Origin of the sequence: Klebsiella spallanzanii (genome assembly GCF_902158555.1) — a bacterium.
Classification (GTDB): Bacteria; Pseudomonadota; Gammaproteobacteria; order Enterobacterales; family Enterobacteriaceae; genus Klebsiella; species Klebsiella spallanzanii.
Map to the genome: position 1 here is coordinate 225,474 of NZ_CABGGS010000012.1, position 114,104 is coordinate 339,577.

Annotated in this window: 110 protein-coding genes and 1 tRNA gene (2 of these 111 cut by a window edge); 51 read left to right on the plus strand and 60 right to left on the minus strand. The window is 52.8% G+C overall.

The window, feature by feature from the left end; translation table 11 throughout:
* Both FN082_RS12245 and emrD read left to right on the plus strand, forming a co-directional pair.
* Nucleotides 1–184, plus strand: the final stretch of a protein-coding gene (locus FN082_RS12245; protein ID WP_142464204.1) for a DMT family transporter. It extends 650 nt beyond the left edge of the window; only the last 184 of its 834 coding nucleotides appear in the window; the start codon falls outside the window, past its left edge; its stop codon occupies nt 182–184.
* Between the two features lie 177 nt (nt 185–361).
* Entirely contained in the window at nt 362–1,546 is a 1,185-nt protein-coding gene (emrD, locus tag FN082_RS12250; RefSeq protein ID WP_142464203.1) for a multidrug efflux MFS transporter EmrD, read from the plus strand.
* A gap of 63 nt (nt 1,547–1,609) precedes the next feature.
* Here the strand turns inward: emrD and FN082_RS12255 are convergent, their stop codons facing one another.
* From FN082_RS12255 to FN082_RS12270, 4 genes are all read right to left on the minus strand, one after another.
* Nucleotides 1,610–2,995: a carbohydrate porin gene (locus FN082_RS12255; protein ID WP_139538435.1), complete on the minus strand. Its 1,386-nt coding sequence runs from the start codon at nt 2,993–2,995 to the stop codon at nt 1,610–1,612.
* A 96-nt stretch (nt 2,996–3,091) separates the two neighbouring features.
* Nucleotides 3,092–3,394, minus strand: a complete 303-nt coding sequence (locus tag FN082_RS12260; protein WP_139538434.1) for a PTS lactose/cellobiose transporter subunit IIA — start codon at nt 3,392–3,394, stop codon at nt 3,092–3,094.
* A 102-nt stretch (nt 3,395–3,496) separates the two neighbouring features.
* The gene (locus FN082_RS12265) at nt 3,497–4,819 is read right to left on the minus strand and encodes a PTS sugar transporter subunit IIC (RefSeq protein ID WP_139538433.1); all 1,323 of its coding nucleotides are present in this window, start codon (nt 4,817–4,819) and stop codon (nt 3,497–3,499) included.
* Between the two features lie 11 nt (nt 4,820–4,830).
* Nucleotides 4,831–5,142: a PTS sugar transporter subunit IIB gene (locus FN082_RS12270; protein ID WP_139538432.1), complete on the minus strand. Its 312-nt coding sequence runs from the start codon at nt 5,140–5,142 to the stop codon at nt 4,831–4,833.
* 294 nt (nt 5,143–5,436) lie between these two features.
* On the opposite strand from FN082_RS12270, the gene FN082_RS12275 reads away from it, so the two are divergent.
* A complete protein-coding gene (locus FN082_RS12275; protein WP_139538431.1) occupies nt 5,437–6,378 on the plus strand; it encodes a LacI family DNA-binding transcriptional regulator in 942 nt (313 codons plus the stop codon).
* Between the two features lie 26 nt (nt 6,379–6,404).
* Here the strand turns inward: FN082_RS12275 and FN082_RS12280 are convergent, their stop codons facing one another.
* The gene (locus tag FN082_RS12280; RefSeq protein WP_142464200.1) at nt 6,405–6,698 is read right to left on the minus strand and encodes a YicS family protein; all 294 of its coding nucleotides are present in this window, start codon (nt 6,696–6,698) and stop codon (nt 6,405–6,407) included.
* Between the two features lie 213 nt (nt 6,699–6,911).
* On the opposite strand from FN082_RS12280, the gene FN082_RS12285 reads away from it, so the two are divergent.
* Nucleotides 6,912–7,874 carry an Rpn family recombination-promoting nuclease/putative transposase gene (locus FN082_RS12285; protein ID WP_142981812.1) on the plus strand — a complete coding sequence of 321 codons (963 nt, stop codon included), beginning with the start codon at nt 6,912–6,914 and terminating at the stop codon, nt 7,872–7,874.
* A 3-nt stretch (nt 7,875–7,877) separates the two neighbouring features.
* Here FN082_RS12285 and FN082_RS12290 read toward each other — a convergent pair whose 3' ends face one another.
* From FN082_RS12290 to FN082_RS12330, 9 genes are all read right to left on the minus strand, one after another.
* Entirely contained in the window at nt 7,878–8,780 is a 903-nt protein-coding gene (locus FN082_RS12290; RefSeq protein WP_180349548.1) for a carboxylate/amino acid/amine transporter, read from the minus strand.
* A 160-nt stretch (nt 8,781–8,940) separates the two neighbouring features.
* On the minus strand, nt 8,941–9,249 hold the full coding sequence (locus FN082_RS12295) for a CcdB family protein (protein WP_139538430.1): 309 nt from the start codon (nt 9,247–9,249) through the stop codon (nt 8,941–8,943).
* A gap of 2 nt (nt 9,250–9,251) precedes the next feature.
* Nucleotides 9,252–9,488 carry a type II toxin-antitoxin system CcdA family antitoxin gene (locus FN082_RS12300; RefSeq protein ID WP_139538429.1) on the minus strand — a complete coding sequence of 79 codons (237 nt, stop codon included), beginning with the start codon at nt 9,486–9,488 and terminating at the stop codon, nt 9,252–9,254.
* A gap of 104 nt (nt 9,489–9,592) precedes the next feature.
* Nucleotides 9,593–11,026: a PTS N-acetylmuramic acid transporter subunit IIBC gene (gene murP / locus FN082_RS12305; RefSeq protein WP_139538428.1), complete on the minus strand. Its 1,434-nt coding sequence runs from the start codon at nt 11,024–11,026 to the stop codon at nt 9,593–9,595.
* Nucleotides 11,027–11,051: 25 nt separating this feature from the next.
* Nucleotides 11,052–11,954: an N-acetylmuramic acid 6-phosphate etherase gene (gene murQ, locus FN082_RS12310; RefSeq protein WP_139538427.1), complete on the minus strand. Its 903-nt coding sequence runs from the start codon at nt 11,952–11,954 to the stop codon at nt 11,052–11,054.
* 161 nt (nt 11,955–12,115) lie between these two features.
* Nucleotides 12,116–13,282 (minus strand): multidrug effflux MFS transporter, encoded by a 1,167-nt coding sequence (locus FN082_RS12315; protein ID WP_139538426.1) that lies wholly within the window; start codon nt 13,280–13,282, stop codon nt 12,116–12,118.
* A 50-nt stretch (nt 13,283–13,332) separates the two neighbouring features.
* Nucleotides 13,333–14,697, minus strand: coding sequence for an efflux transporter outer membrane subunit (locus FN082_RS12320; protein ID WP_139538425.1), 1,365 nt, complete (start codon nt 14,695–14,697; stop codon nt 13,333–13,335).
* Between the two features lie 3 nt (nt 14,698–14,700).
* Nucleotides 14,701–17,808: a multidrug efflux RND transporter permease subunit EefB gene (gene eefB, locus FN082_RS12325; protein ID WP_142464195.1), complete on the minus strand. Its 3,108-nt coding sequence runs from the start codon at nt 17,806–17,808 to the stop codon at nt 14,701–14,703.
* Entirely contained in the window at nt 17,808–18,932 is a 1,125-nt protein-coding gene (locus tag FN082_RS12330; RefSeq protein WP_142464194.1) for an efflux RND transporter periplasmic adaptor subunit, read from the minus strand. The genes eefB and FN082_RS12330 overlap by 1 nt, the downstream gene beginning before the upstream one ends.
* A gap of 453 nt (nt 18,933–19,385) precedes the next feature.
* Between FN082_RS12330 and FN082_RS12335 the strand changes: the two genes are divergently transcribed.
* The 3 genes from FN082_RS12335 (at nt 19,386) to FN082_RS12345 (ending at nt 21,733) form a co-directional block, all read left to right on the plus strand.
* Nucleotides 19,386–19,802, plus strand: a complete 417-nt coding sequence (locus FN082_RS12335) for a GNAT family N-acetyltransferase (protein WP_139538422.1) — start codon at nt 19,386–19,388, stop codon at nt 19,800–19,802.
* A gap of 236 nt (nt 19,803–20,038) precedes the next feature.
* Nucleotides 20,039–20,848: a lipoprotein NlpA gene (nlpA, locus tag FN082_RS12340; RefSeq protein ID WP_112216101.1), complete on the plus strand. Its 810-nt coding sequence runs from the start codon at nt 20,039–20,041 to the stop codon at nt 20,846–20,848.
* Nucleotides 20,849–20,872: 24 nt separating this feature from the next.
* The gene (locus tag FN082_RS12345; protein WP_139538419.1) at nt 20,873–21,733 is read left to right on the plus strand and encodes a DMT family transporter; all 861 of its coding nucleotides are present in this window, start codon (nt 20,873–20,875) and stop codon (nt 21,731–21,733) included.
* Here the strand turns inward: FN082_RS12345 and FN082_RS12350 are convergent.
* Nucleotides 21,725–22,279, minus strand: coding sequence for an NUDIX domain-containing protein (locus FN082_RS12350; protein WP_139538418.1), 555 nt, complete (start codon nt 22,277–22,279; stop codon nt 21,725–21,727). The two genes, FN082_RS12345 and FN082_RS12350, sit on opposite strands and share 9 nt — an antisense overlap.
* Before the next feature lie 169 nt (nt 22,280–22,448).
* Here FN082_RS12350 and FN082_RS12355 point away from each other — a divergent pair, with 169 nt between their 5' ends.
* The gene (locus tag FN082_RS12355) at nt 22,449–23,228 is read left to right on the plus strand and encodes an MBL fold metallo-hydrolase (protein WP_142981635.1); all 780 of its coding nucleotides are present in this window, start codon (nt 22,449–22,451) and stop codon (nt 23,226–23,228) included.
* A 14-nt stretch (nt 23,229–23,242) separates the two neighbouring features.
* Nucleotides 23,243–24,196, plus strand: coding sequence for a GlxA family transcriptional regulator (locus FN082_RS12360; protein ID WP_142981636.1), 954 nt, complete (start codon nt 23,243–23,245; stop codon nt 24,194–24,196).
* On the opposite strand, the gene FN082_RS12365 is transcribed toward FN082_RS12360, so the two are convergent.
* The gene (locus FN082_RS12365) at nt 24,193–25,242 is read right to left on the minus strand and encodes an NAD(P)-dependent alcohol dehydrogenase (protein WP_142981637.1); all 1,050 of its coding nucleotides are present in this window, start codon (nt 25,240–25,242) and stop codon (nt 24,193–24,195) included. The genes FN082_RS12360 and FN082_RS12365 overlap by 4 nt on opposite strands.
* 646 nt (nt 25,243–25,888) lie before the next feature.
* On the opposite strand from FN082_RS12365, the gene FN082_RS12370 reads away from it, so the two are divergent.
* From FN082_RS12370 to FN082_RS12385, 4 genes are all read left to right on the plus strand, one after another.
* A complete protein-coding gene (locus FN082_RS12370) occupies nt 25,889–26,794 on the plus strand; it encodes a glycosyltransferase family 2 protein (protein WP_142981638.1) in 906 nt (301 codons plus the stop codon).
* Nucleotides 26,782–28,023, plus strand: coding sequence for an O-antigen ligase family protein (locus FN082_RS12375; RefSeq protein WP_142981639.1), 1,242 nt, complete (start codon nt 26,782–26,784; stop codon nt 28,021–28,023). The genes FN082_RS12370 and FN082_RS12375 overlap by 13 nt, the downstream gene beginning before the upstream one ends.
* Nucleotides 28,024–28,310: 287 nt before the next feature.
* Nucleotides 28,311–28,766, plus strand: coding sequence for a helix-turn-helix domain-containing protein (locus tag FN082_RS12380; protein ID WP_142464184.1), 456 nt, complete (start codon nt 28,311–28,313; stop codon nt 28,764–28,766).
* On the plus strand, nt 28,766–29,341 hold the full coding sequence (locus FN082_RS12385; protein ID WP_142981640.1) for a PIN domain-containing protein: 576 nt from the start codon (nt 28,766–28,768) through the stop codon (nt 29,339–29,341). Before FN082_RS12380 ends, FN082_RS12385 begins: the two co-directional genes overlap by 1 nt.
* 385 nt (nt 29,342–29,726) lie before the next feature.
* Here the strand turns inward: FN082_RS12385 and FN082_RS12390 are convergent, their stop codons facing one another.
* Entirely contained in the window at nt 29,727–30,014 is a 288-nt protein-coding gene (locus tag FN082_RS12390) for a SymE family type I addiction module toxin (protein ID WP_142981641.1), read from the minus strand.
* 125 nt (nt 30,015–30,139) lie between these two features.
* Between FN082_RS12390 and FN082_RS12395 the strand changes: the two genes are divergently transcribed.
* Nucleotides 30,140–30,331, plus strand: coding sequence for a toxin-antitoxin system HicB family antitoxin (locus FN082_RS12395; RefSeq protein WP_142464181.1), 192 nt, complete (start codon nt 30,140–30,142; stop codon nt 30,329–30,331).
* A 38-nt stretch (nt 30,332–30,369) separates the two neighbouring features.
* Here the strand turns inward: FN082_RS12395 and FN082_RS12400 are convergent.
* Nucleotides 30,370–30,464, minus strand: a tRNA-Sec gene (locus tag FN082_RS12400).
* 294 nt (nt 30,465–30,758) lie between these two features.
* On the opposite strand from FN082_RS12400, the gene FN082_RS12405 reads away from it, so the two are divergent.
* The 3 genes from FN082_RS12405 to FN082_RS12415 all read left to right on the plus strand — a co-directional run bounded on the left by FN082_RS12405 (nt 30,759) and on the right by FN082_RS12415 (nt 35,478).
* The gene (locus FN082_RS12405; RefSeq protein ID WP_139538407.1) at nt 30,759–32,153 is read left to right on the plus strand and encodes a glycoside-pentoside-hexuronide family transporter; all 1,395 of its coding nucleotides are present in this window, start codon (nt 30,759–30,761) and stop codon (nt 32,151–32,153) included.
* A 13-nt stretch (nt 32,154–32,166) separates the two neighbouring features.
* Nucleotides 32,167–34,485, plus strand: coding sequence for an alpha-xylosidase (gene yicI, locus FN082_RS12410; RefSeq protein ID WP_142981642.1), 2,319 nt, complete (start codon nt 32,167–32,169; stop codon nt 34,483–34,485).
* 261 nt (nt 34,486–34,746) lie between these two features.
* Complete coding sequence (locus FN082_RS12415) at nt 34,747–35,478, plus strand: MurR/RpiR family transcriptional regulator (protein WP_142981643.1); 732 nt, start codon at nt 34,747–34,749, stop codon at nt 35,476–35,478.
* A gap of 74 nt (nt 35,479–35,552) precedes the next feature.
* Here the strand turns inward: FN082_RS12415 and FN082_RS12420 are convergent, their stop codons facing one another.
* The 4 genes from FN082_RS12420 to xanP form a co-directional block, all read right to left on the minus strand.
* The gene (locus tag FN082_RS12420) at nt 35,553–36,932 is read right to left on the minus strand and encodes a family 4 glycosyl hydrolase (RefSeq protein ID WP_142981644.1); all 1,380 of its coding nucleotides are present in this window, start codon (nt 36,930–36,932) and stop codon (nt 35,553–35,555) included.
* Between the two features lie 12 nt (nt 36,933–36,944).
* Nucleotides 36,945–38,504 (minus strand): PTS transporter subunit EIIC, encoded by a 1,560-nt coding sequence (locus FN082_RS12425; RefSeq protein WP_142981645.1) that lies wholly within the window; start codon nt 38,502–38,504, stop codon nt 36,945–36,947.
* 288 nt (nt 38,505–38,792) lie between these two features.
* Nucleotides 38,793–40,508 carry an AsmA family protein gene (locus tag FN082_RS12430; RefSeq protein ID WP_142981646.1) on the minus strand — a complete coding sequence of 572 codons (1,716 nt, stop codon included), beginning with the start codon at nt 40,506–40,508 and terminating at the stop codon, nt 38,793–38,795.
* A 144-nt stretch (nt 40,509–40,652) separates the two neighbouring features.
* The gene (gene xanP / locus FN082_RS12435) at nt 40,653–42,044 is read right to left on the minus strand and encodes a xanthine/proton symporter XanP (RefSeq protein ID WP_139538401.1); all 1,392 of its coding nucleotides are present in this window, start codon (nt 42,042–42,044) and stop codon (nt 40,653–40,655) included.
* A gap of 287 nt (nt 42,045–42,331) precedes the next feature.
* Between xanP and gltS the strand changes: the two genes are divergently transcribed.
* Entirely contained in the window at nt 42,332–43,534 is a 1,203-nt protein-coding gene (gene gltS / locus FN082_RS12440) for a sodium/glutamate symporter (protein WP_142464165.1), read from the plus strand.
* A 113-nt stretch (nt 43,535–43,647) separates the two neighbouring features.
* On the opposite strand, the gene glpK is transcribed toward gltS, so the two are convergent.
* Together glpK and FN082_RS12450 are read right to left on the minus strand one after the other, a co-directional pair.
* On the minus strand, nt 43,648–45,159 hold the full coding sequence (gene glpK / locus FN082_RS12445; RefSeq protein ID WP_139538399.1) for a glycerol kinase GlpK: 1,512 nt from the start codon (nt 45,157–45,159) through the stop codon (nt 43,648–43,650).
* 21 nt (nt 45,160–45,180) lie between these two features.
* Nucleotides 45,181–46,032, minus strand: coding sequence for an MIP/aquaporin family protein (locus FN082_RS12450; RefSeq protein WP_139538398.1), 852 nt, complete (start codon nt 46,030–46,032; stop codon nt 45,181–45,183).
* A 443-nt stretch (nt 46,033–46,475) separates the two neighbouring features.
* Between FN082_RS12450 and zapB the strand changes: the two genes are divergently transcribed.
* The 8 genes from zapB (at nt 46,476) to FN082_RS12490 (ending at nt 54,605) form a co-directional block, all read left to right on the plus strand.
* A complete protein-coding gene (zapB, locus tag FN082_RS12455; RefSeq protein WP_110276935.1) occupies nt 46,476–46,721 on the plus strand; it encodes a septal ring assembly protein ZapB in 246 nt (81 codons plus the stop codon).
* 150 nt (nt 46,722–46,871) lie between these two features.
* On the plus strand, nt 46,872–47,861 hold the full coding sequence (locus FN082_RS12460) for a sulfate ABC transporter substrate-binding protein (protein WP_142981647.1): 990 nt from the start codon (nt 46,872–46,874) through the stop codon (nt 47,859–47,861).
* 175 nt (nt 47,862–48,036) lie between these two features.
* A complete protein-coding gene (locus tag FN082_RS12465) occupies nt 48,037–48,798 on the plus strand; it encodes a CDP-diacylglycerol diphosphatase (protein WP_139538396.1) in 762 nt (253 codons plus the stop codon).
* 265 nt (nt 48,799–49,063) lie between these two features.
* The gene (locus FN082_RS12470; RefSeq protein ID WP_139538395.1) at nt 49,064–50,398 is read left to right on the plus strand and encodes an MFS transporter; all 1,335 of its coding nucleotides are present in this window, start codon (nt 49,064–49,066) and stop codon (nt 50,396–50,398) included.
* Between the two features lie 10 nt (nt 50,399–50,408).
* Nucleotides 50,409–51,368, plus strand: a complete 960-nt coding sequence (locus tag FN082_RS12475; protein ID WP_142464163.1) for an aminoimidazole riboside kinase — start codon at nt 50,409–50,411, stop codon at nt 51,366–51,368.
* Nucleotides 51,369–51,377: 9 nt separating this feature from the next.
* Nucleotides 51,378–52,418 carry an ADP-ribosylglycohydrolase family protein gene (locus FN082_RS12480; RefSeq protein ID WP_142981648.1) on the plus strand — a complete coding sequence of 347 codons (1,041 nt, stop codon included), beginning with the start codon at nt 51,378–51,380 and terminating at the stop codon, nt 52,416–52,418.
* A gap of 62 nt (nt 52,419–52,480) precedes the next feature.
* Nucleotides 52,481–53,203 (plus strand): GntR family transcriptional regulator, encoded by a 723-nt coding sequence (locus tag FN082_RS12485; RefSeq protein WP_080190231.1) that lies wholly within the window; start codon nt 52,481–52,483, stop codon nt 53,201–53,203.
* A gap of 97 nt (nt 53,204–53,300) precedes the next feature.
* Nucleotides 53,301–54,605 carry an SLC13 family permease gene (locus FN082_RS12490; protein WP_139538393.1) on the plus strand — a complete coding sequence of 435 codons (1,305 nt, stop codon included), beginning with the start codon at nt 53,301–53,303 and terminating at the stop codon, nt 54,603–54,605.
* 109 nt (nt 54,606–54,714) lie between these two features.
* Here FN082_RS12490 and tpiA read toward each other — a convergent pair whose 3' ends face one another.
* Nucleotides 54,715–55,482 carry a triose-phosphate isomerase gene (gene tpiA / locus FN082_RS12495; RefSeq protein ID WP_139538392.1) on the minus strand — a complete coding sequence of 256 codons (768 nt, stop codon included), beginning with the start codon at nt 55,480–55,482 and terminating at the stop codon, nt 54,715–54,717.
* A 108-nt stretch (nt 55,483–55,590) separates the two neighbouring features.
* The gene (locus FN082_RS12500; RefSeq protein ID WP_142464161.1) at nt 55,591–56,190 is read right to left on the minus strand and encodes a DUF1454 family protein; all 600 of its coding nucleotides are present in this window, start codon (nt 56,188–56,190) and stop codon (nt 55,591–55,593) included.
* A gap of 112 nt (nt 56,191–56,302) precedes the next feature.
* On the opposite strand from FN082_RS12500, the gene FN082_RS12505 reads away from it, so the two are divergent.
* On the plus strand, nt 56,303–56,731 hold the full coding sequence (locus tag FN082_RS12505; protein WP_139538390.1) for a DUF805 domain-containing protein: 429 nt from the start codon (nt 56,303–56,305) through the stop codon (nt 56,729–56,731).
* Here FN082_RS12505 and fpr read toward each other — a convergent pair whose 3' ends face one another.
* The 7 genes from fpr to gmk all read right to left on the minus strand — a co-directional run bounded on the left by fpr (nt 56,732) and on the right by gmk (nt 64,508).
* A complete protein-coding gene (fpr, locus tag FN082_RS12510) occupies nt 56,732–57,478 on the minus strand; it encodes a ferredoxin--NADP(+) reductase (protein WP_142464160.1) in 747 nt (248 codons plus the stop codon).
* Nucleotides 57,479–57,573: 95 nt separating this feature from the next.
* Entirely contained in the window at nt 57,574–58,584 is a 1,011-nt protein-coding gene (gene glpX / locus FN082_RS12515) for a class II fructose-bisphosphatase (protein WP_139538388.1), read from the minus strand.
* Nucleotides 58,585–58,637: 53 nt separating this feature from the next.
* Entirely contained in the window at nt 58,638–60,719 is a 2,082-nt protein-coding gene (gene recG, locus FN082_RS12520) for an ATP-dependent DNA helicase RecG (protein ID WP_139538387.1), read from the minus strand.
* Nucleotides 60,720–60,721: 2 nt separating this feature from the next.
* Nucleotides 60,722–61,411: a tRNA (guanosine(18)-2'-O)-methyltransferase TrmH gene (gene trmH / locus FN082_RS12525; RefSeq protein WP_142981649.1), complete on the minus strand. Its 690-nt coding sequence runs from the start codon at nt 61,409–61,411 to the stop codon at nt 60,722–60,724.
* A gap of 4 nt (nt 61,412–61,415) precedes the next feature.
* Complete coding sequence (gene spoT / locus FN082_RS12530; RefSeq protein ID WP_142981651.1) at nt 61,416–63,536, minus strand: bifunctional GTP diphosphokinase/guanosine-3',5'-bis pyrophosphate 3'-pyrophosphohydrolase; 2,121 nt, start codon at nt 63,534–63,536, stop codon at nt 61,416–61,418.
* 18 nt (nt 63,537–63,554) lie between these two features.
* A complete protein-coding gene (gene rpoZ, locus FN082_RS12535; protein WP_004106927.1) occupies nt 63,555–63,830 on the minus strand; it encodes a DNA-directed RNA polymerase subunit omega in 276 nt (91 codons plus the stop codon).
* A 54-nt stretch (nt 63,831–63,884) separates the two neighbouring features.
* Complete coding sequence (gene gmk, locus FN082_RS12540) at nt 63,885–64,508, minus strand: guanylate kinase (protein ID WP_112216035.1); 624 nt, start codon at nt 64,506–64,508, stop codon at nt 63,885–63,887.
* Nucleotides 64,509–64,765: 257 nt separating this feature from the next.
* Here gmk and ligB point away from each other — a divergent pair, with 257 nt between their 5' ends.
* A complete protein-coding gene (ligB, locus tag FN082_RS12550; RefSeq protein WP_142981652.1) occupies nt 64,766–66,442 on the plus strand; it encodes an NAD-dependent DNA ligase LigB in 1,677 nt (558 codons plus the stop codon).
* A gap of 5 nt (nt 66,443–66,447) precedes the next feature.
* On the opposite strand, the gene FN082_RS12555 is transcribed toward ligB, so the two are convergent.
* The gene (locus tag FN082_RS12555) at nt 66,448–67,065 is read right to left on the minus strand and encodes a trimeric intracellular cation channel family protein (protein ID WP_139538383.1); all 618 of its coding nucleotides are present in this window, start codon (nt 67,063–67,065) and stop codon (nt 66,448–66,450) included.
* A 274-nt stretch (nt 67,066–67,339) separates the two neighbouring features.
* Here FN082_RS12555 and FN082_RS12560 point away from each other — a divergent pair, with 274 nt between their 5' ends.
* A complete protein-coding gene (locus tag FN082_RS12560; RefSeq protein WP_142981653.1) occupies nt 67,340–68,599 on the plus strand; it encodes a chloride channel protein in 1,260 nt (419 codons plus the stop codon).
* A 409-nt stretch (nt 68,600–69,008) separates the two neighbouring features.
* Here the strand turns inward: FN082_RS12560 and FN082_RS12565 are convergent, their stop codons facing one another.
* Entirely contained in the window at nt 69,009–69,194 is a 186-nt protein-coding gene (locus FN082_RS12565) for a type II toxin-antitoxin system prevent-host-death family antitoxin (RefSeq protein WP_142981654.1), read from the minus strand.
* Nucleotides 69,195–69,397: 203 nt separating this feature from the next.
* Between FN082_RS12565 and FN082_RS30190 the strand changes: the two genes are divergently transcribed.
* Nucleotides 69,398–70,009, plus strand: a complete 612-nt coding sequence (locus tag FN082_RS30190) for a hypothetical protein (RefSeq protein ID WP_227136241.1) — start codon at nt 69,398–69,400, stop codon at nt 70,007–70,009.
* Nucleotides 70,010–70,015: 6 nt separating this feature from the next.
* Entirely contained in the window at nt 70,016–71,143 is a 1,128-nt protein-coding gene (locus FN082_RS12575) for a helix-turn-helix domain-containing protein (RefSeq protein ID WP_142981655.1), read from the plus strand.
* Between the two features lie 54 nt (nt 71,144–71,197).
* On the opposite strand, the gene FN082_RS12580 is transcribed toward FN082_RS12575, so the two are convergent.
* Together FN082_RS12580 and FN082_RS12585 are read right to left on the minus strand one after the other, a co-directional pair.
* Nucleotides 71,198–72,997 (minus strand): hypothetical protein, encoded by a 1,800-nt coding sequence (locus FN082_RS12580; protein ID WP_235892125.1) that lies wholly within the window; start codon nt 72,995–72,997, stop codon nt 71,198–71,200.
* Between the two features lie 127 nt (nt 72,998–73,124).
* A complete protein-coding gene (locus tag FN082_RS12585; RefSeq protein ID WP_142981656.1) occupies nt 73,125–74,624 on the minus strand; it encodes a hypothetical protein in 1,500 nt (499 codons plus the stop codon).
* Between the two features lie 567 nt (nt 74,625–75,191).
* On the opposite strand from FN082_RS12585, the gene FN082_RS12590 reads away from it, so the two are divergent.
* Complete coding sequence (locus FN082_RS12590; protein WP_142981657.1) at nt 75,192–77,027, plus strand: DUF262 domain-containing protein; 1,836 nt, start codon at nt 75,192–75,194, stop codon at nt 77,025–77,027.
* Nucleotides 77,028–77,164: 137 nt separating this feature from the next.
* On the opposite strand, the gene FN082_RS12595 is transcribed toward FN082_RS12590, so the two are convergent.
* Both FN082_RS12595 and FN082_RS12600 read right to left on the minus strand, forming a co-directional pair.
* Nucleotides 77,165–78,265, minus strand: coding sequence for a hypothetical protein (locus FN082_RS12595; protein WP_142981658.1), 1,101 nt, complete (start codon nt 78,263–78,265; stop codon nt 77,165–77,167).
* A gap of 149 nt (nt 78,266–78,414) precedes the next feature.
* Nucleotides 78,415–78,609: a helix-turn-helix transcriptional regulator gene (locus FN082_RS12600; RefSeq protein WP_142981659.1), complete on the minus strand. Its 195-nt coding sequence runs from the start codon at nt 78,607–78,609 to the stop codon at nt 78,415–78,417.
* 189 nt (nt 78,610–78,798) lie between these two features.
* Here FN082_RS12600 and FN082_RS12605 point away from each other — a divergent pair, with 189 nt between their 5' ends.
* Nucleotides 78,799–79,368, plus strand: coding sequence for a hypothetical protein (locus tag FN082_RS12605; protein WP_142981660.1), 570 nt, complete (start codon nt 78,799–78,801; stop codon nt 79,366–79,368).
* Here the strand turns inward: FN082_RS12605 and FN082_RS12610 are convergent.
* The 5 genes from FN082_RS12610 to FN082_RS12630 all read right to left on the minus strand — a co-directional run bounded on the left by FN082_RS12610 (nt 79,365) and on the right by FN082_RS12630 (nt 82,603).
* A complete protein-coding gene (locus FN082_RS12610) occupies nt 79,365–80,285 on the minus strand; it encodes a tyrosine-type recombinase/integrase (protein WP_142981661.1) in 921 nt (306 codons plus the stop codon). The two genes, FN082_RS12605 and FN082_RS12610, sit on opposite strands and share 4 nt — an antisense overlap.
* A gap of 42 nt (nt 80,286–80,327) precedes the next feature.
* Nucleotides 80,328–80,771: a RadC family protein gene (gene radC, locus FN082_RS12615; protein WP_142981662.1), complete on the minus strand. Its 444-nt coding sequence runs from the start codon at nt 80,769–80,771 to the stop codon at nt 80,328–80,330.
* Nucleotides 80,758–81,309 carry a hypothetical protein gene (locus FN082_RS12620; protein WP_142981663.1) on the minus strand — a complete coding sequence of 184 codons (552 nt, stop codon included), beginning with the start codon at nt 81,307–81,309 and terminating at the stop codon, nt 80,758–80,760. The genes radC (FN082_RS12615) and FN082_RS12620 overlap by 14 nt, the downstream gene beginning before the upstream one ends.
* A gap of 89 nt (nt 81,310–81,398) precedes the next feature.
* Nucleotides 81,399–81,821 (minus strand): DUF2787 family protein, encoded by a 423-nt coding sequence (locus FN082_RS12625; RefSeq protein ID WP_142981664.1) that lies wholly within the window; start codon nt 81,819–81,821, stop codon nt 81,399–81,401.
* Between the two features lie 380 nt (nt 81,822–82,201).
* Nucleotides 82,202–82,603, minus strand: coding sequence for a hypothetical protein (locus FN082_RS12630; RefSeq protein WP_142981666.1), 402 nt, complete (start codon nt 82,601–82,603; stop codon nt 82,202–82,204).
* Nucleotides 82,604–82,724: 121 nt separating this feature from the next.
* On the opposite strand from FN082_RS12630, the gene FN082_RS12635 reads away from it, so the two are divergent.
* The 5 genes from FN082_RS12635 to FN082_RS12655 all read left to right on the plus strand — a co-directional run bounded on the left by FN082_RS12635 (nt 82,725) and on the right by FN082_RS12655 (nt 85,371).
* Nucleotides 82,725–82,997, plus strand: coding sequence for a helix-turn-helix domain-containing protein (locus FN082_RS12635; protein ID WP_035889872.1), 273 nt, complete (start codon nt 82,725–82,727; stop codon nt 82,995–82,997).
* Nucleotides 82,994–83,515, plus strand: coding sequence for a hypothetical protein (locus FN082_RS12640; RefSeq protein ID WP_142981667.1), 522 nt, complete (start codon nt 82,994–82,996; stop codon nt 83,513–83,515). Before FN082_RS12635 ends, FN082_RS12640 begins: the two co-directional genes overlap by 4 nt.
* Nucleotides 83,516–83,528: 13 nt before the next feature.
* Nucleotides 83,529–83,897, plus strand: coding sequence for a hypothetical protein (locus FN082_RS12645; protein WP_142981669.1), 369 nt, complete (start codon nt 83,529–83,531; stop codon nt 83,895–83,897).
* 66 nt (nt 83,898–83,963) lie between these two features.
* A complete protein-coding gene (locus FN082_RS12650; RefSeq protein WP_235892126.1) occupies nt 83,964–84,434 on the plus strand; it encodes a hypothetical protein in 471 nt (156 codons plus the stop codon).
* 181 nt (nt 84,435–84,615) lie between these two features.
* A complete protein-coding gene (locus tag FN082_RS12655) occupies nt 84,616–85,371 on the plus strand; it encodes a hypothetical protein (RefSeq protein WP_142981671.1) in 756 nt (251 codons plus the stop codon).
* 200 nt (nt 85,372–85,571) lie between these two features.
* Here FN082_RS12655 and FN082_RS12660 read toward each other — a convergent pair whose 3' ends face one another.
* From FN082_RS12660 to FN082_RS12675, 4 genes are all read right to left on the minus strand, one after another.
* A complete protein-coding gene (locus FN082_RS12660; protein WP_142981672.1) occupies nt 85,572–86,513 on the minus strand; it encodes a DUF1848 domain-containing protein in 942 nt (313 codons plus the stop codon).
* Nucleotides 86,514–86,515: 2 nt separating this feature from the next.
* Nucleotides 86,516–87,370 (minus strand): hypothetical protein, encoded by an 855-nt coding sequence (locus tag FN082_RS12665; protein WP_142981674.1) that lies wholly within the window; start codon nt 87,368–87,370, stop codon nt 86,516–86,518.
* A gap of 326 nt (nt 87,371–87,696) precedes the next feature.
* On the minus strand, nt 87,697–88,965 hold the full coding sequence (locus tag FN082_RS12670; protein WP_142981676.1) for a tyrosine-type recombinase/integrase: 1,269 nt from the start codon (nt 88,963–88,965) through the stop codon (nt 87,697–87,699).
* A gap of 198 nt (nt 88,966–89,163) precedes the next feature.
* Entirely contained in the window at nt 89,164–90,027 is an 864-nt protein-coding gene (locus FN082_RS12675) for a YicC/YloC family endoribonuclease (protein ID WP_139538381.1), read from the minus strand.
* A gap of 123 nt (nt 90,028–90,150) precedes the next feature.
* Between FN082_RS12675 and rph the strand changes: the two genes are divergently transcribed.
* On the plus strand, nt 90,151–90,867 hold the full coding sequence (rph, locus tag FN082_RS12680) for a ribonuclease PH (RefSeq protein WP_139538380.1): 717 nt from the start codon (nt 90,151–90,153) through the stop codon (nt 90,865–90,867).
* Nucleotides 90,868–91,078: 211 nt separating this feature from the next.
* Complete coding sequence (gene pyrE / locus FN082_RS12685; RefSeq protein WP_139538379.1) at nt 91,079–91,720, plus strand: orotate phosphoribosyltransferase; 642 nt, start codon at nt 91,079–91,081, stop codon at nt 91,718–91,720.
* Nucleotides 91,721–91,756: 36 nt separating this feature from the next.
* On the opposite strand, the gene FN082_RS12690 is transcribed toward pyrE, so the two are convergent.
* The 4 genes from FN082_RS12690 to coaBC all read right to left on the minus strand — a co-directional run bounded on the left by FN082_RS12690 (nt 91,757) and on the right by coaBC (nt 95,297).
* Nucleotides 91,757–92,773 (minus strand): SMP-30/gluconolactonase/LRE family protein, encoded by a 1,017-nt coding sequence (locus FN082_RS12690; RefSeq protein ID WP_142981677.1) that lies wholly within the window; start codon nt 92,771–92,773, stop codon nt 91,757–91,759.
* Nucleotides 92,774–92,927: 154 nt separating this feature from the next.
* Nucleotides 92,928–93,524: a nucleoid occlusion factor SlmA gene (gene slmA, locus FN082_RS12695; RefSeq protein ID WP_142981679.1), complete on the minus strand. Its 597-nt coding sequence runs from the start codon at nt 93,522–93,524 to the stop codon at nt 92,928–92,930.
* 125 nt (nt 93,525–93,649) lie between these two features.
* A complete protein-coding gene (gene dut / locus FN082_RS12700) occupies nt 93,650–94,108 on the minus strand; it encodes a dUTP diphosphatase (RefSeq protein WP_180349547.1) in 459 nt (152 codons plus the stop codon).
* Nucleotides 94,086–95,297: a bifunctional phosphopantothenoylcysteine decarboxylase/phosphopantothenate--cysteine ligase CoaBC gene (coaBC, locus tag FN082_RS12705; RefSeq protein ID WP_142981815.1), complete on the minus strand. Its 1,212-nt coding sequence runs from the start codon at nt 95,295–95,297 to the stop codon at nt 94,086–94,088. The genes dut and coaBC overlap by 23 nt, the downstream gene beginning before the upstream one ends.
* 174 nt (nt 95,298–95,471) lie before the next feature.
* Between coaBC and radC (FN082_RS12710) the strand changes: the two genes are divergently transcribed.
* The 8 genes from radC (FN082_RS12710) to mutM all read left to right on the plus strand — a co-directional run bounded on the left by radC (FN082_RS12710) (nt 95,472) and on the right by mutM (nt 103,086).
* The gene (gene radC / locus FN082_RS12710) at nt 95,472–96,137 is read left to right on the plus strand and encodes a RadC family protein (protein WP_139538376.1); all 666 of its coding nucleotides are present in this window, start codon (nt 95,472–95,474) and stop codon (nt 96,135–96,137) included.
* A gap of 342 nt (nt 96,138–96,479) precedes the next feature.
* A complete protein-coding gene (gene rpmB, locus FN082_RS12720; RefSeq protein WP_002436699.1) occupies nt 96,480–96,716 on the plus strand; it encodes a 50S ribosomal protein L28 in 237 nt (78 codons plus the stop codon).
* A 20-nt stretch (nt 96,717–96,736) separates the two neighbouring features.
* Nucleotides 96,737–96,904 carry a 50S ribosomal protein L33 gene (gene rpmG, locus FN082_RS12725; protein WP_003024094.1) on the plus strand — a complete coding sequence of 56 codons (168 nt, stop codon included), beginning with the start codon at nt 96,737–96,739 and terminating at the stop codon, nt 96,902–96,904.
* 201 nt (nt 96,905–97,105) lie between these two features.
* On the plus strand, nt 97,106–97,783 hold the full coding sequence (locus FN082_RS12730; protein WP_139538375.1) for a vWA domain-containing protein: 678 nt from the start codon (nt 97,106–97,108) through the stop codon (nt 97,781–97,783).
* Between the two features lie 4 nt (nt 97,784–97,787).
* Nucleotides 97,788–98,513, plus strand: a complete 726-nt coding sequence (locus tag FN082_RS12735) for a PP2C family serine/threonine-protein phosphatase (protein WP_142465520.1) — start codon at nt 97,788–97,790, stop codon at nt 98,511–98,513.
* Nucleotides 98,503–99,876 (plus strand): DNA-binding protein, encoded by a 1,374-nt coding sequence (locus tag FN082_RS12740; RefSeq protein WP_142981681.1) that lies wholly within the window; start codon nt 98,503–98,505, stop codon nt 99,874–99,876. The genes FN082_RS12735 and FN082_RS12740 overlap by 11 nt, the downstream gene beginning before the upstream one ends.
* On the plus strand, nt 99,877–102,213 hold the full coding sequence (locus tag FN082_RS12745; RefSeq protein ID WP_142981683.1) for an energy transducer TonB: 2,337 nt from the start codon (nt 99,877–99,879) through the stop codon (nt 102,211–102,213). It abuts the gene before it with no gap.
* 63 nt (nt 102,214–102,276) lie between these two features.
* Complete coding sequence (gene mutM / locus FN082_RS12750) at nt 102,277–103,086, plus strand: bifunctional DNA-formamidopyrimidine glycosylase/DNA-(apurinic or apyrimidinic site) lyase (RefSeq protein WP_142981685.1); 810 nt, start codon at nt 102,277–102,279, stop codon at nt 103,084–103,086.
* Between the two features lie 67 nt (nt 103,087–103,153).
* Here the strand turns inward: mutM and coaD are convergent, their stop codons facing one another.
* The 7 genes from coaD to rfaQ all read right to left on the minus strand — a co-directional run bounded on the left by coaD (nt 103,154) and on the right by rfaQ (nt 110,087).
* Complete coding sequence (coaD, locus tag FN082_RS12755; RefSeq protein WP_004106901.1) at nt 103,154–103,630, minus strand: pantetheine-phosphate adenylyltransferase; 477 nt, start codon at nt 103,628–103,630, stop codon at nt 103,154–103,156.
* 2 nt (nt 103,631–103,632) lie between these two features.
* Nucleotides 103,633–104,403: a glycosyltransferase family 2 protein gene (locus FN082_RS12760; protein ID WP_139538369.1), complete on the minus strand. Its 771-nt coding sequence runs from the start codon at nt 104,401–104,403 to the stop codon at nt 103,633–103,635.
* Nucleotides 104,403–105,677 (minus strand): lipid IV(A) 3-deoxy-D-manno-octulosonic acid transferase, encoded by a 1,275-nt coding sequence (waaA, locus tag FN082_RS12765; RefSeq protein ID WP_142981687.1) that lies wholly within the window; start codon nt 105,675–105,677, stop codon nt 104,403–104,405. Before waaA ends, FN082_RS12760 begins: the two co-directional genes overlap by 1 nt.
* 92 nt (nt 105,678–105,769) lie before the next feature.
* Nucleotides 105,770–106,759: a glycosyltransferase gene (locus FN082_RS12770; RefSeq protein ID WP_142463772.1), complete on the minus strand. Its 990-nt coding sequence runs from the start codon at nt 106,757–106,759 to the stop codon at nt 105,770–105,772.
* A 30-nt stretch (nt 106,760–106,789) separates the two neighbouring features.
* Entirely contained in the window at nt 106,790–107,884 is a 1,095-nt protein-coding gene (locus FN082_RS12775; RefSeq protein ID WP_139538366.1) for a glycosyltransferase, read from the minus strand.
* A 2-nt stretch (nt 107,885–107,886) separates the two neighbouring features.
* Entirely contained in the window at nt 107,887–109,014 is a 1,128-nt protein-coding gene (locus FN082_RS12780) for a glycosyltransferase family 4 protein (protein ID WP_139538365.1), read from the minus strand.
* Nucleotides 109,011–110,087, minus strand: a complete 1,077-nt coding sequence (gene rfaQ / locus FN082_RS12785; RefSeq protein WP_142981689.1) for a putative lipopolysaccharide heptosyltransferase III — start codon at nt 110,085–110,087, stop codon at nt 109,011–109,013. The genes FN082_RS12780 and rfaQ overlap by 4 nt, the downstream gene beginning before the upstream one ends.
* A gap of 111 nt (nt 110,088–110,198) precedes the next feature.
* Between rfaQ and FN082_RS12790 the strand changes: the two genes are divergently transcribed.
* From FN082_RS12790 to FN082_RS12800, 3 genes are all read left to right on the plus strand, one after another.
* A complete protein-coding gene (locus FN082_RS12790; protein ID WP_139538363.1) occupies nt 110,199–111,155 on the plus strand; it encodes a polysaccharide deacetylase family protein in 957 nt (318 codons plus the stop codon).
* Nucleotides 111,156–111,326: 171 nt separating this feature from the next.
* Complete coding sequence (locus tag FN082_RS12795; protein ID WP_142463769.1) at nt 111,327–112,397, plus strand: glycosyltransferase; 1,071 nt, start codon at nt 111,327–111,329, stop codon at nt 112,395–112,397.
* A 3-nt stretch (nt 112,398–112,400) separates the two neighbouring features.
* A complete protein-coding gene (locus FN082_RS12800) occupies nt 112,401–113,666 on the plus strand; it encodes an O-antigen ligase family protein (RefSeq protein ID WP_142981691.1) in 1,266 nt (421 codons plus the stop codon).
* A gap of 28 nt (nt 113,667–113,694) precedes the next feature.
* Here FN082_RS12800 and FN082_RS12805 read toward each other — a convergent pair whose 3' ends face one another.
* Nucleotides 113,695–114,104 carry the 3' portion of a glycosyltransferase family 9 protein gene (locus FN082_RS12805; RefSeq protein WP_142981693.1) on the minus strand. It continues 667 nt past the right edge of the window, so only the last 410 of its 1,077 coding nucleotides appear in the window; the start codon falls outside the window, past its right edge; its stop codon occupies nt 113,695–113,697.

Below are 114,104 nucleotides of genomic sequence, written 5' to 3' on the forward strand. Positions count from 1 at the left end.
TTATGGTCTGGCGCTGTGGGCAATGACTCAGGCACCGCTGGCGGTGGTCGCCGCTCTGCGCGAAACCTCTATTCTTTTCGGCGCGGTTATCGCTTTTATCTTACTGAAAGAGAAGGTGGTTCCACTGCGTATTGTTGCTGCCTGCGGTATTGCCGCCGGGGCGATTCTGCTGCGGCTGTCTTAACCCAGATATGGCAACATTAGTTGCCGATTTTCGTTTACAAAACCTACCTGAAATCCTCCCTGTAATCCCCCTCATAGGGTTGTTCTGTCATTTTAATATGGTAGATTCCTCCATCGTTTGGCGGGTGTGTTAGTCACATATTCTTTATCTTCTATATTTGACAAAGTATTCATCGACATGAAACGGCATAAGAACTTCAATTTGTTGTTGATGCTGGTACTGCTGGTGGCCGTTGGCCAGATGGCGCAGACCATATATATCCCAGCGATTGCTGATATGGCGGTATCGCTCAACGTCCGTGAGGGTGCGGTGCAGAGCGTCATGGCTGCTTATCTGCTGACCTACGGCGTATCGCAGCTCTTCTACGGCCCGCTATCGGATCGCGTTGGTCGTCGCCCGGTGATCCTCGTGGGAATGTCTATTTTTATGCTGGCGACGCTGGTTGCCATCACTACCCATAGCCTGCCGGTGCTGATCGCCGCCAGCGCAATGCAGGGGATGGGCACTGGGGTCGGCGGCGTGATGGCGCGAACCCTGCCGCGCGATCTGTATGAAGGCGCGCAGCTCAGGCACGCGAATAGTCTGCTGAATATGGGGATTCTGGTTAGCCCGCTGCTGGCACCGCTGATTGGCGGTATTCTTGATACCTTATGGAACTGGCGGGCCTGCTACGTCTTCCTGTTGGTACTTTGCGCTGGCGTGACCTTCAGCATGGCGCGCTGGATGCCGGAAACCCGACCAACCGGCGCACCGCGTACCCGGCTTATCACCAACTACAAAACTCTGTTCGGTACCGGCGCGTTTAACTGCTATTTGCTGATGCTGATCGGCGGCCTGGCGGGGATCGCCGTTTTTGAAGCCTGTTCTGGCGTACTGATGGGCGCGGTGCTGGGTTTGAGCAGCATGTCGGTCAGTATCCTGTTTATTCTGCCGATCCCGGCGGCGTTTTTTGGCGCCTGGTTTGCCGGACGCCCGAATAAACGTTTCCCAACGCTGATGTGGCAATCGGTGATTTGCTGTCTGCTGGCGGGGGTGATGATGTGGATCCCTGGCCTGCTGGGCATGATGACCGTCTGGACCCTGCTGGTCCCCGCTGCGCTGTTCTTTTTTGGCGCAGGGATGCTGTTCCCGCTGGCGACCAGCGGCGCGATGGAGCCGTTCCCGTTCCTGGCGGGAACCGCCGGGGCATTGGTGGGCGGGCTACAAAATATCGGTTCCGGCGTGCTGGCATGGCTGTCGGCAATGATGCCGCAGACCGGTCAGGGTAGCCTGGGCCTGCTAATGATGCTGATGGGATTACTGATTCTGCTGTGCTGGTTGCCGCTGGCGTCACGTTTTCATCATCACCAGCAGCCGGTTTAAGGCTGCTGTATGAAGCGTCCCGGGTGCGATATTTACACCGCGACCCGGGATGGTTTCACTCTCTTAGAACCACGCCTCAAACATGCCGCCGAGGTTAAGTGAATCCAACTGATCGTCTTTGGTACCGTTAACTTTCGCGGTACGCTTGTTATCTACCTGGCCTCCGGTCACGTAGAAGCGCAGCATTGGGCGGAACTCAGGGCCCATGCCGATGGCGATGTTCTGCGACAGCGTCAGCTTCCAGCCGTGGTTGTCCCCGCCCTGATCGTAATCGACGCGCTGGTAGCCCGCTTCCAGCCAGGTGGAGTGGACGTCGTTCCAGAAGTACATCGGGCGAACAATCGCACCGTAGTTTTTACGGTTGTCGGTATTGTCTTTGCTATTGTCATAGTCGTGGAAAGCGAGCAGATATTCTACCTGCGCCTGCTGGGTAAACTTGTAGTTGCCTTCGAAGCTGGCGTAGATAGCGGTCAGCCCATCGGTTTTGTTGTAAACGCTGTTATCCGAGTTATCGGAGTAGCGCAGGATAACCTTGTTCACGCCGCTGTCGTCGCTATTGGTATGGCTTAACAGCAGGCCGCCCTGCCACGCATCAAGCTGCTCGTCGTTATCCACCGCTTTGGAATCAAAACCGTAGTTGGCATAAACCTCAACATCGATCGGGCCGGCTTTGATGTTATGGGTTTTGGTGGTCAGCGCATAGTGACCGTTATCGCCAGTGTCGGAGTTACCGGTACAGGTGATGCGTGATGGGTTGGACTCATCGGCCATCACTTCCGGGCTACAGGATTTCACCTGCGATACCGCCGCTACGTCGAACTGTACGCCGCCGATATCGAAGTTTTTCACCCCGGCGCCCTGGCCGTCGTGGTTCATCCAGAAGTAGTCGTTGATACCCTGTTGCGGACGCTGATGGAAGTCGCGGCCTGCCCAGATATAGGCATTGGGGTTGGATTCCAGCACGTTGGTCACGCCAACGTAGGCTTTTTTCAGGTTAACTTCATCACTCCAGTGATCGAACATGACGTTGATATCCCAGATAGCGCCCTTGCTGCTCTTAAAGGCCTTGGTTAACTGGAACTCGCCGCCGTTGCCTTCGTTGCCAAGACGACCAATCGCTGAGGCGCCGTTATAGGAGCCGTCCACGCCGACGTATTTCTGATCGCCGGTCTGGAAGTGTGCACCGTAGCGCGCGTAGCCGCTGAACTTCAGGCCGAACGGCACCGCCATGTCCGGCGATTGCGCGGCGGTTTGTGGGTTGGTCTCCAGATCCACCTTTTTCGCCGCGGCGGCGTCCATTTTAGCCTGGCGATCTGCCAGGGCCTTATCGACGGCCTTCGCCACAATGGCGTCGATTTGTTCCTGAGTAAAATCTTGAGCGAATACGGAAATTGGGCACAGCGCGGCGACGACCGCCATGGCTAATGGCAGCATTTTTACAGTTTTCATAATTATCTCGCTTTTAATAATTCATATATTCAGATAATAGCTATCCCGCCAGGATAAGCTGGTTTTACTTAATATAGGGTACGGCTGAGTTATATATTAACGTTGATACAGATGAATTAACTCTTCTGAAAATTCACGAGCCAGCAGAGAATTCATCAGATGATCCTGGGCATGCACCATAATCAGCGTCATCGGCTGGCGCGCTTCGCCCGCATCCTGCTCGATAAGCTGGGTCTGCATCTGATGCGCCCGGCGAGCGTAACCATCAGCCTCATTAAGTAGCAACCGCGCTTCATCTATATTACCGTTACGGGCACAATGGAGCGCTTCAAAACATAATGAGCGTGACTGTCCCGCGTTAACGATAATTTCCATTACCGCTTCTTCTAATTCAATCATGATAGATCCTGAGGTCATTAACTTTATTATTTAAATAACGCAGTGAAAATCCCTTTTCCGCATTATTTAGGCTGTCATCTTAAAAATATATTCGTTTATTTATTAGCTGACGGTTTCTGCAACCGGAACAGCAGACTTTGCTTTTTCGACTTCAGTTTTCATTAAGGAGCGTTCATAAGCGCGCAGGAACGGAAGATAAATAACCGCTGACATCACCATACAAATTACGCACATGACCACCGGGCTTAGCGTCCAGTTAGCGGCCCATGATGCGCCGATTGGGGCTGGAGTAGTCCACGGCGTTAGCGAAACCACCTGACTGAGCCAGCCGAGACGCGTTGCACCGTAAGCCAGCACGGCGTTGATCATCGGCACAAAGACAAACGGGATAAACATCATCGGGTTCATAATAATCGGTGCGCCGAACAGAATAGGCTCGTTGATATTAAAGAAGCTGGGTACGACGCCCATTTTACCGATGGTGCGCAGGTGGGCTACACGGCTACGCAGCAGCAGGAACGCCAGCGGGAGCGTAGAACCGACGCCGCCGATTAGCAGGTAGTGGTCCCAGAAACCTTGCAGATAGACGTGAGGCAGAGCCGCACCAGCCGCCAGCGCCGCCTGGTTTGCCGACAGGTTGGCCATCCAGAACGGGTTCATAATGCCGGTGACAATCAGCGAACCGTGGATCCCGGCGAACCAGAAAATCTGGCACATCAGGACGGAAAGCAGAATCGCCGGCAGGGAGTCAGAGGCGGAAACCAGCGGCTCCAGCAGGTGCATAATTGCCTGCGGCAGGATCATACCGGTCTGCGCTTCGATAAACAGGTTCAGCGGATGCAGGGTTGCGATCACCACCAGCACCGGGATAAGGATTTCAAACGAGCGTGCAACGCCGGTTGGCACCTCTTTCGGCAGGCGAATCGTAATGTTGTTCTGCTTCAGCCAGGCGTAAACGCGGGTGGAGTAGATAGCGGTGATCAAGGCGGTAAAAATGCCCTGGCCGGAGAGGTACTGGGTGGAGATTTTGCCATCAGCATACGGCGCGGCAACCAGTAAAAACGCCATAAACGCCAGCAGGCCGGACATCACCGGGTCGAGCTGGAACTGGCGTCCCAGGCTGGCGCCGATCCCCACCGAGATAAAGAACGTCATCACCCCCATGCTGAGGTTAAACGGCAGCATCAGCTGCTCGCGATATTGCTGAGAGAAATCCAGCCAGCCGCGGGCGAAACCGTTAGTGGTATCCGGTGAAAAAGGAGGAAAGATAAATACCAGCATGAATGAGCCGATGATCATAAACGGCAATGCGGCAGTGAAGCCATCGCGAATAGCGATAACGTATTTCTGCTGCCCAAGGCGTCCTGCCAGCGGGGTAATTGATTGCTCGATCACGGCAATCATGGACTGATACAGAGAACTCATTTGCACACCTCTTAATGCGCTTCTATCAGCGACAGGGCATAATCCAGGACGTTATCTCCCCGCTGCATTCCGTAATCCATGGTGTTAATTGGCTGGACTGGAATATTCAGGGGCGCGGCTTTCTCAGATAAGTTTTTCAGCATGTATTTCACCTGGGGGCCAAGAAGCACCACCTGGTACTGCGGAAACTGCATGTCAAATTCGGAAACGCCATAGGCGTCAATCTGCACCGGCAGGTTACGTTCCTTCGCGGCATCGACCATCTTTCTGACCAACAGGCTGGTGGACATTCCGGCAGAGCAGCACAGCATAATCTTGTACATCGACGACCATCCTCAAAATGTAAAAAGTTATTGCGTGGATGATTTGATATCAGGCGGAAACCGGTTTCCATTTATAAAAAACAGAACTGTGATAGCCGTCAAGATCTCTCTTTTATAGGGCCGGTTTATTAGATTTCGCTCACATATTTTTGTGGTTTTTGCTACGATTTTCCATGAAACGGAAAATCGGTTTCCAAATAAAAAGGGAAACGGATATACTGCCGCTGGTTATTATTGAAGCGATTCAGGTCTAAGGATTTACAGGGATCGGACCGGCCCTGTCAGGGGAAAATAATGTCTACAATCAACGATGTATCACGGTTAGCTGGGGTGTCAAAGGCCACAGTCTCTCGGGTGTTGAGCGGTTCGCGCGGCGTCAAGGAAGCCAGCCGTCAGGCGGTGTTACAGGCGGCGGAGGAGCTCAACTATCGTCCGAATATGATTGCGCAGTCATTACTGAGCCAAACCACCGGCTGCATCGGTGTCATTTGCGCCCAGGACAACATCAATCAAACCACCAGCTACCTCTACGCTCTGGAAAAACAGCTCAGCCAGCATCAGAAGCATCTGTTGCTGCGTTTTGCCAATACTCGCGCCAGGGTGATGCATTCGCTGGAAGAGCTAACCTGCGGGTTATGCGACGATGTATTAATTATCGGCGCGCGGTTTCCGCTTAATATCGACCGGCCCGACGTGGTGCTGATCGATTGTCTGGAAAGCGAAGGGGCTAACACTATTCATTTTGACCACGCTTTTGCGGCGGAAACTGCCTGTAACTATCTGATAAGTCAGGGTCGGCGTCAGATTGCGCTGATCCACCCGCAGGTTAGCGGCTTTGCCGATCAGGTATTGCTCGGATACAAACATGCCCTGGAAAAGGCTTTCCTGCCGTTTAATCGCAACCTGGTTTTCCTCGACAGCCATTCGCCGTCGGTAGCGGTGCAGGAGCTGGTAAACAACGCGACAACCCTGAATTTCAATGCTCTGCTGGTTGCGAATGAGCAGCAGGCGCAGCTGGTGGTCCCGCAGCTTCAGGCCTTCAATCGCGCGGTGCCGGAAAAAGTGATGGTGTTCAGCCTTGCGGGCTCGTTACAGCTGCCCGGTATTCCGACGATTCCGGCGATTGAATATTCAATGGACGCTATGGCCAGCCGGATAGTCAACTGGCTGACCGAAAAGACGCAAATGCTTGGCAGCAGCCCGCTACGCGGGGATTTGATCATTCCGAACCGCTGATTGCGGACAAGCTCCGGCGATCGCCGCTACGACGTTGGGCACTGAATGCTGCTAATCGCTTTCTGATAGGCGGCGCTGTTGTTTTTGTCCAGCGCCCGCGTCGCGCTTTGTACTGCGGTCTTATTCTCTGCTGATTCCAGCACGCGGTTGGCAAACTGCGTATCGTCCATACCGCTGCTGGCAGGACAATTTTTTCTCACATCCTTCACTATCTGCTGCTTTTGCTGTTCAAACTTCAGTCCGGATAGCGGTGCGGCTGTTGCCACACCAGGTAGCATCAGGCAGGCTGCCAGCGAAAGCGCAATACTCATTCTTTTCATCACGGATATCCTTATTTTTATTAAAGCGTTCCTCTAACTATAGACGTATTCCTGAGTGAGCCATTTTGCGTGCGGCTTTCCGCAAAAATGAAGTCGTTTCAACGAGCGAAATTTATCTTCCGTAGCGGCAAGCAAAGCGGATAAATCCCGGGTGCCCGCCGTCATTCGTGCGGGTACATTCTCGCCATTACGCTTCCAGGATGGCGAATCATGATGAAAAAAGAGACAACCTCAACACCGCATGATGCGGTTTTTAAACAGTTTTTATCTCACCCCGATTGCGCCAGGGACTTTATCGCGATACACCTGCCCGCTTCGCTGCGTCAGTTGTGCGATCTGCAAACGCTCAGGCTGGAGTCCGGTAGCTTTATTGAAGCCGATTTACGTGCCAGCTATTCCGACGTGCTGTGGTCCTTGAACACCAGCGATGGCGATGGCTATATCTACGTAGTGATTGAACATCAGAGCACACCGGATGCCCATATGGCGTTCAGGCTGATGCGCTATGCGTTAGCCGCCATGCAGCGCCATCTGGACGCTGGGCACAAAACGCTGCCGCTGGTGGTGCCGATGCTGTTCTATCACGGCGCTAAAAGCCCTTACCCCTTCTCGCTGTGCTGGCTGGATGAGTTTGCCGATGCAATTACCGCGCGTCAGCTCTATGCCGCCGCTTTCCCGCTGGTGGATATCACCGTGGTGCCGGATGACGAAATCATGCAGCACCGTCGCATAGCGCTGCTGGAACTGATCCAAAAGCATATCCGCCAGCGTGATTTACTTGGCCTGGTGGAAAAGTTAGCCGAGCTGTTGGTTAAAGGTTGCGCTAATGACAGCCAGATGAAAGCGCTGTTTAATTACATGCTGCAGTGTGGAGATGAGCCTCGTTTTACTGAATTTCTTCACGAGGCTGCACGACGCGTTCCTCAACATAAGGAGACACTGATGACCATTGCGGAAAGACTACGGCAGGAAGGGAGACAAGAGGGCAAGTTGGAGGGCAAGTTGGAGGGCAAGTTAGAAGGTAAACAAGAGGGTAAACAAGAAGAAGCGTTGCGTATTGCTCGTTCATGTCTGGCGCAGGGGTTTGAGCGCGAGCTGGTAAGGGCTGTTTGTCAGCTATCAGATGACGATATGAAGATGCTGCAAACTCAGGTCGCAGCATCTTCATCCAGATAATCGTCAGGCTGTTTTAACTCTACGCCGCGAATCCATGGCGATCAGCACCACCGACGAGAGAATCAACAGCGTGCCCAGCCAGTCCGGGAGGGTAAAGGTGATGCCGAGCAGCAGCAGAGAGAGCAGGGCGCTGCTCAGCGGCTCCGCGCAGCTGAGAATTCCCGCCTTTGCGCCGCCAATCTTCTGCGCGCCGTTCAGGTAGAGGCTGAAGGTCAGCGACGTACCGATAACCACCAGATAGAAAAATGCCAGCAGCAGGCTGCCGTTAACCACAAAATGGTTGCCCTGTCCGGCGTAGAACGGCAGCAACATGGCGCCGCCGAGCAGCATGCTCCAGCCGACGATCGGCAGCGTGCCGTAGCGGGCAATCAGCGTTGAAGGATAAGTGGTATAGAAGGCGGCAGCAAACGCCGAGGCGATACCCCAAAATAACGCGGCGGGGGAAATCGACAGCGTCGTCGGATTGCCATGGGTGACCAGCAGGAAAGTGCCCGCCAGCGAAGTGCCGATAGCCGCCAGCACCAGCGGACTGGGGCGCGTTTTTCGGGCGATAGCAAACCAGGCGACGATAATCGTCGGCGACAGGAACTGCAGTACCGTCGCGGTGGCAGCGTTGGATTTCTCGATAGTCATCAGGAAGGTGTACTGCACGGTGAGCGCGCCGAACAGCGAGAAGATCAGCAGGCTAATCGCATCTTTGCGGTTTTGCAGAACGCGAAATATTTTGTCGCCATGAACGAACGAGAGCATCAGAAGAATCAGACCCGCGAACAACAGGCGCGTCATGGTCAGAAACGGCGATGACATCTGACTTTGCTGCATAATATATTGCGCACAGACGCCGGAACTGCCCCACAGCACGGCGGCTATTAGTACGTTCAGCATCCCTTTTTTGCTGGAGCCCATCTTTCCCTCAAGTGAAATATCGCAAAAGCGGCATCATAACATGAGCGCGTCCGGGCGGCGGGGCAGGAAATGGTAGTTGGAGTATTTGGTATGCTGGTTCGCTGCCATCGCGGCGAAAGAACCCAAAGTTTGGCTATGCGCCGCGTAATCTTGAAGCGAGTTAGATCCCGTCGAAAAGAAAATCCATTGATGCTTTAACGACTTCACGCTGGTGATTCAGATTACAGACTTCTTCACCCAGAACACGATGCGGGATACTGGCGAGTTCGTGGGTCATCACGACGTACTCTTCCCCTTCTACGGTGACAACTGGTGTTAAACGATCGGCACGTGGACCTTTATAATTTATCAGTGGAAACAGTGGGATCACGACCCGAGTATTACGCTTACCGATAATGTCACTTTGTACATCAAGGAGGTAAGGATATGCAGCAATTCGACCTGTATTTTTATAAACGTAATACTGCATATTCAGAACGTCCTGTATTCGTCAGAAAGAAGTCCGTTTTCCTCTGTTAAATCATTTAGATAGTCGATTGCCTGGGCATTTTCTTTTTGCCAACGGGCTAATTCGAGGCTGTGAATTTCGCTTTTTAGGGCGTTAGTCAACGTTAGAGAAAGATTAATGCCGACCTCACGGGCCTGTTTGACCAGGACAGGGTCCAGCGTCACGCTGACGTTCTGTTTATTGCGTTTTGCGGTTGGCATGGGAATCTCCTGTGTAGTCTACACGTGTAGATTACACGTAAATAAATTAACCCGCCATTCGGCGGGTTAAAAAATGTTCAAGCTTTATGTATAAGACGTGCGTCTTAGCTCAAATCAACGTTTTTACTGCCAAACAGCCAGGTGAGGGCAAATCCGCAAAGATAAGAGACCGCCAGCCCGGCGGCATATACCGCCATTCCGGCGTAGATACCGCTGCCGGAGGTCATTAGCGGCAGCGCCACCAGCCCGGAGGGGCCAAACACCGTATTCAGGCCGACCGGAAGCCCCATCCAGGCGATCAGCCCGAGGAAGAAACCGCCGCAGGCACCGCCGAGGCAGGCGGTAATAAACGGCTTCATGCGCGGCAGCGTCACGCCATAAATCAGCGGTTCGCCGATACCGAGGAAGCCGGGAATAATCGCCCCTTTAATCTGAGTACGCAGCAGAGAGCCGTGCTTCGCCCGCCAGAACAGCGCCAGCGCTGCGCCCACCTGCCCGGCTCCGGCCATCGCCAGAATCGGGAACAGCGAGTTAAACCCTTGCGCATCCACCAGCGCGAAGTAGACCGGCACAAAGCCCTGATGTACGCCGAACATCACCGCCAGCAGGAACAGACCGGCCAGCACCGCAGAGCCGAACGGGTTGCCGTTGAGATGCAGGAATAGCCACGACATTCCGGTAAACAGCCAGCCGCCTATAGGCATAATCACGATAAAGGTGACTGCACCCATAATCAGCAGCGTTACGGCTGAGGTGAGGATCATATCGAGGTTTGCGGGCATCACCCGGCGCACTTGTTTTTCCACCCATGCGCCAATAATTGAGGCGATCAGCACGCCGATAATATTGCCGCGCGGGTCGATACCGTGGCCGAAGAAAGTTGAGATCCCGGAGTAGAAACCGCTGGTCGCCTCCGGGTTGTAGCCGAGAACAAACAGCGCAGCGATGATGGCTCCGTTGACTCCGGAACCGCCGAACGCTTTCTGCGCGTTATAGCCAATCAGGATGCTCAGAAAAGTAAACATTCCCTTGCTGAACACCTTCATATAGCCGATCAGCGCCACCACCGTGGCGTTCGGATGGGCGTTTTCCAGCACAAATATCTGCTCCGCCAGGGTCGCAAACCCCAGCAGCAGGCCGACGGCGATAAAACCGGGGATCAGCGGGGTGAAAATGGTGGCGAATTTGGCGAGGAATTTTTGAATGCTGCTGGTTTGCTTGCTCTTTAGCGCCTGTTTTTTCTCGGCGGCGACATCGGCCAGCGATGGCGCATCCGCCGGGGCGTCTTCCAGTAACGCGTTCATCATTTCCGCTGCGGTTTGCGCCTTGCCGGGGCCAAGCACCACCTGGAACTGCTCATCGCTGACAATAACCCCCATCACGCCTTCAATCTGGCGGATGGCGGCGCTATCGGCCTGTGATTCATCGTGCAAGGTCAGGCGCAGCCGGGTCATACAGTTGCCCGCCTGCGCGACGTTTCCAGCCCCGCCAACATGGTGAAGGATCCGCGCTATCATCTCTTTATTTATTTTTGCCATTGCAGATTACCTTGTTAGTCAGCGGTCAGGAGTGGCTCAACGCCTTGCGGATATAGCCATTATTTTTTGCCAGCAGCGCCTGGGCTTCTGTGGCGCTTAAATCAGCCAGCACCATCACAATCGCCGTTTTGCAGTGGCGACCGCAGGCATCCAGCGCGTTTTGCGCCGTCGCGCGGTCACATTCGGTGGCCTCCATGACGATAGAAACCTGGCGCTCAATAAGCTTGGCGTTGGTCGCTTCAACGTCCACCATCAGGTTGCTGTAGACCTTGCCGATGCGGATCATTGCCCCGGTGGAAATCATGTTCAGTACCAGCTTCTGCGCGGTACCGGCCTTCAGACGGCTTGAACCGGTGACAACTTCTGGGCCGACCACCGGCGTAATGGCAACATCCGCCAGTTGAGCCATTTCGCCGTGCGGGTTGCAGCTAACGATAGCGACAAAAGCGCTCTGGCTGCGGGCATATTCCATCGCGCCAATCACGTACGGCGTGCGCCCGCTGGCGGCCAGGCCGACCAGTACATCGCTGCTGCTAAAGTTAAGGTTCTGCAGATCCATCGCGCCTTGCGCTTTGTTATCTTCGACGTTCTCCACGGCGCTCAGAATCGCTTTATGGCCGCCAGCGATAATACCGACAACCTGCTCCGGACGAGTGCCGAAGGTTGGCGGACATTCGCTGGCATCAAGGATCCCCAGACGACCGGAGGTCCCCGCTCCGATATAAATCAGCCGTCCTCCCGCCTGCAGCGCTGCCGCGACCTTATCCACGACCTGGGCAATCTGCGCCAGATAAGGGGTGATAGCATGAGCCACCTGCAGGTCTTCCTGGTTAATCACCGTCAGCATCTCTTCGGTGGAGAGGGTGTCAATATTCGCGCTGTTGGCGTTGCGGCGCTCGGTCAGCAGTTTGCTCAGGTCGATACTCATAAGAACCTCATTATTCTCAGTGGCAGGCAGTATAAGGAATTAATTATTCCTTTCATGTGAAGGCTATCACGATTGATGTTGAATGAATAATAAGAGATTTCAGTCGTAGCGGGAAATATGGTGGTAATAAAAGTGGAATTTTTTATTACCACCAGGAGAGTTTACTCAATAGTGCGCGGTTTTTTCAGGCCAATCAGCAGGGCGGCCAGATAGCAAAGGGTCATCGCGAGGCTCATTTTCAACATCGTTTCGCCGCCGAGGCCAGCCAGCGGTGCGGCGATACCGCCGAACACAAACATCAGCGTGCCCATCAACGCTGATGCAGTACCGGACTGGCGGGCGTTAATGGCATTCATCGCTTCCGCCCCGGCGACGGTGCTGATGCCGCTCATCATCGAGACGGTAAAGAACAGTCCGACCAGCGCCAGCGTCGGCAGCTGTAGCCAGGCAAACAGCAGAGTGACTGCCGCAAAGGCCACCGCCATCAGTTGACCGCCGCGCAGCAGACCTTCAGCGCTGAAGCGGCGCGCCAGGCGGGAAAAGATCAACGCCGCAATAATCAGTCCGATGCCGTTAAGGCCAAACAGCAGGCTGAACTGCATCGCGCTCATGGCGTATTCGCTCTGAATCACAAACGAGGAGGAGCCGATATAAGAGAACAGCCCGGCCATCATAAAGGCCTGAATCAGGCAGTAGCGCATAAAGCGGCGGTTTTTCAGCACCGGGATATCGTCCTGCTGCTGCGTAACCGAGTTTGCGCTTTTTGCTGGTAGCGTTTCGTGTAGCACCGTCAGGCTGAGCAGTAGCAGGACAGCGCCGATCGCCGCCATCGCCCAGAACAAGATGCGCCAGTCAAAAGCGGTAATGATCCAGCCGCCGAGCACCGGCGAAAGTACCGGCGCGATACCGTTAACGGTCATCAGCAGGGCGAAGAACTGGGTCAGCAGGGTGCCCTGATAGCGGTCGCGGGCGATGGAGCGCGACAGTACCGAGCCGCCTGCTCCGGAGAAGCCTTGCAGAAAGCGCCAGGCGATCAGAAGGTGAATGTCGTCGGTTATCGCACACATCACCGAGGAGAAGATAAACAGCAACAGGGAGAGCGCCAGCGGCTTTTTTCGGCCAATCCGGTCGCTTAGCGGGCCAAAAAACAGCTGTCCAAGGCCGAGGCCTATCAGCGCTGCGGTCAGCGATAGCTGGGTCTGCGTGCCGGTGGCGTTTAGCTGCTGGGTGATTTCCGGCAGCGCGGGCAGATAGAAGTCGGTACACAGCGGCCCAATGGCGCTGAGTAAACCGAGAACCACTACCCAGGAGAGGGAAATTCGGGACATACAAACAGGCTCCTTGTCATGAGACCGGGCGTTGCCGCCCGGTAAAAGCGTTAACTGGCGCCGCCTCCCAGCGACTGCCAGAGAGTAACGCGGTTTTCCAGGTCCGTTTGCTGGAGGGAGATAAGCGTGGCCTGTGCCGACCACAGCGTTCGCTGGGCGGTCAGCACTGACAGGTAATCTCCGACCCCGGCCTGATAGCTCTTCATCGCAATATCCAGCGATTTCTGTTCCGCTGCGACGTATTTATTCTGCGCATCCAGCTGCTCACTAAGCGTTTCCCGACGCGCCAGTGCGTCGGCGACATCCTTGAAGGCGCTTTGAATCGTCTTCTCATAGGTGGCAATGAGCCCCTTTTTCTCCGCTTCAGCATAGCGCAACTGCGCCAGGTTGCTGCCGCCGGTAAACAGCGGCAGGCTGATGGACGGCGCGAATGACCATACCTGCATGCCGTGGCTGAACAGCGAAGAGAGCGAGTCGCTGCCGACCCCGGCGCTGGCGGTCAGCGAGATGGACGGGAAGAAGTTGGCCCGCGCCGCGCCGATATCGGCGTTAGCGCTTTTCAGATTATGCTCTGCTTCCTGGATATCCGGACGACGCAGCAGGACTGATGAAGAGACGCCCGCCGGAACCAGGGTGATACTGCGATCGCCGAGGCTTTCCAGGGTGCCGGGCAGCAGGCTATCTGGTACGGTTTCCCCGGCCAGCAGGTTGAGCGCATTTTTATCCTGCGCCACCAGCGTGCGGTAGCTGGCGACGCTGGCGCGCGCCTGCTGGTAAACGCTTTCGGCATCGCTCAGGTCGCTTGCCGAGGCGGTACCGACCTCCATCTGGCGAGTGACAATTTTGCGCGAGTTCTCCGCGCTGGCCATGGTGTCCTGAGCCAGCGCCAGGTTGCTGTTATCCGCCGCGAGGGTGACCCAGGCGGTGGTCAGGTCAGCAATCATCGTCAGGCGTGTATTCTGGGCGGTGAATTCGCTGGCAAGCCAGGTCTCCCGCGCCGCGCGCGTCAGGCTTTGATTCTTACCAAACAGATCCAGCTCGAAGCTGGAGACCGCGCCATCGGCTTCCGATGACGACGTGAGGCCGCTGGCGACCGTTTTGCTACGGGTGTGGCTTAGCTCGGCGTCGAGAGTCGGAAACAGTGCGGCGCGCGTTTCGCCAAGCTGGGCGCGCGCGGCTTCGATATCGGCCAGCGCTTTCTGTACGTCGCGGTTACTGGTCAGCGCGATGCTCACCACTTTTTTAAGGCGGGCGTCATTCACTACCTGCTGCCAGTCGCTGACCACCGCGGTGGCCTCGCCGTGGCTGCCCGGCAAAGTGGCCGGGACAGGCGCGGCCGGGCGTTCATAGTTCGGGTCGAGAGACACACAGCCCGCCGTCAGGAGCGCGACAAAAACCAAGGTAAAACGAAACATAACTTACTCCTGAGAAGAACGGTGACGGGTGAAGAAGCGTTTCACCAGCACAAAGAACAGCGGCACGAAGAACACCGCCAGCAGCGTCGCCGTCAGGGTCCCGCCGATAATCCCGGTACCGATCGCAACGCGGCTGTTGGCCCCTGCTCCGGTGGCGATGGCCAGCGGCAGAACCCCGGCGATAAACGCCAGCGAAGTCATCACAATGGGTCGCAGTCGGGTTTGCGCAGCGCGCATCGCGGCTCGCGATAGCGAATACCCCTCTTCCACCGCCGATTCGGCGAATTCTACGATCAGAATGGCGTTCTTCGACGACAGGCCGATGGTGGTCAGCAGCGCCACCTGGAAGTAGACATCGTTGTTCAGACCGCGCATCCATGCCGCCAGCGCCGCGCCGAGCAGGCCAAGCGGGATAACCATGATGACCGAGAACGGAACCGACCAGCTCTCATACAGCGCCGCAAGGCACAGGAAGACCACCAGAATTGAGATGGCGTAGAGGCTCATCGCCTGGCCGCTGGCGAGTTTTTCCTGCAGCGACATGCCGCTCCATGCCCAGGTGGTACCTGCGGGCAGGTTATTGGCTAAGGCTTCCATCTTGTCCATTGCCGCGCCGGAGCTAAAACCACTGGCGTTCTCCCCCTGAATTTCAAAGGCGGCGGAGCCGTTGTAGCGCACCAGGCTTTCCGGGCCGTATTCCCAACGGGTGGTGGCAAAGGCTGAGAATGGCGTCATGCTATCGTCGCTGCCGCGCACGAACCATTTACCGAGGTCGGACGGCACGGCACGGGCATCGCTTTCGCCCTGGATATAAACCTTCTTCACGCGACCGCGATCGATAAAGTCGTTAACGTAGGTACCGCCCCAGGCGCTGGAGAGGGTATCAGTGACATCGCTTAAGGACAGCCCAAGCGACACGGCTTTATTGTTATCGATATCCACCTGCAGCTGCGGCATCTGCGGAAGATCGTTGGCGCGCACCGATTGCAGTTCAGAACTTTGATTCGCCGCCGCCAGCAGCTGGCTGCGCATTTTCATCAGGCTATCGCGATCGGTGCTGCCGCTGGCCATCAGTTCGAAGGTGAAACCATTACTCTGTCCCAGACCATCCACCGACGGCGGGGTCATGGCGAACAGGGTGGCATCGCGAATGCTGCCGAGCTCTTTGGTGGCGCGCAGGGCGATAGCCTGAGCGGTATTGGCTTCGCCTTTACGTTCGGACCAGTTTTTCAGCGACACGAAGGCCATCCCGGCGTTCTGCCCGCTACCGCTAAAGCTAAAGCCGTCAACGGTAAAAATCACATCGGTATTGGCTTTCTCTTTGGTGAGGAACCAGTCGGTGACCTGACGGCGGACTTCGGCGGTGCGCACCGCCGTTGCCCCGGCAGGCAGCGTGTACTGGACCATGATTTCGCCCTGATCCTCGGTCGGCAGGAAGCTGCCCGGTAGTTTCCACATCGCCAGCGCCATGCCGCCGCAAATCAGGATAAAAGCGCCCATCATGACTGCTGAGCGGCGCAGGCCGCTGACAACCCGATGCTGATAGCCCTGCTCGGTGCGTCCCCACAGGCGGTTAAAACCACCGAAGAAGCCCTTGGTGTGCGGTTTAGAATGGCTAAGCAGCGCGCCGCACAGCGCCGGGGTTAAGGTTAGCGCGACCACGACTGAGAGCATCATCGCCGAGATAATGGTCACCGAGAACTGGCGATAGATAACTCCGGTAGAGCCGCCGAAGAAGGCCATCGGCAGGAATACTGCCGAGAGCACCAGCGCGATAGCGATCAGCGCGCCGGAGATTTCGCCCATCGATTTTTCAGTGGCTTCGCGGGCGGGCAGCCCTTCGTCGCGCATAATACGCTCGACGTTTTCCACCACCACGATGGCATCATCCACCAGCAAGCCTATCGCTAGCACCATCGCAAACAGCGTCAGGGTGTTAATGGAATAGCCGAACAGCGCCAGCACGCCGAAGGTGCCCAGCAGCACGACCGGAACCGCCACCGCTGGGATCAGCGTGGCGCGGAAGTTTTGCAGAAACAGATACATGACGCAGACCACGAGGATGATGGCCTCGAAAAGCGTCTGAATCACGTCCTCAACCGAGATTTTGATGAACTCGGTGCTGTCTTTCGGGTAGGCGATATCGTAACCCTGCGGCATCTGACGCTGGAATTCGGCAATCTTACTTTTCACCAGCGTCGCAGTATTCAGGGCGTTAGCGCCCGGTGCCATCATGACGGCGATCCCGGCGGCCGGGTGGCCGTTAAGGTTGGCGGAAGCGGTATAATCTTCGCTGCCCATCTCGACGCGAGCGACATCGCTCAGGCGTACCACTGAACCGTCGGTCTTGCTTTTGACGATAATCTCTTTGAACTGGGCGACGGTTTGCAGCCGCGACTGTGCACGTACGGTCGCGGTCAGTTGCTGATTGCCAGAGGCGGGTAGTGCGCCGATTTTACCGGCGGAAACCTGAACGTTTTGCGCTTCAATAGCAGATTGCACATCGGAAGGCATCAGCGAATAGGAGGCCAGTTTTGTCGGGTCCATCCAGATACGCATGGCGTATTCTGCGCCAAATACCTGCAGGCTGCCGACGCCTTCAATACGCGCCAGCGGATCCTGCATGTTGCTCACCAGCCAGTCGGAGATATCGGAGCTGGTGGCTTTATTGTTTTTATCGTACACCGCGAGGATCAGCAGGAAGCTGCTCTGCGATTTTTCTACCGTCACGCCGGACTGCTGAACTTCGCTCGGCAGGCGTGATTCCGCCTGTTGCACTTTGTTCTGCACCTGAACCTGCGCGGTATCCGGGTCGGTACCCTGCTCAAACGTCACGGTGATGCTGACCGAGCCATCGGAGCTGCTGGTGGAGGTAAAATAAAGCAGGTTATCCAGCCCGGTAAGCTGCTGTTCGATAACCTGGGTGACGCTGTTTTCCAGGGTTTCCGCAGAGGCCCCGGTATAGGTGGCGGAGATTTTTACCGCCGGCGGCGCGACGTCAGGATACTGGGCGACCGGCAGAGTGCGGATTGCCAGAATCCCGGCGAGCATAATCAGAATGGCGATAACCCAGGCAAAGACCGGGCGTCGCACGAAGAAGCGGGAGAACATCAGGCGTTGCCTCCGTCATTTTTGACGTCGACGGCTTTCACCTGCTGGCCCGGCGCGACTTTGCTGGTGCCTTCAACAATCAGCTTATCGCCGCTCTTCAGTCCGTTGACGATCAGCCATTTATCGCCGTAGGTTTCACCGGTTTCCACGCTGCGCTGCTCAACCTTGCTGTTAGCATCAACCACCAGTGCGGTCGCATCGCCTTTGGCATCGCGGGTAATACCCTGCTGCGGGGCGAGGATCGCATCGTTCATGATGCCTTCATCAATGCGGGCGCGAACGAACATTCCCGGTAGCAGTACGTGCTGCGGATTGGGAAAGACCGCGCGTAGCGTGACCGAGCCGGTAGATTCATCCACCGCGACTTCGGTCAGCGCCAGGCGGCCTTTTTCGCTGTAGGTGCTGCCGTCTTCAAGGGTCAACGTGACGTTAAGGGTATCGCTGTTGCTCGCCAGGCTTTGCTTACGCAGGCGCAGCAGATCGACGCTGGATCGGGTGAGATCGACGTACATGGTGTCCAGGCCGCGGATCGTCGCCAGCGCGGTATCCTGATCGGCGGAAACCAGCGCCCCCGGCGTCACGGAGGAGATCCCGATGCGTCCGGCAATTGGTGCAGTAACGGTAGTCCAGTTCAGGTTGATACGTGCGCTCTCCAGCGCCGCTTTTTTCGACTCGACGCTGGCTTTATCCTGATTACAGGTCGCTATTGCGTCATCGGCGTCCTGACGGGAGACGCCGTTATCTTTGACCAGCACCGCGTAGCGCTGGGCTTTTTGACAGTCGGCGGTCACCAGCGCCTGGGCCTGTTTCAGCGATGCTGCGGCTTCGTTAAACGTCGCTCGATAGCTTGACGGGTCGATTTGGTACAGCGCCTGTCCGGCTTTGACCATATCGCCTTCGGTAAACAGGCGTTTTTGTACGATCCCGCCGACCTGCGGGCGCACTTCGGCGCTTAGCGAGGCGGTGGTGCGGCCCGTCAGGCTGCTCACCACTGGAACGGGCTGGCCTTGCAGGGTGACGACGCCGACTTCCGGGGTCATCTGCTGCGGGGAGGCATTTTGCGCATTATCGCACCCGCTAAGGAGAAATAATGCTGCTGCGATGGGGGCTATGGTGTATTTCATTATATTTTCTCAGGATGAACGACGTCCGCCCCGCAAATTTACTGGCGGGGTGATGGGCCGGGCGATGATGCATCTCCGGGCAAGCACAAATAACAAAATGGGAAATCAATATTCCTGTTTGCAGTAAATAACTCTGCGAGTACCGCTATTGATTAAGCGGTTTTTTCGAGAGTTCCCCGGACGGCGATGACGGTATCAGACGGCGGTTACAGACTCCGACCCGAGCGATTATGCCTGTCACAGGGGCATGGCTCATGGGGTTCTCCATGTTTTATGACGATGAGAATGATCGTTCTCATTTTTTCCCATTATACGTCTGTGCCGAATGATGGGAAGGTTTTTTACACAAAATTTAGTGAGTGAAATTTAGTCAGGAAATAATGGAGAAAAAAAGGATATTTTGTGAAAGTAGAGTGGTGAATGGTCTGTGAAAATAAAAGATGGAGATAATCAATGGCATTAATAATAACAGATAACATTAATCCCGCCGATCAAGAAGAGCTGCTGGCGGGGCTGCGGGAATACAATTTGCGCTTTCTGGACTCGGCGCAGTTTGGTGAGCTGGGGGTTTATTCACGCGATGATGCTGGGGCGATGCGCGGGGGGCTTATAGCCAAACGCAAGGGCAGCTGGCTGTGTATTGAATATCTGTGGGTCAGCGAAGCCTCGCGCGGCAGCGGGTTGGGCAGTGGGCTGATGCAGGAAGCGGAAAACCAGGCGCGGGAGCGCGGATGCAGCCATATGCTGGTAGATACGTTCAGCTTTCAGGCGCTGCCTTTTTACCAGAAGCTGGGTTATCAGCTGCAGATGTCACTGCCGGATTTCCCGCACGTCGGTATGGAGCGCCATTATTTATCGAAGGTCTTGTAAGTCTGGCTTCAGGAGACCATCCCGGAGGCGGCGCTGTGCGCCTGTCCGGGCTACTCGATCGCAGACGGTTATAAACCTGTAGCCCGGGCAGGCGCATCGCGCCGCCCCCGGGAGAAAGGGGGAAGATGATTTTATTTCCAGTTGCCGTTTTTGCGTTTAAAACCTCACCCCAAAGTCGTTATAGTTTCAGTCGAAAAAATAATAACGATTCTCTATGGACTGACGGGGTAATAACAATGAAATTGCGTTTACGGACAGCCGCCGCCGTGGTGCTGGCGGGCCTGCTGCTGGCGGGCTGCGACCAGAAGGGCGGCGATGCCAAACACATTAAAGTTGGCGTCATTAACGGCGCTGAACAGGATGTCGCAGAAGTGGCGAAGAAAGTGGCCAAAGAGAAGTATGGCCTCGATGTCGAGCTGGTGGGCTTTAGCGGCTCGTTGCTGCCCAACGAATCCACCAACGCCGGGGATCTGGATGCTAACGTCTTCCAGCACCGCCCGTTCCTCGAACAGGATAACAAAGCCCACAATTATCACCTGGTGGCGGTTGGCAATACTTTTGTTTTCCCGATGGCGGGCTACTCGCGAAAAATTAAATCCGTCGCCGAGCTGAAAGACGGCGCGACCATCGCCATTCCGAACGACCCGACCAACCTGGGCCGCGCGCTGCTTCTGCTCCAGCAAGAGAAGCTGATTACCCTCAAAGCGGGCACCGGCCTGCTGCCGACGGCGGTTGATATCACCGACAACCCGCATAACCTGAAAATCATGGAGCTGGAAGGGGCGCAGCTACCGCGCGTCATCGACGACCCAAAAGTCGACGTGGCGATCATCAGCACCACCTATCTGCAGCAAACTGGACTTTCACCGGTACGTGACGGCATCTTTATCGAAGACAAAAACTCGCCGTATGTGAACATTATCGTGACCCGCGAAGACAACAAAGACGCGGAAAACGTGAAAGAGTTTATGCAGTCCTACCAGTCGCCGGAAGTGGCGAAGGCGGCAGAGACTATCTTCAACGGCGGTGCGGTTCCCGGCTGGTAATTATTGACACAAGGAGATGTGGCGATGACCCGGCAACGCCAGGCTGATTTGCTGCTCATAGCCGCGACGGTTATTGCCGCCTGCGGATGGATTTTTTCCCGTGAAGCGATTGCCGGCATGCCGGTTTTCGCCTTCCTCGGCCTGCGCTTTTTCTTCGCCGCGCTGCTGCTGCTGCCGTTCTGTCGCGGCTTACACGTCGACAAGCAGCACTGGCCGCGCATGATTATCAGCGGCCTGTGGTTTGCGCTAAACCTGTGCCTGTGGATCTACTCGGTATCAACGACCCCGTCGCTGGGCGAAGGGGCGTTTATTATGAGCCTGTCGATGCTGTTCGTGCCGCTTACCGCCTGGGTGATGATGAAGGCGCGTCCGGCGCGGGCCTACTGGGAGTGCCTGCCGATTGCGGTTATCGGTCTCGGATTGCTCAGCCTGCATATGCCGATTGAGTTCCACCCCAGCCAGGGCTGGTTCCTGCTGACCGCGCTGGTGCAGTCCATCTGGTTTTGCTACACCAGCAAAAGCGCCCGCGAGGTGCCGCTGATCCCGCTGACTACCGTGCAGCTAGGCATCACCGGGATTGTCGGGTTGGGGATTTCCGCCGCCGTCGAGACCTGGGATCAGCCGTTTACTCTGCCGACCTTCGGCTGGCTGCTTGCCAGTATCGTCATTGCGACCAGCCTGCGCTTCGGCCTGCAAATGAAGGGGCAGAAGTACGCAGCGGTCGCCAGTGCGGCAATTATCATGGTGCTTGAGCCGCTGCTGACGGTGATTGCCGCCGCGCTGTGGTATGGCGAACAGCTGCCGCTGCAGAAGATTATCGGCGGCGTGCTGATCCTCGTCGCCCAGCTGTGGTTCCGCTGGCGGATGCTAAAACCGCTACGCTAAACCGGTGCGCCGCTGCGCCATCAGATGCAGCAGCGGCACCAGCGATAGCCCGTCCGGCATCTCGCCGCGGGCGATCAGCTGGCCAATCTCTTCGAGAGTAAACCAGCCGGTTTCCATCACCTCATCCTGATTTTCATCCATCCCTACATAGCTTAAATCGCGGGCGAGCCAGGTGATAAACAGCTGGTCGCTGCTGCCGTAAGAGGGGTTATAGCGGATGATTTCTTCGGCGTTCTGCGCCTGCCAGCCGGTCTCCTCCCGCAGTTCACGCAGGGCCGCCTCGCGAGGGTCTTCCCCTTCATCAACGCCGCCCGAAGGAACGGCCCATACGACCTGGTCTATCAGGTAGCGGTAGTGGCGAATCAGCAGCACTTTGTCATCCTGCATCGCCACAATCCCCACAGCGGGTCGCGGGTAGTGGATGGAGTAAAAATCCCGCCGATCGCCGGGGGCCATATCAATACCGACCTTGCGCATGCTGAACCACGGGGTGTCCGCCATCACCTCGGCGTCGTGCATATCGGCGGCGGTTAACTTTTTCTTCATCGTAGCCACTCTTCCTGAAAATTGAGCGTTCAGCACACCATAGCCGGGAGCGGATGGCAACCACTGCAGATTGGCCCAATTACATCGATCATTGCCCAAACGCCCATATTGCGCCAGGCTTAGGGCACGTACGATGTTCGCCAGATGACCGCAAAGAGGAATGAACATCATGAAAATTACCCACATTCGTAATGCCACGCAGATTATTGAATATGCTGGAAAAAAATTTCTTATTGACCCCATGCTGGCGGATAAAGGCGCCTGGGCAGGATTCGCCGGAACCGCGCGCAGCGAGTTGCGTAACCCGCTGGTGGCGCTGCCTTTTTCCATCGACGACATTGTGGATGTTGATGCCGTTATCGTCACCCACACCCATGAAGATCACTGGGACGAGGCGGCGATCGCCGCGATCCCCAAAACGCTGCCGGTTTACGTTCAGCATGAAGCCGATGGCCAGGTACTGCGTGGGCAGGGTTTTCGTGATATTCGTCTGCTCTCTGAGGACAGCGCGTTTGCCGGTGTTGCCCTGGTGAAAACCACTTCCGGCCAGCACGGCAGCGACCGCACTTATGCGGTTGCGGCGATGGCCGAACGCCTGGGCGAAGCCTGCGGCGTGGTGCTGCGCCATCCGCAGGAGAAAACCCTGTGGCTGGTGGGTGATACCATCTGGCGCGATGAAGTAGAAGCCGATATGGTCAGATTGCAGCCGGACGTGGTGGTGCTGAATGCCGGATATGCTCACGTCGTCGGCTTTGGACCGATCATTATGGGTAAAGAAGATGTGCTGAAGGCGCATTTCACTCTGCCGGAAGCCAAAATTGTCGCAAGTCATATGGAAGCGGTAAACCACTGCCTGCTGAGCCGCGATGAGCTGCGCCAGTACGTGGCCGATAATCAGATTGCCGATGTGGTCAGCATCCCGCAGGATGGGGAAACGTTGGTCTTTTAATGCCGGAGCGGGCGATGAAACTCACGGAAGTGGCGATTGTGGCGGTGGACGGGTTTAGCCCGTTTCACTACTCGGTGCCCTGTATGCTGTTTGGCGATACGGTCTCGGAAACCAAACGCTTTAACCTGCATATTTGCGCCGAACGACCGGGGCTATTAACCGCGCGCGACGGCTTTGCGCTGAATGCCAGCGGCGACTTCGCGACCCTTGAACAGGCGGATATTGTGGTGGTGCCTTACTGGGGCGCGGTGAACCAACGACCTATGCAGTCGCTGCTCGATAGCCTCGTGCGGGCGCGTAATAACGGTGCGGAAATCGTCGGCCTGTGCCTCGGGGCATTTGTGCTGGGCTACGCCGGGCTGTTAGACGGTAAACGCGCGGCAACTCATTGGGAGTTCGAACAGGATTTTCAGCGCCTGTTTCCGCAGGTGCAGCTGGATATCAATGCGCTGTACGTCGATGACCAGCGCATTATTACCTCGGCGGGCACCGCGGTGGCGCTTGACTGCTGCCTGTATATCATCCGCCAGCGTTTCGGCAGCCTTGTCGCCAATCAGATTGCCAGGCGGATGATTGTCCCGCTGCACCGTGAAGGCGGGCAGGCGCAGTTTATCGCCCAGCCGGTACCGGAAAACACCCGTGATGCACGGATTAACGGCCTGCTTGAGTATCTCCAGCAGCATATCCGCGAACCACATAATCTTGATTCGCTGGCGCAGGTGGCGGCAATGAGCCGCCGCACCCTGACCCGCCATTTCGCCAAAGCGACCGGTATGAGTCTTGCCGACTGGCTTTCCGCCGAACGCCTGCGACGCAGCCAGCTTCTGCTGGAAGCCGGGGATTTACCGATTGAACAGGTGGCTGGGGAAGTGGGCTATCTCTCCGCCGTGACTTATCGCCAGCAGTTTAAATCGCGCTTTGGCGTCAGTCCGGCGGAGTGGCGGCGTACCTTTCGCCGTGGCGCTTAGCCGCCGAGAGTAGCGCTGTCGATAACGAAGCGGTATTTCACGTCGCCTTTGACCATTCTCTCCCAGGCTTCGTTAATCTGATCGCCGCGAATTAGCTCAATATCGGCGACGATACCGTGCTCGGCGCAAAAATCGAGCATCTCCTGGGTTTCAGGAATGCCGCCGATCATCGATCCGGCAATCGACCGGCGGCGGAAGATCAGGTTAAACACTTCCGACGACGGATGCGGCGTGGCTGGCGCGCCCACTAAGGTTAGCGTGCCGTCGCGTTTGAGCAGCGTGGTAAAGGCATCGAGATTGTGCGGTGCCGCCACGGTGTTGAGAATAAAGTCGAAGCTTTTCACGTGCGCCGCCATCTCGTCCTCGTTGCGCGACACTACGACCTCATCCGCACCCAGCTCTCGCGCCGCGTCACGCTTGGATTCTGAGGTGGTGAATGCCACCACGTGGGCGCCCATGGCGTGGGCCAACTTGATCCCCATATGTCCCAGCCCACCGATCCCGACAACGCCCACTTTTTTGCCCGGTCCGACGTTCCAGTGGCGCAGCGGCGAGTAAGTGGTGATACCCGCGCACAGCAGCGATGCGACGGCGGCCAGCTGCTCTTTAGGATGGCGCACGCGCAGCACGTAGCGCTGATGGACGACGATTTGCTGGGAATAGCCCCCGAGGGTGTGGCCGGGGGCATCCTGCGTTGGGCCGTTGTAGGTGAGCACCATGTGATCGCAGTAGTTTTCCAGACCGTCCTGACACTCCTCGCACGCTTTACAGCTATCGACCATACAGCCGACGCCCACCAGATCGCCCACGATAAAGCCTGCGACCTGGTTGCCTACTGCGGTCACCCGGCCAACGATTTCATGGCCCGGCACGCAGGGGTAGAGCGTTCCGGCCCATTCGGATCGCGCCTGGTGTAAATCGGAGTGGCAGACGCCGCAATAATCAATGGCGATCTGCACATCGTCCGGCCCAGGTTCGCGGCGGGTGATGGCCATAGCGCGCAGCGGCTGGCTGGCGGAGTTCGTACCAATAGCGTTGATCTGCATAGCAAAACCTCTTCTACATAATGGAGTTGAACAATAGGGAGGGGGAGAACGTTTTTTGCGCGGTAGCGTTAAGCGTAGCCTGGTTGACGCGGGATGGGAGGGGGAAAGCTCAAAGGGTTAAAGAGGAAACCGCAGGTGAAGGCGGAATTCGCGAGTTATTAATATAGTACGGACGGTTTTTTAAACGCGACGGACCCGTAATAAGTAACTAATTGTGTCTTTTAGCAAAGCGTTTTATGAGTGGTAAAAAGAAATAATTATCATTCTGATATATAAGAAAATACGCAAGATCTGTTGATCTGAAGGTGCTGCGAGCCTGTTTTATTGCACAGTAATCTCAGCATTATGAGTTTATATCGATATTAAAACACGCTCTTTTATGGTGTTAGTTATAGCGTATATTGATTGTTCTTTATTTATTAATTCATGGTGCGAATGAATTTTCTTATTATGTTGTTGTATATTTTTGTTTTTATCTTTTGTTGTTAATGAATGAAGTTCTTTTGGCCTTCTCTTTACGCTTTGTTACTCCTTTTAGCTCTGAATCATAGGTAGTAGGAATAGAATTGCCCGCTTATTTCTAAGCTATATTTCGCCGCTTCCCTCACAAAATCATAAAACAGGCTATTCGACGGGAGTTCCCCCTATGCCCTTTTTGAGCATTATTATTACAGCGCATAATTGTGAGCTAACGCTTGCTGAGACGCTGGAAAGTGTGAAAAAGGCCATTGATTTTGAAAAGGATGTTGAAGTCATTGTGCTTAATGACAGCTCTTGTGACAAGACGCAGCAGATTATTGAGCGTTACGCCGGGACATTTTCTTGGATTCGACTAAAAGAAGTTCAACTGAACAATGTCGGCAAGGTCAGAAACCTTGCGGTACAGATGGCCCGCGGTGAATATATCACCATGGTGGACGATGACGATCTGCTCAAGCCGCGAAGCTTGCGCGATGCGGTGATGTTTCTTAAACAGCAGAGGCCTGATTTGCTGCTGACGCACCTGATTGAAACCCGTAACTTTAGCGTCATCAATAACGACTGGGCCGGTTTTTCGCCGATTAAGCTGCCACAGCACGAGGCTATTCGCCGCTTTCTGATCCATAAAGATTTCCAGGCGCATTTAATCGGTCAGTTTATTCGCAAGGATATTTATCTCTGCGCGCCGATTCCTGCCATGACCTGCTATGAGGATTTTGCCGTTTTTCCCTCTTTTCTGGTACGGTCGCAGAATATCTGGTTCCAGAAAGAGGGGCATTATCACTACATTAAACGCGAAAATAGTCTCTCCAGCGTGCTGGATAAAACTAAAGTCCGCCATCTGATTAGCTGTACAAAAAAGATGGAGAAGGTATTTCCCTCTTCATTTCAATGGCTGGTTTGCTGTCACTGGCTGGATATTTATCTGAAACATGCCCGGTTCCTGACCAACGAGCAAACCCGCATTGTTGAAGAGAAAATAAAAACGTCGTTCTCTCCGGGATTCTTTATGTCTGGCGATGTTCGATTAAGTTATAAGAAAAAGGCAATTCAGGCATTATGGAAAATATAAGTCGCAATACCTACGCGTTAACGATAATACTGGCAGCGATATCGCTATTATTCCTGTTGCTGGACTCTGCCCAGCAGCGTGTATTTTTTTATCTGGCGATATATGCCAGCGTGCTGGGACTATTTCTTGAGCGGAAAAATCTCGGAAATATACGCCTGAAGGTCGCCCTTCTACCGCTGATCGTTGGGGCAATGGAGATGCTGTGGTTTCTCTTTTACGAGGTGAAGCACGGTCATATCAACCACTATAACGATCACTTTCTCGGTGGTAAAAAGCTGCTGCTCGGCAGCATCCTGGTGCTGTATCTGGATAGCTTTAAACATCATCTTCACCGCAACGCCCTAAGGAAAATTTTCCTTATCGTTACGGGTATTAGCCTGCTGCTGGCAACCGTATATGGCTTTATCCAGGAGTGGCAGGGTATTTCACGGGTTGAGATGGCGATTAATCGGCCTACGGTTGCCGCCTATATCTATTCAACGCTGTCATTGGCATTTATCTATGCGTTATTTCAACTGCGCAAAAGACAGGCTTATATGCTGGCTGTTGCGGTGATGCTTATCTCGTACCTGAATATTATCTTCACCGGTACGCGAGCGGCGATGGGGCTGTATCCGGTGCTAATCTTCCTGCTCACGCTGTTTAATTTCAAAAAGATTCAGCTCAAGCCGATGCTGGGCGTGGCGGTGGTGGTTCTCTGTATTGTGGGCATCAACTTCAACGCTCATATCAAACCGAAAATTATCCAGACGGTGCATGAAATCTCGACTTACCAGACCGGTAATGATGATACGTCACTGGGCGCGCGCTTCTCGATGTGGACGGTAGGTATTTATAACGGCGTTCATAAACCGTTGGGGCAGTCGATGGAGAGCCGTGAACGTTTGAGCGCCGATTATGTGCAGGATCATCCGGAGAATAAAACCGCGATGATGTACATTAACGTCCATCTGCATAACGAGATAATCGATACCTTTTCGCTACAGGGCGTGATTGGGCTGGCGCTGATTTTGGGGTTTTATATCGGCGGCGCGTTGCTTGCCGTGCGGCGTAATAATCTGCTGCTGCTTTTTATTATGCTGTCGATGTTCGCTTATGGCTTAACGGACGTATTGTTGATCAGCGCTGAATTTGTCGCTTTCTTTATTATCCTGGTGGCGTTCAGCACCGTTATCACAGAGGACAATACTGCCCCAGCCTGCGTGGGGCGGTCGGGGAAGCGTGTCTGAAGTCGATCTGAGAGGACAATTGGCGTCAGGTAGTTCAGTTGCTTTCCACCGCCGGGCGGGCAATGGTGATAACAGTTATATTCGAAACGTGAAAATCAGCAGGCGCGATAGGAGGTGCTGCTGATTTGTCGATCAATCAATGTAAGGGATATATGCAGCACTGACGAGGGGATGGGAGCCCAGGACTGTGAGCTGGTTTTTATAAGGCTATTTTCGTTTATTTCGAATATTGAATATTTCGAATATTTCGAATATGCTCACCAGCATGACTCAAAGGAGGCAATTACATGACCACACTTACTAATCTCAACCTTCCCGATCGCCAGGAAAGCGAACTTGCGCAGCGCGGACAGCGCGAACTTGCGGCATATCTTTCAACCCGGCTAGAAACGCAGCGTATTGCCATTGTTGGCGAGGATGACAAGCCCCATACAATTGAGTTACCAACAAGCGCGCTGACTTTGCTGATGGATATTCTGGGAGAACTGGCTAGCGGGAATGCGGTACAGATCGTTCCCGTACATGCGGAACTCACTACCCAAGAGGCGGCAAATATACTTAATGTTTCCCGCCCGCACATGGTTAAGCTGCTTGAAGCGAGGAAGCTCCCATTTCATAAAACGGGGCGTCATCGCAGAGTGTTGTTTGCCGATCTTATGGAGTATAAGAAACGCAGGGAACAGGAGAGCCTGGACGCGATGCAATCGTTGGCCGATCAGGCGCAGGACTTAGGGATGTATTAATGCGACATTCACCTTATCCGGTGATTTTAGATGCCTGTGTGTTATATCCGGCGCGACTCAGGGACTTGCTGATGCACTTGGGTATTGCCGGGCTGTATCAACCAAAATGGAGTCGCTGTATTCAGGATGAATGGCGCAGAAACTTGATCGCTAATCGGCCGGAAATTCTGCCAGAGGCGCTTCAAAATACGGTCAACATGATGAATTCCGCTTTACCTGACGCCAATGTGACAGGGTATAAGGGATTGATTAACGATCTGGATCTGCCAGACCCCAACGACAGGCATGTTCTTGCAGCAGCGATAAGAGCGAAAGCTGAAATTATCGTAACGCTTAACCATAAGGACTTCCCGCCAGAAGTACTGCGTCCGTTTGAAATAGAAACGCTTCACCCTGATGCGTTCATTTCCGATCTTTTCGATCTCAATCATGCTTTGACGCTTGAGGCCGTCAGGCGGCAGCGTCAGTCCCTAAAACGTCCACCTATGACGGTCGATGAGTTTCTTGAAATGCTGCTAAAGCAGGGGCTACCGATGACAGTAAAGGAATTAGCCCCTTATCAGTACGCCATTTAAATATCTAAAAGTTTGAGTTGATCGGGATAACCGAACAACTCAACTGTCAGGTGAGTTTTAAACTAGTTTCGCCGGATTGCGGCGCGAGCGCCTTGTCCGGCCTACGAGTCGTAATCATTTTAAATAGTAGTGCCATACTGTAGGCATGATAAATGTAGCGCTATCAGCCGGGTTTCAGCCGTTCGCCAAGAAACCTTTGGTCTGGTATTCCTGAAGCGTCTGAGCTGACTATTGATGGAACTGGATATCGTGTGGCGAGCGATCTCTCTGGAATCTGGGTATTTTTCTTCCTGACGAACTATCCGGAATTCCCGGATAGTTGAGTTTTGACCAGGTGCAGCTTCAGGAAAAAACAGGTTAGTGCTTGTTAATGTCTTGCACTGAATCAGGCAAGTTCAAGTGTGCTGTTTACGCTTTTAAAGGATTGATGAATTTGCAGTAATTCCGCTCTAAGCATCTCTTCCTTATCGCTCTGCGGCAGCAGAACAATGCAACCATCCATTACCTTAACCGTGAAGTGCTTTCCGGTATCGAACCCGGCTGCGCGTAACCACTTGCCGGAAAGGGTGAGACTTGGTGTACTGGTATCCCGACCTTGCGGGCGATATCCCACAATCAGGTGACGCTCGGTTCCGGAAACGGCAATGTCTGGGGTAGAATGCGAATCAGCCATAATCAACTCCTTGATAGTTGGTGTGGTTAGACGCTCTGGTGTGTTCGAGCACACCAGAGTGTTGTTAGTACAAGAGGCTTTTAGGTGGCCTCTTATATGTTGAGCTTAAATGGATAGGTGGCCTCATGTCAATCATATCGCGCGAAAAAAAACCAAAGGGCGGCGGTCAGTCACCGCAGTTCAAAATGCGCATTGATCCGGCATTAAAGGAACAGCTTGATGCTGTGGCTGCAGAAGAAGGGGTGAGTCTCGCAAGCTGGCTTAAAGAGTTGGCAAGAAGCGCGCTAAAAGCTAAAGGAATTGAACCGAAGGGCTGATTTTCTGGATAAGTTCAGATGGCTAGAAATGACTGAACTGGCGGAAGATCACAGGAGTTGAACCTGCCCGGGACCGCTGGCGGCCCCAACTGGATTTGAAGTCCAGCCACCTCACCGGAGATGACGATCTTCCGCGCCTCGATTGCTACATGGAGGCGGGGCGCATTATAGCTACTTTCCTGCATTAACCACATACCCCAACGCACTTTTTTACTGTTAAAACTGGACTTTACAGAACCTTCTTAAACAAATCCTTGCAAAATCCGTGGCTTACACTTTTACACACTCTTACAGGCTACCGAGATCACATAAAACAAGAAACGTAATTTGATTATGAGATATCGCAATTCATCTTACCGCGCGGATAGTTTACAAATTCTGTAACCGGTACCAACAAGCGGTAGCGCTGAGAGATGAGTGTGTTGTTATGAAAGATCATATTTTGTCCGTCAAAGAGAAGATTGGTTACGGTATGGGCGATGCCGCCAGTCATATCATTTTCGATAACGTCATGTTGTATATGATGTTTTTCTATACCGATATTTTTGGTATTCCTGCCGGCTATGTCGGCACCATGTTCCTGCTGGCCCGCGCGCTGGATGCGATATCCGACCCGTGCATGGGATTGCTGGCCGACCGCACCCGCAGCCGCTGGGGGAAATTCCGCCCGTGGATACTGTTTGGCGCGATCCCGTTCGGCCTCGTCTGCGTGCTGGCCTACAGCTCGCCGGACCTGAGCCATAACGGCAAGCTGATTTACGCTGCGGTCACCTACACCCTGCTGACCCTGCTTTATACCGTGGTCAATATCCCGTACTGCGCGCTGGGCGGCGTCATTACCGACAACCCGACGCAGCGCATCTCCCTGCAGTCCTGGCGCTTTGTGCTGGCGACGGCAGGCGGCATGCTCTCGACCGTCCTGATGATGCCGCTGGTGAACTTTATCGGCGGCGAAGACAAGGCGTTTGGCTTCCAGGGCGGCATCGCAGTGCTCTCGGTGATTGCTTTCCTGATGCTTGCCTTCTGCTTCTTCACCACCAAAGAACGCGTCGAAGCGCCGCCGAGCTCCACCTCGATGCGTGAAGATCTGCGCGATATCTGGCGCAACGATCAGTGGCGCGTGGTTGGCCTGCTGACCATCCTGAACATTCTCGCGGTCTGCGTTCGCGGTGGCGCGATGATGTATTACACCACCTGGATCATGGGGTCCGCTGCGCTGTTTACCGCGTTCCTCACCACCTACTGCGTCGGCAACCTGATCGGCTCGGCGCTGGCGAAGCCGCTCACCGACTGGAAATGCAAAGTCAGCGTCTTCTGGTGGACCAACGCCATCCTGGCGGTACTGAGCGTGGCGATGTTCTTCGTGCCGATGGACGCTGAAATCACCATGTTCGCCTTTATCTTCGTGATTGGCGTACTGCATCAGTTAGTCACGCCGATTCAGTGGGTGATGATGTCCGACACCGTCGACTACGGCGAATGGTGTAACGGCAAACGCCTGACCGGCATCAGCTTCGCGGGCACTCTGTTCGTGCTCAAGCTGGGCCTGGCGCTGGGCGGCGCGATGATTGGCTGGATGCTGGCAGGCGGTGGATACGATGCCGCAGCCAAAACCCAGAACAGCGCTACCATCACCATCATTATCTCATTGTTCACCCTCGCTCCGGCGGTTTGTTACCTGCTGAGCGCGGTTATCGCTAAACGCTACTACACCCTGAAAACGCCGTTCCTGAAAAAGATGATGGCGGAACTGGCTCAGGGTGCGCGCCGCAACGAACACGACTTCACTTCAGCGCCGACAGGCAAAGAATTGCAAAACTAAGAGGAAGCTATTCATGAAAATCAGTGATGGAAACTGGCTTATTCAACCAGGGCTCAATCTGATCCAACCCGTACAGGTCTATGAGGTTGAGCAGCAAGGTAACGAGATGGTGGTCTACGTTGCGTCTCGCGAAGTCCGTGAGCGCGCCGCTCAACTGGACGTTCCGCTCTTTACCGTGCGCTTCTTCTCCCCGCAGGAAGGGGTGATCGGCGTACGCATGGAGCACTTCCAGGGCGCGCTGAACAATGGCCCGCATTACCCGTTGAACGTGCTGAAAGATGTAAACGTTGAAATTCAGAACGGCGATGAGTTTGCCGAGCTGAAGAGCGGTAACCTGACCGCCCGCGTCACCAAAGGTGACTTCTGGTCGCTGGATTTCCTGCGCGACGGCGTACGTATTACCGGCAGCCAACTGAAAAACGACGGCTATGTGCAGGATACTAAAACCAATCGCAACTACATGTTCGAGCGTCTTGATCTCGGCGTCGGCGACACCGTCTACGGCCTCGGCGAGCGCTTTACCGCGTTGGTGCGTAACGGCCAGACGGTAGAAACCTGGAACGAAGATGGCGGCACCAGCACCGAACAGTCGTATAAAAACATTCCGTTCTATCTGACTAACCGCGGTTACGGCGTGCTGGTTAATCATCCTGAGCGCGTCTCTTTCGAAATCGGCTCCGAGAAAGTCTCTAAGGTGCAGTTCAGCGTTGAAGGCGAGCATCTGGAGTACTTCGTGATCGACGGCCCGACCCCGAAAGAGGTGCTGAATCGCTATACCCAGTTCACCGGACGTCCGGCGTTGCCGCCGGCCTGGTCTTTCGGTCTGTGGCTGACCACCTCGTTCACCACCAACTACGACGAAGCGACGGTTAACAGCTTTATTGATGGTATGGCGGAGCGCGATCTGCCGCTGCACGTGTTCCACTTCGACTGCTTCTGGATGAAAGCCTTCCAGTGGTGCGATTTTGAGTGGGATCCGGTCACGTTCCCTGACCCGGAAGGTATGATTAAGCGTCTGAAAGATAAAGGTCTGAAAGTCTGCGTGTGGATCAACCCGTATATCGGCCAGCGTTCGCCGGTGTTTAAAGAGCTGCACGAGAAAGGCTACCTGCTGAAACGTCCGGACGGTTCGCTGTGGCAGTGGGACAAATGGCAGCCGGGTCTGGCGATTTATGATTTCACCAATCCGGAAGCCTGCGAGTGGTATGCCAACAAGCTGAAAGGCCTGGTGGAGATGGGCGTTGACTGCTTCAAGACCGACTTCGGCGAGCGTATTCCGACCGACGTGCAGTGGTTTGATGGCTCCGACCCGCAGAAAATGCACAACCACTACGCCTTCATCTATAACGAGCTGGTGTGGAACGTGCTGAAAGAGACCGTTGGCGAGAAAGAAGCGGTGCTGTTCGCCCGTTCCGCCTCGGTGGGTGCGCAACAGTTCCCGGTGCACTGGGGCGGCGACTGCTACGCCAACTACGAATCCATGGCGGAAAGCCTGCGCGGCGGCCTGTCCATCGGGATGTCCGGCTTTGGTTTCTGGAGCCACGATATCGGCGGCTTCGAAAACACCGCGCCTGCCCACGTCTACAAACGCTGGTGCGCCTTTGGCCTGCTGTCGAGCCACAGCCGTCTGCACGGCAGCAAATCCTATCGTGTGCCGTGGGCTTACGATGACGAGTCCTGCGACGTAGTGCGTCACTTCACGCAGCTGAAATGCCGCATGATGCCGTATCTGTATCGCCAGGCAGCCCTGGCCAGCGAGTTCGGTACGCCGATGCTGCGTTCAATGATGCTGGAGTTCCCGCACGACCCGGCCTGTGACTACCTGGATCGTCAGTACATGCTGGGTGATTCTGTGCTGGTCGCACCGGTGTTTAGCGAAGCGGGTGATGTGCAGTTCTACTTGCCGGAAGGCCGCTGGACACACCTGTGGCACAACGACGAAGCGCAGGGCAGCCGCTGGCATAAGCAGAATCACGATGTGCTGAGCCTGCCGGTTTACGTGCGCGACAACACCCTGCTGGCGCTGGGCAACAACGACCAGAAGCCGGACTACGCGTGGAACGAAGGCACCGCTTTCCAGCTGTTCAACCTCGACGATGGCCGCGAAGCCGTCTGCCAGGTTCCGGCAGCGGACGGTTCGGTGGTCTTCACCCTGAAGGCGAAACGCCAGGGCAACACCATTACCGTTAGCGGTGAAGGCGACGCCAGCGGCTGGACGCTGTGTCTGCGCAATATCCCGCAGGTTGCGGGCGTGCAGGGCGGCGCTCAGGCGGGTAGCGAGCTGGGCGTAGTGGTGACCGCGCAGGGCAGTGCGCTGACGATTAGCCTGTAATCACAGTCGTCTGCGGGCCGGTAGCCCGGACGAGGCGCGTCAAGCGCCGCCTCCGGGAATACAGGCGTAATGCAGGCTCAGGTTATCCTCCCGGTGGCGCTGCGCTGACCGGGCTACGAACTAACCCCTCTTCGTTTACGGAGAGGGTTTTTTTATTCCATTTTGGCTAAAAAAGTAACGTTCATTTCATTCTGGTGATTCATCCCACAGACACCATCGCCGCCAGGTGATAGCGTAGTTTGCCGCTGAGAGGAGCCATGAATGGATTTAGAAAACATCTTTCGTGACGTTAAGCTAAGCAAAACCGAAATGACCGTGCTGCGCTTTATTCAGAACGATCCTGAGCAATGCGTGCGCGAGGGGATCCGCGCCGTCGCGGAACACTGTTATAGCAATCCCTCCTCGCTGGTGAGGCTGGCGAAGAAACTGAAATTCAGCGGCTGGCTGGAGCTGGTCTACTTTATTAAATTCAATATCACCATGCCCAAACTCGATGTCACCAACGACATCGATTATATGAGCATTCAGCCGGTGGAGGGGATAACCCCGTTGCTGGAAAGCCTGCAACATCACCGCATTTTGATTCATGGCAGCGGCTTTTCGCAGCTGATCGCCCAGTATATTTATAATAAGTTTTTGGTGATCGGGGTGAATGCCAGCCTGGCGTTGTGGCCGGATTATGAAATCCTCGAGCAGAAGAATGCCGCCAAATTTGATTCGATCTGGATTATTTCCAAATCCGGGCGCAGCAGTTCGGCGCTGAACTGGGTGAAGGCGCTGGAAGGGAAGGAGATTAATCTGGTCTGCTTTACCGGCGATTATCAAAGCCCGCTGGCGCAGGCGGCGGATACGGCGTTTATTATTCACGACCCGCAGAAGTTCGATGACGATATTTACTGGAGTAACCCGTTTTTCGGTTATTGCATACTCGGTTTTGAGCGGCTGCTGAAGATATGGTTTATGCGGACGGGTATCCCCGGAGGCGGCGCTTGACGCGCCTGTCCGGGCTACCGGCCCGCAGACAGCTGTGAGCTTGTAGCCGCCATCCGGGGAATTTAGCCGGGCGTTTATTGCCAGTCGGCGAACTGCTTATCGTCGAGATAAGCTTCAACCAGCGTTTTTGCCAGCGAATAAGAGCCAACCAGCGGATGTGCCATTAGCGCCCGTACCGCCAGCGATTTATCCCGTTGCAAAATAGCCGCCACCGCCAGACGTTCATACTCTTTCACGTTGGCGATCATGTTTTTCTGCGCCGTTGGCACATGTTTCGGCGTCACCGGCTTCAGGCCGTCTTTGCTCAGATCGCAGCTGATCTCAATCACATCGTCCGCGCGCAGGAAATTCAGAGTACCGTTGTTGGGCATCGACACCACGATGCGCTTGGTGGTGGTGCTGTTGACCGCCTCCAGAATATCCAGCGCCACGCCCGCGTAGCCGCCGGTATCCGGCTCTTCGATAAACTGTTTTAAGGTCAACGGTTCGCGGGTGTGGAATTTCTCCTGCTGCGACTCGTTCTGCATGTAGCTGTTTTCCCGGCGTAAATAGTGCTTCATCCAGATGGTAAACGCCGCTTCCTGGTTGGCTTTTACGTCGATGGTTCGCAGCTCTTCGCGCATATCGTGATTGATGCGGGCAATCTGCTCGCCACGGGTTTCCGGCGCGTTCTGAATCGCTTTTAACGCCACTTCACGATAGTAGTAATAATAGAGATATTCATTAAGCAACTGCTTATCACACAGCTGGACCAGCTCCGGCGAAAAGTACTGCATCGCCGTTTTGCGGTATAAATCCGGGCTGGCGATCAGCCGCTCGGTGACATCTTCGCCGCGCACGGTGAAATGGGTAAACCAGGAGAAGTGGTTCAGCCCATAGCACTCGACGCCGAGGTCGTTCTCGTCGCAGCCGAGGATCTCCGGTAGCTCGCGAATAAGCTCCGATGGGGCGTCGCAGATGCCGTACACCCGGCGCTTAAAGCCGGATTTGATAATCGCTTCGGTAACCAGCCCTGACGGGTTGGTGAAGTTAAACAGAATGGCGTCTTTGGCTGCGTGCTCTTCAATCAGGCGGCAGTAATTGAGAATCGCCGGAATGGAGCGCATCGCCATGGCGAACCCGCCTGCACCAGTGGTCTCCTGGCCCAACGTATTGTGCTCAAGAGCGATCCGCTCATCGCGGATCCGGCTCTCATCGCCGCCTACGCGCAAGGTGGTTATCACATAGTGGCTATTTTTTAGTGCCGGCACCGGGTCGCTGGTCACGCTAAAGTGAATATCCGGGCGAATAGTATTAAATACATAGTGAGCAATTTCGCCGAATATTGCCAGGTTTTCAGCGGAGCTGTCGAGAAATACCACTTCCGTTAAACCAATGCGGTGCGCGTTATATGCCAGAGATTTCGCCAGGAATGCAGAGCGAACGCCGCCCCCGCCTAATACGGTTAATTTCATAAAAACTCCCAATTAATTTTCTGCTAGCCAGCTATCAACCCGGGAACGAACTTGTCCCACTTTGACGCCGTAAATAACCTGAACTTCATTACGATTTCGTACTACGCCATTTGCGCCGGTGCTTTTTAATATCGCATCGTCAACTAAATCCATATTGTGGATAGCAACGCGCAGGCGGGTGAAACAGTTGTCGACGGAAATAATGTTCTCTTTACCGCCTAAGCCATTGATAATTTCATTGGTTACCGACTGCGGTTCACCCATTTTTTTACGATAATCCGCCTTGCTATATAACTTCACATTTTCATCGTCTTCACGACCCGGCGTCTTGAGATTCAGCTTAACGACCAGAGTACGGAAGATAACGTAATAGACCGCAAACTGACCGATACCGATGAGTACGTAGCCGGGCCAGCGCGTCAGGGATACCGGCAGCGGCAGGTTGTAAATCAGGAACTCAATCAGCCCGGATGCGCCCCAGGGCCGAACGGTGAAGATATCGCAAATGGCCTGCGAGGCCGCGGTCAGGGTGGCGTGGATAACCCACAGCAGCGGCGAAACAAACAGGAAGGTAAATTCAATCGGCTCGGTAATACCGGTGAGCATGGAAGTGATAATGGCAGGCAGCAGAATCGCTTTGGCCATCATTTTTTTCTCCGGCTTCGCCGTGTGGTAGAACGCCAGTGAGGCACCGGCAAGACCGAAGATGGTGGTCATCCCTTGCTGTGAGAAGCGCAAAGCCTCGTTCATCACTGGAGTCAGATCCGGGTGACGCATATAGGCGAGAAAAATTGCCTGGGTGCCAGACACCACCTGACCGTCAACGTTCAGCGTGCCGCCGATTTGCGTGAGCTGGAACGGCGACCAGACGAAGTGGTGCAGGCCGGTAGGAATAAGGAATTTTTCAAAGAAGCCGTAGACGAAGACCCCGGCTACGCCAGCGTTCTTCATAAATCCTGTCAGCGCCGCGATGCCGTGAGTCATAAACGGCCAGATCCAGGTAAAGGCGATGGCGTAGAAAATGACGACCGGCGTCATCGCCACCAGCGTTAACTTCGCGCCACCGTACATAGAGAGCGCGCCGGGCAGTTCGATGGTCGACACTTTGTTATGTACCCAGGCGATGGTGCAGCCGAGAATAATCCCGAGAAAGACCCCCATATCGACCACCACAAAGCCCAACAGCTGGGTTTGCCCGGTACCGTAATATTCGCCGTTAATTTTTTCTGCGAGGCCGTTGGTGTGCTCCAGCCAGGAATGGTTGGCACCGAGAAACATGATAAAGCACATAACCGCAACCAGCGCCACTTCAGTTTTTTTATCTTTCGCCAGGCCGTAACTGATACCAACGCAAAATAATAAACCGAGGTTGCCAAATAATGGCCAGAAGGTGTCACCAAGAAGCTGCCCGAGCTGGTGTAAAAAGCTGGTCTCCGAAATTAATGTCGGGTTGGTTAAGACAGAACTGAGTGCCAGAATTAGGCCGATGACCGGCAAGAACAATACTGCGCCGATCATTGCCCTGGAGAATTTTTGCATATTCTCCATAATACGTTGGCGTATTACAGACATGGTTGTTCCTTTATTTTTGTAGGTTCAGGGACTTTAATTATTTTTTTGACTTCCAGTATTTTTGTTATAGCAAGTCCGCTATTTGAAAGGAACAGGTTGCGGGAAATAGGTACAAATAGCCGCAAAATGGCAACAGGTTTCATATGTAGGAATATTACCCTCACCCATTCCTCTCCCTCGAAGGGAGAGGGGGCCGATCGGTGCGGGTATAAAAAAGGTGCTTAAAAAATAAAGAGCGCAGAGGGCGGTTCCCTCTCCCCGCCGGGGAGAGGGATGGGTGAGGGGAAACTAGGGTGTAGAAATTACCGGAGCAGAAGGAGCCTGGGTACTGGTGACCTCGCCGTTGCGCATCACCTGCGCAACCTGCTGCTTCTCCATATTAATTGCGCTGAGTTGACCGTTGACGGTCGGCTTCAGCGGCGCATCCGCCAGCACGCTTCCGGTGGCGGTCAACTGCACGTTACCATCGCCGGAAACCGGCAGCGCAGGCCAACCCCACGCCTGCAAAATATTCAGCGGCACGCCGCGACCGTTCAGGCTCAGATTGACCAGGCGCTGCGGAAGTTGCGATACCGCCGCTGTGGCTTGCAGGATCCCGCGTTCGGTAAAGGCGCTAAGCTCGTTAACATTCACCGTTGAGGCGTTGGCGCTCAGCTTCAGCGATGGGCGACGAACGTCAATACGGTTAAACGTTGCGGCAGCGGCGTTGAGCGTCGCGCTGCCGTTCCATATACCCCAGCTGCGGTCCTTCACCAGCTGCAGTTCGCCGCCGTAGCCGTCGAGGGCGGTGATCTGCCACGGGAATTCCGGTTCAACATCAATCACCAGGTTGCGGCTGGCGCTGAATTTTTTCAGCGTCAGGCTTTGTAGCCATTCGGGCAGTTGCTCCATCCACAGCTGCTTCCAGTTGGTCGGCAGCGTATATTCCAGACCGGCGAACGCGGCGTCATCCAGCACCAGGGCGTGACCGGCGCGCAGCCAGTTGCCGGAAGTCCGCACCATGCCGCCCTCCCAGCGCGAGGTGAACTGGCGCAGCGCGATGCCCTGCGGTGAGAAACCGGCGTTGAGAATAGGGTCAAGGAAATGCAGTGAGCCGTAAATAAACTCGTTGGCATTCATTGATAAAGTGCCATCCTGGCTTTGCCAGTCGCCGTGGCTCAGAGTGAGATTGCGCAGATTAAGGTCGAGGCTGGCGACCGCCCAGTCAGGCCCCTGCAGGCTGGCGTCGGTCATATCAAGACGGCCAATCTGTAGCGAAGGCAGGGTGGTCAGCGGCGCAAAAAAGTCGGCGAGTGATTTATCGCTTTGCAGGCGGATTTCGTTGAGGCGTAAATTATCGACCTGCCAGCCACCGTCGGCGCTGCGTTTCGCCGTGCCGGTGAGCGTGCCGCGGGCAACATCAGCCCCGATGGTTGAGAGCGTCACTTCTCCGTTATCAATATTTCCCTGAATCAGTACGTTGCTGGCTTCAATACCGTTGAGCGTCATCGAGCCGGCGCTCATCTGAATCTGCGTTTTCTTACCGAGAACGTTGCCCGTTTCCGGTGCCCACGGGCTGACGCCGCCGGTAACGCGCTGCGCGCTGAGATCCCAGTCGCTCTCCGGGCTATTGAACGCCATATTGCGCAACTGTAGGCGGTCAGCGGCAAACGGCAGCGCCGCTGAGGAAGGAGAGAAATTCAACGTGCCGTCGCTGAGGACAATTTCGTCAGCATGCAGCGGGTCGCTAAACTGGCGGCTGCTAAAACCGATATCCACCGTCTGCGCTACCAGCGTGGCGGGTTTACCATCGCGACCGAGGGTGACATTTTGCAGCTGCAGGTGCATTGGCGAGGAGAAATTGTGGTCCATTTTGTTGAAAGAGACCTTCCAGCCGGTACCATCGCTTAGCCAGGCGCTGGCCTGACGCGCGCCCCATTGGGTTTGCAGCAGGAAGTAAGCGGCAATAATCACCACCAGCAGGGTAATCAGCAGCCAGAGAATCAGCTTTCCGAGAAATTTCATGGTCTTCAGTCCTGAGCGAGGCACATAAGGCTGTTATGCCCGAATTATGCGCAATCCTCAAGACAGGAATTGTGTAATGAGATGATGTGAGGTTGATGATACTTGCGCCCCGGCCAGCATCGCGCGGCCGGAGCGTCAGCAGGATCAGTTTTTCTCTGGCGGGAAAATCAGATTCAGTACAATCGCCGTGATACCACCAGCAGCGATGCCGGAGGAGAGCAGGTTCTTCAACCAGTCCGGGGCGAACTGCAGGATCAGCGGCTGCTGGGAAACGCCAAGGCCGACGGCCAACGACAGGGCGATAATCAGGATCGCGCGGCGGTTCAGCGGCTCACGGGAAACGATGCGCACACCGGAGGCGGCAATGGTGCCGAACATGACCAGCGTTGCGCCGCCGAGCACAGGTTCAGGAATATGCTGCACGAAGCCGCTTACCGCCGGGAACAGGCCGAGCACGATCAGCATCAGCGCCACCACAAAGCCGACGTAGCGGCTGGCGACGCCGGTTAACTGAATCACGCCGTTATTCTGGCCAAAGCAGGAGTTCGGGAAGGTATTGAACACCGCTGAGACAAAGGAGTTCAGGCCGTTAGCCAGCACGCCGCCCTTCAGACGCTTCATATATAGCGGGCCGGAAACCGGCTGCTCGGAGACGTCAGAGGTGGCGGTGATATCGCCGATGGTTTCCAGTGAGGTAATCATAAAGACCAGCATTAGCGGCAGCAGCAGGTTCCAGTCGATACCCAGCCCATAGTAAAGCGGCGTAGGGACCATAATCAGGCTGCTTTCCGTTGGCGCGGTATTGGTCGGCAGCATGTCAAGGAACCATGCCGCCAGGTAACCGGCCGCCATGGCGATAACCAGCGAAGCGATACGCAGATACGGGTTACGCTGGCGGTTAAGGATAATAATCAGCGCCAGTACGATACCCGCCAGCAGCAGGTTTTTCGGCGCGCCAAAGGTATTGTCGGCCATTGCCGCATAGCCCCCGCCGATGGAGGTCAGGCCAACCTGAATCAGCGACAGACCGATAATCATCACCACCACGCCGGATACCAGCGGGGTAATGATGCGGCGGGCGAGGTGCAGAACGCGAGAGAGAACCATTTCTGTGCAGCTGGCCAGCATCAGGGTACCGAACAGCGCGGCCATCATCGTCGGGACGTCGGCTCCGCCGGTTTTCAGCGCGGTACCGCCCATAATCAGCGGCGCGACAAAGTTAAAGCTGGTGCCCTGAATCGAGAGCAGGCCGGAGCCAACCGGGCCCCAGGCTTTGATTTGAATGATGGAGGCGACACCGGAGGCGAACAGGGACATGCTGATGATGTGCTGCGTGTCCTGAGCCGGGAGGCCCAGAGCCTGGCAAATTAACAGCGCCGGGGTGATGACCGCGACAAACATCGCCAGCAGGTGCTGGAAAGCGGCGAACAGGGTTTGCGGTAGCGGCGGGCGGTCTTCAAGGCGGTAAATTAATTCGCTGGTTTGCGTATGCGCAATCGGTTGCGCATTTTCTGACTCTGCGGTGTTAACGGACATCACAACAATCCCAAAGGTGGCAAAGCGAGAATTTTATCGGACTGTAGACCAAAAGCAAACGATTGCCACTCTTTAGCGATAAATATTTATACAGGGAATAGGTAATGAATAATTATTAACATTTTGTATGTTTGATCGCATCAATATCCCTACAAAATATCTTTTCCTGTCCTTTTTTCCACACTTCTGCTTAAAATCCCTTCCCGATTACTCATGATGAGAAGCAATCGACACCGGGAATTTCGTCGCGTGTGAATGGATCATGCGCCTATAAGGAGCTCTTTTTTATGTTTCATCTCGATACCTTATCGACGCTCGTTGCCGCAACATTAGTGTTGCTACTGGGTAGAAAACTCGTTCAAACCGTCCCTTCCCTGAAGACATACACCATTCCTGAGCCCGTGGCGGGCGGGCTACTGGTTGCGCTGGCGCTGCTGGTGCTTAAGAAGAGCATGGATATCGAAATTGATTTCGATATGAGCCTGAAAGATCCGCTGATGCTGGCGTTTTTTGCCACCATCGGCCTGAATGCCAATCTCGCCAGTTTACGGGCTGGGGGGAAGGTAGTGGGGACGTTCCTGATCGTTGTCGTGGGACTGCTACTGCTGCAAAACGCCCTCGGCATCGGCATGGCGAAGCTGCTGGGCCTCGACCCGCTGATGGGGCTGCTGGCGGGTTCGATTACGCTTTCCGGCGGTCATGGAACCGGGGCGGCGTGGAGTAAAGTGTTTGTCGAGCGCTATGGCTTTGCCAACGCCACCGAAGTGGCGATGGCTTGCGCAACTTTTGGCCTGGTGCTTGGCGGCCTGATTGGCGGACCGGTGGCGCGCTACCTGATTAAGCACTCTTCTTCACCGGACGGCACGCCGGACGATCAGGTTGCGCCGACCGCTTTTGAAAAGCCAGAAATGGGGCGCATGATTACTTCGCTGGTGCTGATTGAGAGTATCGCGCTGATCGCCATCTGTTTGACAGTAGGAAAGATCGTTGCGCAACTACTGGTGGGCACCGTGTTCGAGCTGCCGACCTTCGTTTGCGTGCTGTTTATCGGCGTGATCCTCAGCAACGGTTTGTCGGCGTTGGGGCTGTATCGTGTGTTCGATCGCGCGGTGTCGGTATTGGGTAACGTCAGCCTGTCGCTGTTCCTGGCGATGGCCCTGATGAGCCTGAAGCTGTGGGAGCTGGCGTCGCTGGCGCTGCCGATGATCGCCATTCTGGCGGTGCAAACGGTGGCAATGGCGCTGTATGCGGTTTTTGTGACCTATCGAATGATGGGGAAAAACTACGATGCTGCGGTGCTGGCCGCCGGTCACTGCGGTTTTGGCCTCGGCGCAACGCCGACGGCGATTGCCAATATGCAGGCGATTACCGACCGTTTTGGCCCATCGCACATGGCGTTTCTGGTGGTGCCGATGGTGGGCGCGTTCTTTATCGATATCGTTAATGCGCTGGTGATTAAGCTGTATCTGCTGTTGCCGATGTTTGGCTGATAAAAAACCCGGAGGCGGTGCTGCGCACCTGTCCGGGCTACAAGATCGTGCCGTTTGGGGTTTTGTAGCCCGGCTAAGGCGTTTACGCCGCAAGCCGGGAATACTCTACAATCTTACCCCTCGTCGTGTTCTTCCCACGCTAACGCGCGTTTTACCGCTTTCTTCCAGCCGCTGTAACGATAGTTACGCTCGGTGGTTTCAATCCCCGGACGGAATTCGCGTTCGATAACCGCTTTCTCCTGCAGCTCATCCAGATTCTGCCAGAAACCGACGGCCAGACCTGCCAGATAGGCTGCGCCTAACGCGGTGACTTCGCGTACTTCCGGGCGCTCCACGCGGGTGCCGAGAATGTCTGACTGGAACTGCATCAGGAAGTTGTTGGCCACCGCGCCGCCGTCGACGCGCAGAGCGTGCAGACGAATTCCCGAGTCAGCCTGCATCGCTTCCAGCACGTCGCGGGTCTGATAAGCGATAGATTCCAGGGTGGCGCGAATAATATGGTTAGAGTTCACGCCGCGGGTCAGGCCGAAAATCGCGCCGCGGGCGTACGGGTCCCAGTACGGTGCGCCGAGGCCGGTAAATGCCGGAACCACGTACACGCCGTTGGTATCTTTCACTTTGGTGGCGAAATATTCGGAATCGAACGCGTCGCTAATCAGCTTCATTTCATCGCGCAGCCACTGGATGGAGGCACCCGCCATAAACACCGCGCCTTCCAGCGCATAGTTCACTTCACCGCGCGGGCCGCAGGCGATGGTCGTTAGCAGGCCGTGCGTTGAAGCCACCGCATTTTCGCCGGTATTCATTAGCATAAAGCAGCCGGTACCGTAGGTATTTTTCGCCATCCCCTCTTTAACGCATAGCTGGCCGAACAGCGCGGCCTGCTGATCGCCCGCGATACCGGCGATGGGAATACGCGTGCCGCCTTTACCACCGATATTGGTCTGGCCGTAGACTTCGGAAGACTTACGCACTTCCGGCAGCATGGCGCGCGGGATATCCAGCGCGTCGAGCATTTTGTCGTCCCAGTCCAGCTCATGGATATTGAACAGCATGGTACGCGAGGCGTTGGTGTAGTCGGTGACGTGAACGCGTCCCTGGGTCATTTTCCAGATAAGCCAGGTGTCTACGGTGCCGAACAGCAGCTCGCCGCGTTTTGCGCGCTCGCGCGCACCTTCGACGTGGTCAAGGATCCACTTCACTTTGGTGCCGGAGAAGTAGGGGTCAACCACCAGGCCGGTAGCCTTACGGATGTACTCTTCCATACCGTCGCGCTTGAGCTGCTCGCAGATTTCAGCGGTACGGCGGCACTGCCAGACAATCGCGTTATAAATCGGCTTACCGGTTTCGCGCTCCCACACGATGGCGGTTTCGCGTTGGTTGGTGATACCGATTGCCGCGATTTCATCGGAGCTGATATCGGCTTTCGCCAGCACTTCGACCAGCGTAGAGCTTTGCGATGCCCAGATTTCCATCGGGTCGTGTTCAACCCAGCCTGGGCGCGGATAAATTTGTTCGAATTCTCGCTGAGAGACGCTGACGATATTGGCATCGTGATCCATTACAACGGCGCGGGAGCTGGTGGTGCCCTGGTCGAGCGCTACGATATATTTTTTGTCGGTCATAGTATGAGTCCCGTAGTCAGATTACAGCGAAGCTTTGTGTTGCGTCGTAGAGGGGGATGAGGCTTCTTTCTCTTCGACAACGCAGGTGTCGCAAGGCAGGTGGCGGCCAATCAGCTTGCGGTAGCAGAATGCGCCCAGCGCAGCACCGACGATTGGCGCACACAGCGGCACCAGGAAATAAGGAATATCTTTACCGCCGGTGAAGGCGACATCACCCCAGCCTGCCAGCCAGGCGAAGGCTTTCGGTCCGATATCACGCGCCGGGTTCATGGCGAAGCCGGTCAGCGGGCCCATGGATGCGCCGATAACGGCGATCAGTAGACCAATCAGCAGCGGAGCCAGCGGGCCACGCGGCACGCCGTTACCATCATCGGTCAGCGCCAGAATCACGCCCATCAGGATAGCGGTAATCACCATTTCTACCGCGAAGGCCTGCACAAAATTGATATGCGGGTTCGGGTAAGTGGAGAAAATGCCTGCCAGCTCGAGACTTTCGACGCTACCGCGCACCATATTGTGGCTATGTTCGAAATCGAAGAAAAGATTGTAATAAAGCCCGTAAACTAAAGCCGCAGCGCAAAAGGCGCCAGCGAATTGCGAAATGATAAAAGGAACAACTTTACGCCCGTCGAAGCAGGCGAACAGCCACAGTGCAATGGTAACCGCCGGGTTAAGGTGCGCACCGGAAACCCCTGCGGTCAGGTAAATCGCCATGGCGACCCCCAGACCCCAGATGATGCTGATTTCCCATTGCCCGAAGCTGGCCCCCGCGACCTTAAGCGCAGCGACGCACCCAACGCCGAAAAAGATCAACAACCCGGTACCGAGGAACTCTGCGATGCACTGGCCTTTTAGTGTTGATGTTTGGCTCATAATCGAATCCTGAAGCGTAGTGATGATTATTGTATGTATGAAGGTCGCAGGCGACCACGCTGCCATGTAGGCATAGTGTTAATTTATCGTTAACGAACAAAAACGAGAAATATCGAAATTCAAATGTGTGTACTGTGTCAAGAAAATGAGCGTTTTCGCGCCATAAACGCGTGTTCGGTCATTTGCGGGATCGTTTCACCGCTCATTTTTTTAACGCATTGATTAACAATTACGAAAAAGTACCGGGTAAAAGCGGCGAACGGACCAGGTAAAGACTGAAAAGTGTTGCAAACCGCAATCTACGCGGGTTGTCGCTGGACAGGGGCGACGGGGCTTCATACAATCGACTACATCACCACTGTAGCGCGCTAATTTTCGTTAAGGCGTCAACGCGTATACGAAACGGACGGTTTCTATCAACGCCTTGCAAGTTCAGGAGAGGTATGACGATGTCATTAGAAGTGTTTGAGAAATTAGAATCTAAAGTCCAGCAGGCGATTGATACCATCACTCTGTTACAGATGGAAATCGAAGAGCTGAAAGAAAAGAACAACACCCTGGCGCAGGAAGTACAAAGCGCACAGCACGGTCGTGAAGAGCTGGAGCGTGAAAACGGTCAGCTGAAAGAACAACAGCAGGGTTGGCAGGATCGTCTGCAGGCGCTGCTGGGCCGCATGGAAGAAGTGTAATGCTTCTCGCCCTCTCCCGTCCGGGAGGGGGCAAATTTCCCTCGCCATATATACTCACAAGTTATAGCCAATCTTTTTTTATTCTTTAATCATTGGTTCGCTTTCTGGCACGCTTCATTCATCACAACACAACATAAAGAGAGCGGTGCGATGAATAAGTGGGGCGTAGGGTTAACTCTGTTGCTGGCATCCGCCAGCGTTCTGGCAAAAGACATTCAATTATTAAACGTTTCTTACGATCCGACGCGCGAGCTGTACGAACAGTACAACAAAGCATTTAGCGCGCACTGGAAGCAAGAAACCGGCGACAACGTGGTGATTCGTCAATCCCACGGCGGCTCCGGCAAACAGGCGACGTCGGTAATCAACGGTATTGAGGCTGATGTGGTGACCCTTGCGCTCGCCTATGACGTTGATGCGATTGCCGAACGTGGCCGAATCGACAAAAACTGGCTGAAGCGCCTGCCGGATAACTCTGCACCGTATACCTCAACCATCGTGTTCCTTGTACGTAAGGGCAACCCGAAGCAGATTCATGACTGGAACGACCTGATTAAACCGGGCGTGTCGGTGATTACCCCGAACCCGAAAAGCTCCGGCGGCGCGCGCTGGAACTATCTGGCGGCCTGGGGCTACGCGCTGCACCAGAACAACGGCGACCAGGCTAAGGCTCAGGAGTTCGTGAAAGCGCTGTTTAAGAACGTCGAAGTGCTGGATTCCGGCGCACGTGGCTCGACCAATACCTTCGTAGAGCGTGGGATCGGCGACGTGTTGATTGCCTGGGAAAACGAAGCGCTGTTGGCAACGAACGAACTGGGCAAAGATAAATTTGAAATCGTGACCCCGAGCGAATCGATTCTGGCTGAGCCGACCGTGTCCGTTGTGGACAAAGTGGTCGATAAAAAAGGCACCCGTCAGGTGGCTGAGGCGTATCTGAAGTACCTCTACTCGCCGGAAGGTCAGGAGATTGCAGCGAAGAACTTCTATCGCCCGCGTGACCCTGAAGTGGCGAAAAAATATGCCAGCGAGTTCCCGAAACTGAAGCTGTTCACTATCGATGAAGAGTTTGGCGGCTGGACTAAAGCGCAGAAGGAACACTTCTCCAACGGCGGTACCTTCGACCAAATTAGCCAGCGTTAATTATCACTTCCTTTCCCCGCTCGCGCTACGCTTAGCGGGGCTACGGCGGGGCGGTAGCCCGGACAGGCGCGTTAAGCGCCGCCTCCGGGAAAACGGCTTCGCATGTCCCCCTCTGTTTTCATTTAGTCATCAAACTGCGCTACTCTTCCGTTTCTGGCTGAGACAGGAAAATAGAATGCGAAGAGTACGATACCTTTTATTGGTGCTGCTGGTGGTGGTTCTGGCGGCAATTGCGGGCGGTTATTACTGGCTCCATTCCGGCAACCCTGACGCGTTGCGGAAAATTGTTCTGCAACAGTGCGTCCCCAACCAACAGCAGAATCAAAATCCCGCGCCCTGCGCGGAAGTGAATCTGAAGGGCGGCTATGTCCTGTTTAAAGACCGCAACGGCCCGCTGCAGTATCTGCTGATGCCAACTTACCGTATTAACGGCACCGAAAGCCCTCTTCTGCTTGACCCACTGACGCCGAACTTCTTCTGGCAGGCCTGGCAGGGGCGTGAAATCATGAGCCAGCATCGTGGCTCTGCCGTATCGGATGATGTAGTCTCATTGACCATTAATTCGCGCAGCGGACGCACGCAAAATCATTTCCATATTCACATCTCCTGTTTACGGCCTGATGTTCGTACTCAACTGGACAAAGAGGCTTCCGTCATTAGTAGCCGCTGGTTGCCGCTACCTGGTGGGTTAATGGGCCATGAATATCTGGCGCGCCGGGTCACTGAAACGGAGCTGGCGCAGCGCAGTCCTTTTCTGATGCTGGCGGAAGAAGTACCGGAAGCGCGTGAGCATATGGGCCGCTTTGCGCTGGCGATGGCGAAACAGAGCGATGGCTCGCTGGTGCTACTGGCCACCGAGCGTAACCTGCTGACGCTCAATCGCGCATCGGCGGAAGAAATTCAGGACCATAGCTGCGCCATTTTGTCTTCACGCTAATTTTCTTCATGTGCTCACCATTCGTTATCTCCTTGATTCTTATCCCGGTTTAATTCCGGGATAAGTTTACATCTAAAAAATATGTGAAACTGATCAAAAGATATAAAGGTATACCTTTATATCTTTTGAAGGATGGTTACACTCTCTTCATAGCCTCCATTGCGTGTCGGACAGGCGGCTTATTTATAAAAACGTTTTTATTTCATGTAGTGACATCATTAATTGTTCACCAGATTTGCGCTGCTAAGCGTAAAGGAATATCAACATGAAACTTTCTATTGTGGAAAAAATCGGCTTCGGCGCGGGAGATATGGCGATAAACGTTGTGATTATCGCCATGCAGCTGCTCCTCGCCTATTTCTATACCGATATCTACGGCCTGAGCGCCGCTGATGTTGGCGTACTGTTTGTGGTTGTGCGGATGATTGATGCCATTATCGATCCGGCCATGGGGGTTCTTACCGATAAACTGAATACGCGCTGGGGGCGTTATCGCCCGTGGCTGCTGTGGTTTGCTATTCCTTTTGGCTTCGCCGTTTATTTGATGTTTATTACGCCTGATATGGCTTATATGGCCAAACTGGCATGGGCCTATGGCACCTATATTCTTATGACCCTGGTCTATACCGCGATCACCATTCCCTATATTTCGATGATTGGCGTGATTACCAGCGACCCCGTAGAACGGTTAAGCGCCAACGGCTATCGTTTTGTGATGACTAAGATTGCCGCTTTCCTGGTGACTATCGTCGTACCGATGCTTGCCGTCTGGCTGGGGCAGGGTAATAAGGCGCTGGGTTATCAGTTTTCGATGGGGCTGATGGGCGCGATGGGAGCCTTGTTGTTTATCTTCTGTTTTCTCACCACGCGTGAACGCAGCGAGCCGGAAATTACGTCGTTATCGGTGGGGAAACAGTTTAAATATCTGTTACGCAACGATCAGTGGATTATTCTCGGCGTTGTTATTCTGCTGCTGATGTGCGGTTATGTTATTCGCGGTTCCGTTGCCGCTTATTACGCCAAGTATTATCTGAACGGCGGAGATAGCCTGATTTCACCGTTTCTGACCACCGGCGTTATCGCTTCTATTTTAGCGATGATCGCCACCACCTGGATAACCAAGTTCTGGGACAAAATTAAAATGTTCCGCTATACCCAGCTCGTCACTTTTGTTCTGAGCGCGCTGATGTATTTCTCCGTCGGTCGTGAAAATCTTGTCCTGGCCTTTACGTTCTATTTTCTCATTAATTTCTTCTGCGATATGCAAATGCCGGTGTTCTGGTCCTCTATCGCTGAAGCGGTGGATTACGGCGAAAAGAAAACTGGTCTGCGCGTTTCCGGGTTGGCGTTTGGCGGCATTCTTTTCTTCCAGAAATTTGGTATGGGGATCGCTGGCGGCGTACTTGGATTCCTGCTGAGCCACTTTGGCTATCAAGCCGATGTTGAACAGACCGCACGTTCGCTCACCGGTATTGCGCTGATGATGACGCTCATTCCTGCTCTGTTCCACCTTGCGGTTGGACTGCTTATGAAAAAGTATCTGATTAACAACGAATATTATCGTGATATTCAGCTCGCCCTGGCGCAGAAACAGGCATAAGGAGGCGCAAATGAAGGCCATGAATAAGGTTTGGGTTATCGGCGATGCCTCCGTTGATCTGGTGCCGGAAAAACAGAATAGCTACCTGAAGTGCCCCGGCGGTGCATCGGCGAACGTAGGAGTGTGCGTGGCCAGGCTGGGCGGAGAGTGCGGTTTTATTGGCTGTCTTGGCGATGACGATGCCGGGCGTTTCCTGCGCCAGGTTTTTCAGGAGAACGCTGTGGATGTCACGTTTCTAAGGCTGGATGCAGCCCTGACCAGCGCGGTGCTGATCGTTAACCTGACGGCTGATGGGGAGCGTAGTTTTACCTATCTGGTGCATCCAGGTGCCGATACCTACGTCTCGCCGCAGGACCTGCCGCCGTTCAGGCAGCACGAATGGTTTTACTTCAGCTCAATTGGCCTCACCGACAGGCCCGCTCGCGAGGCGTGCCTTGAGGGAGCGAGAAGAATGCGTGAAGCGGGTGGTTACGTACTGTTTGACGTCAATCTGCGCAGCAAAATGTGGGGGAATACTGATGAAATCCCTGAACTGATCGCCCGGTCCGCCGCGCTGGCTTCTATCTGCAAAGTCTCGGCAGATGAGCTGTGCCAGCTCAGCGGGGCCAGTCACTGGCAGGATGCGCGTTATTACCTGCGCGATCTAGGCTGTGACACCACGATCATTTCGCTGGGGGCCGATGGCGCGCTGTTGATTACCGCCGAGGGGGAGTTCCATTTTCCCGCACCACGCGTCGATGTCGTCGATACCACCGGGGCAGGCGATGCTTTTGTCGGCGGCCTGCTGTTCACCCTTTCCCGCGCAAATTGCTGGGATCATGCCCTGCTGGCGGAAGCCATCAGCAATGCCAATGCCTGCGGCGCTATGGCGGTGACGGCAAAAGGCGCAATGACCGCTCTGCCGTTTCCTGAGCAGCTCAACACTTTTCTGTCCAGCCATTCGCTGGCACAAGCCATGACCGTGAAATAAGGAGTCATCATGCACGTTGATCAAAACAAAATACTGGGATGCCTGGTTGGCGCAGCCGCCGCGGACGCGATGGGAGCCGCGACGGAAGTACGCACCCAGCAGCAGATAAAAGACTATTTTGGCGGCTGGGTGACGACCTTTCAAAAACCGCCTGCGGACACGTTTGGCCGCTGCAATGAAGCGGGTATGTGCACGGATGATTTTATTCAGGCTAAGTACATTATGGACGCGCTGCTGCGCCATCAGCGTGAAGTCAGCGACGAAGCGATGCGCGAAGCTTTCCAGCAGTGGCTGGATTATCCTTTCTACGCCAACTTTACCGGTCCGACGACGCGTGCGGCAATGAAAGCGATATTTAATGATAATCGCGCCTCTTTGCAGGGCGAGCTGGAAGGCGAAAAACAGTCGGTACAGATTATTAATAAAGGAAACGCGGAAGCCACCAACGGCGCGGCTATGAAGATTTGGCCAGCGGCGGTGTTGCATCTTGGCGATATCGACGCGGCGATTGAATGCGCGCTGCAGATTTGCCGCTTTACCCATAACAACGTGCTGGCAATGTCCGGCGCGGCGGCGATGGCGGCGGCAACCAGCGAGGCGTTAAGAGCGCAGACCAACGCAGACAGCATTATTGCTGCCGGTATTTACGGTGCGCAAAGAGGCTATCTGCTGGCGCAGGAGCAAGGGGCGATGATGGTCGCCGGGCCTTCCGTTGCCCGACGCATTGAGCTGGCCGTGGATATCGGTAAACGTCATCGCCATTGGGAAACCGCGATTGTTGATATTGCCGATATTATTGGCTCCGGGCTGCACGTGAGTGAAGCGGTGCCCGCGGCCTTTGGCCTGTTCGCGTGTTGTCCGAATTCTGCGGTAGATGCTATTATCTCCGGCGTTAATATCGGCAATGATACTGATACTGTCGCCACCATGGTTGGGGCGATTTCCGGCGCATTCCATGGCGTGGAGGCTTTTCCCGCCGATTATTTAACGACCTTGGATCGTATGAATCATTTCGATTTGGCAGAACTGGCCAGGCAAATCGCAGGGTAGCGACTTCACCCTGCCGGGGACGGTAAAACGTCCCCTGCTGGCGAAGACGTGAGGTGCGCAGCTTGCAGGTTGATAAAACGAGCTTTACCCCGCTTTATAAGCAACTATTTTTTATCATCTGTCAGCAGATCCAGAACGGGTCTTTGCCTTTGGGTAGCCAACTACCGACGCAAAAAGAGGTCGCCAGGGCTTATAACGTTTCGCTGATTGTGGTTAAACAGGCCTGGAGCGAACTGATCAATGCGGGCATTATTTCGTCGCAGCGCGGGAGTGGTTCTGTGGTGTGCTCCGTACCGGAAGGCGTGAGCTATGGTCACACGTTTCGCGGTATTACCAGCGATCTCCAGGACGCCAGCGTGGCGATTGAGAACCGTATTCTGGAAATCGCGCCGCGCCGCGCGCGCGACGCTCAGGCAGACGGCTTGAGCCTGCCCGCACATCATCACTATCTCTATATTTCGCGTATTCGTTGCCTGAATAACCGCCCATTTAACCATGAGAAAATATATCTCGATCTCAGCTTCTTTCCCGGCCTGGAACTGACGCCGCAGGCGCTGGAGCATACGTCGCTCTATTCGTTATTAAACGTCACAAGCGACTCGGCGATAGAAAAAGTTGAGGCGATTTTACCTTCCGCCGACCTGTGTGAAAAACTGCAAATTGCCGCGAATAAACCGCTGCTATCCGTTGCCAGACAGACGTTTCAGGCCGGACAAGACAACCCTTTTGAGTATTGTCGCTATTACGTGCTGTCTGAATACTTTGGTGAAATTCATTATCACTGATCTGTCCGCTTAATCCTGCGATAACCCCACTATATCTGGCGTTTACCTGCCTGACTGTCCGTCGTATTCTTGCTGAAAAAATCGTCAGGAGACAGGTATGTCGCTCTGGTTGTCCCATCCTCTGTTCCTTCCTTCTATCATCGTTGGCATCACCATTTTGCTCTGGGCGACCTCGCTGCTGCCGGAGTTTATGACCGCACTGCTGTTTTTTGCCGCCGCGATGATCGCCAAAATCGCGCCGCCGGAGGTGATTTTCGGCGGCTTTGCTTCATCGGCCTTCTGGCTGGTATTCAGCGGCTTTGTGCTGGGGATCGCCATTCGCAAAACCGGGCTGGCGGACAGGGCGGCCCGCTCGCTCTCGTCGCGCCTCACCGATTCCTGGCCGCTGATGGTTGGTAGCGTGGTGCTGCTCAGCTATGCCCTGGCCTTTGTTATGCCTTCAAATATGGGGCGCATTGCGCTGCTGATGCCGATTGTGGCGGCCATGGCGAAACGCGCGGGGATTGAGGATGGCACGCGCGGTTGGTATGGGCTGGCGCTGGCGGTGGGATTCGGTACTTTCCAGCTGTCGGCCACCATTTTGCCTGCTAACGTCCCGAATCTGGTGATGAGCGGCGCGGCGGAAGGTTCATACGGCATCCATCTGAATTATGTACCCTATTTACTTCTGCATACGCCGGTGCTCGGTTGGTTAAAAGGGGCGGTACTGATTGCGCTGATATGCTGGCTGTTTCCCGGTAAACCGCATCCGCCGCGCGACATGACGCCGCTGCCGCCGATGAGCCATGATGAGAAGCGCCTGGCATGGCTGCTGGCGGTGGTGTTGACGCTCTGGGTGACTGAAAGCTGGCACGGCGTGGGGCCAGCCTGGACGGGGCTGGCGGCGGCGGTGATAACGCTTCTGCCGCGCGTTGGTTTTATCAACGGCGACGAGTTTTCCAGCGGCGTGAATATCCGTACCTGTATTTACGTCGCCGGGATTCTGGGGCTGGCGATCACCGTAACCCAGACGGGTATCGGTAGCGTGATGGGAAATGCGCTGCTGCATATTATGCCGCTGGATAAAGAGAGTCCGTTTACCAGCTTTCTCGCATTGACCGGTATTACCAGCGCGCTGAACTTTATTATGACTGCTAACGGCGTTCCGGCGCTGTATACCACCTTCGCGCAGAGCTTTTCCGATGCTACCGGTTTTCCGCTGTTGAGCGTGATTATGATTCAGGTGCTGGGGTATTCCACGCCGCTGCTGCCGTATCAGGCATCACCGATTGTGGTGGCGATGGGATTAGGGAAAGTACCTGCGCGGGCGGGGATGCTGCTGTGTATCGCCCTGGCGGCGGTGAGCTATTTGATTCTGCTGCCGTTGGATTATCTGTGGTATCAGGCGTTGGGGAAACTGTAGCCTGTTCCGCTTGGGGATTTTCCCGGAGGCGGTGCTGCGCACCTGTCCGGGCTACCAGGCGATAACCCCGGTTGCGAAGCGCGACCGGGGAAAGGCCCACTAAAGCGAATTACGCGTTTTTCGCGGCTTCAGCTGCTTTAACGATCACCGCGAAAGCGTCAGCTTTCAGGGATGCGCCGCCAACCAGCGCGCCGTCGATGTCCGGCTGGGTGAACAGCTCAGCGGCGTTGCCCGCGTTAACGGAACCGCCGTACTGGATGATCACTTGTTCAGCAACTTTCGCATCGGCTTTAGCGATGTGGTCACGGATGAATTTGTGAACCGCCTGAGCCTGGGCTGGGGTAGCGGATTTGCCGGTACCGATCGCCCATACTGGTTCGTAAGCGATAACCACGCCTTCGAAAGCAGCAGCGCCCTGAGTTTTCAGCACAGCGTCGATCTGACGTGCACAGACTTCTTCCGTTTTGCCCGCTTCGTTTTCCGCTTCGGTTTCACCGATGCACAGAACCGGAGTCAGACCCTGTTCTTTCAGCACGGCGAATTTCTTAGCGATCAGCTCGTCGGACTCTTTGTGGTAGGTACGACGCTCGGAGTGGCCGATGATGATGTACTGAGCGCCGATGTCTTTCAGCATTTCAGCGCTTGTTTCACCGGTGAATGCGCCGGACAGGTTCAGATCAACGTTCTGCGCGCCCAGGTGGATGTGGCTGCCCGCAGCGGCTTGTTTAGCCAGGTCGATATACATTTCAGGCGGAGCAATGGCAACTGCACAACCGGTCACGCCAGCCAGTTCGGTACGCAGGTTTGCGACCAGTTCGTTTACCATGTGGCGGCTGCCGTTCAGTTTCCAGTTACCCATCACTAAAGGATGTCGCATTTTTATTCTCCACGCGTCAAAGCGAATTAAGGAATATAGCCGCCCCCGGGGGCAGCATGGTCTGTGAAACAGTATAGAGATTCATCACTGGAAAGGCTTTGCTTTTTGTCATTTATTGTTGCCTTCCAGCGTTTCAGATAGCGCCAGCTTAATCGGTTCAACAGCGAAGGTCAGCCCTTTTTCGCCGTTGTCCGCCACCACATAGCGCACCGCGCCTTCGGTTTCCGTGAAGTAACGTTTACCTTTCCCGGCTGTCAGCAGTTTTTGCAGCTTCTGCTGGCTCTGCGCTGCGCTAAGCGTCGGTACGAAAGCGCGTATAACGGCGCTCATATACTCCTGTGCTTTGGCTTTTGCCGCTTTTTGCTGCGGTCCCTGAATCGGTAGCCAGGTAATCTGCATCGATTTGATTTTGAGCGTACCGCGCTCAAGCGCGGTGGACGCGTAAAGATTCTCGTTGATCTTCGTGGCCGCACGGGTCAGGTTGGCCTGGTCTCTACTGGAAACGACGGAGCGGAATTCATTAAGTGATAGCTTTGGGTTGTCGGCGTTGAATTTTTCCCGGAACTCGCTGATGGAAATGTCAAACACCGGTGCGCCGGAGAGAAGATAGGGGGCAGTTGCGTTGGATTCAGCTTCTGCGGACAACGCCTTTTGGCCGACGGATAACGCCGTCAGCCCCATTAAACATAAGGTTGCCCACTTCTTCATGCCTATCTTTCCTTTTTTTGTCTGCTGACGATTAAAACGAGAACCGTCACGCTTGTCAAAAAGTCACGCCTTCAGGGTAAACTACGCCAGTGATGATGATAAGGAATAAAACATGACCCTACAGCAGTGGTTATTCTCAATTAAAGGGCGGATTGGACGTCGCGACTTCTGGATCTGGATGGCTATCTGGATAATGACCATGAGCGCGCTGTTCACGCTGGCTGGCAGCAATCTTCTCAATTTGCAGACTGCGGCTTTTATTCTGGTGTGCCTGCTGTGGCCGACGGCTGCGGTGACGATCAAACGCCTGCACGATAGGGGTAAATCCGGGCTCTGGGCGCTGTTGATGATTCTGGCGTGGATGCTGCTGGCGGGTAACTGGTCGATGCTGCCAGGCGTCTGGCAGTGGGGCGTCGGGCGGTTTATACCGACGCTGATTATCGTCATGATGCTTATCGACCTGGGCGCGTTTGTCGGCACCCAGGGCGCAAATAAGTTTGGTAAAGAGACACTCGACGTCCGCTGGAAAGCGGAGTCCTGATTACCAGTAATGCTCGGCGGTCATATGGCCCGGTCGGCGACGCAGATGTTTGCTCATCTGCCGGGTCTCTTTCAGCAACTGCTGGGTATCGCGCACCATCTGCGGGTTGCCGCATAGCATGACGTGGCTGCTTTCCGCGCTCATCGGTAGGCCGACGGCCTCTTCCAGCGCGCCGGTTTCGATCAGGAACGGAATACGACCTGTCAGCATACCCGGTACGGTTTCCCGGCTGACGACCGACTGGATGCGGAGCTTACCTGCATAACGTTGTTCCAGCGCCTGCATTTGCGGCAAATAGCTGAGATCGGCGGCATAGCGTGCTGCATGGACCAGCACCAGATTATTGAAGCGATCCAGATCTTTCCCTTCTTCCAGAATCGACAGGTACGGGCCAATTGCCGTGCCGGTGGCGAGCATCCACAGCGTGTCGCAATCCGGCACTTCTTCCAGGACAAAGAAACCGGCGGCTTCGCTGACAACCTGAACTTCATCTCCCGGCTTCAGCGCGGCCAGCCGTGGGCTGAGTTTGCCCTCCGGAACTGTCACCAAATAGAATTCAAGATCGGGATTGCTGGGAGCATTAACATAGGAATAGGCGCGCTGCACGCGTTCGCCGTCAACATCAAGGCCCAGTTTGGCAAATTGCCCGGCGGTGAACGGATCAACCGGTGCATGAACGGTGAGGCTAAACAGTGCATCCGTCCAGTTTTGAACTTTTACCACTTTGCCTGTAACCCAGTTTGCCATAGCGTCTCTCCTCTCAATCTTGTTAGCGTATCTTCACCGCGACGAGAGAAGATTTCCAGCCCGAAAAGGCTGGAAAGCTCTATTGATCAAATGTTTTACAGGATGTGCAACTGGATATCCGGGTCTTTGCGATCGAGGTAATGAATCGACTGAATGCGGCGGATGGTACGGGATTTTCCGCGGATCAGCAGCGTTTCGGTGGTCGCCATATTGCCTTTACGGGTGATACCGTCCAGCAGGTCGCCTTTGGTGATCCCGGTCGCGGAGAAAACGACGTTGTCGCTGCGCGCCATATCGTCCAGGCGCAGCACTTTGCCTGCTTCAATGCCCATCGCCTGGCAGCGTTCCAGCTCGTTTTCACCGATGCGGCGGTTCTCTTCGCTGTCGCCTTTAACGTGGTGACGCGCCAGCAAACGACCGTTCATATCGCCGTCCAGCGCGCGAATCACTGCCGCAGAAACAACACCTTCCGGTGCGCCGCCGATGCCGTACATGACGTCTACTTCGCTGTCTGGCATACAGGTCAGAATGGAGGCCGCGACGTCGCCGTCAGGGATGGCGAACACGCGCACGCCCAGTTTCTGTAGCTCAACAATGACATCGTCGTGACGAGGCTTAGCTAAGATGGTGACGGTTAATTCACTCAGCGGTTTGTTCAGCGCGCTGGCGATGTTATGTAGGTTCTCCGCCAGCGGTAGGTTCAGGTCAATAGCGCCTTTTGCACCCGGACCGACAATCAGTTTTTCCATGTACATATCCGGCGCATTCAGGAAGCAGCCCTTATCGCCCACCGCCATGACCGCCAGCGCGTTGGCCTGGCCCATTGCCGTCATGCGGGTACCTTCGATAGGGTCTACGGCGATATCTACCGCATCGCCTTTACCGGTACCAACGCGTTCGCCAATGTACAGCATCGGCGCTTCATCGATTTCACCTTCGCCAATGACAATGGTGCCGTCAATATTGATCAGGTTGAGCATAATGCGCATGGCGTTGACGGCGGCGCCGTCGGCGGTGTTTTTATCACCACGGCCTAACCACTTATAGCCTGCCAGGGCAGCGGCTTCGGTGACGCGCGAAAATTCGATGGCCAGTTCTCGTTTCATAATCCACTCATCTGAATAAAAATTATGCGCAGCGTGGCGAGATGACGTTCGCGCTACGCGTTGGAATAGCGTTCGGTTTCCGGCATCCAGCGCTCAATGAGCGCGATGGCCTGCTGCGGGTAACGTTCATGAATATGGCGCGCGATGCGCTGAACTTCCGGGATCATGGCCTGATCGCGCAGTAAATCGGCGACTTTGAATTCAGCGTTGCCGGTCTGGCGGGTGCCGAGCAGCTCGCCGGGACCGCGTATTTCGAGGTCTTTCTGGGCAATAACGAAGCCGTCGTTGCTATCGCGCAGCACCTGTAACCGCTTCTGCGCGGTTTTTGACAGCGGTGACTTATAGAGCAGCACGCAGTGGGAAGCGACCGCGCCGCGCCCGACGCGCCCTCTAAGCTGGTGCAGCTGCGCCAGCCCCAGGCGCTCCGGGTTTTCGATAATCATCAGACTGGAGTTAGGCACGTCCACGCCGACCTCAATCACCGTGGTGGCGACCAGCAGATGCATTTCGCCTTGTTTGAACGCGCTCATGACCGCCTGCTTCTCGGCGGATTTCATACGCCCATGCACCAGACCGATATTCAGCTCCGGCAGCGCGAGCTTCAGTTCTTCCCAGGTAGCTTCCGCCGCCTGGGCTTCCAGCAGGTCCGACTCTTCAATCAGCGTGCAGACCCAATAGGCCTGACGGCCTTCGTGGGTACAAGCGTTACGCACGCGATCGATAATATCGCTGCGTCGGGTATCGGGAATGGCTACCGTAGTGACCGGCGTACGACCCGGCGGCAGTTCATCGATAACCGAGGTGTCGAGATCGGCATAAGCAGTCATCGCCAGGGTACGAGGAATGGGGGTGGCGGTCATAATTAGCTGGTGCGGGTGAAAACCCTGCTGCTGGCCTTTCTCCCACAGCGCCAGGCGTTGGTGAACGCCGAAACGGTGCTGTTCGTCGATAATCACCAGCGCGAGGCCGTTAAACTGTACCTGCTCCTGAAAGATAGCGTGGGTACCGACAATCATTTGCACCTGTCCGCTGGCGATAGCTTCCTGCTGCGCCAGACGCGCTTTACCTTTTTGTTTCCCGGCCAGCCAGCCAACCTCAATGCCCAGCGGTTCGAACCAATTGCGGAAGTTATTGGCGTGCTGTTCAGCCAGCAGCTCGGTCGGCGCCATCAGCGCGACCTGCTTGCCGTGGGCGATGGCGCGCAGTGCTGCCAGCGCGGCGACCAGGGTTTTACCAGAACCTACATCCCCCTGCACCAGACGCATCATCGGCACGTCCAGCGCCATATCGTGCTCGATTTCCGCCGTCACGCGCGCCTGCGCGCCGGTAGGTGTAAAGGGGAGGGAGGCCAGTAGTTTGTCTTTTAGCGCGTCGTTAGCGCTGAGCGCGAGGGCGTGATAGCGCTGGGCGCCTGCCCGCAGCGCCAGCATGCTGAGATTATGCGCCAGCAGCTCTTCCAGGATTAAGCGCCGCTGGGCCGGGTGTTTACCGCTCTCCAGTTCGCTGAGCTGTAATGACGGTGGCGGGCGATGCAGCGTGCGCAAGGCGTCCGGCAGGCTCATCATCCCCTGGGCCAGCTCCGGCGGCAGTAATTCGGCAATAGCGCAGGTTTCAAGTAGCTCCAGCGCCTGATCGGTGAGCTTACGCAGGGTTGCCTGTTTGATGCCTTCGGTGGTGGGATAAACCGGGGTTAGGGTTTCCTGTAAATCAGGTGTGCTCATGTCGCCCTGAACCCGATATTCCGGGTGGATCATCTCCGCCCCATGTTTACCGCGCTTTGCCTCGCCGTAAGCCAGCACGCGGCGTCCGGTTGCCAGGCTGTTTTTCATCGCCGCGCTGAAGTTAAAAAAGCGCATGGTGAGGATACCGGAGCCGTCGCTTATCTGGCAGGTCATCATCCGGCGACCGCCAAAAGTGATGTTGCAGTTGAGGACTTCGCCTTCAACCGTGGCATAAACACCGGGCAGCAGTTCGCCGATTTGGTACAGGTGGGTGCGGTCTTCGTAACGCAGCGGCAGGTGCAGAAGCAGATCCTGCACCGTGTGCAGGCCAATTTTTGAAAGTCGGCTGCTCTGGGCTGCGCCAACGCCGGTTAGGGTATTAAGGGGGACGGCATCTAACAGGCGACCTTGCATAATTACTTCGCCGCCTGCATGGTGGCCCACCACGCGGCATCGGCTTCGACTTCGCCCTGCTCGTTGACGTGAGGGTATGGCAGCCCTTTGCGTTTCGCGACCCGCGCCAGCACTGGATAGCCGCCTTCAAACAGCAGGCGCTGCTGGTCTTCTTCCGGCAGTATGCTGTTTTCACGCAGGTACATACCGGCATTTTGCCGCTGGCGCTGGGCTTCATAGAGAATCAGCGCTGAGGCAACGGAAACGTTCAGCGACTGCACCATGCCAATCATGGGAATGATGATGTCCTGATCCGCCAGGTCTAACGCTTCCTGAGTAATGCCGGTTTTCTCCTGCCCCATCAGGATACAGGTGGGGCGGGTATAGTCGATTTCACGAAAATCAACGGCTTTACTGGAGAGATGCGTTGCCAGGATTTGCATCCCCTGGCTTTTTAAATGTGTGACCGCATCGCCGATGGTGCTGTGCGTTTTAACCTGTACCCAGCTGTTGCTACCAGCCGCCGCAGAGGCCATGGTGCGCATGCGGCTGCCGGGCCAGATGGCGTGCACTTCATGCACGCCAACGGCATCTGCGGTACGAATCACCGCAGAAACGTTATGAGGCTTGTGGACCTGCTCCATGCAGACCGTCAGGTCAGGTTGACGCCTGGCGAGCATCTCGCAGATACGTGCATAACGCTGTGCATTCATAAGACTAATTTCGGTTACGGGTGACTTTAATCACATCCGGCATGACGCGAATCTTGCGCATGATATTCGCCAGATGCACGCGGTCACGCGCGGTGAGGCGAATAAAGGCGCTGTAAACGCGGCCATCTTTTTCTTCCGTATTCAGGCTTTGAATATTGGAGGACGCGGTGTTGATCGCGGCAGTAAGATTCGCCAGTGCACCCTGGTGGTTGAACATATCCACCTTTATTTCGGTGATAAATTCCTGCGCCGTCTCTTTATCCCACTCGACCGCCATAAACTTCTCCGGCTCTTTCTGATAGCCGCGAATGTTACGACAGGACTCATGGTGGATAACCAGGCCTTTACCAGGGCTGACGTGCGCAATGATCGGGTCGCCAGGAATCGGACGGCAGCACTTGGCGAACGTGATCAGCACGCCATCTGCGCCTTTAATTGGCAGATGGTTATGACCAACAGGCGCTGGCTGTACCGGAACGGCGGTGGCTTCCCCCTGCTGCAGGTTTTTGGCTACCACGACGCTCATGGCGTTGCCGAGGCCGATTTCGGCCAGCAGATCGTCAAGCGTTGCCAGCTTCATGCGCTCAAGTTCGCGCTGAATATTCTCTGGCGGAATTTCGGCCAGCTTACGGCTGCCGCCGAGGGCGTGATTAAGCAGGCGGCGTCCGAGGCTAACGGAGTCGTCGCGCTTGAGGTTTTTCAGCAACTGGCGAATTTTGGCGCGCGCTTTCGAGCTGACAACAAAGTTCAGCCACGCTGCGTTTGGTCGTGCTCCCGGCGCGGTGATAATTTCCACCGTCTGACCGCTGGAGAGCGACTGCGACAGCGGATACGGCTGACGGTCGACGCGTGCGCCGACGCAGGCATGGCCGATATCGGTATGCACCGCGTAGGCGAAATCCACCGGCGTCGCGCCAGCGGGCAGTTCGACAATGCGCCCTTCCGGGGTGAAAACGTAAATCTCATCCGGGAACAGATCGGATTTCACGCTCTCAATGAATTCAAATGAACTACCGGCGCTCTGCTGGAGCTCCAGCAGGCTCTGCATCCAGCGCTGGGCGCGGATTTGCGCCGTGGTGCTGCTCTCGCCGCCGTGCTCTTTATAAGCCCAGTGCGCCGCAACCCCCATTTCCGCCATCTGGTCCATGTCTTCGGTACGAATTTGTACCTCAACCGGGACGCCGTGCGGGCCAATCATCGAGGTGTGCAAAGATTGATAGCCGTTTGCTTTCGGAATGGCAATGTAGTCTTTGACACGCCCAGGACGCGGCTTATAAAGGCTGTGCATCTGGCCAAGCACGCGGTAGCAGGTATCAGAATCATGAACAATCACGCGAAAGGCGTAGATATCCATAATCGAGTGAAAACGCTGCTCTTTAAGCACCATTTTGCAGTAGATGGAGTACAGATGCTTTTCGCGACCGCTAACGCGACAGGGAATGCCTGCTTCCTGCAAACGCCCTTCGATTTCGGAGAGGATCTTTTGAATCATCTCCTTACGGTTACCGCGCGCCGCTTTTACGACCTCTTTAATGACCCGGTAGCGGTTAGGATACAGCGCTTCAAATCCCAGCTCTTCAAGCTCGGTTTTGATGTGATGAATACCTAAACGGTGCGCCAGAGGACTGTAGATTTCCAGCGTTTCGCGGGCGATGCGGCGGCGTTTGTCCGGGCGCAATGAGCCCAGTGTGCGCATGTTATGGGTGCGGTCAGCAAGCTTGATGAGGATGACGCGAATGTCCTGCACCATCGCCATAATCATTTTGCGAAAGTTTTCGGCCTGAGCCTCTTTCTTATCGCGAAACTTAAGTTTATCAAGCTTTGACACCCCCTCTACCAGCTCAGCAACGCTTTTACCAAAAAGCTGTTCCATGTCCTGGTAGGTGGCAGGGGTATCTTCTATCACGTCGTGCAGTAGGGCGGCCATCAGCGTTTCGTGATCGAGTTTCATCTCGGCCAGGATACAGGCTACCGCTACCGGGTGCGTGATGTAGGGTTCACCGCTTGAACGTGCTTGGCCCTCGTGAGCGTCACGTGCAACGAGATAAGCCTGCCGAAGACGTTTAATTTGCTCTTCGGGCAGGTAGTTTTGAATCAGCTGATTCAGGCTTTCAAACAGATACAAGGGCGACCCGCTGTGTGATTAACGACGACCTTCAGCAATAGCGGTAACGGCTTGTAATTCAGCGGCTTCCTGCTCTTGCTGTTCCTGGCGCTCACGAACGTCGAGGATCTTGTTGTTGATCAGACCTTCTTCGATTTCGCGCAGTGCGATAACGGTAGTTTTATCGTTTTCTTCCGGTACCAGCGGATCCTTTCCGCCTACCTGCATCTGACGAGCGCGACGCGCGGCGACCAGTACCAGGTCAAAACGGTTACCAATTTTCTCTACAGCGTCCTGAACAGTTACGCGTGCCATACTTAAAATGCTCCACAGGTGAAGAAGTGACTGGGCATGATACTGAATGTGGGTTCAGTCTGCCAACAGTTTGGTGATTAAAGCGCCATGTCGCTGCTTTTGGCGGCTCATGCGCAGACGTTCGGCGCGAATAATAATTTTCAGATCGCTCAGCGCGGTATCAAAATCATCATTCACAATAAGGTAATCATATTCCGCGTAATGGCTCATTTCTGCAACTGCCTGCGCCATACGTTTCGCGATAACCTCTTCGCTGTCCTGACCGCGGCCACGCAGGCGACGATCAAGTTCATCTTTTGACGGCGGCAGAATAAAAATGCTGCGCGCGCCGGGCATTCTGTTGCGGATTTGCTGCGCGCCCTGCCAGTCGATATCGAGGAAGACGTCGACGCCGGTCGCCAGTACCTGCTCGATAGTTTCGCGCGAGGTGCCGTAATAGTTGCCAAAGACTTCTGCATGTTCAAGAAAAGCGTCTCTGCCAATCATCGTTCTGAATTCATCGTGATCCACAAAGAAATAGTGTTCACCGTGCACTTCACCCGGGCGCGGAGCGCGTGTGGTATGCGAAACAGAAACCTGAGAGTCGTACAACGGTTGGGTTTTTAATAAAGCCTGAATCAGGCTGGATTTACCCGCGCCGCTAGGGGCGGAAACAATATAAAGCGTGCCTTGAGCCATGAGTGTCTTTTGTATGTGGTGGTCGAAATAGAGCTTACATACGAGCCTATTATACACGCCGCCGCCGCGTGACGCAGTCCCTGTCACACTTTTTGCGTTGTTTCTTTCATTTTGCTTGCTGTTTCCCTGATTTCTCCGGGCGTTGCAGAAATAACGAAGAAAACCTGGATACCTCCTCGCAAGGTTAAAAATCACCTATCGCTGACGAAAATAAGCCTGCGGCACAATGCCCTGCGAGAAAACAGGAGGGCATCACGATGCAAAAAGGAGTCTGGGCGCTGGTGCTGTGGATGCTGGTGGGGTACGGGCAGGCAGCCTGCCCCTCGTGGCCTCAAGCCAGGGCCGAACAGGAAATTGAACGTCTGAGTCAGCAAATGAACGAGTGGAAAAATGCTTACTGGCATCAAGGTAATAGTGTGGTCAGCGACGAGGTCTATGACCAGCTTGCGGCGCGGTTAACGTACTGGCAGCGCTGCTTTACCAGCGAAAGCTCCGCGCATGATGAGCTTCCACCGTTAAAAGGCGATGCCAGACATCCGGTTGCGCACACCGGCGTACGTAAACTGGCGGACCAGGCCGATATAGCGCGCTGGATGCGTGGTCAAACCGGACTGTGGGTACAGCCTAAAGTTGATGGCGTAGCGGTCACTCTGATTTATCGACAGGGGTGCCTGTCGCAGGCGATAAGCCGGGGTAATGGTTTGTCTGGTGAGGACTGGACGGCCAGGGTTATGCAGATCCCTTCCGTTCCTAAAGTTTCCGAGGGTGTACTTGCTAATAGCGTATTGCAGGGCGAGCTATTTCTGCTGCAGGAGGGGCATGTGCAAAAACAGATGGGTGGCATGAACACACGGGCAAAGGTTGCCGGCATGATGATGCGGCAGGAGGCTGCAGCGGATCTTAATAAGCTGGGCGTATTTATTTGGGCATGGCCCGATGGCCCGAAGGATATGGAGCAGCGGCTGGCGCTGCTGCAGGAGAGCGGCTTTCTTTACAGCAAGCTTTTTTCACATCCTGTCGCTAATGCACAGCAGGTTGAACAGTGGCGTCAGCGTTGGTTCACCTCACGACTGCCTTTTGCCACCGATGGCATTGTGGTGCGGCGGGGGCTGGAGTCTGCCGGGCGCTTCTGGGCTCCGGGGCAGGGGGATTGGGTAATCGCCTGGAAGTATCCGCCAGCCTCGCGGGTTATGGAGGTTCGCGGTATCAGTTTCAGTATCGGGCGTAGCGGTAAAATCGCCGTGGTAGCGAATCTGGAACCGCAGCACCTGGACGATAAGCGCGTGCAGCGGGTGAGCGTCGGCTCGGTATCCCGCTGGCAAAATCTGGATATCGGTATTGGCGATCAGCTACAAATTAGCCTCGCCGGGCAGGGGATACCGCGAATTGATTCGGTAGTCTGGCGCACGGCTTTACGAAATAAACCCCAGCCGCCTGCGGCGCGTTTCAATGCCTTAACCTGCTATTTCGCTACGCCTGAGTGCGCGGAGCAGTTTCTCTCACGACTGATCTGGCTCTCTTCCCGATCGGTTCTGGATATTGACGGTGTCGGGGAGTCGCTGTGGTGGAGCGTTCACGACGCCCAACGTATTGAGCATCTCTTTTCATGGCTGGCGTTTACGCCAGAGCAACTGCAAACGATCCCGGGAATCTCTGCACAGCGCGGGCAGCAGTTGTGGCACCAGTTTAATCTGGCACGTGAGCATCCCTTTTTGCGCTGGGTACAGGCTATGGGGATACCCATCCCAAAAATAGCGTTTTCAGAGATGGCGAAGGATGACTGGCAGCAGTTACAGGATCGAAACGAAGAGCAGTGGCGACGTTTACCTGGAATTGGGGCAGAAAGGGCGAGGCAGCTAGTGGCGTTTTTACATAACCCGGATGTTGCCGCGCTAGCCGAATGGCTTCGCGGGCAACGAATCTCGGGGTTTTGAAAGAATTAATGTGCGCTATGGTTGTAGTTGAATACCGGCAGCCCTAGCTTCCAGCGTAGCGCCAGCATACGGGCGGTGAAGCCGAACAGCAGGGTGGAGATAACCACCACATCGTGGTTGCTGACGTAATGCTGCAGCGCGATATATAAAATCGCGGCGGCGAAAGAAACGCCCGCATACAGTTCTTTCTGGAATACCAGTGGGATACGCTTGCAGAACATATCGCGCAGTACACCGCCAAAAACGCCGGTCACCACAGCGGCAATGGAGGCAATCACCGGGCCTTCGCCCATATCCAGCGCGATCTGGGCTCCGATGATAGAGAACACGATGAGCCCAAGCGCATCCAGAACCAAAAACAGGCGGCGCAGATGCGGCATCACCGGCGCGGCAATGGTAGTCAGGACCGCGGCGACGGCGACAATAATGACATACTCAGGGTGCTGCACCCAACCCAGCGGATAGTGACCGAGCAGGATATCGCGCACTGAACCGCCGCCGAGAGCCGTCGCGGTTGCAATGATAATGACGCCAAACGTATCCATACGGCGACGTCCGGCCGCCAGCGCGCCGGTCATGGCTTCCGCCGTAATCCCAATCAGATAAAGAATATGAAGCAGCATAAATCCCCCACGGTGATGGCGAGAGGTTAGCGATTTGTGCGCAGGATCACGATTGAAATTTTCTAAAGTGAACGATTTAGACCAGAAAAAACTAATTATATTGTTGTTTGTATGTCCAGTAATTCAGGGTTTATTGGTGGAGTATTGATTTTTATTGATTAGAAAAAATAATGATAAGGGCGTATTTAAGCATCTATATTGATTACGCTATGAATACCAGATGTTTAACTCTCGACCTTTATCCTTTTATTTTCCTCCTTCAAGGCCTGAGAAAATGATCGCAGTAGCTGGTAATAAAAATTATCTGACCCGCCTGATTGCCGTTGTTTTAACGGGAGTGCTGGCCGGTCTGTCAGGCATGGTTCTGGCGATGATTTTACATGCTATTCAGCACCTGGCTTTTGGCTATAGCCTTGAACGAATCATCGGATCGGAGTCATTTTTACAGGGCGTAACGGATTCGTCCTGGCCTCGTCGTATCACGGCGATAATGGCAGGTGGTGCGATAGCTGGATTCGGCTGGTGGCTGCTTGGGCGCTATGGGCGTAAACGGGTTTCAATTGCGGCGGCCGTGGCGGATCCTTCCGTGCCAATGCCTGCGGGAACGACGACGATTCACGCCCTGTTGCAGATAATCACCGTTGCGCTGGGCTCTCCTCTTGGTCGTGAAGTGGCGCCACGGGAAATGGGGGCGCTGGGAGCGGGGCTGGTGGCGCGCAAACTGGGACTGCTGGAAGATGAAACCAGAACGCTGATTGCCTGCGGTGCCGGGGCGGGCCTGGCGGCGGTGTATAACGTCCCTCTGGCCGGGGCGTTGTTTAGCCTGGAGGTGATGCTGCTGTCGTTTAGCTGGGAAAAAACGCTGGCGGCTATCATCACGTCGGCGATTGCTGCATGGACGGCAACGTTGGGGCTGGGCAATGAATCGCAATACTATTTCATTTCTGGCGTGCTTCCGCATTCATTTCTTTGGTGGGCGATTATCGCAAGCCCAATTCTCGGCGTTGCGGCATGGCTTTTTCGCAAAGCAACCGGCACTGCCCGCTCGCACGTTCGAACGAACTGGCAGATGCCGGTTTTCTGCCTGCTGGCATTTTCCCTGCTTGCCGTCCTGAGCCTCTGTTTCCCCCAGCTTCCGGGAAATGGCAAAGGGCCTATGCAGCTGGTTCTCAGCGATGAACTGGGTTTTCCTGGGGCGACGATACTGCTGGTGTTAAAAATGGTCGTCATCCTGGCGGTGCTACGCGGCGGTGCGGAAGGTGGGTTACTAACGCCGGGGCTGGCGGTCGGCGGTCTGAGCAGCCTGCTGCTATGCATGCTCTGGCAGCAGATATTTCCCGGAGGGGATGACAGCAGTTTTGCTCTTGTCGGCGCGGCGGCGTTTCTTGCGGCATCTATGCAGATGCCGCTAACGGCGGTGGCGCTGGTGATGGAATTCACCCATATGGATCACAGCTATCTGGCTCCCACGCTGTTATGTGCGGCGGGGGCATTTTTAACCTGTCGGGTGCTGGATAAAAAGTATTTCTTCTGAGATGTGCTGAAAATAAAAAAGGGCCGGAGTGGTGGCCCTTAATGTTGGTAGAACCCGATGTTACTCGATTGAATCTGAATGTTGAGTGAGTGATTATGTGTATTGATTTTATTATATTTTTATTAATCTTTCTTTTCGTTAAGTACACGCTTAAATACACGATAAATAAAAGTGTCCAATGAGTTGGGCGAAATTGTCCATCAGTTCTTGTTAAGATCGGTTCAGTAAGATGTACTAATAAGTGCAGGTTGGTGGCATTTACACTTCGCAACTTTAAGAGAAGGTTCGATAAGGCCGCCTTTTTCCCATTCGGTATGAAAATGTTGGAAAGAGCCTCCACATTTGCCAATGTGAGACGCTCCAAATATACGGTCGTGGAAAGCGATAACGTCTTGAGTACTGACCTAAATCATCGGTTTGTCAGCGCCTCTATAGTATGACCATGAGGTTGCATAATCATATCGAATTCAGCCTTACTGATAACCACTGCTGAGCTACCGTCTTGGCGGGGGATTTCAATCGGTTCCCTCTGAGTGGCGGTATCCAATACTTCTGAGATTTTTGTACGTGTCTGAGTTGAGGTGTATGTACACATAGCATATCTCCTGCAATGTACATTTTGATTTAAATATAAAAATAAATATTAATCATATATTTACAAATTAATTGACATAATGCCTTGGTGGTTACTTTTCCTTGAATACTTGACAAATCAAAAAAAACGCAAGATTATTGTCATGTATTTCACCAAATCCCCATTAAGGGCTACGTAACTCTACGCATGAGGTCTTTTTTGCAATGAAGCAACCTTGGGAGCTAAACCCAGCTCTGACAATAGAGCGACTTAAACAACTTGCATCCCTGATTCGAAATGTCAGGGATGATGTGATTGATTTACATAATGAAGAACTCGGTGATTCTGCTCGTTCAACTGGGTTGAGGGCCTATGAATGTTGCCGAACGAGAATAATTCGGGCCGCAACTCAACATGAAGAGTGGCCCTGGCTTGGCATAGTGAAAGACGATGGAAAATTTACCTTTTCTATCGATTCTGTGCCAGTGCGTTTGTACCGGGGAGGTCCTAATCGTCCGGAAGAGCGCAGGCTGATACCTTGCGTAGAAGCGCTGAGTCAGATGAGTTTATTGCCTGTTGAAGTAGGCGACGCTGTATCTGTCATTTGGTTTTTTGCTGTTGAAGTTGATGATTTCCGCTATGTTGAGCGTGTAACCTTTACTGGCTTTTTAGAAGGCGTGCAGGTTTCATGCTGGGAAATTCCGCTGGATGAAAGAGTTCCTGCTTTCAGTTCCATTGATACCGAGTTACCTGAGCCAGTCAAAACTCAAAAAGCATCAATCTCTGTTAAAAGGAAAGACAAAAAGGCCGAGAATGATGACCCGAATAATGGTTAGTAAGTTATGGCTATAGAATTTTATGGCGAGCGGCTTCGTCTCGCCCGTTTATTAAAAGGGTACACGCTGCAAGAGCTGGGTGATGCAGTTTTTGTTACCCGGCAAAGTATACACCAGTACGAAAGTGACGTCCGGGCACCCGCTAATGATGTACGTAATGCACTGGCTGAGTTTCTTCAGGTATCCACTGACTTTTTTGGGATGCCTCTTTCTGGTGACGTTAAGCCGGAGCAATGCCATTTTCGTAAGAGACAAACAACACCTGCTGGTGTTAAAGAGCGGGTCCAGGCATACAGTACTATTCTTGAGCAGCTCGTTGCTGAGTTGCATGAACACTTGGATATGCCCGAGAACGGTTTTAATTTGATTGATAATAGTAAGATTGTAGAATTAACACCGCCATTGATAGAAAAGATTGCTGAGGGAGCCCGTATTCGTTGGGGGTTAACACCTGATGCTCCTATAGATAATATGGTAAATGTTGTTGAAAATCAGGGAGCAATTGTTACCTGTTTTGATGGCGTGTCTGAAAAAGTCGATGCTTTATCTGTTAATAGAAAGTTTCCTATAATAATTCGCAATACTGCGAAGGAGAGTGCATGCCGAATGCGTTTTGATTTGGCCCACGAATGTGGGCATTTAATAATGCATGATGGTATTGAGACTGGGTGTAAAAAGACAGAGAGAGAGGCTGATGCCTTTGCTAGTGCTTTCTTATTCCCTCGTAAGTCTTTTGCCAGAGAGTTTCCTGCGTGCTTAGGTATTGGCGGGATGATTGACTGGAAGAAAGTGTATGCTTTAAAAACTCGATGGAAAGTTAGTGCTAAAGCCATTATTTATAGGGCACATTTCCTGGGTTTTATTAACGCTCAGCAATATAGAAGTGCTAATGTTTGGTTCAGTCAAACAAGACAAACAAAAAAAGAAAAATTGGACGATAAAATTCCTTTAGAAGAGCCTCATGTTCTTGAAGGGAGTTTGAAAGTTTTGAAAGAGCACTTAGGTATATCTTTCGATATGTTAGCTGAAAAGATTAAGGTTAGACCTGAGTTATTAGCAGATATATCAGGTATCAAATACGTACCTGTTATTGATGATGGCTATGACGAAATTGTTGTTCCTTTTAAATTTTGACTTTCCATCTTTGTGTATGACTATGGCCCTTAATATTTAAGGGCCTAAAGTTATTCATTCTGAACAGTAAATAATTGGAATTGCATTTGCTTCTTTTACTGCATGAGAAAATGAAGATAATATCCATAGTAGTTGAGTAATGTGACCATTAACCTTCTCACCCCGTGATATTTTATCAAACTCATCTTTTATTGCATTTTTTGATATAAAAGAACAGCTCAGAATGCATTTTCGATGCAATTTAAAATCTTTTAGAATATTGGACATATATCCATCAAGATTATTTATGTTGCCTTTTCTGATCCTTTTTATATTTGTTTCACCTTTAGTGGATTTGTATTTTTCTGCGAATTTACCACCGGATTTTTTCATAAAGTCAGCTTTGCTAAAGTTCATGTATCCTAAGTTTTTTACGGCCTGACCAACAACATCATGTAAGTTACTGGCAGAAGTACTCACCGGTCCATGCTTTGAATGTATGAAATTAATACATGAATCGCCTTTATTAAAGGTGATATGGTCTGCCCATTCATTGCCTAAATCATCGCAAAAAATATAGTCATCATTTTTATGTGTCTTCTCAACTAGACTAAACATTGATTCTTTGGAAAAATTAACGCTGGTTTTCCTAAAAATACCTTTTTCGCTAGTTACTGAATCCATATTTTTTACGGGTTTTAACATATCTAATATGCTATTTATTTCTGCGACACCAGAGTCGTCTTGAAAACAGTTACCAATAAAATACATATAACGGGGATCATCAAAAGTGATACTATAAAATCCATTTTTAATTATATAACTTTGTAGCGTGACATCACTTCCTGATACATTTACTTTCAATGTCCTCAGGAATGATGAGTCGAAAGTCAAAGTTTTATTATTTACTCTTATAAATGCTCGGCCAAATTTAGTGCTTATTTTCCCTTCTGAGTCAACTGAATAAACCCTTTCGAGATGCTTTATTAACCTCTCTAATTCCTTTGTTTTTATCTCAACGTCTACTCCTTTTTTGTTTTCATATTTAATGCTAATATCATCTTCAATGAGTTGGTCATATAACGATGAACTTTCAATTAAAATTGCATTTGGTTTTGTGTGTTCAAGAACTTCATGGAGTTTCTTTTGTTTCGCGAATGCATCTAGGAAATCCTTTTCTCCACCACCATCTTTTATTAGAGATAGTTGATTGTAGACCCAGAGAGCTATGTTATCAAAGTTGATTCTATGAGATGACTCGACTAAACGTCCGGTACCTGAGATAGTTTTTACAGTTGATCCTTGTCTAAACTTCAAGAATAGTGGTATTGATCTTCCGGCAGCATGAGTCGAAAATGTGCCCTTTAAGTCCGGAGCTTCATAAGATCGCTGTCTTATTGCTTTATCCGATACCGTCATGTTTCTTAGAGATATTCTTTGGAAAGAAACATCGGAATCATTGAAAGTCTCAGCTATCATCGTGTTGGTAATCAGATCGAAATTTTTCTCAACTTTCTCAGATATATTAGAGCAACTTTTTTTAATTATGCCAATGTGGTTCTCGAATTCGAAGATAATAATAAATGCATGAATCCTGTCATATAAACCAAGCTCGCCTTCATTTTTCCCAATGAAGTAAACTGGCCTGATTGTGGGGAATATTCTAACTGAATATAAGTAAGGAATATCTTTATCAATTAATTGCTTTTGAATTCTGAATTCATCTAATATATGTGATGATTCGGGGTCAATATTATCATCCGATGCATTCAATATATCACGGATAAATAAATCATCTATCGGGGGTAGAGGTTCATCACCCTTGGAGATATAAAATTGCGCATTTTTGGTTAGCTCTAACTTCTCAAGCATCATAGTATCCTTCAGAGGTAGAAATACAGAATATATTCGAGAAATAGTTCAACAGCGATAATCTACTTGATTAAAAAAAATTAATCAATTCATCATGTATTTATCCCTCACATTGATATCACTGATTTTACTAATGTGCCTCGTTTTTTAGCACAATGCGCAGATACGGGTGTTTCCAGTCATCATCAAACAGTTTGTTCAGGCTGATAAAACCGTCATGCTCCAGTGCGCATACTCCACCATGGCTGGCGACAAAATCGTAGACGGCACGACTTTCCAGCCCCTGCAACATATGGGCGAGCAGTTTCCGGCGCATCTGTCCTGTCTGCCATTTTTCCACCTTCCGGACATCCTTCCATGTACAGTTAAAGTTCTGCCCCACCGCATTTTTGACGCAAAGCCCGTAGCGGTTGGTTTTACCGGATGACAGATAGTCATCAATAAGACGCTTAAGGTTTTCCCTGAGTGGTTCCATTAGCTTTTTCCAGCGTTTTAGCACCCTCCCGGCCTCATCAACTCCCAGTTGTTTGTTCAGACGTTTTCTGGTCACACTTTTAAATGACAGGCTGACAGAGCCGGCGCTGAAAATGGTCGAAAAACGGAAAGTCTTAACCTCATCTTCATCAACACCCAGTTTTTTACTGATATAACTGGTTTCAAGGCGTTTCAGATTTTTGGGCGACACGCCAATGCGCACAAGCTCATGCCGCAGGATCTCCAGTTGGCTGCTTTTAATGTCGTAGTTATAACCCTGCGCCAGACATGCCCATTTCATGTCTTTTGGCAGATACTGAAATCCTTTACCCACCTCAAACGAACGCCCACCCAGACGGGCGGTTTTGTACGATTGGGGATAAGCCACAATCAGTGGACTAATGCTGATGACTTTTACCCCCATATCGCAGATATGGCTGATAAAATTGTGGTAGTATCCCATGTTGATAGGCGTGGGATACGCGTTGCAGTAATCCCTCAGGGCATCAAGGTTGATATGCAGGTAATTAAGCTGCCCGTAGACCTGCTTAACACGCTCCCTGAATGCCGTATCCGGGATTTTACGTTTTGATACCTGGTGGCAAACGGTGGGCTTCTGGATGGATGCCTGCGCAATCATCTCCTCCAGTGTCAGCGGTTTCTGGCGTTTACCATAAAGGTCGGTCAGATAACTGTAACGATCCGTTCGTCGCAGATATTCCTGGCGATCGCCAGGAAACAAAGATTTCAGCAGTCGTTTTGATAAAGCAAATTCGCGGCATTTGTGTTTGATGGGATCATGGCTGATGATTTTGATAAGTCCCACCGCTTCAAGTTTTTCCAGTGCCCTTTCAAAGGGAAGCTCGCGTGACTGATTAAATACCGCAGGAGCCACTTCCTCACCCAGTGAATATGGGAAAGGAACAGAACAAGTCCATTCGTCGTCACCTTTAAAGCGAGCTTTTTTGCGAGTATTCTTACTGGCGGTTGCACTGCATATAATATGCTGTATAAGGATAGCTATTGATATGTAATAAGTGGGTTTACATCTCCCGTCGCAATTATTATCAAAAGGAACACTGAAAATGGTTTTCCTGAATCTTTTGAGCGTTCTTTCTGTTACAAGGATATTGTTTTTTGTGCAATAGGCTTTCATTTCATTGTGCTCCAGTCATTATTTTAACGCTGTTTTACAGCCAATCTTTTTGCACAATGAATTACGAATACGCATAAAAATCATATTCGCTAGCCCCAATTTTTTATGGGCTAAATTAAAAATACAGAATCAGTAAAAATATGTATCAGGAGATAAGGGATATCTGTAGAGGAGTGTCCGTGGTGAATTCGTGAGATTAGCTAATACTGGTGTCCCCATACTATAGCCATACAGCGCATATGGCCTGAGTGGAGGCTTGCCTCAGGCATCTGCCTGTCACCATCTCCATCTGATACATTTTTTTTGGCTATGGCATGTAGCGGCTTCCCTGCCATTCTGCCAGTGGAGCAATATTTTTCCGTTTTATCGTTTTTTTGATTATCATCTGAACTAATACCTGGCTGCATTCGGCTTCCTCTGCAATAGCCGTGTGAATAAATTGCCAGGGGGCATCTGTTGTACAGAGTAAAAGCAGTTAACCTACTAATACAGCCTCATGTCTGAGGAACACAAAATATCCTGTCAGACATGACGGCGTGAAGGATTCTGGGGCAAGGGAAACAGAACATGGCGCGGATAGAAAACCACAAATACAGCATTGAGGAAGCTTTCAGGGAATGTTTCTACATAGTCCCGGACTACCAGCGTGAGTATGTCTGGACGGAAAAGGAAGTGCGGCAGTTACTGGAAGACATCGGCGAACAAATTGATGCTGGTAGCACGCGGGAATACTTCATTGGTACCGTACTGGTATCGCCGACCGACCAGAAGAACCACTACGAGGTCATAGATGGTCAGCAACGGCTGACTACATTCTTCCTGTTGTTGTGTGCACTCAGGCATATGTTTCAGGGGGAGCCACAACGGCAAATGATTTCCGGGCTGGTTTCGACCAGCTATGTGGACAGTGGCGGCGAGGTCCGTACCAACCTCAAGCTTGAACCTCGTTATGAGAATGCGGGTGAGGTGATGGACAGGCTGGTTGAACTGGATGCCGATCCACAGACCGTGCGGGCAGGTATTCAGTCTGCTGGCATTACCAGCTTTGGGTCGCTGGAAAATCTGGTCAGTGCCTACAGCACGCTATATCACTACCTGAAGGACAACTACGATGATATCAGCAGGTTAAAGAAGTACTGGGGCTATCTTGCCAATAATGTGGTGTTCATCCAGATATCAACCGACGTCAGTAGCGCACTGAAGATTTTCGAAACAATCAACGAGCGTGGCGTGGGCCTGAACCCAATGGACTTGCTCAAGAATCTGCTGTTCACGCAGGTTGAACCGTCTGAGTTCACTAAGCTTAAGGACGAGTGGAAGAAGATCACCAAACCTCTGGAAAAGAGGAAGGAAAAACCACTTCGCTTCCTCCGTTATTTCCTGATGGCTAACTACATAATCAGGAACGATCGCAATGACTCCGTGGTACGCGAGGACGAAATTTACGATTGGTTCGTATCCAAAGATAACACAGCTCTGTGTAATTACGCAGGTAAGCCCTTTGAATTTGTCCGCAAGGTGATCCGCAACGTTGAGTACTACCTAAACTTCGCAATGGGACTGGGAAATGACGGAACCCCCAGTGTGGCGATGGATAATCTCAGGCGGCTGGCCGGTGGTGCATTTAGCCTGCATTATGTATTACTGCTTGCGGCGGCTGGTTTCCCCAGGACGTTGTTTGAACATTTTGTGGCACAACTGGAGAGCTTTCTCTTCTACTACATATTCACCCGGACTCCGACCAAGGATCTGGAACGCAGTTTCTCCCTGTGGGCCGACGAGTTGCGCACGATTGCGGAGACTACTGACCCGGTAAAACAGAAAATTCAGCTCAACACATTTATCGTTGATCGTTTTGAGAAGAATATGGCGGGTAAGTATCAAGAACTGGCCGATGCCCTGAAACGCTTTACCTTATATTCAATGCAACAGTACAGGACACGTTACCTGCTGGCAAGACTTACACAGCACGTTGAAATGGCCTTTAGTGGGGTGAAAGTACCGGGCAGCCTTGAGCCATTCACTAGACTGGAAATCGAACACATCCTGCCTGACAGGCCAGAGGCAGATCTCCGTGCCAGATGGACCGAAGAGAATCCCGGGATAGCCTATGACGATTATAAGAATCGACTGGGAAACCTGACCTTGTTGGAGAAGCCCATCAACATTGTTGCAGGCAATGACTTTTACACGGCCAAGCAAGTTGAATACAGCAAGAGCGGAAACTACCTGACCCGTAGCCTTGTGACACTGACTCAGGTTGGACTAAATACGTCCGTATCACGGATTAACTCAAAACTGGAAGCGTTTCCGGAATGGAATGCAGCAACCATCGAGAAGCGACACACAATGCTTATCGCTTTGGCGCAGGAGGTCTGGAAGACGCACCCTGTTGATGCCTGATGAGTAAGTAGGGTGATTATTTCTGAGGAATAATTTCATTGTTCATTTAGGAAAAAAATTGTCTGCATCAGGTTTCAAAATAGTATCTGAATCGATCATGAGCAGCGGCGTCCCTGCCGCTGTGTAGCCTGAAAGGCTTATTTCCCGCGTGATTTAAGCCATTTCTGGCGATGTTTGAGTTCCCAGTGTTGCGGCTGCGACAGAATACCCAGCGTATCCAGTACCAGCGGTAACCGATCCCAGATGGCCTCTGCATTAAACAGAGGCACACGGTACTTTTTCATACGCTGATCCACGCGTTTATTTGCGGCTTCCTTGGTTGTGCTAACGGCCTTACCGTTCAGTTTGCTGGCAGGCTTAAATTTCGCGCGGGCAGCCGGAACGGGCATTTCTCCCAGCAGCCTTACGAAATCAGGGTCCAGCCCCTTATCCTCCAGCATATCCCGACGATAAATTACCAGACGGGATACCAGATTGGTCATATGCGACAGATTGCGCAGCATCAGCTTCTGTTTACCCGGTGAAAAACGCAGCTCCAGACGCAGGAAATGCTCAAGCTGGCTCTCCTCCAGCGTCAGTAATGCCGCAGCATAACGCTCATCCACACTGAGAGACGGCGCATTAACCTTGGCATAGACGGAGGCAACCAACGTGCTTGAACCCAGCCGCAGCCCTTCTTCTGGGCCGTGCAGGTCATAGTATTCACCCCCATGCATTTTTTTAAGGCCGATCAGATAGTCATGAAACTGCATCCCCACCACATCCAGCGCGTAATGGATGGTTGTCAGCCATGCGCTACGCAGCCCCCGGTACAGGTATTTTCCGAGGCGTCCCTTGCGTCCCAGCCACAGGAACAGTTCAGTGATCTGCATGGCTGTGTAATGCTGTGGGCTGAATTCCATACGCATCACGCCACGAATCTTACTTGTGGGCGAAAAGTAGATCATCATCAGCACTGGATGTGCAGAGCATTTATCAGCAAGCCGGATCTCAACCACAGAGCGGTAGAGCCCCTCACATTCTTTCTTACCCGCAGGGCGGCATTTGATGAGATAACCGCTGCCTGATTTCAGGGTATTCAGACGTTCAATCAGCACTTTATTTTGTTCACTGCCAAGATCTGTTACCCACGACATTTTATCAATGTGGGCGTAACAGAGATTTCCGGTGCTATTTCGCATCAGGCGAACTGCATTTTTCAGACTGTCCACGCGTTTACTGTCGTACGTATATTTCATTGTCTGCTCCCGGCTTGTTTAAGCCAGCAACGGGTAATAGCAGTCCCCCCGGGTATATACGGGATCTCGCTGCTATTACCTCTGATTAATGAGCTACCAGTTATAGTCGGTAGGTTGGGGGCTATATGAGGCTTATAGATGCGCGTGATTTACTTCACGCGCTCACGGTTGCTTATCCAGTTGTCGATATCTGAAGAGAGCCAGCCAACAGCACGACCTTCCTGACCAGTCAACTTTATGCCCGTAGGGAACAGATCTTTTGCGATTAGGCGGTACAGGGAGGCGTTTGAGATCCCGATACGTTGCAGTACTTCTTTTTTGCGGAGAATTCGTTCTTGATACATAGCAGTGTTCCTTGCTTCGTTTGTGGAACACGGCATTTACAACGCGATTTCAGCTATTTTTTTCCTCAAAACCGGGTAGCAGCATGCGTTACTGGATGAATTGATGAAAAAACGGCAAATTGAAGAGAAAATGGCGATTGAGTATGATGACGCCTCATTGTTCAAAATTAAACCAATGAAGTGCGCTGTATGAAAAACAACCGAATCAGAAAAAGTGACAAACGTGATGCCGAATGGCACAGGAACGTCTATGACAGGAATAAAGAATTTAATGTGTTCCAGAAAGAGTTCTATCTCGGCGATAACACGCTAAAGAAAATGGCCGTGATGTATCGGGAATTTTTTGGTCAGACAATGAATCTATCCAACGTTGACAGACACAAGGCCAGCGAGATTGTCAGTTTCTGTATCAATCATTGCTTCAATGAATTCTTCTGCAAACAAGGCAGTGAATCTGTGGAACATGATTTACCAGTAAGAATCGAAACAGCTTTCACACCGGATGGCAGAGAGCTTTATGACAAATATCAGTATGCAAAAGGCTATTTTGATCGGCTGATGACGGGTGATAGTGATAAAGAGAAAATCAGATCTGTTGCCGAAAAATTAAACAAAGCTGAAATCCCGCCATTAGGTCTTGTCAGATTTAACGGGGCCAGGAGCTGGACGCCGGATATGGTTGAATGGTTGTTAGACACCGCTAATCTTAATAAAGTTATCGGGACCTATAATCATACATCGAAAGACGCAGAATTTTAAAATCGCAGAGCCGACGAAGCACAGGTTAGTGTTGCCGCTGAACGCCTGTCATACAGCGCTGTCGTGCTGATATCGCTGTGTCCGGCAAGCTGGCGTACAATATTGAGATCGGCTCCCTGCTCCAGCAGCCGGGTGATAAACGTGCGGCGCAGGTCATGGGGCGTGAACGGGCTGATTTGTGCGGTTTCCTGTAGCTGGCGCAGTATTCTCGCCAGTCCTGCGGTGGTGAGCGTCTGGCCTGTAACGCTCCCGCTGCGGTGAATACGACAGAACAGGCTGTCATGGTCAGCGCTGACCTTTATCCATGCCGCCAACGCCCTCCCGACTGGTGAAGCCACCACGACAACACGTTTCTTGCGTCCCTTACCCTGCCGGACAGTCAGCGTCCGGGTGGCAACGTCATAATCGCGGGCCTCCAGCGCCACCAGTTCCCCCGCCCGTAGTCCGGCTCCGCACAGCGTCAGCAGTAGCGCCCGGTCGCGTTTCTGGCGGGATTTGTGAGGATGGGTTTTTGTGGCGTCCAGTAACAGCCGTACTTCCTCGTGACTCAGGGCGCGTCCTGCTGATTCGCTGTCGCCCCTGACGCCTTTCACTGCCTTGATACGCGCCAGCGCGTCCGCATCCATCTGTCCGAGATTAAACGCCGTCTGCGCCACACCTTTCAGCGCTGCCAGTACCATGTTGACGGTCGCCACAGCATAGCCCTGCTCCGCCAGTGTGGCGCGGATTGTCGCCACATGGACATAACGCAGTGCTGACCAGTCATGGCTGTCTGCGGTGGCGTTGTACCGGAGTATGGTGGCGCTGAGGTTCAGCAGGGAGCGCATACTGCGCCGTCCTGTCGGGGCCAGCCCGTCCAGCCAGACGCCAGCGGGGTTGATGGTGATGTGTGATGATGTTCTGCGTTGCTGCGGCATACAGCCTCCATTAATGCACATTAACCAAAGTCAGCGTGTGCCCTACAGCAGCCCGCGCTCCGCCATCGAGACCGTATGGTCCCCGGCAACGATAAAGTGGTCCGGGATACGGACATCAATCAGCGCCATCGCCTGCTGTAAGCGCCGGGTCAGCGCAATATCGGCCTCACTGGCTTCCGGATGCCCTGACGGGTGGTTATGTACCAGGATCACGGCGGCGGCGTTGTGTTGCGGCGCCAGCTTCACCACTTCGCGGGGGTAAACGGCGGTCTGGTTCAGCGTGCCATAAAACAGTTCACGCCACAGCAGTACCCGGTTGCGGTTATCCAGCAGCAGTACGCCAAACACCTCCTGCTCGCGCAGTGCCAGTGTGAACAGCAGAAAGTCGCGAACCTCGTCCGGGGATGTCAGTGTCCTGCCACGTCTGACGGTGGCGCTGAGCAGCTTCCGCGCCTGTTCAATCAGCAAACGCTCACCCGTGGTCATGGTCTGATGCCCCCCGTTCGATAAAGTAGATGGCCTGACGGTAAAGCTGGTGTTTGCCGCGCTCCTCTCGCAGGGACCAGCGGCTGCGATGAATGCGTCTGTAGGTGTAGCTGTCGAAAAAGTACAGCCACTCGCTGTCCATATGACTGACCACGGTCCAGTGGTACTGGTCTCCCAGCAGTACAACCCTGTCGGGGTGCTGGTCGAGCCACTGTTGGCACTGCGTGAGGATATGACGGGTGGTGAGTTTCGGGATGTCCGTGAAGGGTTTACTGAATGTGAAGGGCCAGCGCCGTTCGCAGCGGGTCCGGAGGAAGCCCAGCAGCGCGTCAAGCTGGTCAGGTTCAGTGCCGGTGGTCAGGCAGACGGTAATGTCATATTCCTGGCTGAACCAGTGAACCATCGCCCGGAACAGGGGCTTTCGTCTGAGGCGCGGGTGGAGCCAGCTCAGGGCATTCACCACACTGTACAACCCGCAAAGGGTGTCGAGGTCTCCCTGCACGGCAGGCCGCAGGGTGTTACTGTCTTGCTGTTTCATATACTGAGCCATTTATTGTTGATGGTTAACGGCCCATGACGTCATGAGTACTTTTTATTACTGCGCGCGTGGTCTGACTGCTGTGATTATCAGCGTTCCTGCTGAACGGTGACCGTGTAAATCTTCATCCGGCAGTAGCGGATAAAGTTGCGCTGCCACAGCTCGAACAGCGCCCCACCTTCTTCGGTATCGGTGTCACCCATAAGGATGTGCCATATGTAGCGCTGGCTCCAGCAGATATCGAATTCCTTCTCCAGCTCCGGCCACGGGTGACCCATATAGCTGAAATCGGTCACGTAGTCGAAATACCAGCCATCAGCATGACGGGTGAGACGGATTTCCACCGGATGGAAGCCACCGGATTCGGCGGAATATTTCGGGTCGCGGAAATTCAGGGTAACAGCAGGAGGAATAAGCGGTGGCGGGGGTAAGTATTCAGTTATTATTTTTATAAAGGCCCGGCTGACGGGTAAGTGCAGCCCTGACTGATGAACAGTCATATTCTCTTTCATGATGAACTCCGTTTATTGATGACGGATATATGGCACCGGGTGATGCATATTTACGGTGAAAATGGTCGCCTTTTATATGGCAATATTTTCTGACTGAGCAGCTATGACAGCTACAGAAATAACGTCATTTCCCGGCCGGTAAATATATACAGCCGTTATTCATTCTGTAATGACTTGCTGGTTTTGGTGAATCGTGGACATCAGCAATCCTCCCGAAAAAAGGATAATAAGGACGGTGGGTGATATATGGTGTCATGCCATGATATGTTGACACACAAAACATACGCGTGTCAGCACAGTCAGTATAGCAAAATGGCATGCGCAAAGCAATGCCATTTTGATAATAAAATCATTGCATTCAGTATCTTACGAAAATCTGGCTATTTTTGAGTGGCTGATGACTGCCCCTGTTCAAGGTCTTCTGCCACCTGCTCCAGCGCCAGTTTCAGCATCCGGTCGCGTGAAACCGGGGACATGGTGCGAAACAGCTGTATCCACAGGCTGAGTTTGTCATCCGACGGCAGCTTAACAGCCTCTCTCTCACTTTTCAGGGACATCCCTGCCGCACTGATGTGATAGACAAATCCTTTCCCGCGCGTACGTTTGCGTCTGATTTCAGGGTGTAATTCAGCCAGCTTTTCCAGGCGCAGGCGTACCCCCTTCGCCGTGCCGGGCATACCTTCGATTTCAGCTTTGGCGAACTGTTCGGCCGTCAGCCAGTCTTTTTCGTCTTCACTTCCGGTACGTACCCTGCCGGAAGGATTTTGTGCATCTTTGACCATAAAATATTTCACCAGATATCAACGTATTAAAAGAAAGCGCACAAATTCCAATAAAAGGAACTTGATAACTACCTTTTGTTCGCTTTTAATATCTATGTACTAAGTGTGTGGAATGACGACGATGACTAACTCATCAGCTTCGCAGAAAAAACGAAGTAAGGGAAGTGCGCAGGACTGGCACCGGGCTGATATTGTGGCCGCCCTGCACAAGCGCGGCATCACGCTGGCCGGGTTGTCCCGTGCCCACGGACTCGCTGCACGAACCCTCAGCAATGCCATGGAGCGCCACTATCCACGGGCAGAACGGCTGATAGCACAGGCGCTGGATATGCGCCCGGAGGACATCTGGCCGCAGCGTTACCGGAACAAAAAAACAGGCGGGGAAAAGGAATGAGTGTAAGCGTCAGCGAGGTGGTGAACAGTTTCAGTTATCTCTATGCATCGCTGTGGCGGAAGGAATTCACCAAAACATTGCGCCCCGGCGAATACAGCGAAAGGGAACTTTTACCCCTGCTCAGATTCTATCTTTTAGGCCGGTTCGGCGATAAGGTGTCGCCGGAGGTGCCGGGGATATTGCCGGGTGCCCTGCGGGGTTCCGGGCGTCTGGATTTTTTGATTGGTGACGTGGCGGTGGAGTTTGCTGTCAGACGACGATATGACCGGGCCTGCACACTGCGTCCGGAATATCAGGCGACAGAAGTTAAAAAACTTCTGAAATACAACGGGAAAGGGGTTCTGATACTGTTTGACTTATCCTGCTCGCCGCTGACGCTTTCTGTTATCCGGGAGTACAGGTCTTTACCTGCTATGGGTAATCACATCAAAACCTCGTTTCATGTCGCCTATTTTTACCGTAACGAAAACGGCGAAACAGACCACATTCGCCGCCACGTGCGTATATTCAGAAAATAAAGCGGGGATGACTATGAGTACCATGCAGTTCGAAGGGCAATGCGTTTTTAACGAAGGTGACTCTTTCATATTTAATACATTCCGCATCACCGAACGCGGAGATATTCTGGTTGAGATATCCGGTGACAGTATTACTGACCGCTATGCACTGACCTGTCGGCTACAAAAAGAAAATGGCAGATACAGTGGCTGTGGTGTGATTGAATATTCAGGAAATAAAAGTATACGGACAGACACGGTCTTTCTGTCGATACAGGAAAGTGATATATCGTTCAGTGACGATATCTGCATGATTAAACGAGGCCAGTGGGAATTAAAAACCCCGGACGGAAGTGAGATATATTATTTCAGCGGCGAACTTGAGCGAATAATGGCTGACTGATACCGGTAAAAATCGCAACAGGAACACATTACCGTACATACTGAGATACTGTTTACAGGGGAATATATGAAAATCCTTATCCCGGCTGTGCTTTTTGTTTCCACGGCTGTATCAGCCAAATGCTTAAATCATGACCCGGCATTTCCGGGTTCCTATCTCGGGGGGATGGAAAACGCGATGGTTGTGGCCCCGACTGAAAGCGGGTATGTGGGGATGCCGATGACAGATTATGTCTGTAGCCAGTATTATATACTCAACAATCCGGTTGTCCGCATCAATGTGCGTGGCGGAAATACCAGACTGCGTAATCAGGTAGTAACCATCGATATCATGGGCAGGTATATGAATTCAGGAAACCCTGCTTTTATCAGGCTCGCACGCATCAGTCAGACACAATTTCAGCCATTACAGAGTGACAGTGAGAATTTCACACCGGCCTCTGACCTGGAAAGAGTGAAGGAGCTGGTTTCTGACCTGCAGACATCCGGGTACAGTTACGTGGACTCCACATTTATGAATCCCGGCAACACCTGGTAATATACCCTGTATTATCATGCCAGAAATCATATCCGTTACTGTAACTACAGGATTACGCGCGTAACTCTGTAATGATGATATTTTATTGTTTTAGCCGTGAACGGAACTATTCGCTCATTAAATAATAAGTAGGACTGATTTATAGTCCAGCCAATAAAGAGACGCCAGCACCGGGGATGTCATGCATAATAAGAAAAGCCAATATAAACACCAGTCTTCTTTCTGGATGTATTTAAAAAGCCATGGGTGTTGCCGTATTAAGTGCGGTAAGTTTACCGATGTATATGGTGATATAAGTTTCAACACAGAAGCAGGCAGAAGGCTGCGAATTCCTGCCAGTGTTAATTTTCATGGACAGGTCAGAATCACGCAGACTAACAAATTATCGCCGAACATCACCTTCTTCAATGAATTTCACGTCTTACCTCTCGCCATTGGTACAATTGATACTCACAAAACTCCTCACCTCCGTATTCCGGAAAGTACACGATTCATGTCCGGTGTTTTTCTGAATACGTTTCACGGGAGATGGCCGGAAAGCATCCATACCATTAAAGGTCATTTTTTCTGGACATACTCGTATATCAGGAAACTGCCGGAAGTATTTTCTGTTCATGGGGATATGAACCTCAGTGGTTCGGAAATTAAACAGTTGCCGAAAGAACTGACAGTGTCGGGGGATGCCATCATGCCCGGAATACAAACCAGAAGACTGCCTGACAGAATGAATCTGAGCCAGTCCCTGAGACTGTCATTTTCAACACTGGAAGCATTGCCTGCGAGACTGCGCATTCCGGGTGACCTCAGTATTAAAAATACCCGAATCAGCCAGCTTCCTGATGGTCTCTGTGTTGGCAGAAACCTGAACATTGCAGGGACATCAATCAGCCTTATTCCTGAAAAAGGATTTATCGGTGGTGAAATCAGCTGTGATTAAGCAAATGAAAATCCGTGAATACTGGGATGGGAAATATGTAATGATTACTATGGTTTTTATGAATTAAATCACGGTTAATAGGAAGGAAATAATATAAGCATGTACCATGATTGGTTTAATAGTGTTCTCGATTTATCATTGATGGAATGAGTGTGTCATTTTACACCCAATGTGGAGTAAAAAATTATATATATGGAATGTCAGAATAGTGACCCTTGATATATAGATGGTAATAGTAAATTTTTGTCGATACCATCTGCATTACCAATTAGGAATGGACTTTCTGGGTTATGGTTTCTTTTGTTTTTGTTAACTATTTCACTATTAAATGTTGCATAGCAATAGGAACAACCATGTAAACATGTATTATAGGTGCCGATATCAATGCTTCGGATACAGCCGCATGCTTCTCTTTGCCCTGGGTCTTTTATGAGGCTAGTTGAAATGCCAAAAATATCCTCGATTAATTTTCCATCAATACATTTTCCATGTTCAACTCCAAAATTACTAAGATCAATTTCCTCAGAGCAACTTTCAATAGCCATTCCATTTTCCCTTGCCACATAGCTCATCCAAGTAACGAGATCATGAAGGGACTTATGGTCATTAAGAATATCATAATATTTAAAATCTGAAATAGATGATAAGTTTCTTTCTGTTTTTTTGTAGAAATCTGCAAAACTAATAACGACCCTCTTAGTTTTACCTGAAATTAACGAAGCAATTTTACTGAATAAACGTTTATGTTCATTAATGTCTACTACATTTGAAACTAATATAGGATCGTAGCGCCAAATTATTCTATCTGGTCCGACGATACTACTTAAAGTATTAAAAGTTTCAATTGTTCTATGTGGTCGTGGTACTGACGATTCAATTAGCTTAGGATAACCTGTAATTGTATATTGAAAGTAATAATTGTATCCTAAACTATCGAGTTCATCTAGATGATTGATTAGCATACGAGGGTTGCGAGTCCAGAAAACTATTGCATCGACGTCTTTAGGACTTAACAATATGCGTTTAATTTGGTTATAGTTGAACGGGTTTCGCGTTAATAAAAAACCCGCGCGAATTCGATTCATAAACCAAGGAGTATAAAATGCAGGTATATCTGTTCGGCGACTTGCACTTATAATCATGACTATCCCTTAGTATATTTCAATAAATTAAAAGCCAAATACTTGCTATTAAGTATAGGATAAAAATTGATTTCACATGACATACATTCTGGACTGTTATTATGATTGTTGCAACTATCTTTTAATTCTGATACGAATTGGTACATTTCATTTGGAAATTTAAAAAAATCATAACTGGAACCTAGAAAACCTTCATCTTTTTTATAAAAATATCTATTTGGACTCGATGTGCAACACCATAACCCATCTTTGGTTAAGATTTTACTGATAGTATTAAATTGAGTAATCCCATCTACATAAATACTTTCAGTAGGACAGTTTGTTACATATGTATTGAGGAAGTAAATGCAATCTTTTTCACTTTCAGAAGCTATAGTATTCGCTATATTTATTCGGATATCCTCACTCAACTCTGTCAAGGATTTAGGGAAAACGAATAGGTCAATGTCTTTCACGTGCGAAGAATCTATATTACCCGCATTCATAGTGTTAAATCTAGCCCACGGGAAAACTGGGCGATAATTCCAGTCTACAAGATCAATACCTAAATAACTTTTATTAATATCTTTGTTTAAATCAATACAGACCCTATTTAATGCTTCACAATCAACTCCTGAACCGCAGCCAATAGACATGATTTTGATTTCCTTACCTTCAAAATCATTAAAAAACATTTCGTACAATTCATATAGTTCGCAAAAATATGCGCCATAATATTTTAATATATATTTTTGTTGATTTACTTTTGATAAATAATTTTTGTTATTAAATCCTTTGCTATTTAAATCACACCATCTCTCATTTTCAAAATCATCGAGTACATATTTAATTTTCGCTTCTAAGAAACCTTTTGTCATTTAATACCCTTAATTTCTATACTGCAGGGTGAGTGGGATGACTTCTAAATCTATGAAAAAATGATGCATTACTCATCTAAATAATCCACTCATACCTGTATAGGTTATATCTTACCAAAACGCTTATGGTATAATATATCCTCACTTCAGTAAGTTACTGTAAGTGTGATAATTTCCTACGACTCTACTACGTAGAATAGGACGCGTCCAATGAGCTATATCAAGTAATTGACTATTTTTTCGAACAAGTGATGAGTTTTAGCCAGAGTTTTTTGCTGATTCTGACTTCCTCTTCTGGTTAAAGAAACATTTTATTACTATGCAGTTTAAATGATCTTTTTGTTGTTTTTTATAGGCATTACATTGTAATCCACACCACGCTCCAGCGATTCCAACAATGCTGCCCATTGATCTAAGGCTGCTTTACGTTCCTGAAAATATTCATACCTGTTATAAATGCCTTCTACACCCTTGATGCGATGGTTTAAACAGCGCTCTGCGACAACAGGGTCAACACCAAGTGCGGCTAAGTGTGAGCGTCCTGTGCGGCGGAAATCATGGATGGTGAAATTTGGTAGCTCAGGGATGTTGCTGCGCACTTTTGCCAGCGCGACGGGCAGTGTGCTTTCCTGTATGTGAGGGATCATTCTGTGTTGCATTTTACGCGCAGGTAATACCCACTGGCTATTGAGTGACATTTGGCGTAGCTCTTTCAACCACTCAACGGTTATCGCTGGTAAGGGGATATCAATAGCATCACCGTTCTTTACCCGCTCGGCAGGTAAATGCCAGATGGCGTTATCTAAATCAAATTCAACCCATTGAGCAGCGCAGAGTTCCATTTTTCTACAGCAGAGGGCAAGTAGAAGCTTCATGGTCAACTCGTTTTGCCGAGAAAATCCTTGAGTAATACGCATGGCCTGAAAGAATTTAATCAGTTCTTCTCTGGTCAGCCAACGTTCCCGGGATTTCTCTTTACCTCCAGCATCAGCGATCTCAAACGCTGTTGTGGGGTTGCTCTCCAGCATATGGCGTTTGATCCCATAGTTGAAGATGCGGCGGGTCCAGCGGAGGACATCATTGGCCACTGTAGGAGCGTTTCGTGCGATGATTTTCTGCAACATATCATCAATATGGCGAGGGCGAACATCTTCGATTTTAAGATGCCCAATATTTGGATTGATGTCTTTTTCGATACGACGGCGCAGGATATCTGGATGCTTCCAGTTCCCTAAGATCTGGCGCTCAAAGTACTCTTGGGCTAGTTCGGCAACCTTTAGGGCATTCTTTTCTTCTTCTATCTTTTTGAGCGCCTCAGCTTTGCGTTCCTGCTTTTCTCCTGCAACGTCGTAACCTAGCGCAACACGAGCGGAAAGTTCTTTAGCCGTTTCTCGTGCTTTAGCGAGTGAAAGTTCAGAGTAAGTGCCAATAACCATTGCTCTCTGTTTCCCGACAAACCGGTAGCGGAAGCGCCAGAAGGGAATGGCGTAGTTTTTAGGAAAACATAAATACAGGCCATTACCATCAGAACGGCCATCAAATCGTTCCCCAGATCGCACCCATGCTTTGATCTGGATATCCGTTAGTTTCGCCATCACTCGTCTCCAATGCAGTTCTTACTGTGTACATAACTATATGTGTACATAATCTGATTATATACACAACTATGTACACGGTAAACGTGCGCTGTAGTGAGATCATGTGAGATTCTATGGAATCAAAAAAGCCCGTTATTACGCGGGCTTGTTGATATCTCTGAGATGTTGTGAGACTTCAAGAGTTCGACGTGGAATTTACTCGATGTTTTGAATCTGCTCGCGCATTTGCTCAATCAGTACTTTCAGCTCAATTGCGGATTTCGTCACTTCGGCATTAATGGATTTAGACGCCAGCGTGTTTGATTCGCGGTTGAACTCTTGCATCATAAAGTCGAGACGGCGGCCGACTGCTTCTTTCTTCTTCAGGATATTCCACGTCTCTTTAACGTGTGCTTCCAGGCGATCCAGTTCTTCGGCGACGTCGATACGTTGCGCCATCAGTACCAGCTCCTGCTCAAGGCGGTTGTTTTCCAGCTGCACTTCCGCATCTTCCAGTTTGGAGACCAGACGCTCGCGCTGCCACTGCAAAATTTCCGGCATATGGGCACGTACTTTAGCCACTTCGGCAGTGACGCCGTCCAGACGCTGTTCGATAAGCGCTTTCAGCGCCTGACCTTCGGTTTCGCGGGCGACGATAAAGTCATCCAGTGCGCCATTCAGCGCGTTCAGGATTTCAGCGGCAATGGCGTCCAGATCCTGCTCATGAGCAGACATCACGCCAGGCCAGCGCAGGATATCGACTGGGTTGATTTCGCCTTCATCGCTCTGCATCTTGACCCAGTTAGCAGCGTTAACCAGCTGCTTTGCCAGTTTTTCGTTGAGAATCAGCTCGCCCTGCGCGCTCGGGTCCTGCTCAAAACGCAGGGTGCATTCGACTTTACCGCGGGTCAGACGGGAGCGAATACGTTCGCGCACTACAGGCTCCAGGCTACGGAACTGCTCCGGCAGACGGAAGTAGGTTTCCAGATATCGTTGGTTTACCGAGCGCAGTTCCCACGCGGCGCTACCCCATTCACCCTTGATTTCACGCCGGGCGTAGGCGGTCATACTGCGGATCATAGACGTTCCTGTTTTTAAAGGAGAGTGGGGTGGATTATAGCTTTCGAGGCCTTATCAGGATAGGAATAAGCGCGCATTATCCGTATAATGCGCAGCCACATTCGTTTCAAGCCGGAGAACATCATGCGTCCAGCAGGCCGTAGCGCTAATCAAGTGCGCCCAGTAACCCTGACCCGTAACTACACAAAACACGCAGAAGGCTCCGTGCTGGTCGAATTTGGCGACACCAAAGTGTTGTGCACCGCCTCTATCGATGAAGGCGTACCACGCTTTCTGAAAGGCCAGGGTCAGGGGTGGATCACCGCAGAATATGGCATGCTGCCGCGTTCTACCCATACCCGCAACGCGCGTGAAGCGGCGAAAGGTAAGCAGGGCGGCCGTACAATGGAAATCCAGCGCCTGATCGCGCGTGCGCTACGCGCAGCGGTTGACCTGAAAGCGCTGGGTGAATTCACCATTACCCTGGACTGTGACGTGCTGCAGGCCGACGGCGGTACCCGTACTGCCTCTATCACCGGGGCCTGCGTGGCGCTGGCCGATGCGCTGAATAAACTGGTCGCAGCCGGTAAGCTGAAAACCAACCCGATGAAAGGTATGGTGGCGGCGGTCTCCGTTGGTATCGTCAATGGCGAAGCGATTTGCGATCTGGAATACGTTGAAGATTCCGCGGCGGAAACCGATATGAACGTAGTGATGACCGAAGACGGTCGTATCATTGAGGTGCAGGGCACGGCGGAAGGCGAACCGTTCACCCACGAAGAGCTCCTCACCCTCTTGGCATTGGCCCGAGGGGGCATCGAATCCATTGTCACGACGCAGAAAGCGGCGTTAGAAAACTAGTTTTTAAGGCGACTGAGAAGTCGCCTTTTTTATGTCTGAAAATAGTAAGAGGCTATTCCATCAGGCGTGACCGGCGCAGGCAGTTTGCGCTGGGCTAGCGCGGAAAAACCGGAACGTACACATAGTACGTGAGGATTTTGAGCACTATCCTGGCGCATAATGACAAGCAAGGTAGCCTGGTGGGATAGCCTCTAAGATGAGGAGCGAATCCATGAAATTATATCAGCGCCAGTTTATTGAGTTTGCGCTTAACAAGCAGGTCCTTAAGTTTGGCGAATTTACGCTGAAATCCGGGCGCAAAAGCCCCTATTTCTTCAACGCCGGCCTGTTTAATACCGGGCGCGATCTGGCACTGTTAGGCCGTTTTTACGCCGAAGCGCTGGTGGATTCCGGGATTGATTTTGACCTGCTGTTTGGCCCGGCCTACAAAGGCATTCCGATCGCCACCACCACGGCGGTCGCGCTGGCGGAACACCATGACCGCGATCTGCCTTACTGCTTTAACCGTAAAGAGGCGAAAACCCACGGCGAAGGCGGAAATCTTGTGGGAAGCCCTCTGCAGGGCCGCGTGATGCTGGTGGATGATGTTATCACCGCAGGCACCGCGATTCGGGAGTCGATGGAAATTATTCAGGCCAACGGCGCGGAGCTAGCTGGCGTGCTGATTTCTCTGGACCGTCAGGAACGCGGGCGCGGTGAAATCTCCGCGATTCAGGAAGTTGAGCGCGACTATGGCTGTAAAGTGATTTCCATCGTGACCTTGAAAGACCTGATCAGCTATCTGGAAGAGAAGCCGGAAATGGCTGAGCATCTGGCATCAGTTCGTGCCTATCGCGAAGCGTACGGAGTATAAAAATCTGCCCGGCAGGAGCGCCTTGCCGGGCGGTTTTCAGACCAGTTTTGCCCCTTGCGCATTGACGTAGAGCGAATAGATGGAGGTGCTGGAGGCCATAAACAGGCGATTGCGCTGTTCACCACCGAAGCACAGGTTTGCGCAGCGTTCAGGTAGCTGAATAATACCGATATTTTTCCCCTGAGGGTTGAAGACGCGCACTCCGTCCAGTTCCTCGCTGCCTGTTCCCCAACCGCACCACAGGTTCCCATCCATATCACAGGCAATACCGTCAGCGGTTCCGTTACCGCAATCAATATGCACTCTTTTGTTTTTCAGCGTGTTATCGACAACATCCCACGCCAGGATAAGGCGATTTGGCGTCGCGCGGCTCTCTACGAGGTACAGTGTTTTCTCATCGGCGGAGAAACAGAGTCCGTTTGGCCCCTTCACGTCGCCCAGCATGACGCTTAGCTTGCGGCTTTCCGGATCCAGCCGATAAACGTTCTGCGGCAGTTGCGGCGTGGCTTTATGCCCTTCGTAGAACCCGCTGATGCCGAAAGGCGGATCGGTAAACCAGATACTGCCGTCTGACTTCACTACGATATCGTTTGGCGAGTTCAGCGGTTTGCCGTCAAAGCTGTCTGCCAGTACGGTAATAGTACCGTCGTATTCGGTGCGGGTAATGCGGCGAGTGTCGTGCTCACAGCTAATCAGCCGTCCCTGGCGGTCGCGAGCGTGGCCGTTAGCGTAGTTTGCCGGTTGGCGAAATACGCTGGTTTCACCGCTAGCTTCATCCCAGCGCATAATGGCGTTATTGGGAATATCGCTCCAGAGCAGCATACGCGTGTCGCCAAACCATACCGGCCCTTCCGCCCAGCGAAAACCGGTGGCGATCTGCTCGACTTTTGCGCTGGCAAGCATATAGCGGCGAAAGCTGTCATCCACCGCCATAATGCGCGGGTCGGGATAACGTGCAGATGGCGCCCATGCCGCGAAACTTTTTTGACTTAGCAATAGTGATGCGGTCGCCAGACCGCCCAGTTTGAGCAATTCCCGCCGTGATGTCGCCATCAGCCTTCTCCTTATCCATTGAAAAGTTACCATCAAAGGATGTGATGAGAGAGAGCCGAAAACATCTGGCAATTCAACGAATTGTTCTGGGCTTTATAACAGAAAAATCAAAAATGAGATGCAGCCTTTAGGGCTGCATAGAGAGAGGTGCGGTTTACTGCATCTGGGCGGCGACCAGCGGCCAGCGAGCGTCAAAATCGTCCGTCGGGCGATATTTAAACTCGCTGCGTACAAAGCGCGATAACATCCCTTCGCAGAATGCCAACAGCTGGCTGGCCAGCAGGGCTTCATCGACGGTATAACCTTCGCCTTCACGCATTTTCTTTTCACGCATGACCTGACGCAGCTGTACTTCGATACGCTCGAACAGCTGGTTGATACGGCCCTGAAGCCGGTCCTGTTCAAACATCAGCGCATGGCCGGTCAGAATTCTCGTCAGCCCAGGATTGCGCTCGCCAAACCCAAGAATCAACAGAACAATCAGGCGCAAGCGCGCTAATGTGTCTTTTTCATCTTTTAAAATCAAATTGATGCGCGTAATCAGGCTGTCTTCGATAAATTCGATCAGGCTGTCAAACATGCGGGTCTTGCTCGGAAAATGCCGATACAGAGCCGCTTCGGATACGCCAACGGACGCCGCCAGTTTCGCTGTGGTAATGCGCTGACTTCCATCGCTGGATTCAAGCATTAGCGCCAGAGATTGAAGTATTTCTTCGCGACGATTCCTTTTCGCAGTTTGTTTTTCTGCCATGTTTTAAAATACCCCTGAAAAAAAGCACTTGTCAGGCAGGCATCCACAAAGCGACCGCAAGCTGTTGCCTGCGGTGATGTTATTGCATTAGTGCGCTTTGGGATGCGGGTTCCGTATCGCCGGGCTTATTTACGCCCTGAGTGGCCGAAGCCGCCTTCGCCACGATCGGTGGCGTCAAAATCTTCCACCAGGTTAAATTCTGCCTGTACAACAGGTACAAATACCATTTGAGCGAGACGCTCGCCGGGCTCGATAGTGAAGCTCTGCTGGCCGCGGTTCCAGACGGAGACCATCAGCTGGCCCTGGTAGTCGGAATCAATCAGACCCACCAGATTACCCAGTACGACACCGTGCTTATGACCCAACCCGGAACGCGGCAGAATCACCGCAGCCAGCGACGGATCGGCAATATGAATCGCCATGCCGGTCGGCACGAGGATGGTTGCGCCAGGAGCCAGTTCTACGGCGTCATCGAGACAGGCTCGCAGGTCAAGACCGGCAGAGCCGGAGGTGGCATAGGTTGGCAGCGGAAATTGCTGACCAACACGCGGGTCCAGAATCTTAACGTCGATTTTTTTCATCATAACGGGTAACGATCTCGTCGAGTAATAATTGGCCCAGGAGTTCCTTGCGCTCAAGTGGTAAGCGCTTATCTCCCTCCTGCCAGAAAAGGTGTAATGCATTGCTGTCGCTGTTAAATCCCTGATTTGGCTGTGAAACGTCATTGGCGCAAATCAGATCAAGATTTTTGCGGGCTCGCTTTTGCCGCGCGTATTCTTCCACATTATTTGTTTCGGCGGCAAACCCAACGACGTAAGGGCGGTTGACTTTAAGCGCTGCGACCCCTGCGACGATATCCGGATTTTTAACCATTTTCAGGGTTAATTCATCACCTTGTTTTTTGATTTTTTCTTCGGCGATGGTCACTGCACGATAGTCAGCGACCGCCGCGCAGCCAATAAAAATGTGCTGCTGAGGCGCTCCGTTTTGCACTGCGGCTTCCATTTCCAGCGCCGTGGTGACATCAACTCTCTGCACAAATGGCGGCGTTGGCAGCGAGACCGGGCCGCTCACCAGCGTGACGTTTGCGCCGCGACGCGCGGCGGCGGCGGCAATCGCGAAGCCCATCTTACCAGAGCTGTGGTTGGTGATATAACGCACTGGATCCAACGGCTCGCGGGTGGGACCCGCGGTAATCATGATGTTGAGATGTTGCAAATCTTTGACAGGCGAAAAATGCTGCGCGGCCATATCCACAATGGTCAGCGGGTCCAGCATCCGACCGGGGCCAATATCGCCGCAGGCCTGGCTGCCGCTATCCGGGCCCCAGACCAGAAGGCCGCGTCCGGCAATGACATCAAGATTATGCTGGGTGGCGGCGGCGCGATACATTTGCTGATTCATGGCGGGCACGACCGCGACGGGCGACGGCGTCGCCAGGCAAATCGTCGATACAAGATCGTTAGCCATGCCTGCCGCGACGCGGGCGATTAAATCGGCGGTCGCCGGGGCGAGAATAACCAGGTCAGCCCATTTCCCCAACTCAATGTGGCCCATTGCCGCTTCGGCTGCCGGGTCCAGCAGGCTGTCGGACACCGGATAACCAGACACCGCCTGTAAACTTAACGGCGTAATGAAGGCTTTTGCGGCTTCCGTCATGGCGACGCGGACATCCGCACCGCGGTCACGCAGGCGGCGCACCAGTTCCGGCGTTTTATAGGCAGCGATGCCGCCGCTCACGCCAAGAACGATCTTTTTACCAGCCAGACTCATCATGATTTTTCCTGTTGCGGTACACCAGAATTCGCGCATCTTATCACAATCCGATTGGCATCGTGTGTCTGGTGGCGATCCACTTTGCGAGGCGCTACGCATGGATAAAACTTATATATCGGCGGCGCTAAAAGGCTGTGCCAGGATAGCGCGGACTGGGAAGGAGGGGCCGCGATGGATATACAGGAATCCCTGATGCCAAGGGAGAAAATGCAGCGTTATGGTATTGAGGTGTTGTCAGATATTGAACTGCTGGCGCTGTTTTTACGCACCGGCACGCGCACGCAGGATGTCATGACTTTTGCACAGGATTTACTGCAGCGATTTGGCTCGCTGTATGGCCTGTTATCGGCGGAAGAGTCACAGTTTGATGACGTTGAAGGTATTGGCCTGGCGAAATATGCGCAGCTAAAAGGCATTGCTGAACTGGCCCGACGCTATTTTTGTCTGCGGATAACGGAAGAACCCTCTCTGGTTAGCCCGTCGATGACGCGGGAATTTTTGCAAAGCCAACTGGCCGACGAAGAGCGTGAGATCTTTATGGTGATCTTTTTAGACAATCAGAACCGGGTATTGAAACATAGCCGACTTTTTTCTGGTACTCTTAGCCACGTTGAGGTGCATCCGCGAGAAATCGTACGCGAAGCCATCAAAGTGAACGCCGCCGCGGTGATCCTGGCACATAATCATCCATCCGGTAGCCCTGAGCCGAGTAAGGCCGACAGGCTGATTACCGAAAGGGTAGTAAAATGTTGCCGATTCATGGATATACGCGTGCTTGATCACCTTGTTATCGGCCGCGGAGCGTACGTATCTTTTGCTGAACGCGGCTGGATTTAGCCCCGATCATGCGATCCATCGGGATCTTTGTCTGTTCGGGACTTGAGCACTTCGCCGAGTCAGCGTATACTACGCCACCTTTGAGAATCTCGGGTTTGGCATTTGGGCCTGGCAATCGAGAGTTCGCGTGTACACGAAATCATTCAAGTTGTATTGAGGCGGCAAGGGAGTGAATCCCCTGAGCTTACATAGGTAAGTGACTGGGGTGAGCGAGCGCAGCCAACAAAGAGACAGCTTGAAGGATAAAGTGTATAGAACTATGCGATGACCGGGCTGTGAAGCCTGACGAGGCGCCAATACCCCATACGAAGCTCGAGCTAATTTGATTTTTGGAGAATAGACATGTCCCGAGTCTGCCAAGTTACTGGCAAGCGTCCGGTGACCGGTAACAACCGTTCCCACGCACTGAACGCGACTAAACGCCGTTTCCTGCCGAACCTGCACTCTCACCGTTTCTGGGTTGAGAGCGAGAAGCGTTTTGTCACCCTGCGTGTATCTGCTAAAGGTATGCGTGTTATTGATAAGAAAGGCATCGATACAGTTCTGTCTGAACTGCGTGCCCGTGGCGAAAAGTACTAAGTACTTAGAGGAAATAAATCATGGCTAAAGGTATTCGTGAGAAAATCAAGCTGGTTTCTTCTGCTGGTACTGGTCACTTCTATACCACCACGAAGAACAAACGTACTAAGCCGGAAAAACTGGAACTGAAAAAATTCGATCCAGTTGTCCGTCAGCACGTTTTATACAAAGAAGCTAAAATCAAATAATTTTAGACTCCTTGTAAAGAAAAACCCCGCCCCGGCGGGGTTTTTTGTTTCCGTTTTACAGTCTTTCCCTTCTTCTAAATTTATCACTCAATTCTTCTTCTCGTTGTTAATCATTAACCATATGAATGAATTGGTTTTTCTTGTCTTGCCTGCATAGGGTGTTTATCCTTCCGGTACAGAAAACCACCGACAGGGATTGTTATGACGTCTTTAATTCCGGATGTTTCATTTATTGATAATAGTGAACAGCGTACGCCTTTAATTCTGGTCCTCGATTGTTCCGGCAGTATGGACGGTCAGCCCATAGCCCAGCTAAATCAGGGGCTCAAGCTGCTGGAAAGCGAACTTAAGAATGATGTTATCGCTGCCAAACGCGTTCGCCTGCTGGTGATTAAATACGGCGGCTACGATGAATGTGAGCTGTACGGCGACTGGTGTGACGCGATGGATTTTACTGCTCCCGTGCTCGAAGCTAACGGCCTGACGCCAACCGGGCAGGCCGTTAGCCTGGCGCTGGGTGAAATTGAAGCTGAAAAACAGCGTCTGAAAGCGGCTGGCGTACCCTATACCCGGCCCTGGCTGTTTTTGATGTCAGATGGCGAGCCTACGGACAACTGGCAAGCGGCGGCTCAGGAGTGTCGTGAAGCGCAGGCGGCAAATAAAGTCGCCGTATTCCCGATTAGTGTAGGAAATGAAGCCACTGAATCAATGGGCCACTTCAGCCGTAGCGGTATTAATGGCGTGAAACAGCTAAAAGGGCTGCAGTTCCGCGAGCTGTTCCTCTGGCTAAGCGCCAGCATGCAGGTGGTGTCTCAGTCGACACCTGGCGGTAAAGCGCAACTGCCGCCAACGGATAGCTGGTCAGAAATTTCGGTCTGACGCGATGAACTGGCGCATTTATGCTTCGTCGGTTATCGGCAGCAGCCACCGACAAAATAACCGTCCCTGCCAGGATGCCTTTTGCTTTCGCAATGTAGGCGATCGTCTGGTCGCCGTTGTTTGCGATGGTGCCGGATCTGCCGCGCATAGCGAACAGGGCGCGGCTTTGGTCGCCCGTGAGCTGGTTGAGGGCCTGGCAAAATTTACCGCTGTGCCTGATGAAAAGCAGCTGGTTACGCTGGCAGAGAGCGTGCGCGAGGGCGTTCTGCTACAGGCGCGGGAGCGGGGGCTTTCCGCTGGCGATTTTGCCTGTACCGTTGTGGCCGCGTGGCTCGGGGATACTGCCTCAGCGGTGCTGCATATCGGCGACGGCGTCGCGGCGCTGACCATCGACGCTGAACAGCACCTTTCTTTGCCTGAAAACGGTGAATATGCCAATCAGACCTGGTTCCTTACCAGCCACGACTGGCGCGAACATTTACGCATCAGCCAGTTTGCTGGCAGAGTCACGCAACTGGTGATGATGTCCGACGGCGTGCAGCCGTTTGCGCTAAACCGGCGCGGCGATGCGTTATTCTCCCCCTTTATGGACCCTGTTTTGCGTTATTTGCAGCAGGTTTCCGAGGAGAAGGGGAGCGAAGCGATATGCGCCACGCTTGACGATCCGCGTACCTGGGCGATAACCGGTGATGATAAGACGCTTCTGGTAGCTTTGCGCCATGAAGTCTAAAAAGATTCCGACCTGCTACACCGGACAGCGCCGTGCGGTACGTCTGGGAAAACTCATCAAGAGCGGCGGTGCCGGCAGCGTCTATTTCCTGGCGGATGACCCTTCCCGGGTTGCGAAAATTTACCATCCCAATACTGATGCCAGCTATTACCAGCGCAAGCTGCGCGCCATGCTTGCGCAGCGTCCGGAGATCCCCGCGCCTGCCGACGGTGAGGCGGTTGTCCAACTGGCGTGGCCGGATTATCTGCTCTTCGACGAGCGCAAGCGCGTTATTGGCTTTGTTATGCCGGTTCTGGATACCCAGCGCACGATTGAGCTGGAGTATATTTTGCAGTCACGGCAGGCGAAGGCGCAGAATCTGCCGGAAGGTATCGGCGCGAAAGTGAGCCTGGCCTGCAACCTCGCGACCCTGGTCTCTGCGCTGCATGGACGACAACATCGGGTTATCGACATGAAGCCGGTTAACCTGCGTTTTTATCGCGACAGCCTCTATATCGCGCTGCTGGACTGCGATGGTTTTAGCATTCAGGGCGAGGGCGAGCGTTTTCCCGCCGGGCAGTTCACGCCGGATTACCTGGCACCGGAGTTCCAGCGCATCGGGCAGGTACCTGATGCGCAGGAAGAGGAGCAGGATCGTTTCTCGCTGGCGGTCATTATTTTCCAGTTGCTCAACCACGGTATTCATCCCTATAGCGGCCGTTCGCAAACCGCGAAGGTGCCCGATGATTTACCCGGTCGCATCGCCGACGGTTGCTACGCCTACGGCGTCAATGCGGCAAAAAATATTACCCCGGTACCGGCCAGTACCCACCATCTGCTGCCGATCGAGCTGCGTAAGCTGTTCGACCGCGCTTTTAGCGGCTCACCTGCCCGACGCCCTTGCGCCGATGAATGGGCGCAGGTATTGCGCCCTTATGCGCTACGCAGTACGCAAAAAATTGTTCTCTGTAGTAAGAAACATCAGCATTTCGCCGGTATGCCGTGCCTGGTCTGCGCGCGTGAAAAACAGGTTGTAGAAGGCGTAAAACAGGCGAAGCAGCATAAGCAAACGCAAACTGTTCGTCCGCGTCCTGCGCCCATCAAGCGCCAGCCTCGCGTTGCGCCGGCCGCTGCGGTACCTCGTCAGCCAACCAGGCCGGGACCGTTAACGCTGCTGTGGCGCAATATGCGCAGCAAAGTTCCTGCATTTGTTTGGCATGGCGCGCTGGCCCTGATTAGCACGCTGGTGATGGCCATATTAGCGCGTAATTTTACCCAACTGAGCGGTCCCTGGCATGCCTGGTACGATAACGCGGCGTTAATCCTGATTTTTGTCTGGATAGCCGTGATGGGGCTGCGGGCGATTCTTCGGAGTAAGCCATAAATGATTACGCCGAAGTTAAAACACCTGCTGGTCATCTTGTCTTTGATTGCGCTTTTTGTCGCGCCGAATATGGTGCTCTTTCTCTGGTCTGCACCCTTTATGTTGGTGGATAAGCTTTCGCTTTTACCGGCGGTGCTGAATGCTCCCCAGCGTTTATTGCTCTACGGCCTGTGGCTGGGGGGCACTCTCTACTTTTCCGCTCTTATGTGGGTGGCGATTACCCGGCGCAATAAAGGCTATCTGGCAGCCGCCGTGGCGCAGGTTGTTTTTGTTATCGGTATCACGTTATTCAATGTACCTATCGGCGAGCAAAACCAGCGGCGCTGGCAGAGTATGAACCAGCTGGAGTCACCCGCCTGGCAGGATTTTCTCTATGTCCGCGACCGCTATGCCCGTTTTAATCATATAACCCAGCCGTTTAATCAGCACAATATTATCGAGCTATTTCTCGCGCGGAAAAAACCGCTGACGGAGCTACCGCTGGGCTGGAATGAACAAGACGCCGCCGCTGCCGATGCGCTCTGGCAGCAGGCATTGGGCTATCGCGAGCAGGAAGCGAAGGCCCTCACTAAAATGGCTGATTACCTGAGCTGGATGCCGGACCGGGGCGATCTGACGCTGGCAACGGCCATCCTGACGTTGACAACGGATGCCAATAAAGCACAAGCGGAAAGAGCATTTCGTCGGGCCATTGCCATTGCGCCAGAAAACCCTGACGCCTGGCTGGGCTGGGCATTAGCGCTGATCCAGTCTCGTGATGATGAGCAGGTGCGAAATTCGCAGTTTCAGCCGTTCACGCAAAGTATTACTAGCGGATTATTGATGGCGGAGGGCCTGAAGGATAGCCCGCGCCAGCCTGCGCTACAGCAGCGGTTAGAGGCGTATATTGCGCAAATGCCGGCAGAAGATCGGCAAATCCTGCACATTCTGCGGGCCAGAATGCAGACCCGTTCCTGCGATTTGCCATGGGACAGGTATGCTGCCAGGGAACAAGGTGAGGCTGGTAAGGTGCTGCCTTTATCGAGATCAATTGTGTTTAAACAAGGCCCCGTACCTGGCGTCAGCCCGGTTAACGAGCGCTTTCCTGGACACGTGAGCATTGAGGCGGAGCAGTATGGCATCTGGAAAGAGAGTTTGCAGAATATGCCCTATCCGGCGATAAATAAATTTATCAAGTCGGCGACGACGGTGCTTTCGGTGGATACCGGGGTAGGCGGCGATCTATTAAATGCGGTGGTCGAGTGCAGTAGCGGCGTTCCCGAGTTTGACAAGGCGGCGCTTCACTACGTGCAGCAGTGGCGTTTTGCTTCTAACCGGCACGGAGAGCGCTTGCTGATACCGGTGAACTTTATCAGCGATCGTCTGCCTCCTGAGGAGCACTATCGGGAAATGGAATCACGGGCGGCGCGTATCGCCCGGCTGGCGGCCCGGCATAATAAAGCCGGGATGGAAATTGCTGCGCAAGAGATGGTCGCTCAATTCACCCGGATGAAAGCGCTGTTTCCGCAGAAGAAGCTCAGTGCCGAAGAGGTGCGAAATCTACAGCTCGTCTACTTCAAAAAGCGGGATAAAAGTCCCAAAGGCAGAATGGAAGGCTTTACTGAAATGACGGAAGCGATGGAAGCCCTGGTCGATACGCATCCGTACTATGCGCCGTTGTTGAAGGATCTGGCGCTAAGAAAGAGCTTTGCTTCTTTTGACGAGAACCGGGCAACGTGGGCGCAACTGCTGGCGTTGGCTCCGGAGGATCCGCAGGTGTGGATGGCCTGGGGCAGTCTGTGGGCTGAGCGCGATCCTGAACTGTATATCGGCGCGATGATCTACTCCCTGCTGCTACAGCCCCTCGCTGCGGATACCGAGCAGAAAATAGCGAATATCAAAACTAAGCTGCTGATGCGGGTGGGCATGGGCGAGCGTAGTGCGATTCTTTCGGCAAAAGTGTACGCAAATTATGCCGATATCCTCGGGGAAAGAACGAAGGGTGAAGATACCGCAAAAGCTGGGCAAATCTTGCCGCCGAGTAAAACGCGGGGCCGTCATGAAACCATTGTTCCTGGTGACTTTCCGAGGGGTATGGCAGTTGATATCGACCGAAATGAAGTGTTAAACGCGTCTTTCTTCAACGTTGAGTGGAAGGCGCCGCAAATGCCGGGTGATAAACGGACTGAGCTTACCGTTGATATTGATAAAAGCGGCGTTCCGACGCTGGTGCTGGTGAGCAAAAGCAGCGAAGTGGAAGATGATGATGCGCGGGCGGTCGATATGCTGTGGCGCTGGAAATTTAAACCACAGCCCGATGGCAGACAGATAACCGTTGGTGTGAATTTTCAGCACTAACCGCGTCGTTGCCCTCTGAACGAGGTAAAATAGGAACGCCTGCTGTTTTCATATGAGAAAAATATGCCTGAATTACCTGAAGTAGAAACCAGCCGCCGCGGTATTGAGCCGCATCTGGTTGGGGCGACCATCCTGCACGCCGTGGTGCGTAACGGACGCCTGCGCTGGCCGGTTTCCGAAGAGATCTATCGACTGAGCGACGTTCCGGTTCTCAGCGTGCGCCGCCGTGCCAAATACCTGTTACTGGAGCTGCCCGACGGCTGGATTATCATCCACCTGGGCATGTCGGGAAGCCTGCGCATTCTGAGCGAAGAGCTGCCTGCGGAAAAACACGATCACGTTGATCTGATCATGAGCAACGGCAAGGTTCTGCGCTATACCGATCCGCGCCGCTTTGGCGCCTGGCTGTGGACCAAAGAGCTGGAAGGCCATTCGGTACTGGCGCATCTGGGGCCGGAGCCGCTGAGCGATGAGTTTAACGCTGACTATCTCCAGCAGAGGTGCGCGAAGAAGAAAACCGCAATTAAGCCCTGGCTGATGGATAACAAGCTGGTGGTCGGGGTCGGCAATATCTACGCCAGCGAATCGCTCTTTTCGGCAGGGATCCATCCTGACAGGTTGGCCTCATCGCTATCGCGCGAAGAGTGTGAACAGCTGGTGAAGGTGATCAAGCTGGTGCTGCTGCGTTCCATCGAACAGGGCGGTACCACGCTGAAAGATTTCCTGCAAAGCGACGGTAAACCGGGCTATTTTGCTCAGGAATTACAGGTTTATGGCCGCAAAGGTGAACCCTGCCGTATTTGCGGAACGCCAATTGTCGGCAGCAAACATGCGCAGCGGGCGACGTTTTATTGTCGCCAGTGCCAGAAGTAAAGCGTGGAGGTTGTGCTTGGTCTGGTAGCCCGGACAGGCGCATCGCGCCGCCTCCGGGAAGACAGCCCTACAGCTTCTTCAGCAGCGCCTGATGCACGTTAGCCGGCAGGAAGTGGGAGACATCGCCCTGGTGGCGCGCGACCTCTTTCACCAGCGAAGAGGAGATAAATGACCACTCTTTGCACGGCATCAGAAAAACGCTCTCCAGCGTTGGCATCAGATGGCGGTTCATGTGCGCCAGCTGCATCTCATATTCAAAATCCGCCACCGCCCGCAGGCCGCGAATCAAAATATTCGCCTGCTGCGCGCGGGCGAAATTGGCCATTAAGTCGCTAAAGCCAATCACTTCAACGTTAACCAGATGCGCGGTTGCCTGGGTGGCCAGCGCGATGCGCTCGTCGAGAGTAAACATCGGCTTTTTGCTCGGGCTGGCGGCGATAGCCAGCAGTACCTTGTCAAACATGCTGGCCGCACGGGTGACGATATCGATATGGCCGTTAGTGATAGGGTCGAAGGTGCCCGGATAGATCGCTTTTGTGCTCATAATTACACTTTCTCCGAGTAGCCGCGGCTTAGCGCCCACAGCTCGGTGTATTTATTAAACGTGTATTGCGCGTTGACCACCGCCAGTAGCCAACCTTGTTTTCCATCCAGAACGCCGCCACGCAGCAGTAGCGTTTTTACAAAGGCGCCCAGCGTATGGCCGAAGATACCGGCCAGCGAGGCCTTCTTGCCCTTCTGGTGACGCTCCAGCGCCCAGGCGGCGGCATAGGCCAACTGCTTTTGCTGAAAGCCGGAAAAGTCGCGGCAGGTCAGATGCAGCAGGTCGCCTGAGAGTTCGATAATCGGCGCGCCTTTGCTGTCGAGAGATTCGTGCACCAGATTATTGTTATAGCGGTAACGGTCACGTTCGTACAGGCGCATTACGCGGTCCGGATACCAGCCGCTGTGGCGCATAAAGCGACCGAGAAAATAGTTACGCCGGGCGATGCTGTAGATAGCGCCGCTTTGCGGCGCGGCCAGCACGCTGCGAATCGACTGCTGAAGCTCCGGGGTGACGCGCTCGTCGGTATCGATCATCAGCACGTAGTCGCCGGTGGCGTAGTCCTGGGCGCGCTGGCGCTGGATACCGTAGCCCTGCCAGTCGTCATTGATATGAACCTGAACGCCCAGGCTGCGGGCTAATTCAACGGTATTGTCGCTGCTGCCGGAATCCAGCAGCACTATCTCATCGGCCCAACTGACTGACGCCAGACAATCAGGCAGTAAATCCGCCGCGTTTTTGGCGATCATCACGACCGAGAGTCGAGGCGACATTAGTGGCTCCGCTGCGGCAGATAGGGTTGCAGTAACTGTAGCAGACGGGAGAGCGCCCCCTGGTTTTGGTGCAGGACCTCCACCGCGTGGCGACCATACCACAGGCGATAATCTTCATCTGTCAGTAGGTTAGACACCTGCGTTACCAGCGAGCTGGCGTCGGTCACGGTAATCAGGCCGTCGTCCTGCTGCAGCTTGGCGCAGATATCTTTGAAGTTGAAGGTGTGCGGGCCCATCAGCACCGGAATCGCATGAGCGGCGGGCTCCAGCGGGTTATGACCGCCGCGCTCCACCAGGCTACCGCCGACAAACGCGAGGTCGGCAATGCCGTACAGCAGCATCAGCTCGCCCATGGTATCGCCAATCACCACCTGGGTGCTGCTTGACGGGATTTCACCGGTGCTGCGCAGGGTGTAGCTCATTCCGGCTTTTTGTACCATCTCGCGGGCGTCGCCGAAGCGTTCCGGGTGGCGGGGGACGAGGATCAGCAGCAGGTCGGGGAAGGTTTCCAGCAGCTTCTTATGCGCCTGGAGAATAATCTGTTCTTCGCCATCGTGAGTGCTGGTGGCAATCCATACCTGGCGATGCGGCGCCCACTGGCGGCGCAGGGTGATGGCGCGTGCGGCCAGTTCAGGTGTAACCGAGATATCAAACTTCAGGCTACCGGTAACCGCCAGCTGATTGCGCTTCAGGCCAAGGGCGATAAAGCGGTTGGCGTCTTCTTCGTTCTGCGCGGCGATAAGCGTAATACGGCTCAGCAGCCGACGCATAAATTTACCCAGTTTGGCATAGCCTTTCGCCGAGCGTTCGGACAGGCGGGCGTTGGCAATAACCAGCGGGATTTTACGCTTATGCAGCGTGGCGACCATATTCGGCCACAGCTCGGTTTCCATGACGATAACCAGCTTCGGCTGAACGGTATTGAAAAAGCGATTCATCGCGCCGGGCAGATCGTAAGGCAGGTAGACGTGATGCACGTCTTTACCAAAGGCGGACATTGCGCGTTCAGAGCCGGTCGGCGTCATGGTAGTGACGGTGATCGGCAGAGAGGGATAACGGTGGCGTAACGCCCGCACCAACGGGATAGCCGCCAGGGTTTCGCCGACGGAAACGGAATGCAGCAGAATACCATGCGGTTCTACCTTGTTCTGACAAAAGCCATAACGTTCCGCCCAGCGTTTACGATAGGCAGGGGCCTTACGGCTGCGTAACAGCAGTCGCAGCCACACCAGCGGCTGAATAAGGTAGAGTAGGGCGGTATAAAGCAATTCCAAGCGATTTATCCGTATTAATGTTTTTGCGGGCAAATTCTAAGCATTTAACCCGCGTAAAGCTATCTCTTTGGCGGAATCTAAGGGATTCAGTATTAAGCCGCGTCGCGATAGCGCTTGATACGCAGATAGCGGCGTCCAAGACGCCAGCGCAGGCGGAACGTACGAGCGTTTTTCCAGATCAGGTTCCAGATACCGCGGTCAAAGAACTCTTTAATGATAACATGCTTTTTTGACTCATCTTTCATGCTATCGAAAGTATGAATAATCCCTAGCCCTTCTTTGGCTATTTGCCAGCGGCAGGCGGAAATATCGCGAACCTTGTCCGGATAGCGCTGGTTGATGGCGTCCAGCATCTCCAGAATCTTCATATAGTGGCGCGCCGAACGCATCAGCGTATCGTCGTTGTCCGGCTTGTGCGACACCGATTCAGAGTGAATATAGTAGTCGTAGAACTGCTCGCTGGTGTACTGCACGCGTTCTGCCGCCAGCAGCACTTCCGTAGTCCAGGGAATATCCTGATGGCGCAGGCCAGGCTCAAAGTGGAAGTTGTGGCTGGCGATAAACTCGCGACGATAGATGTTCAACCAGGTGACATGCAGGAACTTACGAGAATCCAGCGCCTGCTTTAACCACACATGGCCGGGCAGAACGCCGGTAGACTGCAACCGATCCAGCGGAAAAATGGGGTGAATATCTTTTTTGCTCTCGTAGACGTAGCGGCCGTTGCAGGTGGCGACGTCAAGATTGCCCTTTTCCGCCATCTCAAGCAGGGTGCGGAACATGCCCGGGTAGAGCTTATCGTCGATATCCGGGAAGGTCAGATATTTACCGGTCGCCACGGCGAGGCCGGTATTACGCGCCACCGAAACCCCCTGATTTTCCTGCTCCAGCACTATGACGTTTTGCAGGCGGTCTTTCCACAGGTCGATCACTGCCAGGCTGCCGTCCGTCGACCCGTCGTTCACCAGGATCAGTTCATAGCTTTCCAACTGCTGTTGCTCAAGGCACTCAAAGAATTGCGCAAGGAATTTTTCGCCGTTATAGACGGCGGCCACGATGCTCAATAAAGGCGTTTGACTCATAAATCATTCGATCCTGGTTGAATAACGGCGTCAGGCGCTGCGCAACTGACGGTACTGCTGGCAAATTGACGCGACGCTGAATTTTTCCAGCGCCGATGCGTCGATGACAGGGGGGCTATGGTAAATGCTTTGCATCGTCTGAGCCAGCGCCGGGCTGTTTAGCTCTGACAGGCCGCGCGATAGCTCGCCGGTCAGAATTTCAGTGACGCCGCCCGGGCAGCGGGTGCTGGCGACTGGCGTATCCAGCAGCAGCGCTTCAACCACCACGTTGCCAAAGCCTTCGCTATCGGAGCTCAGGACCAGCATCCGCGCGCCTTTAATCCACGGCAGCGGGTTTTTCTGGAAGCCTTTAAACAGGACGCGATCGCTAACCTGTAGTTGCAGCGCCAGCTGGCGCAGGCGCTGCTCTTGCTCCTGTTTACCCTGTCCCAGTAGCACCAGCGGCGCGTCTATACCGCTTTGCGCATAGGCCTCAATCAGGCGGTCGTGGCGTTTGCCGGGGTGGAAACGGCCCACATGAATAATATAGTCGCCATCGGGTCGCTGGCTGGGTTCTTCAGCTGCGGCACGCAGCGCGGCGATATCAAACGGGTTATAAATGGTTTGCAGTTGTGCCGGACGAATAGCGAACTGCTCGACCAGATCCTTGCCGACCGCATCGGAAACGGTCACGACGTTGCGCCCCTGATAAACGCGCTTGATCTTCTGCTGTTTCATCCAGCGGTCAAAACCAGTGCGATGGCCGAGGTAAGAGGTGGAGAACACGCCGTGCAGGCAGAACCAGACGTTACGCCCGTTCAGCAGGCGACTGCGAGAGACGATGCGGTCAGTTTTATGCAGATTCGACAGCACCAGGTCGAAACGGCCCTGCGGTTCTGCTTTCTCGATCGCCGCATCAAGCTGGCGCGCGCGGCGGGATAGCTCGGTCAGTTTGCGCCACGGTTTGCGGCAGCGGTCGGCGATCACCTGATAATCCAGCCCTTCCGGCAGCGGGTAATCACAGACGTCGCGCAGGGAAAAAAGCGACACCTGCTCTCCCTCTTTAAGAAACTGTTCCGCCAGCGTCAGCACCACTTTTTCCGCGCCGCCGCCGGGCAGGCCGTCGATAACAAACAGTATGCGCATCGTTATTTCACCAAATCCTGATAGAGGGAGAGCAGCTGCGCCGAGAGGCGTTCGCTGGTGCAGGTCATGATGCGCTCACGGGCGCGTTCGCCTTGCGCAGAGCCTAACGCCCGAGCGGGAAGCGCGACAACGGACTCCTGCAGGGCGGTGATATCCAGCGCGTCGCAAACGTAGCCGTTGCTGCCCTGAACGATAAACTCCGCGCCGCCGCAGCCGGTAGTCGTAATGACCGGCAGGCCGCAGGCCATCGCCTCAAGAATCACGTTGGGGAACGGATCGTACAGCGTCGGCAGCAGCAGGCCGTCGGCCATCTGATAGAACGGCAGGGTTTCCGACTGCATGCCAAAAAAGCGTACCCGCTCCTCGCAGTTCAACGTTTTCGCGAGCTGCTGATAGCGGCCCTGCTCTTTATCTTTGCCAACCACTAACAGATAGCGATCGGTCGGGGCGATGGCGCGAATCGCCGCTTCCAGCCCCTTACGCTCAAAGCCGGAGCCGACGTAGATCAGGCAGGTCGCCTGCAGCGGCAAATCCCATTTGGTGCGCAGCGCAACAAAGGCTTCTTCCGTAGGCGGTAGAAAACGCTGGTTATCGATAGCGTTATAGATAACGTGGATTTTTTCCGCCGGCAGGCCGAAGTCTTCAATAATCTCTTGTTTAATCATCTCTGCGTTGCAGATGACGCCGCGCAGGTGAGAGTCCTGATACATTTCGCGCTCGGCCTGCATCACATAGCGATGGTAGCGGTCAGCAAACAGCAGGCGGCTTTTCCAGCCGGGCAAAATGCGCGAGCGCTGCTGTAGCCAGCGACGATGCACGCCGTCTCCGGCACGGTACAGGTCGCAGCCGGGGATGCGCTCATGGCTTTGCACCAGATCGAAGGATTCGCGCTGCCACAGCTGGCGCGCGGCTTCGGCAAAACCGCGCTCGCGGCTGATGCGTCCCCACTTGCGCGGATTGCAGATGTGGATGTTCCACTCGGGCTTTACCGGCCCCTGCCACTCGCGGGTGATGACGTTCAGTTCAAGGTCGCTGGCGTCGAGAGCCTCCAGCGCGCGGGAGACAAAGCGTTCCGCGCCGCCGTCCGGGCGATACTTCTGGCGTACCAGAGCCAGCCTGAATTTACTCATGCCAGTACCTTTTTCGCCGCCGCGATAACCGCGTCGGTGGGAATTAGATCGAGATAACGTTCGTTCGTGCCAGTGTCGATATCATCAGGATCGGGAATAGGGCCAAAATCACCCGCCCAGATAACTTCGCCCTGCGCCTGCCACGGACGCCAGAAGGTGAGCTTAGAGGGGCCGAACAGCGCGATCAGCGGCGTGTTCAGTGCGGCGGCCATATGCATCGGCACCGAGTCCACGCCGATAAACAGACGGGCATGGTCGATGACTGACGCCAGCTGACGAAGGGTCAACTGCCCGGCGAGTGAGTGCAGGCGGGCATCGGGGCAGCCTGCCATAATGGTTTCTATCATTTGCTTCTCTTTAGCGTCAGGCCCGGAGGTCAGTACCACCGCGTAGCCCGCTTCAGAGATGGCGTTAATCAGGGCGCTCATGCGTTCTTCGCGCCAGCACTTAAAGAACCAGCGGGAGGTTGGCTGAATCACAATATAGCTATCCTGAAACCCTTCCGGTAGCAGTGCGCGACTGGTGGTCCAGTCCTGCTCGCTGTAGCCCATTTTCGCTGGCGCATTATCAACATTTAGCCCAAGCGGCGCCAGAATCGACAGATTCTGCTGTACCGTGTGCAGCTGGTTATGCTGCGCGGTTGAGGCAAGAGCGGTATGGCAAAAACGCCATGCCGGATGACGACGTTTCGGGAAGTCGAAGCCGATGCGGGTTGCTGCGCCGGTTAATTTAGTGATGATCGCGCTCGGCCACTGATCGGCAAGATTGAACACCATATCGTAGCGCTGCTGGCGGAGCGTGCGAATCAGCTGCCACTCCATCTTCAATTGATGACCGGTTCCCTGCTTTTTCCAGCGCCGATCGATACCATAAATGTGGTTGATATCGCTGTTTGCTGCGAGCATATCCCGGGTTTCTTCATAAAGCAGTACATCCACGCGGGCGGCGGGATATTGCTGTTTTAGCGCGTGAATAAGCGGGGTTATCAATAACATGTCGCCATGATGGCGAAGCTTGATAACCAGTATTCGCGCCGGGTTCACGCGGCCGGAAGTGCGGGTTTCAGGCGTCATTCTCTGTTCTTCATTCAGGATCAGGGTTCCGATTCTAGGGGATCAGATAGATTGAGAGAAGCGTTGTCTTGCTCTACCATGACCCGATACGTATGGCCTGAGGACGTTTTCGTGCACAAACCCGCATTTCTCATCACGATTGATACAGAGGGCGATAACCTCTGGCAAAAACATGACAGCATCACCACCGAGAATGCGCGCTATTTACCGCGTTTTCAGCAGCTTTGCGAAAAGTATGGTTTCAAACCGGTTTATTTGACCAACTATGAAATGGCTATCGACCCGGTTTATATCGAATTTGCCAAAGATGTGATTGCCCGGGGAACCGCGGAAGTTGGCATGCATCTGCACGCCTGGAACAGCCCGCCGACCGATCCGCTTACCGATGACGACTGGAGGCATAAACCGTATTTGATTGAGTACAGCGATGCGGCGATGCGGGAAAAAGTCGACTATATGACCCGCCTGCTGGAGGATACCTTCCAGACCAAAATGGTTAGCCATCGCGCCGGGCGCTGGGCGTTTGATGAGCGCTATGCGCGTCTGCTGGTGGAGTATGGTTATCTGGTCGATTGCTCGGTCACCCCTCGGGTGAACTGGAAAACGGCGAAAGGCGCGCCGCAGGGCGACGGCGGCACCGATTATCGCAACTTCCCGCAGCACGCCTACTTCCTCGATGAGAACGATATTCGCCGTGAAGGGCAGTCGCCGCTGTTGGAAGTGCCAATGAGTATTCAGTATAAGCATTCAGCGTGGATGAACGGTCTGAAGCAGGGTTACGATCGCCTGCGCGGTAAAGTGCGTTCTCCGTCGGTTCATTGGCTGCGTCCGATGGGCGGCAACGTCGAAACGATGAAAAAAGTCGTGGAGCAGACGTTGACTCAGGGTAATGACTACGTCGAATATATGCTCCACTCTTCTGAGTACATGCCTGGCGGCAGCCCAACGTTTAAAAACGAGCAGGATATCGAGCGCTTATATGCCGATCTGGAGGCTTTTTTCAGCTGGCTGGCGCCGCAGGTGAAGGGAATGACGTTGGCGGAGTATTATAATAATAAAAAGAGATAAGAGGCTCGTTTTTATATGAACTTTGTGCTCTGGCGTAATCAACATTAAAATGCTTACCTGAGTAATAAAATTTATACCTATTATCTCACGCCTGGCAACAGGAGATTATGTTAGGCTTGAACGTATTATTGATGTTCAATTACACAGAATCACAACAATCAGAAAAAACCTATGTCTAAAAAGAAAAAAATCCTGTTCGTTGTTGATCTGCTGAGTGGCCGAGGGGGCATGGAAAATGTTACCCGGCAGCTTATTTTACAGTTAAATTCTGATCCCCAGTATTCAGCGGGGCTCTTTATTCTCAATGATGGTGGCCGTTATGCTTCAAGCGCATGGCGTAAGGGGATTGTCTGGGGAGAAAGTCAGAGAATTACTGGTAATCATAAAATATCGAGGCTGTTTCATGTTTTACAGCTAGCTTTTTTTATGCTGAAAAACCGGCCAGATCGAGTCGTTGTGCTGAATACGCTCCCTTGCTTGATTGCCAGACGCGCTATGAAAATGTCAGCTACGAGCGCAAAATTATCAACCTGGATGCACTTGCCGCCGCGAGATCGGTATCGACCTCGATACCTCTTACTTGCTGAGCACCATTTCGCTATTAGCCGCGATATTGCCAGGCAGTTCATAGAGCTGGGGGCTGCGCCTGAGTCAATCGATGTCGTTTTTAATCCTGTAAAAAGAAGCTCAGCGATTATCACGCGTCCGCAAACATTGAAGTTGCTCTATGTTGGACGAGTTCACTTTTCTGATCAGAAAAACCTCAAGGAGCTTTTTGACGCAGTTAGCCAGCTTAATATCCCCTGGTCACTTGACATCGTTGGCGATGGTGAAGATTTAGCTCAATGTCAGCGCTATGTAGACACTTTAGGTTTGCAGCACAATATTACCTGGCACGGTTGGCAGGAAAATGCATGGCAGTATATTGAAAATAACCTCCAGGAAGTTTCCTGTTTAGTGCTGACCTCCACGCAGGAAGGGCTACCTTTAGTTTTATTGGAAGCGATTTCTCGCGGTATCTACTGTATTTCTTCAAATTGCGTCAGCGGTCCGTCGGATATTATTGTGAGCGGTGTCAACGGGTGTTTGTATGAGCCAGGAAACGTCGCTGAGCTTGTTGGAAAACTCACCGCTATTGGCTCAGGCGCACATCTTCCGGCACATGATGTGATAAATAATAGTATCTGCGATTTTTATGAAGATGCATATATGTCAAGATTTAAGCAGGTTTTGGAAAAATAAAACATGACTAAAATAAAAAATACTATATTTCGGTATGCGACGCCAGAGAATTGCGTTGGAGTATTTTTTCTTTCTCTTCTTATCTCTTTGTCGATCGAGCTATTTACGAATGGTATTGCGCAGAAAATATTTTATTTTGCTGGCTATATTTCCGTTCTCTTTATTCTGTATGGGCTGGTTAAAAATCGGCAGCAGCTAAGCCAACTCGCACCTGCGTTACCCTTTGTGATGGCCTTGTTTATTGTCGGGTTGGTTAGATATATTTGGTTCTTATATGCTAAAACAGATACTTCGCAGTTTAGTGAGTTCGACCTTAATAACTTAAGGAATTACGACCTCGGAGGTAAGCGATTTATATTATCAGCATTTATTGTAAGCTCAGCAATAATTCTTTCGAAATATATGACAAAAGAAATAGTTGTGCTGGGAAGAACTATTATTTTCGTCGGTTTAGTTATTGCTTTATTTTTTGGTTTGCATGAGTTTTACTACGTAACGCATGAGAGAATAAAATTGACTGCAGATGCTGCAAGTAGTTCTTCTTATATGGTTTTATTTATGTACACCACGTATCTGACTCTCTCAAAGAGTACAGTGCGCAGTAAATGGTTTTTTATCGATATTTTGGCAGCAGCAATCACATTCGTGCTTTTGATGCTGTGTGATACCAGAGTATCAATTCTGGCTTTTATTGGCGTAACGATTTTATATTGTTTATATAATAAAAATATACGGACATATGCCAGGAATAAGTTTTTTATTACCAGTTTTGTTGGGTTAATTGTTATCGCCGTCTCTTTGACTGGAACCCGCTGGATGGAGGGGATTCATAATATCCAGAATTATAAAACAGATAGCTCTACTTCTATAGGGGCCCGAGTGGCAATTTGGGATAGCGGATTGACGTATGCTGAGAGGCACTATTTCTTTAGCACACCGCTGGAAAGAACAACGTATGCGCAGGCGTTTATTAAAGAGAATCATCCGGGTAATAAGGAAGGCTATAATAATGTCAAATATAATATGCATAATGATTTTCTTGAGACATTAACGTTGCAAGGCATCATTGGTGCACTGTCTTTAGCTTTCATTTATATTACTTTTGCCATTGTGGCAATTCGTCAACGCATGCTGACATCAGCATTATTGCCACTGTTTGTGCTTTTTGTCTGTGGGCTCACTGACTCGGTATTAATCAATTCGCAAACGGTGATGCTGTTTTTAATATCGATCGTTATTTCAGCTTTATTACCAACGCCTGAGAAGTGATGAAAGGGGAGCTAGGCTCCCCTTTCATTTATCTTGTCATAAGATATTGGGCCGATTCGATAATTTCCTTCACATCTATCGTTGAGATCGGATGGTATTTATCCTGCGTCAATATTTGCACGGCTTCCGGGTAGCCTGGCCCCCAGGTTTTATTATTCTGGTATTTACCATGCATATCATTGCCATAAAGAGCAATTAATGGCTTACGATACGCTGCTGCAATATGCACAATAGAAGTATCTGGTGATATGACCAGTTCGGCATGTTTGATCAATGACATCGCACTAAATAAGGATGAAAATGGATTCTTATATATCCCTTCAGGAAGGTCAGTACTGATCTTATTATTGGGATCTAGATAGATAATATTATAGCCGGGGATATGATATTTTATTTCATGGAAGAGTTGTTGTAGCTGGTTAAGCGATAATTCACGTT

Bases quoted from the DNA above. Each gene is read 5' to 3' on its own strand.
- FN082_RS12290 (WP_180349548.1), bottom strand. From the start codon at position 8,780: ATGGGCTCCAGCAAAAAAGGGATGCTGAACGTACTAATAGCCGCCGTG.
- nlpA (WP_112216101.1), top strand. From the start codon at position 20,039: ATGAAATTGCGTTTACGGACAGCCGCCGCCGTGGTGCTGGCGGGCCTG.
- rph (WP_139538380.1), top strand. From the start codon at position 90,151: ATGCGTCCAGCAGGCCGTAGCGCTAATCAAGTGCGCCCAGTAACCCTG.
- tpiA (WP_139538392.1), bottom strand. From the start codon at position 55,482: ATGCGACATCCTTTAGTGATGGGTAACTGGAAACTGAACGGCAGCCGC.
- mutM (WP_142981685.1), top strand. From the start codon at position 102,277: ATGCCTGAATTACCTGAAGTAGAAACCAGCCGCCGCGGTATTGAGCCG.
- FN082_RS12285 (WP_142981812.1), top strand. From the start codon at position 6,912: ATGAAAAAAGAGACAACCTCAACACCGCATGATGCGGTTTTTAAACAG.
- radC (WP_139538376.1), top strand. From the start codon at position 95,472: ATGGATATACAGGAATCCCTGATGCCAAGGGAGAAAATGCAGCGTTAT.
- FN082_RS12730 (WP_139538375.1), top strand. From the start codon at position 97,106: ATGACGTCTTTAATTCCGGATGTTTCATTTATTGATAATAGTGAACAG.
- FN082_RS12265 (WP_139538433.1), bottom strand. From the start codon at position 4,819: ATGAGTTCTCTGTATCAGTCCATGATTGCCGTGATCGAGCAATCAATT.
- FN082_RS12600 (WP_142981659.1), bottom strand. From the start codon at position 78,609: ATGTATCAAGAACGAATTCTCCGCAAAAAAGAAGTACTGCAACGTATC.
- FN082_RS12480 (WP_142981648.1), top strand. From the start codon at position 51,378: ATGCACGTTGATCAAAACAAAATACTGGGATGCCTGGTTGGCGCAGCC.
- gltS (WP_142464165.1), top strand. From the start codon at position 42,332: ATGTTTCATCTCGATACCTTATCGACGCTCGTTGCCGCAACATTAGTG.
- glpX (WP_139538388.1), bottom strand. From the start codon at position 58,584: ATGAAACGAGAACTGGCCATCGAATTTTCGCGCGTCACCGAAGCCGCT.
- emrD (WP_142464203.1), top strand. From the start codon at position 362: ATGAAACGGCATAAGAACTTCAATTTGTTGTTGATGCTGGTACTGCTG.
- FN082_RS12640 (WP_142981667.1), top strand. From the start codon at position 82,994: ATGAGTGTAAGCGTCAGCGAGGTGGTGAACAGTTTCAGTTATCTCTAT.
- FN082_RS12425 (WP_142981645.1), bottom strand. From the start codon at position 38,504: ATGTCTGTAATACGCCAACGTATTATGGAGAATATGCAAAAATTCTCC.
- dut (WP_180349547.1), bottom strand. From the start codon at position 94,108: ATGATGAAAAAAATCGACGTTAAGATTCTGGACCCGCGTGTTGGTCAG.
- eefB (WP_142464195.1), bottom strand. From the start codon at position 17,808: ATGTTCTCCCGCTTCTTCGTGCGACGCCCGGTCTTTGCCTGGGTTATC.
- FN082_RS12575 (WP_142981655.1), top strand. From the start codon at position 70,016: ATGGCTATAGAATTTTATGGCGAGCGGCTTCGTCTCGCCCGTTTATTA.
- FN082_RS12275 (WP_139538431.1), top strand. From the start codon at position 5,437: ATGTCTACAATCAACGATGTATCACGGTTAGCTGGGGTGTCAAAGGCC.
- FN082_RS12650 (WP_235892126.1), top strand. From the start codon at position 83,964: ATGAAAATCCTTATCCCGGCTGTGCTTTTTGTTTCCACGGCTGTATCA.
- FN082_RS12315 (WP_139538426.1), bottom strand. From the start codon at position 13,282: ATGTCCCGAATTTCCCTCTCCTGGGTAGTGGTTCTCGGTTTACTCAGC.
- FN082_RS12690 (WP_142981677.1), bottom strand. From the start codon at position 92,773: ATGGCGACATCACGGCGGGAATTGCTCAAACTGGGCGGTCTGGCGACC.
- FN082_RS12330 (WP_142464194.1), bottom strand. From the start codon at position 18,932: ATGAAATACACCATAGCCCCCATCGCAGCAGCATTATTTCTCCTTAGC.
- FN082_RS12320 (WP_139538425.1), bottom strand. From the start codon at position 14,697: ATGTTTCGTTTTACCTTGGTTTTTGTCGCGCTCCTGACGGCGGGCTGT.
- gmk (WP_112216035.1), bottom strand. From the start codon at position 64,508: ATGGCTCAAGGCACGCTTTATATTGTTTCCGCCCCTAGCGGCGCGGGT.
- rpmB (WP_002436699.1), top strand. From the start codon at position 96,480: ATGTCCCGAGTCTGCCAAGTTACTGGCAAGCGTCCGGTGACCGGTAAC.
- glpK (WP_139538399.1), bottom strand. From the start codon at position 45,159: ATGACCGACAAAAAATATATCGTAGCGCTCGACCAGGGCACCACCAGC.
- FN082_RS12490 (WP_139538393.1), top strand. From the start codon at position 53,301: ATGTCGCTCTGGTTGTCCCATCCTCTGTTCCTTCCTTCTATCATCGTT.
- yicI (WP_142981642.1), top strand. From the start codon at position 32,167: ATGAAAATCAGTGATGGAAACTGGCTTATTCAACCAGGGCTCAATCTG.
- FN082_RS12605 (WP_142981660.1), top strand. From the start codon at position 78,799: ATGAAAAACAACCGAATCAGAAAAAGTGACAAACGTGATGCCGAATGG.
- coaBC (WP_142981815.1), bottom strand. From the start codon at position 95,297: ATGAGTCTGGCTGGTAAAAAGATCGTTCTTGGCGTGAGCGGCGGCATC.
- FN082_RS12800 (WP_142981691.1), top strand. From the start codon at position 112,401: ATGACTAAAATAAAAAATACTATATTTCGGTATGCGACGCCAGAGAAT.
- FN082_RS12625 (WP_142981664.1), bottom strand. From the start codon at position 81,821: ATGAAAGAGAATATGACTGTTCATCAGTCAGGGCTGCACTTACCCGTC.
- FN082_RS12345 (WP_139538419.1), top strand. From the start codon at position 20,873: ATGACCCGGCAACGCCAGGCTGATTTGCTGCTCATAGCCGCGACGGTT.
- FN082_RS12380 (WP_142464184.1), top strand. From the start codon at position 28,311: ATGACCACACTTACTAATCTCAACCTTCCCGATCGCCAGGAAAGCGAA.
- FN082_RS12500 (WP_142464161.1), bottom strand. From the start codon at position 56,190: ATGAAGAAGTGGGCAACCTTATGTTTAATGGGGCTGACGGCGTTATCC.
- FN082_RS12270 (WP_139538432.1), bottom strand. From the start codon at position 5,142: ATGTACAAGATTATGCTGTGCTGCTCTGCCGGAATGTCCACCAGCCTG.
- FN082_RS12740 (WP_142981681.1), top strand. From the start codon at position 98,503: ATGAAGTCTAAAAAGATTCCGACCTGCTACACCGGACAGCGCCGTGCG.
- FN082_RS12450 (WP_139538398.1), bottom strand. From the start codon at position 46,032: ATGAGCCAAACATCAACACTAAAAGGCCAGTGCATCGCAGAGTTCCTC.
- pyrE (WP_139538379.1), top strand. From the start codon at position 91,079: ATGAAATTATATCAGCGCCAGTTTATTGAGTTTGCGCTTAACAAGCAG.
- FN082_RS12420 (WP_142981644.1), bottom strand. From the start codon at position 36,932: ATGAAATTAACCGTATTAGGCGGGGGCGGCGTTCGCTCTGCATTCCTG.
- FN082_RS12665 (WP_142981674.1), bottom strand. From the start codon at position 87,370: ATGACAAAAGGTTTCTTAGAAGCGAAAATTAAATATGTACTCGATGAT.
- murP (WP_139538428.1), bottom strand. From the start codon at position 11,026: ATGGCAAAAATAAATAAAGAGATGATAGCGCGGATCCTTCACCATGTT.
- FN082_RS12465 (WP_139538396.1), top strand. From the start codon at position 48,037: ATGCGAAGAGTACGATACCTTTTATTGGTGCTGCTGGTGGTGGTTCTG.
- FN082_RS12385 (WP_142981640.1), top strand. From the start codon at position 28,766: ATGCGACATTCACCTTATCCGGTGATTTTAGATGCCTGTGTGTTATAT.
- FN082_RS12505 (WP_139538390.1), top strand. From the start codon at position 56,303: ATGACCCTACAGCAGTGGTTATTCTCAATTAAAGGGCGGATTGGACGT.
- trmH (WP_142981649.1), bottom strand. From the start codon at position 61,411: ATGAATGCACAGCGTTATGCACGTATCTGCGAGATGCTCGCCAGGCGT.
- FN082_RS12295 (WP_139538430.1), bottom strand. From the start codon at position 9,249: ATGCAGTATTACGTTTATAAAAATACAGGTCGAATTGCTGCATATCCT.
- FN082_RS12300 (WP_139538429.1), bottom strand. From the start codon at position 9,488: ATGCCAACCGCAAAACGCAATAAACAGAACGTCAGCGTGACGCTGGAC.
- coaD (WP_004106901.1), bottom strand. From the start codon at position 103,630: ATGAGCACAAAAGCGATCTATCCGGGCACCTTCGACCCTATCACTAAC.
- FN082_RS12395 (WP_142464181.1), top strand. From the start codon at position 30,140: ATGTCAATCATATCGCGCGAAAAAAAACCAAAGGGCGGCGGTCAGTCA.
- FN082_RS12360 (WP_142981636.1), top strand. From the start codon at position 23,243: ATGAAACTCACGGAAGTGGCGATTGTGGCGGTGGACGGGTTTAGCCCG.
- FN082_RS12670 (WP_142981676.1), bottom strand. From the start codon at position 88,965: ATGGCGAAACTAACGGATATCCAGATCAAAGCATGGGTGCGATCTGGG.
- FN082_RS12635 (WP_035889872.1), top strand. From the start codon at position 82,725: ATGACTAACTCATCAGCTTCGCAGAAAAAACGAAGTAAGGGAAGTGCG.
- FN082_RS12610 (WP_142981661.1), bottom strand. From the start codon at position 80,285: ATGCCGCAGCAACGCAGAACATCATCACACATCACCATCAACCCCGCT.
- ligB (WP_142981652.1), top strand. From the start codon at position 64,766: ATGCAAAAAGGAGTCTGGGCGCTGGTGCTGTGGATGCTGGTGGGGTAC.
- FN082_RS12770 (WP_142463772.1), bottom strand. From the start codon at position 106,759: ATGAGTCAAACGCCTTTATTGAGCATCGTGGCCGCCGTCTATAACGGC.
- FN082_RS12375 (WP_142981639.1), top strand. From the start codon at position 26,782: ATGGAAAATATAAGTCGCAATACCTACGCGTTAACGATAATACTGGCA.
- recG (WP_139538387.1), bottom strand. From the start codon at position 60,719: ATGCAAGGTCGCCTGTTAGATGCCGTCCCCCTTAATACCCTAACCGGC.
- FN082_RS12280 (WP_142464200.1), bottom strand. From the start codon at position 6,698: ATGAAAAGAATGAGTATTGCGCTTTCGCTGGCAGCCTGCCTGATGCTA.
- FN082_RS12775 (WP_139538366.1), bottom strand. From the start codon at position 107,884: ATGCGCATACTGTTTGTTATCGACGGCCTGCCCGGCGGCGGCGCGGAA.
- FN082_RS12470 (WP_139538395.1), top strand. From the start codon at position 49,064: ATGAAACTTTCTATTGTGGAAAAAATCGGCTTCGGCGCGGGAGATATG.
- FN082_RS12460 (WP_142981647.1), top strand. From the start codon at position 46,872: ATGAATAAGTGGGGCGTAGGGTTAACTCTGTTGCTGGCATCCGCCAGC.
- FN082_RS12595 (WP_142981658.1), bottom strand. From the start codon at position 78,265: ATGAAATATACGTACGACAGTAAACGCGTGGACAGTCTGAAAAATGCA.
- FN082_RS12390 (WP_142981641.1), bottom strand. From the start codon at position 30,014: ATGGCTGATTCGCATTCTACCCCAGACATTGCCGTTTCCGGAACCGAG.
- FN082_RS12555 (WP_139538383.1), bottom strand. From the start codon at position 67,065: ATGCTGCTTCATATTCTTTATCTGATTGGGATTACGGCGGAAGCCATG.
- FN082_RS12795 (WP_142463769.1), top strand. From the start codon at position 111,327: ATGTCTAAAAAGAAAAAAATCCTGTTCGTTGTTGATCTGCTGAGTGGC.
- FN082_RS12355 (WP_142981635.1), top strand. From the start codon at position 22,449: ATGAAAATTACCCACATTCGTAATGCCACGCAGATTATTGAATATGCT.
- FN082_RS12585 (WP_142981656.1), bottom strand. From the start codon at position 74,624: ATGAAAGCCTATTGCACAAAAAACAATATCCTTGTAACAGAAAGAACG.
- FN082_RS12565 (WP_142981654.1), bottom strand. From the start codon at position 69,194: ATGTGTACATACACCTCAACTCAGACACGTACAAAAATCTCAGAAGTA.
- rfaQ (WP_142981689.1), bottom strand. From the start codon at position 110,087: ATGACGCCTGAAACCCGCACTTCCGGCCGCGTGAACCCGGCGCGAATA.
- FN082_RS12645 (WP_142981669.1), top strand. From the start codon at position 83,529: ATGAGTACCATGCAGTTCGAAGGGCAATGCGTTTTTAACGAAGGTGAC.
- radC (WP_142981662.1), bottom strand. From the start codon at position 80,771: ATGACCACGGGTGAGCGTTTGCTGATTGAACAGGCGCGGAAGCTGCTC.
- FN082_RS12415 (WP_142981643.1), top strand. From the start codon at position 34,747: ATGGATTTAGAAAACATCTTTCGTGACGTTAAGCTAAGCAAAACCGAA.
- FN082_RS12675 (WP_139538381.1), bottom strand. From the start codon at position 90,027: ATGATCCGCAGTATGACCGCCTACGCCCGGCGTGAAATCAAGGGTGAA.
- xanP (WP_139538401.1), bottom strand. From the start codon at position 42,044: ATGTCCGTTAACACCGCAGAGTCAGAAAATGCGCAACCGATTGCGCAT.
- FN082_RS12370 (WP_142981638.1), top strand. From the start codon at position 25,889: ATGCCCTTTTTGAGCATTATTATTACAGCGCATAATTGTGAGCTAACG.
- FN082_RS12255 (WP_139538435.1), bottom strand. From the start codon at position 2,995: ATGAAAACTGTAAAAATGCTGCCATTAGCCATGGCGGTCGTCGCCGCG.
- FN082_RS12735 (WP_142465520.1), top strand. From the start codon at position 97,788: ATGAACTGGCGCATTTATGCTTCGTCGGTTATCGGCAGCAGCCACCGA.
- rpmG (WP_003024094.1), top strand. From the start codon at position 96,737: ATGGCTAAAGGTATTCGTGAGAAAATCAAGCTGGTTTCTTCTGCTGGT.
- FN082_RS12620 (WP_142981663.1), bottom strand. From the start codon at position 81,309: ATGAAACAGCAAGACAGTAACACCCTGCGGCCTGCCGTGCAGGGAGAC.
- FN082_RS12780 (WP_139538365.1), bottom strand. From the start codon at position 109,014: ATGAGTAAATTCAGGCTGGCTCTGGTACGCCAGAAGTATCGCCCGGAC.
- FN082_RS12560 (WP_142981653.1), top strand. From the start codon at position 67,340: ATGATCGCAGTAGCTGGTAATAAAAATTATCTGACCCGCCTGATTGCC.
- FN082_RS30190 (WP_227136241.1), top strand. From the start codon at position 69,398: ATGAAGCAACCTTGGGAGCTAAACCCAGCTCTGACAATAGAGCGACTT.
- FN082_RS12660 (WP_142981672.1), bottom strand. From the start codon at position 86,513: ATGATTATAAGTGCAAGTCGCCGAACAGATATACCTGCATTTTATACT.
- FN082_RS12760 (WP_139538369.1), bottom strand. From the start codon at position 104,403: ATGTCGCCTCGACTCTCGGTCGTGATGATCGCCAAAAACGCGGCGGAT.
- fpr (WP_142464160.1), bottom strand. From the start codon at position 57,478: ATGGCAAACTGGGTTACAGGCAAAGTGGTAAAAGTTCAAAACTGGACG.
- FN082_RS12350 (WP_139538418.1), bottom strand. From the start codon at position 22,279: ATGAAGAAAAAGTTAACCGCCGCCGATATGCACGACGCCGAGGTGATG.
- FN082_RS12590 (WP_142981657.1), top strand. From the start codon at position 75,192: ATGGCGCGGATAGAAAACCACAAATACAGCATTGAGGAAGCTTTCAGG.
- FN082_RS12405 (WP_139538407.1), top strand. From the start codon at position 30,759: ATGAAAGATCATATTTTGTCCGTCAAAGAGAAGATTGGTTACGGTATG.
- murQ (WP_139538427.1), bottom strand. From the start codon at position 11,954: ATGAGTATCGACCTGAGCAAACTGCTGACCGAGCGCCGCAACGCCAAC.
- FN082_RS12260 (WP_139538434.1), bottom strand. From the start codon at position 3,394: ATGATTGAATTAGAAGAAGCGGTAATGGAAATTATCGTTAACGCGGGA.
- rpoZ (WP_004106927.1), bottom strand. From the start codon at position 63,830: ATGGCACGCGTAACTGTTCAGGACGCTGTAGAGAAAATTGGTAACCGT.
- zapB (WP_110276935.1), top strand. From the start codon at position 46,476: ATGACGATGTCATTAGAAGTGTTTGAGAAATTAGAATCTAAAGTCCAG.
- FN082_RS12430 (WP_142981646.1), bottom strand. From the start codon at position 40,508: ATGAAATTTCTCGGAAAGCTGATTCTCTGGCTGCTGATTACCCTGCTG.
- FN082_RS12745 (WP_142981683.1), top strand. From the start codon at position 99,877: ATGATTACGCCGAAGTTAAAACACCTGCTGGTCATCTTGTCTTTGATT.
- FN082_RS12365 (WP_142981637.1), bottom strand. From the start codon at position 25,242: ATGCAGATCAACGCTATTGGTACGAACTCCGCCAGCCAGCCGCTGCGC.
- FN082_RS12630 (WP_142981666.1), bottom strand. From the start codon at position 82,603: ATGGTCAAAGATGCACAAAATCCTTCCGGCAGGGTACGTACCGGAAGT.
- FN082_RS12655 (WP_142981671.1), top strand. From the start codon at position 84,616: ATGCATAATAAGAAAAGCCAATATAAACACCAGTCTTCTTTCTGGATG.
- FN082_RS12335 (WP_139538422.1), top strand. From the start codon at position 19,386: ATGGCATTAATAATAACAGATAACATTAATCCCGCCGATCAAGAAGAG.
- FN082_RS12475 (WP_142464163.1), top strand. From the start codon at position 50,409: ATGAAGGCCATGAATAAGGTTTGGGTTATCGGCGATGCCTCCGTTGAT.
- slmA (WP_142981679.1), bottom strand. From the start codon at position 93,524: ATGGCAGAAAAACAAACTGCGAAAAGGAATCGTCGCGAAGAAATACTT.
- FN082_RS12580 (WP_235892125.1), bottom strand. From the start codon at position 72,997: ATGATGCTTGAGAAGTTAGAGCTAACCAAAAATGCGCAATTTTATATC.